Origin of the sequence: Parasphingorhabdus sp., from assembly GCF_048269865.1 — a bacterium.
Lineage (GTDB): Bacteria > Pseudomonadota > Alphaproteobacteria > Sphingomonadales > Sphingomonadaceae > Parasphingorhabdus.
Window position 1 is genome coordinate 228088 of record NZ_JBLWUA010000003.1, and the last position, 113220, is coordinate 341307.

Annotated in this window: 114 protein-coding genes and 3 tRNA genes (1 of these 117 only partly in view); 51 read left to right on the forward strand and 66 right to left on the reverse strand. The window is 56.0% G+C overall.

The genetic code is table 11. The features are described from left to right. Nucleotides 1–801: the 5' portion of a threonine ammonia-lyase gene (locus ACN0WW_RS05410; protein WP_417610186.1), read on the reverse strand. It extends 441 nt beyond the left edge of the window; only the first 801 of its 1242 coding nucleotides appear in the window; its start codon is at nucleotides 799–801; its stop codon lies beyond the left edge, outside the window. Between the two features lie 75 nt (nucleotides 802–876). On the opposite strand from ACN0WW_RS05410, the gene ACN0WW_RS05415 reads away from it, so the two are divergent. The 4 genes from ACN0WW_RS05415 (at nucleotide 877) to ACN0WW_RS05430 (ending at nucleotide 4800) form a co-directional block, all read left to right on the forward strand. Next, nucleotides 877–1749, forward strand: coding sequence for an NAD(P)-dependent oxidoreductase (locus ACN0WW_RS05415; protein ID WP_417610188.1), 873 nt, complete (start codon nucleotides 877–879; stop codon nucleotides 1747–1749). A gap of 14 nt (nucleotides 1750–1763) precedes the next feature. Next, nucleotides 1764–3434, forward strand: coding sequence for an amidohydrolase (locus ACN0WW_RS05420; RefSeq protein ID WP_417610190.1), 1671 nt, complete (start codon nucleotides 1764–1766; stop codon nucleotides 3432–3434). A 198-nt stretch (nucleotides 3435–3632) separates the two neighbouring features. Then, on the forward strand, nucleotides 3633–3869 hold the full coding sequence (locus ACN0WW_RS05425; protein WP_417610192.1) for a hypothetical protein: 237 nt from the start codon (nucleotides 3633–3635) through the stop codon (nucleotides 3867–3869). 166 nt (nucleotides 3870–4035) lie between these two features. Beyond that, nucleotides 4036–4800: an arginyltransferase gene (locus tag ACN0WW_RS05430; RefSeq protein ID WP_417610194.1), complete on the forward strand. Its 765-nt coding sequence runs from the start codon at nucleotides 4036–4038 to the stop codon at nucleotides 4798–4800. An 84-nt stretch (nucleotides 4801–4884) separates the two neighbouring features. Here the strand turns inward: ACN0WW_RS05430 and ACN0WW_RS05435 are convergent, their stop codons facing one another. From ACN0WW_RS05435 to arfB, 4 genes are all read right to left on the reverse strand, one after another. After that, entirely contained in the window at nucleotides 4885–6297 is a 1413-nt protein-coding gene (locus ACN0WW_RS05435) for an RcnB family protein (protein ID WP_417610196.1), read from the reverse strand. Nucleotides 6298–6458: 161 nt separating this feature from the next. Next, nucleotides 6459–6944, reverse strand: coding sequence for a GAF domain-containing protein (locus ACN0WW_RS05440; RefSeq protein ID WP_417610198.1), 486 nt, complete (start codon nucleotides 6942–6944; stop codon nucleotides 6459–6461). Nucleotides 6945–6946: 2 nt separating this feature from the next. After that, nucleotides 6947–9040: a S9 family peptidase gene (locus ACN0WW_RS05445; protein ID WP_417610200.1), complete on the reverse strand. Its 2094-nt coding sequence runs from the start codon at nucleotides 9038–9040 to the stop codon at nucleotides 6947–6949. Nucleotides 9041–9148: 108 nt separating this feature from the next. Beyond that, the gene (gene arfB / locus ACN0WW_RS05450) at nucleotides 9149–9547 is read right to left on the reverse strand and encodes an alternative ribosome rescue aminoacyl-tRNA hydrolase ArfB (RefSeq protein ID WP_417610202.1); all 399 of its coding nucleotides are present in this window, start codon (nucleotides 9545–9547) and stop codon (nucleotides 9149–9151) included. A gap of 363 nt (nucleotides 9548–9910) precedes the next feature. Here arfB and ctrA point away from each other — a divergent pair, with 363 nt between their 5' ends. Beyond that, on the forward strand, nucleotides 9911–10618 hold the full coding sequence (gene ctrA / locus ACN0WW_RS05455) for a response regulator transcription factor CtrA (RefSeq protein WP_417610204.1): 708 nt from the start codon (nucleotides 9911–9913) through the stop codon (nucleotides 10616–10618). A gap of 73 nt (nucleotides 10619–10691) precedes the next feature. On the opposite strand, the gene ACN0WW_RS05460 is transcribed toward ctrA, so the two are convergent. The 5 genes from ACN0WW_RS05460 to ACN0WW_RS05480 all read right to left on the reverse strand — a co-directional run bounded on the left by ACN0WW_RS05460 (nucleotide 10692) and on the right by ACN0WW_RS05480 (nucleotide 14565). Further along, nucleotides 10692–11459, reverse strand: a complete 768-nt coding sequence (locus ACN0WW_RS05460) for a metallophosphoesterase family protein (protein ID WP_417610206.1) — start codon at nucleotides 11457–11459, stop codon at nucleotides 10692–10694. 106 nt (nucleotides 11460–11565) lie between these two features. Further along, nucleotides 11566–12747, reverse strand: coding sequence for a saccharopine dehydrogenase family protein (locus ACN0WW_RS05465; RefSeq protein WP_417610208.1), 1182 nt, complete (start codon nucleotides 12745–12747; stop codon nucleotides 11566–11568). A gap of 38 nt (nucleotides 12748–12785) precedes the next feature. Next, a complete protein-coding gene (dcd, locus tag ACN0WW_RS05470) occupies nucleotides 12786–13340 on the reverse strand; it encodes a dCTP deaminase (protein ID WP_417610210.1) in 555 nt (184 codons plus the stop codon). Between the two features lie 19 nt (nucleotides 13341–13359). Further along, nucleotides 13360–14052, reverse strand: a complete 693-nt coding sequence (locus ACN0WW_RS05475) for a glycoside hydrolase family 25 protein (protein ID WP_417610212.1) — start codon at nucleotides 14050–14052, stop codon at nucleotides 13360–13362. Between the two features lie 30 nt (nucleotides 14053–14082). Continuing rightward, the gene (locus ACN0WW_RS05480) at nucleotides 14083–14565 is read right to left on the reverse strand and encodes a UPF0262 family protein (RefSeq protein ID WP_417610214.1); all 483 of its coding nucleotides are present in this window, start codon (nucleotides 14563–14565) and stop codon (nucleotides 14083–14085) included. A 149-nt stretch (nucleotides 14566–14714) separates the two neighbouring features. Between ACN0WW_RS05480 and ACN0WW_RS05485 the strand changes: the two genes are divergently transcribed. Beyond that, nucleotides 14715–16214 carry a replicative DNA helicase gene (locus ACN0WW_RS05485; protein ID WP_417610216.1) on the forward strand — a complete coding sequence of 500 codons (1500 nt, stop codon included), beginning with the start codon at nucleotides 14715–14717 and terminating at the stop codon, nucleotides 16212–16214. A 93-nt stretch (nucleotides 16215–16307) separates the two neighbouring features. On the opposite strand, the gene ACN0WW_RS05490 is transcribed toward ACN0WW_RS05485, so the two are convergent. The 7 genes from ACN0WW_RS05490 to ACN0WW_RS05520 form a co-directional block, all read right to left on the reverse strand. Then, a complete protein-coding gene (locus ACN0WW_RS05490; protein ID WP_417610218.1) occupies nucleotides 16308–17090 on the reverse strand; it encodes a phosphoadenylyl-sulfate reductase in 783 nt (260 codons plus the stop codon). Next, nucleotides 17083–17508, reverse strand: coding sequence for a DUF934 domain-containing protein (locus tag ACN0WW_RS05495; protein ID WP_417610220.1), 426 nt, complete (start codon nucleotides 17506–17508; stop codon nucleotides 17083–17085). Before ACN0WW_RS05495 ends, ACN0WW_RS05490 begins: the two co-directional genes overlap by 8 nt. Then, nucleotides 17501–19135 (reverse strand): nitrite/sulfite reductase, encoded by a 1635-nt coding sequence (locus ACN0WW_RS05500; protein WP_417610222.1) that lies wholly within the window; start codon nucleotides 19133–19135, stop codon nucleotides 17501–17503. Before ACN0WW_RS05500 ends, ACN0WW_RS05495 begins: the two co-directional genes overlap by 8 nt. A gap of 1 nt (nucleotide 19136) precedes the next feature. After that, on the reverse strand, nucleotides 19137–19433 hold the full coding sequence (locus ACN0WW_RS05505; RefSeq protein ID WP_417610224.1) for a DUF2849 domain-containing protein: 297 nt from the start codon (nucleotides 19431–19433) through the stop codon (nucleotides 19137–19139). Beyond that, a complete protein-coding gene (gene cobA, locus ACN0WW_RS05510; protein ID WP_417610226.1) occupies nucleotides 19430–20221 on the reverse strand; it encodes a uroporphyrinogen-III C-methyltransferase in 792 nt (263 codons plus the stop codon). Before cobA ends, ACN0WW_RS05505 begins: the two co-directional genes overlap by 4 nt. Nucleotides 20222–20287: 66 nt before the next feature. After that, nucleotides 20288–21733, reverse strand: coding sequence for a succinylglutamate-semialdehyde dehydrogenase (gene astD / locus ACN0WW_RS05515; protein WP_417610228.1), 1446 nt, complete (start codon nucleotides 21731–21733; stop codon nucleotides 20288–20290). 140 nt (nucleotides 21734–21873) lie between these two features. After that, a complete protein-coding gene (locus tag ACN0WW_RS05520; protein ID WP_417610230.1) occupies nucleotides 21874–23274 on the reverse strand; it encodes a protein adenylyltransferase SelO family protein in 1401 nt (466 codons plus the stop codon). 9 nt (nucleotides 23275–23283) lie between these two features. On the opposite strand from ACN0WW_RS05520, the gene ACN0WW_RS05525 reads away from it, so the two are divergent. The 4 genes from ACN0WW_RS05525 (at nucleotide 23284) to ACN0WW_RS05540 (ending at nucleotide 27314) form a co-directional block, all read left to right on the forward strand. After that, nucleotides 23284–24198, forward strand: coding sequence for an alpha/beta fold hydrolase (locus ACN0WW_RS05525; protein ID WP_417610232.1), 915 nt, complete (start codon nucleotides 23284–23286; stop codon nucleotides 24196–24198). Nucleotides 24199–24229: 31 nt separating this feature from the next. Next, nucleotides 24230–25375 (forward strand): glycosyltransferase, encoded by a 1146-nt coding sequence (locus ACN0WW_RS05530; protein ID WP_417610234.1) that lies wholly within the window; start codon nucleotides 24230–24232, stop codon nucleotides 25373–25375. 78 nt (nucleotides 25376–25453) lie between these two features. Beyond that, on the forward strand, nucleotides 25454–26857 hold the full coding sequence (locus ACN0WW_RS05535) for an NAD(P)H-dependent flavin oxidoreductase (RefSeq protein WP_417610236.1): 1404 nt from the start codon (nucleotides 25454–25456) through the stop codon (nucleotides 26855–26857). A 1-nt stretch (nucleotide 26858) separates the two neighbouring features. After that, nucleotides 26859–27314 carry a GNAT family N-acetyltransferase gene (locus ACN0WW_RS05540; protein WP_417610238.1) on the forward strand — a complete coding sequence of 152 codons (456 nt, stop codon included), beginning with the start codon at nucleotides 26859–26861 and terminating at the stop codon, nucleotides 27312–27314. 43 nt (nucleotides 27315–27357) lie between these two features. On the opposite strand, the gene ACN0WW_RS05545 is transcribed toward ACN0WW_RS05540, so the two are convergent. Beyond that, nucleotides 27358–28674, reverse strand: coding sequence for an ammonium transporter (locus ACN0WW_RS05545; protein WP_417610240.1), 1317 nt, complete (start codon nucleotides 28672–28674; stop codon nucleotides 27358–27360). A gap of 100 nt (nucleotides 28675–28774) precedes the next feature. Continuing rightward, nucleotides 28775–29773 (reverse strand): 2-hydroxyacid dehydrogenase, encoded by a 999-nt coding sequence (locus tag ACN0WW_RS05550; protein WP_417610242.1) that lies wholly within the window; start codon nucleotides 29771–29773, stop codon nucleotides 28775–28777. 111 nt (nucleotides 29774–29884) lie between these two features. Here ACN0WW_RS05550 and ACN0WW_RS05555 point away from each other — a divergent pair, with 111 nt between their 5' ends. Next, nucleotides 29885–30361: an SH3 domain-containing protein gene (locus ACN0WW_RS05555; protein ID WP_417610244.1), complete on the forward strand. Its 477-nt coding sequence runs from the start codon at nucleotides 29885–29887 to the stop codon at nucleotides 30359–30361. Nucleotide 30362: 1 nt separating this feature from the next. Here the strand turns inward: ACN0WW_RS05555 and ACN0WW_RS05560 are convergent, their stop codons facing one another. After that, nucleotides 30363–31553: an acetyl-CoA C-acyltransferase gene (locus ACN0WW_RS05560; protein WP_417610246.1), complete on the reverse strand. Its 1191-nt coding sequence runs from the start codon at nucleotides 31551–31553 to the stop codon at nucleotides 30363–30365. A gap of 151 nt (nucleotides 31554–31704) precedes the next feature. Between ACN0WW_RS05560 and ACN0WW_RS05565 the strand changes: the two genes are divergently transcribed. The 4 genes from ACN0WW_RS05565 (at nucleotide 31705) to ACN0WW_RS05580 (ending at nucleotide 38597) form a co-directional block, all read left to right on the forward strand. Beyond that, on the forward strand, nucleotides 31705–32466 hold the full coding sequence (locus tag ACN0WW_RS05565; protein WP_417610248.1) for a prepilin peptidase: 762 nt from the start codon (nucleotides 31705–31707) through the stop codon (nucleotides 32464–32466). Nucleotides 32467–32570: 104 nt separating this feature from the next. Next, nucleotides 32571–32655: transfer RNA gene (locus ACN0WW_RS05570), tRNA-Leu, on the forward strand. 211 nt (nucleotides 32656–32866) lie between these two features. Beyond that, the gene (locus ACN0WW_RS05575) at nucleotides 32867–35422 is read left to right on the forward strand and encodes a TonB-dependent receptor (protein ID WP_417610250.1); all 2556 of its coding nucleotides are present in this window, start codon (nucleotides 32867–32869) and stop codon (nucleotides 35420–35422) included. A 238-nt stretch (nucleotides 35423–35660) separates the two neighbouring features. Further along, nucleotides 35661–38597 (forward strand): TonB-dependent receptor, encoded by a 2937-nt coding sequence (locus tag ACN0WW_RS05580; RefSeq protein ID WP_417610252.1) that lies wholly within the window; start codon nucleotides 35661–35663, stop codon nucleotides 38595–38597. Between the two features lie 209 nt (nucleotides 38598–38806). Here the strand turns inward: ACN0WW_RS05580 and ACN0WW_RS05585 are convergent, their stop codons facing one another. From ACN0WW_RS05585 to ACN0WW_RS05630, 10 genes are all read right to left on the reverse strand, one after another. Further along, entirely contained in the window at nucleotides 38807–39730 is a 924-nt protein-coding gene (locus tag ACN0WW_RS05585; protein WP_417610254.1) for a hypothetical protein, read from the reverse strand. A gap of 149 nt (nucleotides 39731–39879) precedes the next feature. Continuing rightward, nucleotides 39880–40281, reverse strand: a complete 402-nt coding sequence (locus tag ACN0WW_RS05590) for a DUF6491 family protein (RefSeq protein ID WP_417610256.1) — start codon at nucleotides 40279–40281, stop codon at nucleotides 39880–39882. 110 nt (nucleotides 40282–40391) lie between these two features. Then, on the reverse strand, nucleotides 40392–40691 hold the full coding sequence (locus tag ACN0WW_RS05595; RefSeq protein WP_417610258.1) for an excalibur calcium-binding domain-containing protein: 300 nt from the start codon (nucleotides 40689–40691) through the stop codon (nucleotides 40392–40394). Nucleotides 40692–40830: 139 nt separating this feature from the next. Then, nucleotides 40831–40906: transfer RNA gene (locus tag ACN0WW_RS05600), tRNA-Thr, on the reverse strand. A 30-nt stretch (nucleotides 40907–40936) separates the two neighbouring features. Beyond that, nucleotides 40937–41809, reverse strand: coding sequence for a hypothetical protein (locus ACN0WW_RS05605; protein ID WP_417610260.1), 873 nt, complete (start codon nucleotides 41807–41809; stop codon nucleotides 40937–40939). 83 nt (nucleotides 41810–41892) lie between these two features. Then, nucleotides 41893–43131 carry a mechanosensitive ion channel gene (locus ACN0WW_RS05610; RefSeq protein WP_417610262.1) on the reverse strand — a complete coding sequence of 413 codons (1239 nt, stop codon included), beginning with the start codon at nucleotides 43129–43131 and terminating at the stop codon, nucleotides 41893–41895. Between the two features lie 126 nt (nucleotides 43132–43257). Continuing rightward, on the reverse strand, nucleotides 43258–44253 hold the full coding sequence (locus tag ACN0WW_RS05615) for an NADPH:quinone oxidoreductase family protein (RefSeq protein ID WP_417610264.1): 996 nt from the start codon (nucleotides 44251–44253) through the stop codon (nucleotides 43258–43260). Further along, the gene (locus ACN0WW_RS05620; protein ID WP_417610266.1) at nucleotides 44250–45644 is read right to left on the reverse strand and encodes a serine hydrolase domain-containing protein; all 1395 of its coding nucleotides are present in this window, start codon (nucleotides 45642–45644) and stop codon (nucleotides 44250–44252) included. Before ACN0WW_RS05620 ends, ACN0WW_RS05615 begins: the two co-directional genes overlap by 4 nt. Continuing rightward, nucleotides 45625–46944, reverse strand: coding sequence for a replication-associated recombination protein A (locus ACN0WW_RS05625; RefSeq protein ID WP_417610268.1), 1320 nt, complete (start codon nucleotides 46942–46944; stop codon nucleotides 45625–45627). Before ACN0WW_RS05625 ends, ACN0WW_RS05620 begins: the two co-directional genes overlap by 20 nt. 2 nt (nucleotides 46945–46946) lie before the next feature. Then, the gene (locus ACN0WW_RS05630) at nucleotides 46947–48128 is read right to left on the reverse strand and encodes a glycosyltransferase family 4 protein (protein ID WP_417610270.1); all 1182 of its coding nucleotides are present in this window, start codon (nucleotides 48126–48128) and stop codon (nucleotides 46947–46949) included. A 64-nt stretch (nucleotides 48129–48192) separates the two neighbouring features. Here ACN0WW_RS05630 and ACN0WW_RS05635 point away from each other — a divergent pair, with 64 nt between their 5' ends. Continuing rightward, nucleotides 48193–48846 (forward strand): MOSC domain-containing protein, encoded by a 654-nt coding sequence (locus ACN0WW_RS05635; RefSeq protein WP_417610272.1) that lies wholly within the window; start codon nucleotides 48193–48195, stop codon nucleotides 48844–48846. 9 nt (nucleotides 48847–48855) lie between these two features. Here ACN0WW_RS05635 and ACN0WW_RS05640 read toward each other — a convergent pair whose 3' ends face one another. The 11 genes from ACN0WW_RS05640 to ACN0WW_RS05690 all read right to left on the reverse strand — a co-directional run bounded on the left by ACN0WW_RS05640 (nucleotide 48856) and on the right by ACN0WW_RS05690 (nucleotide 56907). Next, nucleotides 48856–49797, reverse strand: coding sequence for a hemolysin family protein (locus tag ACN0WW_RS05640; protein WP_417610274.1), 942 nt, complete (start codon nucleotides 49795–49797; stop codon nucleotides 48856–48858). A 12-nt stretch (nucleotides 49798–49809) separates the two neighbouring features. Next, a complete protein-coding gene (ybeY, locus tag ACN0WW_RS05645; protein WP_417610276.1) occupies nucleotides 49810–50325 on the reverse strand; it encodes an rRNA maturation RNase YbeY in 516 nt (171 codons plus the stop codon). Further along, nucleotides 50312–51319: a PhoH family protein gene (locus ACN0WW_RS05650; protein ID WP_417610278.1), complete on the reverse strand. Its 1008-nt coding sequence runs from the start codon at nucleotides 51317–51319 to the stop codon at nucleotides 50312–50314. The genes ybeY and ACN0WW_RS05650 overlap by 14 nt, the downstream gene beginning before the upstream one ends. 23 nt (nucleotides 51320–51342) lie before the next feature. Further along, nucleotides 51343–52680 (reverse strand): tRNA (N6-isopentenyl adenosine(37)-C2)-methylthiotransferase MiaB, encoded by a 1338-nt coding sequence (gene miaB / locus ACN0WW_RS05655; RefSeq protein WP_417610280.1) that lies wholly within the window; start codon nucleotides 52678–52680, stop codon nucleotides 51343–51345. Between the two features lie 9 nt (nucleotides 52681–52689). Beyond that, complete coding sequence (locus ACN0WW_RS05660; RefSeq protein ID WP_417610282.1) at nucleotides 52690–53436, reverse strand: lysophospholipid acyltransferase family protein; 747 nt, start codon at nucleotides 53434–53436, stop codon at nucleotides 52690–52692. A gap of 79 nt (nucleotides 53437–53515) precedes the next feature. Beyond that, on the reverse strand, nucleotides 53516–53938 hold the full coding sequence (locus ACN0WW_RS05665; RefSeq protein ID WP_417610284.1) for a Fur family transcriptional regulator: 423 nt from the start codon (nucleotides 53936–53938) through the stop codon (nucleotides 53516–53518). 113 nt (nucleotides 53939–54051) lie between these two features. Continuing rightward, nucleotides 54052–54468 (reverse strand): MucR family transcriptional regulator, encoded by a 417-nt coding sequence (locus ACN0WW_RS05670; protein WP_417610286.1) that lies wholly within the window; start codon nucleotides 54466–54468, stop codon nucleotides 54052–54054. A gap of 106 nt (nucleotides 54469–54574) precedes the next feature. Beyond that, nucleotides 54575–55060, reverse strand: a complete 486-nt coding sequence (gene rimI / locus ACN0WW_RS05675; RefSeq protein ID WP_417610288.1) for a ribosomal protein S18-alanine N-acetyltransferase — start codon at nucleotides 55058–55060, stop codon at nucleotides 54575–54577. A 21-nt stretch (nucleotides 55061–55081) separates the two neighbouring features. Next, a complete protein-coding gene (gene tsaB / locus ACN0WW_RS05680; protein WP_417610290.1) occupies nucleotides 55082–55708 on the reverse strand; it encodes a tRNA (adenosine(37)-N6)-threonylcarbamoyltransferase complex dimerization subunit type 1 TsaB in 627 nt (208 codons plus the stop codon). 7 nt (nucleotides 55709–55715) lie between these two features. After that, nucleotides 55716–56309: a malonic semialdehyde reductase gene (locus tag ACN0WW_RS05685; RefSeq protein WP_417610292.1), complete on the reverse strand. Its 594-nt coding sequence runs from the start codon at nucleotides 56307–56309 to the stop codon at nucleotides 55716–55718. Between the two features lie 25 nt (nucleotides 56310–56334). Beyond that, the gene (locus ACN0WW_RS05690) at nucleotides 56335–56907 is read right to left on the reverse strand and encodes a NifU family protein (protein WP_417610294.1); all 573 of its coding nucleotides are present in this window, start codon (nucleotides 56905–56907) and stop codon (nucleotides 56335–56337) included. Nucleotides 56908–57031: 124 nt separating this feature from the next. Here ACN0WW_RS05690 and ACN0WW_RS05695 point away from each other — a divergent pair, with 124 nt between their 5' ends. Continuing rightward, complete coding sequence (locus ACN0WW_RS05695) at nucleotides 57032–59950, forward strand: M16 family metallopeptidase (protein WP_417610296.1); 2919 nt, start codon at nucleotides 57032–57034, stop codon at nucleotides 59948–59950. Here the strand turns inward: ACN0WW_RS05695 and ACN0WW_RS05700 are convergent. The 4 genes from ACN0WW_RS05700 to ACN0WW_RS05715 all read right to left on the reverse strand — a co-directional run bounded on the left by ACN0WW_RS05700 (nucleotide 59947) and on the right by ACN0WW_RS05715 (nucleotide 63018). After that, entirely contained in the window at nucleotides 59947–60573 is a 627-nt protein-coding gene (locus tag ACN0WW_RS05700) for a peroxiredoxin family protein (protein WP_417610298.1), read from the reverse strand. The two genes, ACN0WW_RS05695 and ACN0WW_RS05700, sit on opposite strands and share 4 nt — an antisense overlap. A 136-nt stretch (nucleotides 60574–60709) precedes the next feature. Then, entirely contained in the window at nucleotides 60710–62011 is a 1302-nt protein-coding gene (gene hslU, locus ACN0WW_RS05705) for an ATP-dependent protease ATPase subunit HslU (protein WP_417610300.1), read from the reverse strand. A 35-nt stretch (nucleotides 62012–62046) separates the two neighbouring features. After that, nucleotides 62047–62613 carry an ATP-dependent protease subunit HslV gene (hslV, locus tag ACN0WW_RS05710; protein ID WP_417610302.1) on the reverse strand — a complete coding sequence of 189 codons (567 nt, stop codon included), beginning with the start codon at nucleotides 62611–62613 and terminating at the stop codon, nucleotides 62047–62049. A 165-nt stretch (nucleotides 62614–62778) separates the two neighbouring features. Then, a complete protein-coding gene (locus tag ACN0WW_RS05715; protein ID WP_417610304.1) occupies nucleotides 62779–63018 on the reverse strand; it encodes a hypothetical protein in 240 nt (79 codons plus the stop codon). Nucleotides 63019–63323: 305 nt separating this feature from the next. Here ACN0WW_RS05715 and ACN0WW_RS05720 point away from each other — a divergent pair, with 305 nt between their 5' ends. After that, nucleotides 63324–63542: a hypothetical protein gene (locus ACN0WW_RS05720; RefSeq protein WP_417610306.1), complete on the forward strand. Its 219-nt coding sequence runs from the start codon at nucleotides 63324–63326 to the stop codon at nucleotides 63540–63542. Nucleotides 63543–63560: 18 nt separating this feature from the next. Here the strand turns inward: ACN0WW_RS05720 and ACN0WW_RS05725 are convergent, their stop codons facing one another. Further along, nucleotides 63561–64847, reverse strand: coding sequence for an MFS transporter (locus tag ACN0WW_RS05725; RefSeq protein ID WP_417610500.1), 1287 nt, complete (start codon nucleotides 64845–64847; stop codon nucleotides 63561–63563). A gap of 174 nt (nucleotides 64848–65021) precedes the next feature. On the opposite strand from ACN0WW_RS05725, the gene pgsA reads away from it, so the two are divergent. From pgsA to ACN0WW_RS05740, 3 genes are read left to right on the forward strand one after another with little or no spacing between them, the layout of a single operon-like run. Continuing rightward, complete coding sequence (gene pgsA, locus ACN0WW_RS05730; RefSeq protein ID WP_417610502.1) at nucleotides 65022–65594, forward strand: CDP-diacylglycerol--glycerol-3-phosphate 3-phosphatidyltransferase; 573 nt, start codon at nucleotides 65022–65024, stop codon at nucleotides 65592–65594. Then, nucleotides 65594–65857 (forward strand): molybdopterin converting factor subunit 1, encoded by a 264-nt coding sequence (moaD, locus tag ACN0WW_RS05735; protein ID WP_417610308.1) that lies wholly within the window; start codon nucleotides 65594–65596, stop codon nucleotides 65855–65857. The genes pgsA and moaD overlap by 1 nt, the downstream gene beginning before the upstream one ends. Then, nucleotides 65854–66309 carry a molybdenum cofactor biosynthesis protein MoaE gene (locus ACN0WW_RS05740; protein ID WP_417610310.1) on the forward strand — a complete coding sequence of 152 codons (456 nt, stop codon included), beginning with the start codon at nucleotides 65854–65856 and terminating at the stop codon, nucleotides 66307–66309. The genes moaD and ACN0WW_RS05740 overlap by 4 nt, the downstream gene beginning before the upstream one ends. Here ACN0WW_RS05740 and ACN0WW_RS05745 read toward each other — a convergent pair. After that, nucleotides 66306–67229 carry a hydrogen peroxide-inducible genes activator gene (locus ACN0WW_RS05745; RefSeq protein ID WP_417610312.1) on the reverse strand — a complete coding sequence of 308 codons (924 nt, stop codon included), beginning with the start codon at nucleotides 67227–67229 and terminating at the stop codon, nucleotides 66306–66308. The two genes, ACN0WW_RS05740 and ACN0WW_RS05745, sit on opposite strands and share 4 nt — an antisense overlap. 154 nt (nucleotides 67230–67383) lie before the next feature. On the opposite strand from ACN0WW_RS05745, the gene epsC reads away from it, so the two are divergent. Together epsC and ACN0WW_RS05755 are read left to right on the forward strand one after the other, a co-directional pair. Further along, nucleotides 67384–68088, forward strand: coding sequence for a serine O-acetyltransferase EpsC (epsC, locus tag ACN0WW_RS05750; RefSeq protein ID WP_417610314.1), 705 nt, complete (start codon nucleotides 67384–67386; stop codon nucleotides 68086–68088). Beyond that, nucleotides 68088–68441: a DUF2794 domain-containing protein gene (locus ACN0WW_RS05755; RefSeq protein WP_417610504.1), complete on the forward strand. Its 354-nt coding sequence runs from the start codon at nucleotides 68088–68090 to the stop codon at nucleotides 68439–68441. Before epsC ends, ACN0WW_RS05755 begins: the two co-directional genes overlap by 1 nt. Before the next feature lie 41 nt (nucleotides 68442–68482). Here ACN0WW_RS05755 and phoB read toward each other — a convergent pair whose 3' ends face one another. The 7 genes from phoB to ACN0WW_RS05790 all read right to left on the reverse strand — a co-directional run bounded on the left by phoB (nucleotide 68483) and on the right by ACN0WW_RS05790 (nucleotide 75985). Beyond that, nucleotides 68483–69184, reverse strand: coding sequence for a phosphate regulon transcriptional regulator PhoB (gene phoB, locus ACN0WW_RS05760; RefSeq protein ID WP_417610316.1), 702 nt, complete (start codon nucleotides 69182–69184; stop codon nucleotides 68483–68485). Further along, nucleotides 69184–69915: a phosphate signaling complex protein PhoU gene (gene phoU, locus ACN0WW_RS05765; RefSeq protein WP_417610318.1), complete on the reverse strand. Its 732-nt coding sequence runs from the start codon at nucleotides 69913–69915 to the stop codon at nucleotides 69184–69186. The genes phoB and phoU overlap by 1 nt, the downstream gene beginning before the upstream one ends. 23 nt (nucleotides 69916–69938) lie before the next feature. Continuing rightward, nucleotides 69939–70736 carry a phosphate ABC transporter ATP-binding protein PstB gene (pstB, locus tag ACN0WW_RS05770; protein ID WP_417610320.1) on the reverse strand — a complete coding sequence of 266 codons (798 nt, stop codon included), beginning with the start codon at nucleotides 70734–70736 and terminating at the stop codon, nucleotides 69939–69941. A 52-nt stretch (nucleotides 70737–70788) separates the two neighbouring features. After that, nucleotides 70789–72051, reverse strand: a complete 1263-nt coding sequence (gene pstA, locus ACN0WW_RS05775) for a phosphate ABC transporter permease PstA (protein WP_417610322.1) — start codon at nucleotides 72049–72051, stop codon at nucleotides 70789–70791. Then, complete coding sequence (gene pstC, locus ACN0WW_RS05780; protein WP_417610324.1) at nucleotides 72044–73429, reverse strand: phosphate ABC transporter permease subunit PstC; 1386 nt, start codon at nucleotides 73427–73429, stop codon at nucleotides 72044–72046. Before pstC ends, pstA begins: the two co-directional genes overlap by 8 nt. Nucleotides 73430–73487: 58 nt before the next feature. Beyond that, nucleotides 73488–74531, reverse strand: coding sequence for a substrate-binding domain-containing protein (locus tag ACN0WW_RS05785; protein ID WP_417610326.1), 1044 nt, complete (start codon nucleotides 74529–74531; stop codon nucleotides 73488–73490). 182 nt (nucleotides 74532–74713) lie between these two features. Further along, nucleotides 74714–75985, reverse strand: coding sequence for a sensor histidine kinase (locus tag ACN0WW_RS05790; RefSeq protein ID WP_417610328.1), 1272 nt, complete (start codon nucleotides 75983–75985; stop codon nucleotides 74714–74716). 240 nt (nucleotides 75986–76225) lie between these two features. Between ACN0WW_RS05790 and ACN0WW_RS05795 the strand changes: the two genes are divergently transcribed. The 16 genes from ACN0WW_RS05795 (at nucleotide 76226) to queE (ending at nucleotide 90137) form a co-directional block, all read left to right on the forward strand. Continuing rightward, nucleotides 76226–76642 carry a hypothetical protein gene (locus tag ACN0WW_RS05795; RefSeq protein WP_417610330.1) on the forward strand — a complete coding sequence of 139 codons (417 nt, stop codon included), beginning with the start codon at nucleotides 76226–76228 and terminating at the stop codon, nucleotides 76640–76642. A gap of 59 nt (nucleotides 76643–76701) precedes the next feature. Next, entirely contained in the window at nucleotides 76702–76986 is a 285-nt protein-coding gene (locus ACN0WW_RS05800; protein WP_417610332.1) for an HPr-rel-A system PqqD family peptide chaperone, read from the forward strand. Continuing rightward, on the forward strand, nucleotides 76986–77855 hold the full coding sequence (locus ACN0WW_RS05805; protein ID WP_417610334.1) for an HprK-related kinase A: 870 nt from the start codon (nucleotides 76986–76988) through the stop codon (nucleotides 77853–77855). The genes ACN0WW_RS05800 and ACN0WW_RS05805 overlap by 1 nt, the downstream gene beginning before the upstream one ends. Then, complete coding sequence (locus ACN0WW_RS05810; protein ID WP_417610336.1) at nucleotides 77855–78877, forward strand: nucleotidyltransferase family protein; 1023 nt, start codon at nucleotides 77855–77857, stop codon at nucleotides 78875–78877. Before ACN0WW_RS05805 ends, ACN0WW_RS05810 begins: the two co-directional genes overlap by 1 nt. A gap of 121 nt (nucleotides 78878–78998) precedes the next feature. Continuing rightward, on the forward strand, nucleotides 78999–80342 hold the full coding sequence (glmU, locus tag ACN0WW_RS05815) for a bifunctional UDP-N-acetylglucosamine diphosphorylase/glucosamine-1-phosphate N-acetyltransferase GlmU (RefSeq protein WP_417610338.1): 1344 nt from the start codon (nucleotides 78999–79001) through the stop codon (nucleotides 80340–80342). Nucleotides 80343–80516: 174 nt separating this feature from the next. Further along, the gene (gene glmS / locus ACN0WW_RS05820; protein WP_417610340.1) at nucleotides 80517–82340 is read left to right on the forward strand and encodes a glutamine--fructose-6-phosphate transaminase (isomerizing); all 1824 of its coding nucleotides are present in this window, start codon (nucleotides 80517–80519) and stop codon (nucleotides 82338–82340) included. Between the two features lie 2 nt (nucleotides 82341–82342). Next, nucleotides 82343–82783, forward strand: a complete 441-nt coding sequence (locus ACN0WW_RS05825; RefSeq protein WP_417610342.1) for an OsmC family protein — start codon at nucleotides 82343–82345, stop codon at nucleotides 82781–82783. Between the two features lie 93 nt (nucleotides 82784–82876). Continuing rightward, the gene (locus ACN0WW_RS05830) at nucleotides 82877–84046 is read left to right on the forward strand and encodes a DUF2157 domain-containing protein (RefSeq protein WP_417610344.1); all 1170 of its coding nucleotides are present in this window, start codon (nucleotides 82877–82879) and stop codon (nucleotides 84044–84046) included. After that, complete coding sequence (locus ACN0WW_RS05835; protein ID WP_417610346.1) at nucleotides 84043–84594, forward strand: GDYXXLXY domain-containing protein; 552 nt, start codon at nucleotides 84043–84045, stop codon at nucleotides 84592–84594. Before ACN0WW_RS05830 ends, ACN0WW_RS05835 begins: the two co-directional genes overlap by 4 nt. Further along, nucleotides 84591–84965: a GFA family protein gene (locus ACN0WW_RS05840; protein ID WP_417610348.1), complete on the forward strand. Its 375-nt coding sequence runs from the start codon at nucleotides 84591–84593 to the stop codon at nucleotides 84963–84965. Before ACN0WW_RS05835 ends, ACN0WW_RS05840 begins: the two co-directional genes overlap by 4 nt. A gap of 222 nt (nucleotides 84966–85187) precedes the next feature. Next, a complete protein-coding gene (locus tag ACN0WW_RS05845) occupies nucleotides 85188–86372 on the forward strand; it encodes an aspartate aminotransferase family protein (protein ID WP_417610350.1) in 1185 nt (394 codons plus the stop codon). Continuing rightward, a complete protein-coding gene (argF, locus tag ACN0WW_RS05850) occupies nucleotides 86369–87295 on the forward strand; it encodes an ornithine carbamoyltransferase (RefSeq protein ID WP_417610352.1) in 927 nt (308 codons plus the stop codon). Before ACN0WW_RS05845 ends, argF begins: the two co-directional genes overlap by 4 nt. Beyond that, nucleotides 87295–88197: an Hsp33 family molecular chaperone HslO gene (locus ACN0WW_RS05855; RefSeq protein WP_417610354.1), complete on the forward strand. Its 903-nt coding sequence runs from the start codon at nucleotides 87295–87297 to the stop codon at nucleotides 88195–88197. Before argF ends, ACN0WW_RS05855 begins: the two co-directional genes overlap by 1 nt. A gap of 21 nt (nucleotides 88198–88218) precedes the next feature. Further along, nucleotides 88219–88752 carry a hypothetical protein gene (locus ACN0WW_RS05860; RefSeq protein WP_417610356.1) on the forward strand — a complete coding sequence of 178 codons (534 nt, stop codon included), beginning with the start codon at nucleotides 88219–88221 and terminating at the stop codon, nucleotides 88750–88752. 27 nt (nucleotides 88753–88779) lie between these two features. Next, nucleotides 88780–89496, forward strand: a complete 717-nt coding sequence (queC, locus tag ACN0WW_RS05865; RefSeq protein ID WP_417610506.1) for a 7-cyano-7-deazaguanine synthase QueC — start codon at nucleotides 88780–88782, stop codon at nucleotides 89494–89496. Further along, nucleotides 89493–90137: a 7-carboxy-7-deazaguanine synthase gene (gene queE, locus ACN0WW_RS05870; protein ID WP_417610358.1), complete on the forward strand. Its 645-nt coding sequence runs from the start codon at nucleotides 89493–89495 to the stop codon at nucleotides 90135–90137. The genes queC and queE overlap by 4 nt, the downstream gene beginning before the upstream one ends. A 4-nt stretch (nucleotides 90138–90141) precedes the next feature. Here queE and ACN0WW_RS05875 read toward each other — a convergent pair whose 3' ends face one another. Further along, nucleotides 90142–90414 (reverse strand): hypothetical protein, encoded by a 273-nt coding sequence (locus ACN0WW_RS05875; RefSeq protein ID WP_417610360.1) that lies wholly within the window; start codon nucleotides 90412–90414, stop codon nucleotides 90142–90144. Between the two features lie 50 nt (nucleotides 90415–90464). Beyond that, nucleotides 90465–91115, reverse strand: coding sequence for a lipoyl(octanoyl) transferase LipB (gene lipB / locus ACN0WW_RS05880; protein ID WP_417610362.1), 651 nt, complete (start codon nucleotides 91113–91115; stop codon nucleotides 90465–90467). A 71-nt stretch (nucleotides 91116–91186) separates the two neighbouring features. Between lipB and ACN0WW_RS05885 the strand changes: the two genes are divergently transcribed. After that, nucleotides 91187–91939 (forward strand): hypothetical protein, encoded by a 753-nt coding sequence (locus ACN0WW_RS05885; protein ID WP_417610364.1) that lies wholly within the window; start codon nucleotides 91187–91189, stop codon nucleotides 91937–91939. Here ACN0WW_RS05885 and ACN0WW_RS05890 read toward each other — a convergent pair. Genes ACN0WW_RS05890 through ACN0WW_RS05900 form a run of 3 tightly spaced genes read right to left on the reverse strand, consistent with a single transcriptional unit; the run spans nucleotide 91932 to nucleotide 93833 of the window. Then, nucleotides 91932–92510 (reverse strand): GNAT family N-acetyltransferase, encoded by a 579-nt coding sequence (locus ACN0WW_RS05890; RefSeq protein WP_417610366.1) that lies wholly within the window; start codon nucleotides 92508–92510, stop codon nucleotides 91932–91934. The genes ACN0WW_RS05885 and ACN0WW_RS05890 overlap by 8 nt on opposite strands. A 10-nt stretch (nucleotides 92511–92520) precedes the next feature. Then, the gene (gene hemF / locus ACN0WW_RS05895; RefSeq protein WP_417610368.1) at nucleotides 92521–93378 is read right to left on the reverse strand and encodes an oxygen-dependent coproporphyrinogen oxidase; all 858 of its coding nucleotides are present in this window, start codon (nucleotides 93376–93378) and stop codon (nucleotides 92521–92523) included. Continuing rightward, nucleotides 93375–93833: a tRNA (cytidine(34)-2'-O)-methyltransferase gene (locus tag ACN0WW_RS05900; RefSeq protein ID WP_417610370.1), complete on the reverse strand. Its 459-nt coding sequence runs from the start codon at nucleotides 93831–93833 to the stop codon at nucleotides 93375–93377. The genes hemF and ACN0WW_RS05900 overlap by 4 nt, the downstream gene beginning before the upstream one ends. 175 nt (nucleotides 93834–94008) lie before the next feature. Here ACN0WW_RS05900 and petA point away from each other — a divergent pair, with 175 nt between their 5' ends. The 3 genes from petA to ACN0WW_RS05915 are packed head-to-tail and all read left to right on the forward strand — an operon-like array spanning nucleotide 94009 to nucleotide 96728. Beyond that, a complete protein-coding gene (gene petA, locus ACN0WW_RS05905) occupies nucleotides 94009–94572 on the forward strand; it encodes a ubiquinol-cytochrome c reductase iron-sulfur subunit (RefSeq protein WP_417610508.1) in 564 nt (187 codons plus the stop codon). A gap of 13 nt (nucleotides 94573–94585) precedes the next feature. Further along, nucleotides 94586–95854 (forward strand): cytochrome b, encoded by a 1269-nt coding sequence (locus ACN0WW_RS05910; protein ID WP_417610372.1) that lies wholly within the window; start codon nucleotides 94586–94588, stop codon nucleotides 95852–95854. A 19-nt stretch (nucleotides 95855–95873) separates the two neighbouring features. Continuing rightward, on the forward strand, nucleotides 95874–96728 hold the full coding sequence (locus ACN0WW_RS05915) for a cytochrome c1 (RefSeq protein WP_417610374.1): 855 nt from the start codon (nucleotides 95874–95876) through the stop codon (nucleotides 96726–96728). 92 nt (nucleotides 96729–96820) lie between these two features. Here ACN0WW_RS05915 and ACN0WW_RS05920 read toward each other — a convergent pair whose 3' ends face one another. Continuing rightward, on the reverse strand, nucleotides 96821–98290 hold the full coding sequence (locus tag ACN0WW_RS05920; RefSeq protein WP_417610376.1) for an FGGY family carbohydrate kinase: 1470 nt from the start codon (nucleotides 98288–98290) through the stop codon (nucleotides 96821–96823). 128 nt (nucleotides 98291–98418) lie between these two features. On the opposite strand from ACN0WW_RS05920, the gene glpD reads away from it, so the two are divergent. From glpD to ACN0WW_RS05935, 3 genes are all read left to right on the forward strand, one after another. Continuing rightward, nucleotides 98419–99927 carry a glycerol-3-phosphate dehydrogenase gene (gene glpD, locus ACN0WW_RS05925; RefSeq protein ID WP_417610378.1) on the forward strand — a complete coding sequence of 503 codons (1509 nt, stop codon included), beginning with the start codon at nucleotides 98419–98421 and terminating at the stop codon, nucleotides 99925–99927. 54 nt (nucleotides 99928–99981) lie between these two features. After that, nucleotides 99982–100055 (forward strand) — tRNA-Gly (locus ACN0WW_RS05930). A 523-nt stretch (nucleotides 100056–100578) separates the two neighbouring features. Next, nucleotides 100579–101367, forward strand: a complete 789-nt coding sequence (locus ACN0WW_RS05935; protein ID WP_417610380.1) for a class I SAM-dependent methyltransferase — start codon at nucleotides 100579–100581, stop codon at nucleotides 101365–101367. Between the two features lie 93 nt (nucleotides 101368–101460). Here the strand turns inward: ACN0WW_RS05935 and ACN0WW_RS05940 are convergent, their stop codons facing one another. Then, nucleotides 101461–101853, reverse strand: a complete 393-nt coding sequence (locus ACN0WW_RS05940) for a response regulator (RefSeq protein WP_417610382.1) — start codon at nucleotides 101851–101853, stop codon at nucleotides 101461–101463. A 23-nt stretch (nucleotides 101854–101876) separates the two neighbouring features. Then, a complete protein-coding gene (locus ACN0WW_RS05945; protein ID WP_417610384.1) occupies nucleotides 101877–103346 on the reverse strand; it encodes a PAS domain S-box protein in 1470 nt (489 codons plus the stop codon). A gap of 281 nt (nucleotides 103347–103627) precedes the next feature. Here ACN0WW_RS05945 and ACN0WW_RS05950 point away from each other — a divergent pair, with 281 nt between their 5' ends. The 3 genes from ACN0WW_RS05950 (at nucleotide 103628) to ACN0WW_RS05960 (ending at nucleotide 106478) form a co-directional block, all read left to right on the forward strand. Further along, nucleotides 103628–104254, forward strand: a complete 627-nt coding sequence (locus ACN0WW_RS05950) for an EF-hand domain-containing protein (RefSeq protein WP_417610386.1) — start codon at nucleotides 103628–103630, stop codon at nucleotides 104252–104254. Between the two features lie 104 nt (nucleotides 104255–104358). Further along, the gene (locus ACN0WW_RS05955; protein ID WP_417610510.1) at nucleotides 104359–105078 is read left to right on the forward strand and encodes a response regulator; all 720 of its coding nucleotides are present in this window, start codon (nucleotides 104359–104361) and stop codon (nucleotides 105076–105078) included. Further along, complete coding sequence (locus tag ACN0WW_RS05960; protein WP_417610388.1) at nucleotides 105075–106478, forward strand: sensor histidine kinase; 1404 nt, start codon at nucleotides 105075–105077, stop codon at nucleotides 106476–106478. The genes ACN0WW_RS05955 and ACN0WW_RS05960 overlap by 4 nt, the downstream gene beginning before the upstream one ends. A 39-nt stretch (nucleotides 106479–106517) precedes the next feature. On the opposite strand, the gene ACN0WW_RS05965 is transcribed toward ACN0WW_RS05960, so the two are convergent. Together ACN0WW_RS05965 and ACN0WW_RS05970 are read right to left on the reverse strand one after the other, a co-directional pair. Continuing rightward, entirely contained in the window at nucleotides 106518–106760 is a 243-nt protein-coding gene (locus ACN0WW_RS05965; RefSeq protein ID WP_417610390.1) for a hypothetical protein, read from the reverse strand. Between the two features lie 2 nt (nucleotides 106761–106762). After that, entirely contained in the window at nucleotides 106763–108139 is a 1377-nt protein-coding gene (locus ACN0WW_RS05970; RefSeq protein WP_417610392.1) for a M20/M25/M40 family metallo-hydrolase, read from the reverse strand. A gap of 185 nt (nucleotides 108140–108324) precedes the next feature. On the opposite strand from ACN0WW_RS05970, the gene ettA reads away from it, so the two are divergent. Continuing rightward, the gene (gene ettA, locus ACN0WW_RS05975) at nucleotides 108325–110004 is read left to right on the forward strand and encodes an energy-dependent translational throttle protein EttA (protein ID WP_417610394.1); all 1680 of its coding nucleotides are present in this window, start codon (nucleotides 108325–108327) and stop codon (nucleotides 110002–110004) included. Between the two features lie 600 nt (nucleotides 110005–110604). Here the strand turns inward: ettA and ACN0WW_RS05980 are convergent. Next, complete coding sequence (locus tag ACN0WW_RS05980; protein ID WP_417610396.1) at nucleotides 110605–110952, reverse strand: endonuclease domain-containing protein; 348 nt, start codon at nucleotides 110950–110952, stop codon at nucleotides 110605–110607. A gap of 275 nt (nucleotides 110953–111227) precedes the next feature. Between ACN0WW_RS05980 and ACN0WW_RS05985 the strand changes: the two genes are divergently transcribed. Beyond that, on the forward strand, nucleotides 111228–111623 hold the full coding sequence (locus ACN0WW_RS05985) for a metallopeptidase family protein (RefSeq protein ID WP_417610398.1): 396 nt from the start codon (nucleotides 111228–111230) through the stop codon (nucleotides 111621–111623). 83 nt (nucleotides 111624–111706) lie between these two features. Here the strand turns inward: ACN0WW_RS05985 and putP are convergent, their stop codons facing one another. Continuing rightward, complete coding sequence (gene putP, locus ACN0WW_RS05990) at nucleotides 111707–113182, reverse strand: sodium/proline symporter PutP (RefSeq protein WP_417610400.1); 1476 nt, start codon at nucleotides 113180–113182, stop codon at nucleotides 111707–111709. Nucleotides 113183–113220: the final 38 nt, after the last annotated feature.

Genomic DNA, 113220 nt, shown 5'->3' on the forward strand with positions numbered 1-113220 from the left:
CAGCTCTGCTTCGCTGACCAGCAATATCTCGTCGACATATTTCTTGATGATTGCGGCGGTAAATTCGGAAGGGTTGCGAACGGCAATGCCTTCGGCCAGCGTATCGCCGCCAGCCGGCAGTGTTTTGCCGTTCAATTTTCCGTACATGCTGGGGTAGAGACCAGCCTGTACGCCGGTCATCTTGATCCCCGGCTTGATTGCGGCTGCTGCGGTCGACATGCCGGAAAACAGCCCGCCGCCGCCAATCGGAATGATCAGCCGTTCCAGATCTGGAATGGCCTCGAGCATTTCAATGGCGACTGTACCCTGTCCAGCGGCGACGCGCGGATCATCAAAAGCATGGATATAGGTCAGGCCCCGTTGCTCCGAGAGCAGCATGGCATGCGCATAGGCTTCATCATAATTGCTGCCAAAAATCACGATTTCGGCGCCATGACCGCGGGTCTGCTCAACCTTCACCATGGGTGTCGTGCTCGGCATCACGATTGTCGCAGGAATGGAAAGATTCTTGGCATTATAGGCCAGACCCTGGGCATGATTGCCGGCAGAGGCAGCGATCACTCCGGCCTGCCGCTTGCTCTCGTCCATCAGCAATAGCGCGTTGAGCGCCCCGCGTTCTTTATACGCCGCGGTAAATTGCAGGTTCTCAAATTTGAGGTAAACCTCCGCACCGCTGAGTTCCGAAAGAGTAATGCTCTTCAGCGTCGGCGTGTGCACGACGCGGTCTTTAATGCGTTCATGCGCGGCTTTCACATCAGCGAAGTCAAACGAGGGCAGGGCGGTGGTCTGGGTGTCATTCATAATGCCAGTGCCCCTAACGCATCTGGTCATCGAGGGAAACAATCATTATGGCCTTATCAGGGGACAAGGAAATCTATGGCAAAAATTGCATTTATCGGAATCGGTGTGATGGGCGGGCCGATGGCCGGGCATCTGGTCAAAGCGGGTCATGAGCTGACGGTTTATAACCGCAGCAGAGCCAAGGCGGAGGCCTGGGTGAGCGCACATGGTGGAACGCTGGCGGACAACCCGGCTGACGCAGCCCGGGGCAAGGAGATCGTGATCACCTGCGTCGGCAATGATGACGATCTGGCCTCTGTAACCATGGGACGCGACGGTGCCTTCTCAACCATGCCGTCCGGTTCCCTGTTCATTGACCATACCACCGTCTCGGCGCGGATCGCGCGCCAGCTGTCGGTGGAAGCGGAAGGACACGCCATTCAGGTCGTTGATGCGCCGGTTTCCGGCGGGCAGGCCGGGGCAGAAAAGGGCAAGCTGTCGATCATGTGCGGCGGCAGCGAGCAGGCCTTTGCGGCTGCGGAATCGATCATGTCGGCCTATGCCGGAAGAATTGTCCATGTTGGTCGTACCGGTGCCGGTCAGACCACGAAAATGTGCAATCAAATTGCTATTGCCGGAGTACTCGAGGGATTGTCGGAAGCGCTGCGTTTTGCCCAGGCCAGCCGGCTGGATCTGGATAAAGTCTATGAAGCCATCTCCGGTGGCGCGGCGCAAAGCTGGCAAATGGACAACCGCTGGGCGACGATGGCGGTTGATGACTTTGATTTCGGCTTCGCGGTTGACTGGATGCGCAAGGACCTTGGGCTGGCCATAGAGGAGGCCCGGACTAATGGCGCGACCATACCGGTCGCCGCGCTGGTCGATCAATTTTATGCTGAAGTGCAAGCCGCAGGCGGCGGTCGCAATGACACGAGTTCATTGGTCTCTCGCCTTCCGAAAAGAACATGAGGAAGGCGAAAGTGATGAGCGGCTGGCTAAAAAGATGGAGCGCAATTTTTTGCGGGGGTGCGACGGCTCTGTTGCTCGTGCCCGGTGCTGCTCAGGCCGACAGTCTGATCGAAAATGTTAACGGCATGACCCTCGACAGCGACGGCGAGGTGATCCGCTTTACTGGAATGCTGATCGACGATGATGGCAAGGTCAAGAAGCTGCTGGACCGTCGCGACAAGCGGCCGCGCGAAGTCGATTTTCAGTTTGATGGCAAAGGTCAGTCTCTGATTCCTGGATTTTTCGACGCTCACGGTCATGTCATGGCCATGGGCTTTGCCGCGCTAACGCTCGACCTTTCCAAGAGCAAGACGCTGGCAGAAGCGCTGGCCATGATCGCTCAATATGCTGCGGACAACCCGAACCGGCAATGGATTATCGGCAATGGCTGGAACCAGGAAGCTTGGGGTCTGGGCCGCTTCCCGACTGCTGCAGAACTCGATGCAGTCGTCCCGGATCGTCCGGTGTTCCTGAGCCGGGTTGACGGTCACGCGGCGTGGGCGAACAGCGCTGCGATGCGGGCGGCCGGTGTTTCCGCCGCGTCCAAAGCGCCCAGCGGCGGCACCATCGCCAAAGAGGGGGGCAAGCCGTCCGGCATTTTCGTCGATGCTGCGATGGATCTGTTTAACGAAGCCATTCCTGAGCCAAAACCGGCGGAGCGCGACTTGGCGCTTGGCAAGGCGCAGGACATCTTGCTGGCAAATGGCGTGACCTCGATCGCCGACATGGGCACGACCCTGCAGGATTGGCAGAGCTTCCGCAGGGCAGGTGACAAGGGACAGTTGAAGATCCGGATCGTTTCCTACGCCTATGGCATAGACAATATGATCGCGATCGCCGGGCCGGGGCCATCACCCTGGCTGTATGACGATCATCTGAAGATGGCGGGGGTAAAGCTCTATATTGATGGCGCGCTGGGATCGCGAGGCGCGCTGCTGAAACAGCCCTATGCAGACATGCCGGGTGAATCCGGTCTGTCGATGCTCACCGCGGCGCAGTTGAAAAACAAGATGAGCCGGGCGGCGATGGACGGATTTCAGACAGCGGTGCATGCGATTGGCGACAAGGCCAATGATGAAGTCCTGTCCGCCATCGAGGAACTGAGCGATACCTACAAGGGGGATCGCCGCTGGCGGGTCGAGCATGCACAGATCATTGATCCCGCCGACATCAGCCGCTTTGCCGAATTCGGGGCGATTGCTTCGATGCAGCCAGTGCATCAAACTTCGGACCGGTTGATGGCAGAAGCGCGACTGGGGCCTGACCGCCTTGTCGGCGCCTACGCCTGGAAATCGTTACTCGATTCAGGCGCCGTTTTGGCCTTCGGTACCGACGTGCCGGTGGAATCGTCCGATCCCTTTGCTGGTCTGGCTGCCGCGATGACCCGGGAAGACGCCAACGGACAGCCGTTCGGTGGCTGGATGCCCAGCGAACGTCTGGGCCGGGAACAGGCCTGGCGGGCTTACACGATTGGCTCCGCCTATGCCGCTTTTGCCGAAGACCGGCTCGGCAGCCTCGAGCCGGGCAGAAGGGCCGATTTTCTGATTGTCGATCAGGATATTCTTCTGGCCACGCCCGCGCAAATCAGAAAAACGCAGGTCCTTCAGACCTGGGTCGGGGGCAAGCCGGTATTGGTGAAAAACTGAGCTTTTCTGCCAATAAGGGGTGTTTATAACGCAGGTGCACAAAAAAATTTGCTAATCGGTTGCGGCGAATCGGACAATGCTGTAGATGGTTGGTTCAGAAGGGATATATAAATGATAATCCTTCGTAAAGCAGCAGGGCGCGTGAAGGCTTAATACGAGGTCTTCAAACTTGTAATACGACTCTATTGGAGCACATATATGAAACTCGGTAAATTGGCAGCTAGTTTAGCAGCCGTAACTTTGATTGCAGCGCCTGTTGCAGCACAGGCTTCAAACAGCACTGCACCGGCTTTAGAGCGCGTAGCCGCGACGTCGTCTTCTTCCGAGAAAGTTGAAGGCACATCCGGCGTTTTGCTTGCCGCTCTGGCAGCAGCAGCGGTTATTGCTGGCATCATCATCGTCGCTGATGATGATGATACACCAACAAGCCCCTGAGCGCTGATAAAAAGATTTAAAGAACGGGGCGTTTTGCGCCCCGTTTTTTTTGCCTGTCGCGGTCGCGCCAATTGTCACCAAATATGGTAAATCGCCTTTTCATTTTCTTTGCTGCACTGCATATTGTGCGGGTCGATTCTCTGGAATGAAACAAAAGGCTGGCTTTGTGACTGCACCCGTTCGCTTTCCGCGATTCTTTGTAACAAACCCCAGCCCATGCCCCTATTTGCCCGGAAAAAGTGAACGTAAGGTCTTTACCGAGCTAAATGGCGCGCATACCGATGAACTGAACGACGCGCTCGGCCGGATCGGCTTCCGCCGCAGCCAGAATGTCGCCTATCGCCCCAGCTGCCTGGATTGCAAGGCCTGCGTCTCGGTCCGGGTGATCACCGATGAATTTCGGCCAAGCGCCACCCAGCGCAAACAGATCCGCCGCAATCAGGATCTCGTCGTGGAAGCCTGCGAGCCCTGGGCCACCGAGGAGCAGTTCCAGCTCCTCCAAAAATATCTCGCCAAGCGCCATCCCGGCGGCGGCATGGCCGAAATGGACGAGATGGACTATTCCGACATGGTCGAGCAATCGCCGGTCAAAAGCTTCGTCATCGAATATCGCGAACCGACCGAGGATGGCAGCAAGGGCCGCCTGGTTGGAGCCTGTCTGACCGACCAGCAAGGTGATGGGCTGTCGATGATCTACAGTTTTTTCGACGCGGAACATGGTGAGCGCACCGGTCTCGGCAATTTTATCATCATGGATCATATCCTGCGGGCAAAGAACGCCGGATTGCCTTATGTGTACCTCGGCTATTGGGTCGATGGCTCGCCGCAGATGGAGTATAAGGTGCGCTTTCGTCCGCTCGAGCGGCTGGCGCCGGATGGCTGGCAGAGATTTGACGCTGCCGAACTGCTCAAGCTGCAGCGCTCCAGCTAGCCTCTCAATCCCACTTCCTCAGCAACAAAAAGGCCTGCCACCCGGATCGGGGTGGCAGGCCTTTTTGTTGCCTAGGTCAGGTGATCAGTCGTACATGCAGCGCGCCTGTTGACAGCCCTTGAGCGGAACCGCTTTGGTCGCAGGCTTCCAGCTCTTCTTGGGTGCCGGCTTCCACCGTTTTTTATACGTCGGCTTGCTGTAGACCACTTCTTCTTCAACATAGGTCGTTGTCGTCGTGGTCGTTACCGGCGCCGACTGCACCACAATCGTCGTCACCATCGGTTGTTGCGCAGCGGGATAATAATAGCCCGGAGTATAATAGCCGTTCCAGCCGCTTGGATAGGTCGGATGGCGCTGAGGCGGATAGGGACGCCGATAGGGCGCCGGCGCGCGGCGCTCGTCATAGCCATATTTCTTCAGCAGCGACCGGCATCGGTCCGTGCCCTGATCGATGGCAGCACCGGCGACAGCGCCAAGTCCGCCGCCGATCAGGGTTCCGCCGAGGCGGTTGCCCCGGCCCGCAATGCGGTTGCCGGCCAGCGCACCAATCGCGCCGCCCACGATGGCACCACCGATACCGCTGCTCTTCTTGCACCGTTCCAGATAGGCCAGTTCTTCGGAGCGCCTGCTATCGACGTCAGGATAGGCTGGATAGCCGCGATCGATCTCGCGTCTGCCGTCGGTAATGCCGCAGCCGCGCGGATCATAGCCCGGGTCAATATCGCAGCCGCTGCCCTGGTCCGGACGAGACCCCCAATGAGGCGTCACATTGCCGTCGCCGATGAAGGTGCCGGAATATTGTCCTTCGTAGACCTGGCCGTCGGCATCGCGATAGGTGCCTTGCCATTCCCCCTGATAGCTGCCGTCTTCACGATAGGCACCATTCCAGTCGCCCTGATAGGTCGCCTGATCATCATAATAGCCGTGCGGGGTGGCAACAACGCGGTCATCGCCGATGAAAACGCTTTCATCATAGGTGGCCTGACCGGCGCGATAGCCATCCTGATAGCCCTGATTATACCGGTCCCAATCGACATTGTAGCGGGCGTCCTGCACCACACCATAGCGATCGGTCAGCACGGCATCGTCATAGTAACGCGACCAGCCATAGCCGCTGCTCGGCTGGCTAAGGCCGTAATAGCCGAAGTTTCCGATAAAATAGCTGGGCTGGATGTAGGTCTGCGGCAGCCGGAAACCACGATAAGGCCTGCGATAGCTCCGGTCATATCCCATCCGTCCGCGGCGAACATAGTTGCCGGATCCGTGATAGTTCTTCATCCGATGGAAATTGCCCATATGTTTCATGCCGCGCATATTGCCCATGCTTGGCATCGTCTTGTGGCTGGTTGTAGGCGCAGCCAACACGGTGGAAGCAGCAAAGGGGATCGCAACGGATGGCGCGATCTGTCCACCGACATTCGAGTCGATGGCGGCAATCGCGGATCCTGGTGCGATCGCGAAAACACCGGCAATGCTAGCGAATAAAAGGGTCTTCATGGTTAACAACTCCCTAGTTTCGGACATGCACCGAGCACGTCCGACCGAAATCTGGTTAACAAACATTTACCAGTTTTCGCAGGGTTTGACCATTAGCGGCTTGTAAAATAGAGTAGATCTCGTTTGGTGTCTCGAAATGGGGCGCTTTGATTACCGCAATCTTAACCAAGATTATTAGCGATGGCCCCGATCAGGGCAACCATCGCCTGTTCATCTTCCGTGCTGAAATGATCGGGCAGGGGACTGTCCAGGTCGAGCACGGCGATGATCCTTCCATTCTTCGTCACTGGCACCACCAGTTCACTGCGGCTGTCGGCGTCGCAGGCTATATGACCGGGAAAGGCATGGACATCGGCGACCCGCTGGACATCGCCGGTTGCCGCCGCAGTGCCGCATACACCGGCTCCCATGGCGATCCGGATGCAAGCGGCTTTGCCCTGAAAGGGGCCAAGCACCAGCTCTCCATCGATCACGCGGTAGAAACCGGCCCAGTTGAGACCGGGAACATATTGCCAGATCAAAGCGGCAATATTGGCCATATTCGCGATACCGTCAGGCTCGCCATCGACCAGCGCGACGGCCGAGGATTTAAGGTCATTGTAGAAATCGGCTTTGGATTGATTCTCGTCGATGGCAATATCGAACATCGCTATTTTTCCTGTCCTTGGCGCGATTTTTCATCGCTCGGCTTTTTTACCGGATCATATTTTGCGAACCAGCCCATGATATTGTCTACCTTGGCAATAAGCTGGCTTGGTCTGCGCGCAATAAGATGGGATGCGCCAGGGACCCTGACAAGCACCGTATCGACATTCTGGACCTTCAGAGCGGTATAGAATTGCTCCGCTTCCCAGGCCGGTGTGCGCCAGTCGGCTTCACCCACCATGACCATCGTCGGGGTGGTGACATTGTTGACGATGGACAGCGGCGAACGACGCCAATATTCCTGCGGTTGCTCCCATGGCTGGGCACGAAACCAGTGGCGGCTGACGAAACGGGCAATGTCTCCGGCGAGCGCCATGCTGGTCCAGTTGATCACGGGTTTGACGGTTGCCGCTGCTGCGAAGCGATCGGTTTTGCCGACCGCCCAGGCGGTCAGCACGCCGCCACCCGATCCACCGGTGACGAATAATCTGTCCCTGCTGACATAATTTTTTGCCAGCACAGCGTCGACCACGCTCATCAGGTCATCATAGTCATGGCCAGGATAATCCAGGTCGATCAGCTGGGCAAATTCTTCGCCATAGCCCGTCGAACCGCGCGGATTGGCATAGACGGTGACATAGCCCTCCGCAGCATAGCGCTGGATCTCGGCTGCAAAATAGGGGCCGTACATCGTGTTCGGGCCGCCGTGAATTTCCAGGATCATCGGAAAGGAGCCGTCGGCCCGGAATCCCGGGGGCAGGGCAATCCACGCCTCAATTTCGCGGCCATCATGTGCCGATGTAACCTTTATCTCTTCAATGCGCGCCAGATCCAGATGGGCGAGAGCATCCTCGTTCAACCGCGTCAGTTGGCGGCCGTTGCCATTGCCCCGAGTGAACGCAACTTCCGCAGGCCTGTTCGTGCTGCCTTTTGTATAGGCGATCACCGGGGTGCTGCCGTCGGCCTTGCTGGCTACCGAAAAACTGCCCGCTGCATAGGGTCGGCCGAGGGAGGTGCCGCCGATATCGTCGACCAGATTGCGGACATTACCGGCCAGATCGATCGATACCAGCGTCAATATGCCATCAACTTCGGTTTGTCCGATCAGCGCCCGACCATCCGCTCGCCATGCAATCGCATCGATCGATCGGTCAAAACCGGCGGTCAGGTTGGTGACGCCAGAGCCGTCGGGGGCCATTACATAGACATCCGTCTCCTGATAGGATTTCAACTGATCGTCATAGCCGAGATAGGCGATGCGAGACTGATTGGGCGCAACCTTTGGCGAAAAGTCCGGTCCGTCCCGCTGGGTCAGCGGCGTGACCGTCTCGCTTTCCAGATCCACCCGGTAGATTTCGCTCTCTATCGGATCAAGGTCCGCATCCTCACCATCATTGCCGGTCACCAACAGACTTCCGTTTGTCAGCCATTGCGGTGAATCAAAGCCGTTTTTGCCGTGGGTCACCTGCCGCGGTGTGCCGCCTTCCGCACTCAATATGAAAATCTGGGTTTTTCCCTTGGGCAAATAGCCTGCACCATCAAAGCGGAACACCAGATCATCAACGATACGGACCGGCTTCGCCCATTCTGCGCCTTCCGGGCTTTTGGGGGGCTTGGCAAAGCTCGCGCGTTCGTCCGGAACGAGCATCGAAAACGCGATGGTCTTGCCGTCGGGGGACCAAACCGGCGCGCCAGGTCCCTCTTCCAGTTGAGCGAGTGAAAAACTGTTGCCGCTGTCCTGATAGCGCAGCCTCAGATCCGGCTTGCCGTCGGTCGTTGTCAGATAAACCAGTCGGCTTCCGTCCGGGGACCAGCGGACCGAGGAACTCGATCCCTCGCCGCTAACCAGAGGACGGTGGCTTCCGCTCCGGGTATCGATGGTCCACAGATCGCTGACCACTTTATCGGTGAACTTGTCCATCGATTTGCGGGCATAGATGATCGTGGACCCGTCGGGCGAAATCTGCGGGTCATCGGCATATTCCAGATCAAACACGCGGTCGGCGGTAAACCGGCGGGCATCCCCCCCATCGTTGGCCACAGCAGCGGTGGCGAAGGACGGCAGGAAACATAGTGCGAGTAAATAGCGCGTTTTCATCGATATCCCCTTTTGTAATATGGTTTCCTAGGGGGAACAGGGCGGCATTGCCAAACGGAAACCGTCTCCGGCCTGCGAAAAACAGTCAAGTCGCTTTCTTGCTGTAGCTCACTCCAGCTTCGGTTTGCTGCGCGTTTTTTTCACCGAAGCCTTTTTCTTTTTCGTTTCAACCCGCCGCGCCTTCGCGGCTCTGCTCGGGCGGGTTTTTATCCGCCGCGCATCGCGCCGATGGGCTTCCTCTATCATATCCGCGACCCGCCGCCGCGCCTCGGCGCGGTTGGCTTCGCGGGTCCGGTGCTCGCGGACCGTCAGGACCAGTTCGCCGCCGCTGGTCATTTTGCGGCCTGCCAGTGTTCTCAATTTGCGAAAGGCATAAGGCGCCAGCCTGAGGGCGTAGATGTTGACCCGCATCTGAACCGCAGTCTCGACCTTGTTGACATTTTGACCCCCAGGTCCGCTGGCAGCCAGAAATGTTTCGGTGATCGCGCTTTCGGGAATTTCAACCATATTGGTTTACTAGCCGCAACCCGTTGTGCGCAAAAGGCCTTGTTAAGGAAGCTTGCCAAATCCTCACCAAATGTCATTTCGTTCGGGTCAATTTGCTCCGAAATGTCACTGCCGAAAGTGAAACTGGACCAATTTTGCATGCGAGACACAAAAAAGTTAACTTTTTTTCTGGCAATGCAAGGGGTCCGGGAATGACTCATTTCTGCGGGTTACAGAGTCATAAGCCACCTCGCGACTCGTGCTGAATCCTGCCTTAGGGAAAAATTAACCTTTTACGTTCATTCATCTTATGGTTAATAAATGATCCATAGGGTCGACAAGTTATCGATCTGGATTGAGTAATTGAGAAAAAGGGGCTGCCTGATGCGCGTGCTGCTGATTGAAGATGAACCAACGACTGCAAAAGCGATCGAGCTGATGCTGACGACTGAAGGTTTCAACGTATATACCACCGATCTCGGCGAAGAGGGCCTCGATCTGGGCAAGCTCTATGATTATGATATCATCCTGCTCGATCTGAACCTGCCAGACATGCATGGTTATGATGTGCTCAAAAAGCTGCGGGTGGCGAAAGTGCAAACCCCTGTTCTCATCCTTTCCGGCATCAGTGAAATGGACAGCAAGGTCCGCTCCTTTGGCTTTGGCGCGGATGACTATGTTACCAAGCCTTTCCACCGGGATGAACTGGTCGCTCGTATTCACGCTGTCGTGCGCCGGTCCAAGGGCCATTCGCAAAGCGTTATCCGTACCGGCAAACTCGCGGTGAATCTTGATGCGAAGACGGTCGAAGTCGACGGCAATCGCGTGCACCTGACCGGGAAGGAATATGCGATGCTGGAACTGTTGTCCCTTCGAAAGGGAACGACACTGACCAAGGAAATGTTCCTCAACCATCTCTACGGCGGAATGGACGAGCCAGAACTCAAAATTATCGATGTCTTCATTTGCAAGCTGCGCAAGAAGCTGTCTCTGGCCTGCGGCGGTGAAAATTATATCGAAACGGTCTGGGGCAGGGGATATGTGCTCCGGGACATGGAAGAAGAAGCCGGACCGACCGCGCAAGTCGCCTAACCCGCGTAGTTCTCACTACCCAAAATATCTGTTTGTCAGAATAACATGGCGGAGCCTCTTGGCTCTGCCATTTTTACGTGGCCGTATCGAGATACCAGCGGTCCGACCCCTGCAGCCCGAGTGCGGTAAGCTTGTCGGAATAATAGGCGCCGGTGTCGATGCCGATGCGCGTGCCGGTCTCCAGGACATCATCGTTTATCGTGTGGCCGTAAACGATCACCTTTTCATAGGGTTCCGAGGTGGACAGAAAGTCCTCGCGGATCCAGCGCAGGTCCTTTTCCCGCTGTTCGGAAAGCGGGACGCCCGGGCGGACGCCCGCATGGACAAACGCATAGTCTCCGATGATGATCTGATTTTCAAAACTGGCGACGAAATCCACGTGGCTTTGCGGCAATAGCTGGGGGACCCGCTCGGCCAGCTGAGTCATATCCAGTTCGATATATTCCTGCATCGTGATGTCATAGCTCAGAATGGTTTCACGTCCGCCAATGCGATTGAAAAAACGGACGGATTTTTCATCGCCAGTGGCTGCGGCGAGATAGACCTCTTCATGATTACCCATCAGGAAGCGGACATTGCCTCTTTCCGCCATGAGTCTCATCGCCGTATCCAGCACTCCGGCGCTGTCCGGACCACGATCGACCAAGTCGCCCAGAAAGATGATTTCGCTTTCAGCCAGCCCCCGTTCCTGATCATCCTTGATGATCTTGGTGAGCAGTGCCTGCAAAAGGTCATTGCGGCCATGCACATCGCCGATCGCGTAGACCCGCCGCCCTTCCGGGACCGTCGCGCTATCAATAGGCTTGGCGGGCTTTTGTCGGCGTAAAAGACGTTTGAGCATGATGCCTAACATTGTGTCTGGAGAACGGGCGATTCAAGGGTGGCGTGGAAATTTATCCCGCCGCGTCTCTATAGACATATAATTATCTTAATGACTGCTGAAAATTTCAGTTTTCCGGAGTGAAACTCAGCCCGGCCTTGTCTTCCAGCCGCTTGACGAGCTTTTCGCCCATCAGCGCACCGGCAGTCCAGACGCCGCCGCCCTGGCTGATCTTGTCCTGGGCCAGACAAAGTGCCGATTCCGCGATCATCTTGGAGGTCGATCCATAGCCCGGATCCTTGTCACCCTTCACGCTGAGGCTGGCGCTTTCACCGTCTTCAGTTGCGCCAATGAAAACAACGTCATAATAGCCATTCTCACGCTGCTCCTTAGTCGGGCCTTCGCCTGGCTTCGGCGTGTCATCGCCGCCGAACGGATTGGCCTTGGCCATCATCTCGGCGGCCTGTTTGCCGAGGTCGCCCGGGCTGGTCACCACCATTTCATCATATTTGAAGTCTTTCCCGTAAGGAAAATCGAGCAAAAAGTTGGTCCGGTGGACATTTTTCGTGTTGATCGGTGCCATGACGAACGGCGCGACCCAGCTGTCGATCGTCTTGTCATATTTCGGGATCAGCATATTCGGCTGATCGGGCCCTTTGAAGCCGGGTGTGAGGCTAAAGCTGCTGCCCAAGATCTTCACAAGAGACGGATTTTTGGCCAGCGCTTTCATGGTGGCGCCGAGGCTTGCTGCGGTGCCGCCGGAGACTGCACCCTCCATCGCGCGCACCCGGCCGCGGATCCGGCTAGCCGGCTTGCCGAAATTTTTCTGCATATGCTTCTGCAGCATCAAGACCCCGAGATCAAAGGGGATGGAGTCAAATCCGCATGAAAAACAGATCTGTGCGCCCGATTCCTCAGCCGTTGCCTGATGTTTGTCGATCATCTCGCGCATCCATCCCGGCTCACCGCAAAGATCCACATAATGCGTCCCATGCTTCACACAGGCTGCAACAACTTCGTCTCCATATAATTGATACGGACCAACCGTCGTCAGCACCACCTTAGTACGGCTTGCCATCATGTCGATTGATGCCGGATCGTCGGAGTCGGCAACCACCAGCGGCGTGTCCTTCGGCGCGCCGATCAGATCGCGAACCTCTTCCAGTTTTTCGAGACTGCGTCCGGCCATCGCCCATTTGGCAGCATTTTTTGCGCCACCATATTGCTGGACCATATACTCCGCTACCAGACGACCGGTATAGCCGGTCGAACCATAGATGATGACGTCAAATTCAGGCGCTTCAGACATTGCGGGGCTCCTAGATTATATTTTTCGCTGTTTATGGCCTACAGCTTTGGCAGAGTCACACCTTTTTGCCGCATATATTTCCCGGACCGGTCGGCATAGCTCGTTTCACAGGGTTCGTTGCCCTTGAGGAACAGAAACTGGCAGGCGCCTTCATTGGCATAGACTTTCGCGGGGAGGGGGCTGGTGTTCGAAAATTCCAGAGTGACATGGCCCTCCCATTCGGGTTCGAGTGGCGTGACATTGACGATGATCCCGCACCGGGCATAGGTTGATTTGCCAAGGCAGATCACCAGGACATCGCGGGGAATACGAAAATATTCGACTGTGCGAGCCAGCGCAAAACTGTTCGGCGGAATGATGCAGCAGTCGGTTTTGCGATCGACGAAGCTATTCTCAGCAAAATTCTTCGGATCAACGATAGCGTTGTCGACATTGGTGAATATCTTGAATTCATCCGAGACACGAGCATCATAGCCATAGGAAGAAAGGCCATAGCTGATGCATCCTTCCCGTTTCTGGCCCTCGACAAAGGGCTCGATCATACCGGCGCGCTGCGCCTCTTCGCGGATCCATCGGTCTGACAAAATGCTCATATCATTTTCCTGCTGGTAGTCATGGTCGCACTACGTTCCAGTTTATCGGGCCGTCAACCCCGCTGATACGGCGCATATCGGAAGCCCGCCACATCACCCAAGGTTTGGTGGCATAGTCGGGCGGGAAAAAATTCTCTTCGAGCCAGAATGTCCGGTCAATACCGCTGCTGATGTTATAGAATTCTTCGAACTCACGGGAGACTTCGATGATCGCTGGCTTGCCGCTGTGAGACTCGATCTGGTTGAGAAATGTGTTCAGTTCGCTGAGCACGAGTGCGCGACCAGGCCGGTCTCCGCAGCCATTGTCAAAGCCCAGTCGAACCGCAGGTGGCAGCATGTTTTCGCCGCGCGGGACTGTAGTGACGAAGATCGTCGCCTGATCGGTCGCCAGGCGACAGAGCGAATATTCATGGAACGCGCCGTAGCGAATACCGGCCTCGCGGGCCCCCTTCATGTTTTCGGCGAAATTCCGATCGCGCAGGTCGGCTCCGGCCGTTGCCCTGATATAGGCGAAATCGACCCCGGTCGCGCCCGCGACATGCCATGTGATCTTGCCATGGCTCTGATCCACCGAAATGCCCTGCACCGGATATTGGTCGCGAGCAGGTGCCCAGGTGATCGCAATATTGCGCAGAATGAAGGCGATCACCAGCAGCACCACGACGATCGTGGCAAAGCTCAACAGTGTTTTTCTTATGGTACGATTAGCCACCCTGATTCCCTGATACGCAGCGGAAAAGACTCAATTTTTGATATGCAGAACGCAGATTAATGTGAAGAGGCGCCGCGCAGTCTTGAAATCAACTTCGATCTTTCCCTCCAGCCGTTCGACCAGCAGTTCCGCGCCCTGATCATGGACTCCCCGCCGGGCCATATCAATGGTTTCAATTTCTGCCGCGCTGGCCTTTCGGATAGCCTGATAATAGCTGTCACAGATCGCGAAATAGTCGCGGATCGGTCGCCGAAACCGGCCAAGCGCGAGAATCAGTGTCTCTAACGGTTCGCCATTTTCGCGACCGATCGAAATCACCAGACGGCCTTCCTGAACACTAAGCTGAAGCTGGTAGGGCCCGGCGTAGCCATCGGCATGTTGCTTGAGGGGCTTGAAATGGTTTTCTTCGATCAAATCAAAGATCGCTATCCGCCGTTCCTGCTCGATATCGGCGTTGCGCCACAATATCGTGGCCTCGTCGAGTTCGACGGATATGATGCGCGGATCAGACATTCCGCCCTGTTGCCGCAGCGCCGAGCTCAGGACAAGGGTTTTTGCAGCACAGAGCGCGTCAGATTTTTGTCCACAGGACTGTCCCCGACAGTTTCCGGATTTTTGCAGCGGCCCCTTGCCCTGAATCGATTCAGCGTCGATGAAGAAGCATGGTCGGATTGATGCGTTTCGAAAATGATGAGAATGAAGGTCAGCGCCTGCCGCGCAATGTCGAGGCGGAGGCGACCTTTCTTGGCGCGCTGCTGATCGATAACCGGGTTGCGGAAGATGTGCAGATTCGGCTGCGGCCAGAGCATTTTTACGAGCCGCTGCATGGCCGGATTTACGAGCAGGCGCTGAAATTGCTCGACAAGAATATGGTTGTCACGCCGGTGACGCTGAAGCCCTATTTCGAGTCGGACGAGGCGATGCGGGCACTCGGCGGGCCGTCCTATCTTGCAAAGCTGACCGGGGATGGTGCCGGTTTGATCGGCGCCCGTGACTTTGCCAATCAGATCTACGATCTGGCGTTGCTGCGGGAATTGGTCAGTGTGGGGCGGACATTGGTCGAAAGCGCGTTGGACACCAGCGAGACCGTGGATCCGAAGGAGCAGATCGAAGAAGCGGAAACGGCGCTCTATCGCGTGTCCGAAGGCGAAGCGCAGGAAGGAGGCGTGCGATCGTTCCTCCAGGCGTCGACCGAGGCCCTGAACAATGTCGAGCGTGCGTTTAACAGCGGCGGCAAGGTGTCCGGCATCACGACCGGCCTGACCGACGTCAACGCCAAAATGGGCGGCCTCCACAAGAGCGATTTGCTGATCCTCGCCGGACGTCCCGGCATGGGGAAGACATCGCTTGCGACCAACATTGCTTTCAACGCTGCCAATCGCTTCCGTCGAGACATGGAAGACGGTATCGCACCAGAGGATTCCCTCGGCGCGCGAACAGCTTTTTTCAGTCTGGAAATGTCCGCGGATCAGCTCGCAACCAGAATTTTGTCCGAGCAGGCGGAAATCAGCTCCGAAAAATTACGAATGGGATCGATCAGCCGGGACGAAATGCACCGGCTTGCCATGGCATCGCGCGAATTGCAGGATCTGCCCTTGTTTATCGATGATACGCCGGCACTGACAATTGCAGCGTTGCGGACCCGCGCCAGGCGGTTACAGCGACGGCAGGGCATTGGTCTGATCGTGGTTGACTATCTCCAGCTGTTGCAGGGCTCTGGCCGCGCAAACGACAACCGGGTGAATGAAATTTCCGAGATCAGCCGTGGGTTGAAGACGCTGGCTAAGGAGCTGCAAGTTCCGGTGATGGCGCTGTCACAGTTGAGCCGTGCGGTGGAAAGCCGTGAGGATAAGCGCCCGCAACTGTCCGATTTGCGCGAATCCGGTTCGATCGAGCAGGATGCCGATATCGTGATGTTCATTTTCCGTGAGGAATATTACCATCTTGCGGTCAAGCCCGATCAGCCCGACGGCAATTCAACGCCGGAGCAGATTGCCAAATATTCTGCCTGGGAAACCGATCACCAGAGCAAGGTGAACAAGGCGACCGTGATTGTTGCCAAGAACCGGCAGGGCTCGACCGGCAATATCAATCTCAGCTTCCTGAGCGAATTTACCAAATTTGGTGATCTGGCCTATGGCGACGGTCCGGAGGAATATTAGACCGCGTCTGTCGCAAGAAACCGCGACGCGATCCTTTGCCACCGCGGATTTCCTGCTCATTCAAATTTTGTGCGGTCGATAAGCAATGGCCGGTCAGAAAATCGGGTCATTCGCTCCATTATCATCCGCATCCGGCAATGCTGTCACATCTTCGTGAATCCCGCATTCGGACTTGTCCCATCCGCGCCAGCGTCCAGCGCGAGGATCTTCGCCGGGTAGCACCTTGGATGTGCAGGGCGCGCAGCCGACCGACAGATATCCCTCCGCTTCCAGGGGATGGCGCGGCAGATCATGCTTCTCGAAATAGGCTTCCAGATCATCCTTGATCCAGTCGCCCAGCGGATTGATTTTCAGACGCCCATCGTCGATCTCGAAGCGCGGTATATTGTTGCGGGTCACCGACTGGAACGCCTTGCGGCCTGAAATCCAGCTATTGAGACCGGCCTTGGCGCGGGCCAGCGGCTCGACCTTGCGGATTTCGCAGCAGCCATCCGGATCAAAAGACCAGCGCAGACCGTTTTCGTCTTTCTCTGCCAATATCGCGGGATCGGGGGAAACAATATTGCTGTTCTTGATGCCAAGTTTCTCAATCAGCGTCTCGCGATAGGCAAGCGTTTCCGGGAACATCTTAAGCGTGTCGACAAAAGTCACCGGGATCGTCGGATCGACCTCCGCGACAAGATGCAGCAGCACCGCACTTTCAGTGCCGAAGGACGAAACAACAGCGACTTCGCCCAACTGACGCTCATCAAAAAGCGCTGTCAGCATGGTTGTGGTGTCGACTCCCTCAAAGCGTTGATTGAGAGCATCCGCGTCTGCCTGGGTAAAATCCGGGCGAACGTCGATCGTATCGATTTTTCTGGCTGCATCACCCATGGCGGAGTCTCCAGATGGGGGTGCGCTGGTCTGTTGTTGCTTGATAGACATGTTCGTAGCGCGTCAACGCCTCTTCCATATGTTTGGGATTAATCGGTGAGTCAGGCGCGAAGGCGTCGAAACCGCAGCGCCGCATATAAGCTACCTGGTCAACCAGCACGTCTCCGCTGGCGCGCAATTCTCCGGTATAGCCGGACTCGCGCAGGATTTGCGCTGACGAATAGCCGCGACCGTCACCGAACACGGGGAAGCTCACTTCAACCAGCGACAGCCGGTCGAGATAGGGGAGCAGTTGCCGGGCATCTTCGCCGGCTTCAATACGGACGGCTGTTGCGTTCGACTGTTCCAGAAAAGACTCCAGCGAAACCGCCGGTTCTTCATGGACGTCGTCATCGCGCAAACGGATTGCATCAACCATATATGGCCTCCTTGAACTTTTCCATGCCAACGCGGCGATAGGTATCGATAAACCGTTCGCCATCCTCGCGTTGATCAAGATAGAGATCGGTGACGGTTTCGATCGCATCGATCACACCATCTTCATCAAAGCCGGGGCCGGTTATCTTGCCGAGGCTGGCGTCTTCAGCGCCCGATCCGCCGAGCAGCAGTTGGTAATTTTCCGTACCCTTCCGATCGACACCCAGAATACCGATGTGGCCGGCGTGATGATGCCCGCACGCATTGATGCAGCCCGATATCTTCAGTTTCAGTTCGCCCAGTTCCCGCTGGCGGCCAAGATCGGCGAAACGCTCGCTGATTTTCTGGGCCAGGGGAATGGACCGGGCATTGGCGAGACTGCAATAATCCAGACCGGGGCAGGCGATGCTGTCGGTGATCAGATCGAGATTGGCTGGTGCCAGGCCCGCTTCGTCGAGCTTTTGCCAGATTGCGTAGAGGTCACTCTTCTTCACGTGCGGCAGAACGATATTCTGGCTGTGCGTGACACGCAGTTCGTCGAAGCTGTACTGCTCGGCCAGATCCGCCATTAGGTCGATCTGGGCCGACGTCGCATCGCCGGGAATGCCGCCACGCGGTTTCAGGCTGATGGTGGCGATCGCATAGCCACTCTGCTTGTGCTCGGAGGTGTTCTGATCTACCCACAGCGCAAAATCAGGGTCTGAGAGATCCAGTTCATCGCTGGCCTGTTTGTCAAACGGAGGGTCGGCGAAAAATTCGGTGATCCGCGCCAGTTCTTCGATTGGAGGATTGAGCCCCAGCTGCTTCATGTGGGCAAATTCTTCTTCGACCTGCCGGGTATATTCCTCCGCACCCAATTCGTGCACGAGGATCTTGATCCGCGCTTTATATTTATTATCGCGACGCCCGTAGCGGTTATAGACTCGGAGGCAGGCCTCGGCATAGCTGATCAGCTCATCGGCAGGGACGAAGCTCCGGATTTCCGGCGCGATCATCGGCGTGCGGCCCATGCCGCCACCGACGAAGAATTTTGCGCCGAGTTCGCCGGCTTCATTTTTCACCAGCTGGATACCGATATCATGCAGCCGCATCGCCGCCCGATCGGTATCGCTGGCGATAACGGCAAATTTGAATTTGCGCGGGAGATAGGAAAATTCCGGGTGAAAACTCGACCATTGCCGCAATATCTCTGCCCACGGGCGCGGATCGACAACTTCGTCGGCGGTGGCACCGGCGAATTGATCGGACGATATATTGCGGATGCAATTGCCGCTGGTCTGGATGGCATGCATTTCCACAGTGGCCAGTTCCGCGAGAAGGTCCGGCGCTTCTTCCAGCTTGATCCAATTATACTGGATATTCTGCCTCGTGGTGAAATGCCCGTAATCCCGGTCATATTTGCGCGCGATATGCCCGAGCATCCGCATCTGCTTGCCGTTCAGCGTGCCATAGGGAATAGCCACTCGCAGCATATAGGCATGAAGCTGAAGATAGAGTCCGTTCATCAGCCGCAGAGGCTTGAACTGATCCTCCGTGAGATCGCCGGCAAGCCGACGCTTTACCTGATCGCGGAATTCTTCGACCCGCGTGTCGACCATTTTCTGGTCATATTGGTCATATTGATACATGTTAAATCACCCATTCGGCGGCGTCGGGATCAGCCGGCTTTAATGTCAGGTCGGGCCGAACGGTTGGGCCAAGGGCGCGCACCCGGTCCTTGATATGGGCCGGCCTCGGACCATCTTCTGTCTGTTCGGCACTGATGATATAGGGGGCGTTGACGCGGCGAGCGGCCTCTTCCCGGTGGAGGATCGCTTCTCCCTGATCACCGACGTCGGCTGCATCCTTGACGAAACGCGACCAGTCCAGACCGGTCCACCAGATAACGTCTCCGGTTTTCAGGTCATTGCCCGTCAAAATATTCATGCAATCACTCCCGCCATTTGCGCAAATTCCAAAAATTTGTTTTCCGCATCGCCATATCGGGCGACGTCTCCGACCACCAGAAGCGCCGGACTCTGGACGTTCTCGCGCCGCACCATATCTCCGAGGTCGGTCAGCAATGTCCGTATCGCGCGAAAATTCTCGCGTGTCCCGTTCTCCAGCACAGCGACGGGCAGGTCAGGGGACACCCCGTCGGCGATCAGTTTTTCGACGATCGCCTCGGCATTGGCGACGCCCATATAGATAACCAGCGTGCGCCCCTTTCCGGCAAGGCCGGACCAGTTCTGATCGGACAGGCCTTTGCATTGGCCCGCTACGAAGGAAACGGCACTTGATGCATCGCGGTGGGTTAGTGGCATTCTCGCTTGGGCCGCGCAGCCGAGAGCGGCGCTGATGCCGGGAACGACTTCAACCTCTACGCCAGCAGCGATGCAGTCATCCGCTTCTTCACCGCCGCGTCCGAATATGAATGGATCACCGCCCTTAAGCCTTACGACCAGATGGCCGTTTGCCGCTTCGCTAACCAGAATTTCGTTGATCTGATCTTGCGGAACGCTGTGCAAAGAGCGCTTTTTTGCCACCGAAATGCGCCGTGCAGAGGGCGAAGCCAAAGCCAGAATTTCCTGACTGACGAGGCCATCGTGGACCAGAACATCGGCTTGTGCGAGCAGTTTGGCCGCTTTCAAGGTCAGCAGGTCAGGATCGCCGGGGCCGGCACCGACGAGATAGACTTTGCCCTCGTGGCCCGTGGTGTTTGAAGTATTTTTCATGAATTCGATATGCGCGCATCGCACAAGATGTTCAAAACAGAAGTTTTTGGGGTCGCCTAAGCTCAGCTATTTGGCGGGTGCCGGTTCTGATGGCGCTGTTTCGTTTTCGTCCTTGAGGCCCACTCCAATAGAAGCCCGCGCCTGCTCGGCTTCCATCGAGACAACCGGATAGGCGCAATAATCTGCAGCATAATAGGCGCTGGGCCGATGATTGCCGGAGAGGCCAATGCCGCCAAATGGTCCCTGAGAAGAAGCGCCAACGGTCATTTTGTTCCAGTTGACGATCCCGGCGCGGCTATTCGCCCAATATTGATCATATTGCTGGGCGGTACCGCCAATCAGCGCTGAAGAGAGGCCGTAGCGGGTGTTGTTCGCTTCGGCGATCGCGTCTTCAAAGTCAGCGACCCGGACCACCTGTAGGATCGGGCCGAACAGTTCGATATCGGGACGCTCTTCCAGCGCGGTGACGTCGATGATTCCGGGTGTAAGAAACGGGCGATCAGCGACCGGTCTCGCCATATGCTTGATCGGCTTTCCGCCATGGCTCATCAATGCCAGAAAACTCTCGGTGAGGCCGTCAGCGGTTTCATTGTCAATAACCGGCCCCATGAACGGGGCTGGACTCGCAAAGGGCTCGTCGATGATCAGTCGATCGGCAATCCGTTTTACCTCCCTGATGATACGATCGTAGAGAGCATCTTTCACAATAAGACGGCTTGCTGCGGAACAGCGCTGGCCGGCGCTCAGAAAGGCAGACTGTATGATCAGGACGGCGGCACTGTGAATATCGTCGGTGTCCCAGGCGATGATCGGATTATTGCCGCCCATTTCCAAAGCCAGGATCTTGTCCGGGCGGTTCGCAAACTGGCGGTTGAGCGCAATACCGGTGCGGGCGGATCCTGTGAACAGCACCCCGTCCAGACCTTCGTTTGCGGTCAGCTGCTTGCCGACCTCGGGGCCGCCATGCAGGATATTGACGACTCCTCTTGGAAACCCGGCTTTGCCGAACGCATCAACGAGATATTGGCCGACGGCTGGCGTTTTTTCCGACGGTTTGAAAATAACGGTGTTGCCGGCAATCAGGGCCGGTACAATATGGCCGTTAGGCAAATGGGCCGGAAAATTATAGGGACCGAGCACGGCGAGTACGCCATGGGGTTTGTGCCGCAAGGCCGCTCGCATATTGGGGGCGCTGGGCAACTGGCGTTGCGGCGTTCTGTCGGCAAAGGCGTTAACCGATATATCCACTTTGTTGACTACCGATTCGACTTCGGTTCGGGATTCCCAAATCGGCTTTCCGGTCTCGCGCGAGATCAACTCTGCGAGTTCGTCGGATCCCTGGCGAATGCGGTTGGCGTAGCGACGGACGGCCTCGATCCGTTTCATCAGAGCGGTTGCCGCCCAGCCGGGCCATGCCTCGCGGGCGGTCGCAACCACGGCGTCGGCATCACCGCTGGTGCCGGTCCATAATGTAGCCCCGGTAGCCGGTTCGATTGATATCAGGTCGCTCAAATTTGCCTCTGTTTTCTACGCACGTCCGCATTGAACGGCGGGAATATGATACATCCTATACGACAGATCATAGATCATTATATATATAGGAAATAGTGCGGATAAAATTATCCGCAACCGCAGGCCGGACCGAGAATGCCTCAGCCGTTTCTCAGGGCCCGGCCCATATTGCGGATATCCTCGATTTTTTTCGAGAGCGGGGCCCAGTCATCCTTGTCGGCAATGGCATCCCAGATCGACTCGACCTCGTCGATATGCATCGAGCAGGGGGCTTGCCGTTGCCAGTAGTTGCTGGTCGGTGTCCGGATGCGGCCACGTTCGGCAATCAAGTCCCGGAAATCGGCGAATTCAGGGTCGGTTCCGGAAGGTTTCGCGAGATCAGAGGTTTTGCCCCAGTCATGGAAAAACTGGTCAACCTGAACGGTCTTTGCCGCCAACCCCTTTTCCGCTGCGACGACCAAATCGCGATCTTTTTCAAATCCTTCGGAAAGGATGCCAAGCCGCCAGCAGAAATGTTCGGTAAATGCCTTACCATAGGTCTTTGGAAAGGTCTCCAGCGTGGCGATCAATGCATCGCTATCGGCAATCAGCCGCAAGGCGCTGGCCAATTGCGCCAGATTCCAGTGCAGCGCTTCGGGTTGCCGCGCAAAACAATAGAGGCCCTCATGGTCAAAATAGGCCGCGGTAAAAGCGGGGTCCCAATAGGGCGTAAATCGCCAAGGGCCATAGTCGAAACTTTCGCCGGTAATATTGATATTGTCGGTGTTGAGCACGCCATGCACAAATCCGGCGGTCATATAGGCCCCGGCGAGCTTGGCCACTTCTCCGGTCACATGGGCAAACAGCTCTGATGCAGGGTCATCGCTCTGCGCACCGCCGTAATAATGGTCGAGACAATAGGCAACCAACTGGTGCATCAGCTCTGCATTCTTCTCATAGGCAATCCGCTGGAATGTGCCGATCCGGATATGGCCATGGCTCAAACGGGTCATTGCCGCTGACCTCGTCGGAGAGGGCTCGTCTCCCCGCATCAACTGCTCTCCGGTTTCCACCACCGAAAAGGTTTTCGACGTGTTGACTCCCAGAGCTTCGAGCATTTCCGTCGCGAGAATTTCGCGAACGGCTCCCTTGAGGGTGAGACGTCCGTCACCGGTCCGGCTCCAGCGCGTCGTACCCGATCCTTTCGTTGCCAGATCCATAAGCCGCTGCTCATGGTCCCGTAGCTGGGCAAACAGAAAGCCCCGGCCGTCACCAATTTCGGGATTGTAGGTACGAAACTGGTGACCATGGTAGCGCAGGGCAAGCGGCGGATCGAGATTGTCTGCCAGCGGTTCGAATTTGCCGAAATGGTTTAGCCATTGCTCGTCGCTAAGCTCATCAAGCCCGACGCTCTGGTCCCACCGGTCATTCCGGAAACGCAGAATATGCTTGGGGAAATCGGCCGGTGTCGCCGGATCGCCAATCTTCTCACCCAAGGTCGTGATTTGGACATCGGGCTGATAGTCGGTCTTGCCGGGTTCGGATTGCGGTTTATATGGCATATTCCAACAGTGGCGGCTAATCGGTCGCACAGCAAGTGGGAAGACGGGACCAATCGCAACATGCGTGAAGAAAAATTATATCAGGATATTCACCGGGAATCCGATGACGGGCTGAAATTGCACGCCTTTGACTATCCTTCCGATAGCGGTCGAACACCGGTTATCTGCATTCCCGGACTGACCCGCAATGCCAGGGATTTTGAGCATCTCGGTCCGGCTCTCCGTGGCGACCGGCGAATTATCATGGTCGATCTGCGTGGCCGCGGCTTGAGTGAATATGCCAAGGACAGCAGCACCTATAATCCAAAACAATATGTGTCCGACATCATCATGCTGATGGACGAACTGCAGATTCCCAAAGCGATATTCTTTGGAACATCCCTGGGCGGTATTGTCACCATGATCATGGCGAAGATGCATGCCGAACGGGTTGCGGGGGCGCTGTTGAACGACATCGGCCCTGAACTGGATCAGAAGGGACTTGACCGGATCGCCGATCATGTCGGTCAGGGACGGAGTTTTGACACATGGGCCCATGCCGGACGGGATATTGCAGAAACCAGCAGTGATATCTTTCCGGACTTCACGCTGAAAGACTGGATTGGCTTCGCCAAGAAGGTTTACTGTATGAACAGCTCTGGCCGGATCAAGCTCGACTATGACATGAAGATTGCCGAGCCGTTCGACGGCAAGGGCGGTGGCAGTGGCGCGTTATGGAATGCTCTGGACCATATGAAAGAGATACCGACGCTTATATTGCGCGGCGCGCTGTCCGACCTGTTCAGCGAGCAGGTGGCAGAAAAGATGCTGACAAAGCTCGACAAGGGCGAACTGGTCACGATACCGCGGGTTGGACATGCTCCAACTCTGGAAGAACCAGCCTCGCTTGACGCGATCAACCAATTGCTCCACCGCGTCGACTGAATGAATTCAGATAGCCGAATATGAAAGCCGCATGAAACCAGCCAAAATCCTGCATCTGCATAGTACGTTCAATCTGGGCGGCAAGGAAGCGCGCGCGGTCAGGCTGATGAACCACTTCGGATCAGCGGCCGACCATGTGATTTTGTCGGCACAGCCTGATGATTTGTCAGCACGGGAAGCGATAGACCCGCAGATCAATGTTGCCTTTCCAAAAGATGCGCCGTCGCTGGCCGGGAAGCCGTCGCTGAAGCGCTACCGCGAGTTCGTTACCTATTTCAGGCAGTTCGATCTGATCCTGTCCTATAACTGGGGATCGATGGATGGTGTGATGGCAAGAACGCTTTTTTCTCGCGTCGAAGGCCTCCCGCCGCTGATTCACCATGAGGATGGTTTCAACGAGGATGAGCATCAAAAGCTCAACTGGAAAAGGAACTGGTTTCGCAAATTCGGACTTGGTGCCGCTTATAAGCTGGTCGTGCCATCTGAGAATTTGGCACATATTGCCCAAGAAGTATGGAAGCAGCCGGAGCAGAAGATTCAGCGAATTCCCAACGGCATTGACGTGAAGCGGTTTGAGAAGAAAGCCCAGCGGGGATCTTTGCCGGGCTTTGTCCGCCGCGATGGTGAGGTGGTCGTCGGCACCGTCGCCGGCCTGCGCGCAATCAAGAATCTGCCGAGGCTGGTAAGGGCTTGTGCAGCGGCTGGTGACAATGTCCGGCTCGTCATCGTAGGCGAGGGGCCGGAAAGAAGCAGAATATTGGAAGAGGCGAAGCGGGTGGGGCTCGATGACCGGCTGCTCATGCCGGGCTTTCTTGCGGATCCAGCGCGCTATGTCGGTTTGTTCGATATCTTTGCGCTGTCATCCGATAGCGAACAATTTCCCATTTCTCTGATCGAAGCGATGGCTGCCGGTTTGCCGGTGGCTGCGACCGATGTCGGGGATATAAAGTCCATGGTATCGCAGGCCAATCAGGGTTTCATCAAATCGGTGGATGACGAGAGCAAATTTTTCGAATCCCTGACGACATTGGCCCAACATCAGCAACTGCGCGAAGATCTGGGGCAGCAGAACAGAGCAAAAGCGCAAGCGGAATATAATGAAAACAAAATGCTAAGCCGTTATCGTCTGCTATACGGTCATGCACTGGGCCGAGCCAATTTTGGCTCCGCCGGATAGCGAATCTCGCGCTACAGTTTTTTCGAGCATTTTGATGCACCGCCGCCTATATCGGCATTTGTGGAAGAGGAGATTTCATTGTTCAAGGGCTTAAAACCCATCCAGTATAATGGTCAGGAAGTTTGGCCATTGATCGAGGGAGGAAAAGGCGTCGCAGCCACCAATCACGCTAGTTCGGGAGCTTGGGCGGCCGCCGGCGGGATCGGCACGGTATCCGCAGTGAATGCGGACAGCTATGACGAGGACGGGAATGTCATCCCGCAGATTTACCACGGCCGGAAGCGCGAAGAGCGCCATCAGGAACTGATCCAATATGGGATCGACGGTGCCGTTGCGCAGGTCACGCAAGCCTATGAGATTGCGAACGGTAAGGGTGCGATAAATATCAATGTCCTTTGGGAAATGGGCGGCGCACAACAGGTTCTGGAAGGCGTGCTCGAACAAACCAAAGGCATGGTCGCCGGTGTCACCTGCGGCGCGGGCATGCCGTACAAGCTGTCCGAAATTGCGCAGAAATACGGCGTCAACTATCTGCCGATCATCAGTTCTGCACGTGCGTTCCGCGCGCTGTGGAAACGGGCTTATCATAAGGTTCCGGACCTGATGGCAGCGGTGGTCTATGAAGATCCGTGGCTGGCTGGCGGGCATAACGGTCTGTCCAATGCAGAAGATCCGAAAAAGCCGGAAGATCCCTATCCTCGGGTCAAGGCGCTGCGCGAGACGATGCGCGGCGAAGGCATCGCTGACAGTGTGCCGATTGTCATGGCGGGTGGCGTCTGGCACTTGCGCGACTGGCAGGACTGGATTGACAGCGAGGAACTGGGGCAGATAGCGTTTCAGTTTGGCACCAGACCGTTGCTGACCAAGGAAAGCCCGATTCCGGAAAGCTGGAAGAGCGAGCTGACCAAGATCAAGGAAGGCGACATATTGCTGCATAGATTCTCGCCGACCGGTTTCTACAGTTCTGCGGTCCGCAACGAGTTTCTGCGCAGCCTGGAATCGCGATCCGAGCGGCAAATTCCCTATTCGACAGAAAAGGCCGGTGAACATACCCACCAGCTCGACGTCGGGATCAAGGGCAAGAATTACTGGGTTACCCGCAATGACCTGCTGCGCGCGCGCGAATGGGATGGCCTGGGATTTACCATGGCGATGAAAACGCCGGACAACACGCTGGTATTCACCACGCCTGAAGAGTCGAAGGTGATCCGCAAGGATCAGGCCGATTGCATGGGCTGTCTGTCGCATTGCGGTTTTTCGGCCTGGAAGGATCATGACAACAACAGCACCGGGCGGCTCGCCGACCCGCGCAGTTTCTGCATCCAGAAGAGCCTGCAGGAAATCGTCCATGGCGCGCCGGTCGAGGAACATCTGATGTTTGCCGGCCATGGTGCCTATAATTTCGGAACCGATCCCTTTTATTCCAACGGTTTTGTGCCGACCGTAAAGCAACTGGTCGACCGGATATTGACAGGCGACTAAGTTGGAAATTCGCCCAGATGATCTGAGCAGTCAGCAGGTCCAGGACTTGCTGGCTGCGCATCTGGCGGGCATGCAGGAAAACTCGCCGCCGGACAGCGTTTATGCGCTGGATCTCTCGGGGTTAAAAGTACCGGGCGTTTCAGTTTGGACCGCATGGGATGGCGACCAATTGATGGGCGTTGGCGCTCTCAAACAGCTTTCTGCTCGGGCCGGCGAGATTAAGTCTATGCGCACCGATCCGCAGCATTTGCGGAAAGGCGTCGGGCAAGCCATACTGAACCACATTATCGGCGTAGCGCAGCAACGCGGCTATCAACGGTTGAGTCTGGAGACAGGCTCAGGCCGGGAATTTGAGGCGGCGCTTCGCCTCTATCGCAAGCGCGGATTTGAAAATGGAGAACCGTTCGGCGACTACATTCCGAGCGCCTTCAACCAGTTTCTGCATTTGAACCTTTGATAGCAGGCGAGCCTTCCCGTTCAAAGGGGAAGGCCCCGCTTTCCTAGTCTAGATCCCATGCCCGTTCGCCATGGTTGGAAATATCCAGACCATCGCGCTCGTCATCCTCGCTCACACGCATCGGCAGGATGAAGCTGATTCCCAAGCCGAGAATTGCGGTGGCCACAGCCGACCAGATTGCAACCGCACCGACGCCGATCAGCTGAGCAACAAACTGGCTCCCAAAATCCATGCCTTCGGCATGGCCGATGCCGCCAAAACCTGAGCCGATAAAGAGTGCAAGCAGCAGGCTGCCCAATATCCCGCCAACGCCGTGAACTGCAAAAACATCGAGGCTGTCGTCGATCTTGAAGCCATTTTTCACGAGGCTGACAGCCATGAAGCAAACGATCGCGGCCGCTGTGCCGATGAGGATCGATGCCCCCGGCCCGACAAAGCCAGCCGCCGGGGTGATTGTCGCCAGCCCGGCAATCGCGCCCGTGGCTACACCCACAGCAGTTGGCTTGCCGACCTTGAACTTCTCGATCAAGATCCAGACCAACGCCGCCATGGACGCCGCAATATGCGTATTTATGATCGCAGCCGCGGCATCATCAGTCGCGGTCAGGGCCGAGCCGCCGTTGAAACCGAACCAGCCAACCCAGAGCATCGCTGCGCCAGCGACGGTCAGGGCAGGGCTATGCGGAAGCATCAGCGTTTTGGGCCAACCCATCCGTTTTCCGAGCATGATCGCGACAACGAGGGCAGACACGCCGGCTGTTGTGTGCACCACAATCCCGCCGGCAAAATCGAGAACGCCGAGATTGCTGAGCCAGCCGCCGCCCCAGACCCAGTGAGCCACCGGTGCATAGACCACGAGTGACCACAAGGCGCAAAAGGCGACGACCCAGCCGAAGCGGGCCCGCTCGACCCAGGCTCCAATCATCAGTGCCGGAGTAATCACAGCAAATGTCATCTGGAACATCGCAAAGGCAGATTCCGGGACGAACGTACCCTGGCGGACATTGCCCAGGTTATTCAGCATCCAGTTCAAGCCGCTGCCAAGAAATCCGTTGGTCACTCCGCCGAACGCCAGCGTATAGCCGACCACGATCCACAACACCGAAGAGATGCCGGCCACCGCCATGCACTGTATCAGCACCGACAGAAAATTCTTGGCACGAACGAGCCCGCCATAGAACAGGGCAAGGCCGGGCAGGGTCATCAGCAGGACCAGAGCACTGGATGTCAAAATCCATGCGGTATCGCCGCTATTGGCGACGTCCGCGATGGCGGGATCAAGTGTCTGCTGTGCGTTGAGCGGTGAAATCGACCAGCTTGCCGCCAACAGCAAGCCTATGGATTTGATTGCAAATTTCATGATGTCCCCCGCAGCATTATCTTTATTAAGACTGTTCGGCTCTAATAATCAGAATGCGTGAAAGGTCCAGTCGAGACCTTCAACCCGCTCAACGGAAAGCTTATACCCAGCCGTCGAGCACCTGATCCGGCGGGCGATGGCCGTCCGCCCATACGCGAATATTTGTAATGACCCGTTCGCCTGATGCTTCACGCCCTTCAAAGGTCGCGCTACCCATGTGCGGGAGCAGCACGGTGTTTTTAAGGGTAAGGAAACGCGGGTCGATGTCGGGTTCATTTTGGTAAACATCCAAACCGGCGCCTCCGATTTTTTCGCTCTGCAAAGCTTCGATCAAGGCATTCTCATCGACCAGATCGCCGCGTGCGGTGTTGATCAAATAGGCTGACGGCTTCATCTGGCCAATCCGCTCCGCATTAATCATTTCATGGGTTTCAGCGGTGTGCGGACAGTGCAGGGTGATGATGTCGCATTCGCGGATTAACTCATCGAGGTCCGCGAGAAAACTGGCGCGCAAAGATTCTTCGACCGCAGGCGGCAATTGGCGGCGGTTATGGTAGAAGATAGACATGCCAAAGCCGGAGGCTCGCCGAGCAACCGCCTGACCGATCCGTCCCATGCCAATGATGCCGAGTTTTTTCCCGCCGATACAGTGGCCGAGCATGCCGGATGGTTTCCATCCCTCCCACTGTCCGGAACGTATCAGCTTCTCGCCTTCCGAAAGCCGGCGCGGAGTAGACAGTATGAGCGCCATGGTCATGTCTGCGGTGTCTTCGGTAAAAACGCCTGGCGTGTTGGTAACGAGAATTTTTTTCGCGCGCGCAGCAGCGAGATCGATATGATCTACCCCCGCACCGAAGCTGGCAATCAGGCGCAGGCGGTCTGGCGCATTTTCAAGCATTTCTGCGTCGATATGGTCCGTCACAGTCGGCACCAGCACGTCACAGTCAGCCATCGCAGCGATCAGGTCGTCGCGGGAAAACGGGGTGTCGGCATAGTTCGGGACCGCATCGAACAATTCGCACATGCGATCGTGATTGGAATCCGCCAATTCGCGGGTGATAATGACACGGGGTTTCGCGGGGGCTGATGAGTCTGGCATAGACCTATTGCTATGCCCGAAATTTGCGGCAGGTCAAGCAGGCGGCTCTTGAAGCGCGTGCAGCTTTCGGGCTATGCATTTCGTCTATCGGGGAACGAGTAACCAATCACCATGCGTATTCTGGCTTTCATGCTCATCACGGTTTCGGGTCTGATCCTGCCAACACCTGCCGCAGCCCAGCAAGAACCGCCATATTGGGCATCTATCGACGAACCTGAAGCGCGGATGCGCACCGGTCCCAGCACCGAATATCCGACGATGTGGATCTACAAACGCGAGAAACTGCCTTTGAAAATTCTGGCGCGCTACAAGTCGTGGCGAAAAGTCGAGGATCATGAAGGCACTCAGGGCTGGATGCATGCGCGACTGCTCAGCGCTTCCAGAACCGGACTGGTGCTGGCGACCAGCGGAAAGCCAGTCGCCATGCGCGCTTTGCCCCAAGCCAACGCCAAGATTATCTGGCGGGCAGAACCCGGCGTCGTCGGCAGCCTCAGCCTTTGCGACAAAGGCTGGTGCCTGTTCGATGTGACCGGTCGAACGGGTTATATCAATGTTGACGACGTCTGGGGTGACGAACCGCTGAAATAGATCAGTCGATCAGTTCCAGCGCCACGGCTGTGGCTTCGCCACCACCGATGCAAAGAGCAGCTACGCCTTTTTTCAGTCCGCGCTTTTTCAACGCTGCGATCAATGTCACCATGATCCGGGCGCCGCTGGCTCCAATCGGATGCCCCAAAGCGGTTGCGCCGCCATTCACGTTCAGCTTGTCACGGCTGATGCCAATATCCTGCATGGCGAACATCGCAACACAGGCAAAGGCCTCGTTCACTTCCCACAGATCAACATCGGCGACCGACCATCCGGCCTTGTCGAGAACTTTCTGAATCGCGGCAACAGGCGCAGTCGTGAATTTCGCTGGTGCATGGGCATGGGCGGCATGAGCGACAATTCGCGCGACCGGCTTGAGGCCTTTTGAGTCCGCGATACTGGCTCGGGTGAGGACCATGGCTGCAGCACCGTCAGAAATGGACGAAGCATTGGCCGCCGTGATCGTGCCATCTTTCGCAAAGGCCGGGCGCAATTGCGGAATCTTGTCCGGGTTGCCCTTTAGCGGCTGTTCGTCCTTGTCAACGGTGACGTCGCCCTTGCGGGTTTTGACCTGCACCGCAACGACTTCATCGTCAAAGGCATCGCCTTCCACGGCTGCCTTCGCACGGGCGAGGGATTCGATCGAATAATCATCCTGTGCTTCGCGGGTCAGTTGATATTCGCCGACGGTTTCTTCTGCAAAGCTACCCATCGCCCGGCCCGGTTCATAGGCATCTTCCAGACCGTCAAGAAACATGTGATCCTTGGCTTCGGCATGGCCAAGGCGCGCGCCGCTGCGCATCTTGGGCAGCAGATAAGGTGCATTGGTCATGCTTTCCATGCCACCAGCAACGATCATGTCGATCGAACCCGCGGCGAGGGCTTCCGCCCCCATGATCGCAGCCTGCATACCGGAGCCGCACATTTTGTTGACGGTTGTCGCTTCGACCGACTGTGGCAGACCGGCAAAAATTGCTGCCTGACGGGCAGGGGCCTGGCCCTGACCTGCCGACAAAACGTTGCCCATATAGATGCGCTCGACATCCGCTCCGTCAACACCGGCGCGTTCCACGGCCGCCTTGACCGCGACCGCTCCGAGATCGGACGCACTGACGTCGCCAAGCGCCCCTTGCATGCCGCCCATCGGGGTGCGGGCATAAGAAAGAATGACGACTGGATCGGAATTGGACATATGTGGGCCTTTCTGGGTTTTTCTGCGCTGCTGCAAGGCAAGCGCGAATCTTGCAAAGGACATAGGCGCGGGCCCGGGATTTTTCAATTGCAGCATTGAATGCCACCGCCGCTCGTGCCAATCGATCGCATAATTGTTGTTGGAGCACCGCTTGCCCGTTTCATTCTTGCCTTTGTTCGGTGTGTTGCTCGGCCTGATTATCGGGAGTTTTCTGGCGACATTGGTCCTCCGGTGGCCCGAGAATCGATCGGCAATCGGCGGCCGCTCTATGTGTGATAGCTGCGGGCATCAACTGCGCGCCGGGGAGCTAATCCCCGTTGTCAGCTATGTTCTTCAATCCGGGAAATGTCGCGAATGTGGCGCGCAGATCGCCCCAGATCATCTGGCAATTGAGCTTTCCGCAGGATTGATCGGCGGCCTGGCACTTTTTGTCACACCGGGTTTGGAAGGCCTTGTTGGCGCGATATTTGGCTGGTTGCTGCTGACCCTTGCGGCGCTGGATGTAAAGCATCATTGGCTACCCGACCAATTGACCGCGATACTGGCCATAACCGGGTTATTGGCGTCTATCATCACGGAATACCCCGCTTTGCTGGACCGGCTGATTGGCGGTTTCGCGGGCTTTGCATTACTGGCGCTCATCGGGGGCATATATAAGCGGATCAGGCAGCGAGAGGGGCTGGGCGGCGGCGACCCCAAGATGCTCGGTGCCATCGGTTGCTGGCTTGGATGGCAGATGCTGCCGCTCGTGCTTCTGGGCGCAAGTGCAGTGGGGATAATGGTCGTGATATCATGGAAAGTCCGCGGCGAAGCGGTCACCGCGCGCAGCATGCTTCCGCTCGGCAGTTTGATGGCGATCGCCGCTTTTCCGATTTGGCTGTATCAATCTGCTGCGAGCGCTTTATTTTACTGAATTTCGACAGCTGAACAGCCGATGACAAAAAGCCGTTGCCAGCGCACAGCCTCTTCGCTAACAGAGCCTCGATTTCGCTGACCGACCGTCGGAGCAGCTAGATAGCCCCTGTGGTGGAATTGGTAGACGCGCTGCACTCAAAATGCAGTTCCGCAAGGAGTGCCCGTTCGAGTCGGGCCAGGGGCACCACTTTCCAGAAAATTAACTATTTGTGACTTAGTTGCAACGGAATCGCGGCTGTGGCCAATATTGCGCGGTAACGGCGGGTTTTCCGGCTTTATGGGCTGGACTATTCCCACCGTTTATACGAATGCCCGCCCATTGGTCGGCCGTCTTTTTTAGAAGGTTTTGTCCATTTCATTTTAGACCCGCGAATGAACGCCGGGCGCAGGAGATATTCATGAAAATCGCAAAGTTTTTGACCGCAACTGCCTTGACCAGTGTCATCGCAGCTTCCCCCGCTTATGCGCAAGATATGCAGAGCGAGGAAACGATCGATGACAATGTTATCGTCGTCACCGCTTCCAAGCGCGAAACCACCTTACAGGAAACCCCGATTTCGGTATCCGTGACCAGCGGTGAAACGCTTGAAGATGCGCAAATCCGGGACGTACTGGATTTGCAGACCGTCACGCCTTCGCTGCGTGTCAGCCAGCTCCAGACCTCTTCGGCATCAACTTTCATTATTCGCGGCTTCGGCAACGGCGACAACAATTTCGGCATCGAGCCGTCAGTAGGCGTGTTTATCGACGGCGTGTTCCGTTCGCGTTCGGCTGCGGCTCTCGCCGATCTTCCCAACGTTCAGCGGATTGAGGTGCTCAATGGCCCGCAATCGACCCTGTTCGGCAAAAACGCTTCTGCTGGCGTGATTTCGGTTGTCACCCGTCCGCCGCAATTTGAATTCGGCGGATCGGTTGAAGCCGTATACGGCAACTATAACAATGTCGTTCTCAAGGGCGATATCACCGGGCCACTAACCGAGAGTATCGCCTTTTCGATCGACGGCAGCTACAACCGCCGCGACGGTTACGCCAATATTGTCAATCTGGATGAAGAGCAGAATAACCGCAACCGCTGGGCGGCTCGTGGTCAGCTTTTGTTCGAGCCAACGCCGGATTTGACGATTCGTGCAATTGGTGACTTTTCCCGGATTGACGAGATCTGTTGTCAGGTAACGACAGTGGTCGCAGGTCCTACCTCAGGTGCGATCCAGTTGCTGGGCGGGCAATTCTCGACCGATAGTTTCAGCTATGATGCCTATCTCAATCAGATTCCGATCAACAAAGTCGATAATTACGGCGGGTCGATCCAGGTTGACTATCAAGCCGGGCCGATCTCTTTCACTTCGATTTCGTCGTATCGCGAACTGAAAAACCTGTTCGTTTCGGATATTGACTACAGCAGTCTCGATATCGCGAATGAAACCCGAAATCAGAAGGTGAAGACGCTGACGCAAGAATTCCGCGTCGCTTCGGATTTTGACGGTCCGATCAACTTCTTGCTCGGCGGCTATTATTTCGACGAAAGCATCTCGCAGCGCAGTCAGATCGAGAACGGCAGCCAGATCCGCGACTTCTTCGAAGTTCTGGCTGGCGGCAACCCGGCCGATATTATCGCAGGCAACCCAAGCGTATTCAATGGCGTGGAAGCCGGCCTTGGTCTTCCACAGGAATCCATTTTCCGTACGCCGCTGCTGACATCCGAGCAGTTTTCGATGGACAATACGTCCTATTCGATCTTCGGTACCGTTGATTTTGAACCGATCGATGGTCTCGTCTTTACCGGTGGATTCAACTATACCGATGACAAGAAGGACTTTGCACTGGCGCAGCAAAGCTTCGATCCGCTGGGTCAAATCAACCTGATCGATGCCTTCATTGTAGGCGCAACCGGCGGGGCTGTAACCACCCGGGATCAGTTCCAGGCGCTTCCGGCGGCTAACCAGGCGGCTCTGCTTGCTGCGGCACAGTCGGCGGCAAACCCGCTGCTCGGCTTGGCGGCCTTCCAGTTCCAGCCACCGTTCCTGACCATCCCGAACGCTGTCGAAGACGGCAAGACCCGCGATGACAAGTTTACCTATTTGTTGCGTGCAGCCTATTCGGTCTCGGACGAAGTCAATGTCTATGCCAGCTACGCCACTGGGTTCAAGGCGAGCTCGGTAAACCTGTCGCGCGATAGCCGGCCTTCGAACACCGATTATGTTGCCGGCCCGGGCGGATCCATTTTTGCCGCTCCATCCTCGCCAATCCTCGACGCCGGTCTGGCTGTGCCGAACCTGAGAAGCGGTTCGCGCTTTGCAGGGCCAGAGAATGCGACTGTTTATGAAGTTGGCATGAAAGGGCAGTGGGAAGGCTTCGGCTTCAACCTCGCCCTGTTCGACCAGACCATCAAAGGCTTCCAGAGCCTTTCATTCACCGGCACCGGCTTTGCGTTGCAAAATGCGGGTCAGCAGTCGGTTAAGGGGGTCGAGTTCGACAGCACCATCAACCCGACTGAAGGTTTGGTTTTCACATTCGCGATGACCTATCTCGATCCGAAGTATGACAGCTTCCCCGGCAGTGTGCTGGGCGATCTGACGGGCGCAACGCCTGGCGGCATCCCTCAAATTGCGATTTCAACTTCCGCAACCTACTCGCACGAATTCGGAGCGAGCGGGAACATGCTGGTGACGCGACTTGATTACAGCCATGAGAGCAACACGCCGATCAACAACGGCTTGCCAACTTTCAACGCGCAGTTGGGGAATACCCAGATTTTTAGGCGCGAGGTCAATCTCGTCAACGGCTCGATGACGCTCAAGCTTGAAAACGGTCTGGAAGTCGGAGGCTACGTTCGTAACCTGTTTAACGACCAGTTCCTCACGACCGTTTTTGACGGCGTTGCCCAGGCCGGAACCGTTTCCGGTTACCCCAGTGCACCGCGCACCTACGGAGCTGTCGTTCGCTTTAAATTCTAAGGTTGAACAAATATTACAAGATTTGGCCCTGCCGGGAAACTGGCGGGGCTTTTTTGTATCTAATTTGCATCGAATATCGGCCTTTTGATGCAAAAATGTAATCAGCGAATGCAGTTTTTGAATTTCCGTCTGGACTTAATCACGCGATTAGTTGAATGTCGCGCTATCGGGGGGATGAGCAAAAGCATCACTCTCCGTGAAAAATGGGATTTGGGAGAGAGAAAGGCGTAAATCGCTATTGTTAGCCGCTACAGCTATATCTGCACTGTCCGTACCTGCCATTGCGCAGGAACAAGACGACGGTCTTCTTGATGACAACGTCATTATCGTTACCGCACAACGCCAGGCGCAAAGCGCCCAAGACGTTCCGATCGCTGTTTCAGCCTTCTCAGGCGAGGCATTGGAAGCCCAGCAGATCGAGAACAGCTCTGATCTCCAGCTTACTCTTCCGAACATCACGTTCACTAAAACCAATTTTACCAGTTCAAGCTTTACCATTCGCGGCATCGGCGATCTCTGCGTCGGTGTTTCGTGCGATCAGGCAACCGCCATTCACTTGAACGATCAGCCGCTCTTTTCGACCCGGCTGTTTGAAACAGAGTTTTTTGATCTGGAACGCGTTGAAGTTCTGCGCGGCCCGCAGGGTACCCTGTTCGGTCGAAATGCGACTGCTGGCGTGGTTAACGTCGTCACGGCCAAACCGAGACTGGGCCAGTTCCAGGCTTCCGGCGATGCCGAATATGGCAATTATAACGCGATGAAATTCAAGGGCATGATCAACATCCCGATCGGTGACACGTTGGCATTCCGGGGTTCCGGGATCTACGTCAAACGGGATGGCTATACCACCAACCTCAATGGCGGGCCCGATCTGGACGATCGCGAACTGTATTCGGTGCGCGGTGCGCTCCGCTTCGAACCGACCCCGGATACGACGATTGATCTCTATGCTTCCTATTTCCGGGAAGATGACAATCGCATGCGGATTCAGAAACAATATTGCCAGCGCGACCCGACCGGCATTCTGGGATGTCTGAACAACCGCCGTGATGCGCAGTCATTCAACGCCAACTCGACATTCACAGCGGCTTTGTCGTCGCGCGAGTTCCTCGCCATTAGAGGAATCCCGACGGCTTTTGCGCTTGGCAGCCTGTATGGCCCCGACCAATATTCGGGCGTTTCCATTCCCGCTGATTCCAGAACGGTCAATACAGCTTTCACTCCTCAGTATTTTACCAGCGAGTTGACGTTCCAGGGCAAGATCGAGCATGATTTCGGGCCTATCAGCGCGCAGCTTTCCGGAACCTATCAGAAGGTCAAGCTGGATTCCCGGCAGGACTATAACAATAATATTGGCCGCCGGGACATCTACGCGCCGGCGCTGAATACGCTGGCTGCCGCTGCCGCCGGCCTAGTCCCCGGGCTGCCTGCCGCCTATTTCGCTCCTATCGCAGCGGCGATCATTCCGGATGGACCAAATGGCGTTTTGTGTACGTCCGAGTCCGACACGATTGGTCTCGGCTCGTTCGGCGGGAACAGCAATTGTGCCACAACCCCGCTACAATATGACCGGTCAAACCAAGACAACAGCAGCTGGTCTGCAGAGGCTATTATCTCGAGTGATTTCGACGGGCCATTCAACTTCCTGGTGGGCGGTATATACGCCGATTACCATCTGACCGAGAACAGCTATTATGTGAATGCGTTTGCGATCGATTATGTCGCTGGTTTATTGGGTAGCTTCACAGCTTTGGGTGGTGGCTTGCCGCCATCATTCCTCGGTACGCCCTATTTCCGCAACAACACCGATGATTTGACTGTCAAATCTTACGGTTTGTTCGGGGAAGTCTATTTCGACATCAGCGACAGGCTGAAACTGACCGGTGGCTTGCGGTACAATAATGACAAGAAAAATGTTCAGGCACGGTCCACGCTGGCCAGTTTCCTGGTTCCCTACAGCCAGACAACCAACGCTTTCGAATCGCCCTTTGTCGGGTCTTTCGATGCTGACCCTGGTACGCCTGGCAATCAGATATTCCAGAACCGCCAGGTAAAATATAACGAGATCACGGGACGCGTGGTGCTGGACTACAAGATCACGGATGATAATCTCATCTATGCTTCTTATTCCCGAGGCTATAAGTCAGGTGGTATCAACCCGCCACTACAGCCGATATTTGCGGTGCCGGAGTCGTTCGATCCCGAGCAGGTAGATGCGTTTGAAGTTGGTTCGAAGAACACGTTCGGAAACGGCGCGTTGCAACTCAATCTGACCGCGTTTTACTATAAATACAAAAATCTGCAGTTGAGCAAGATTGTCGCCCGGACCGCAGTGAACGAAAATATTGACGCCGACATCTACGGGGCGGAAGTCGAAGCAATTGTCCGTCCGGATCCGGACTGGATGATCAACCTGGGCTTCAGCTATCTGCATACCAAGGTTACGGGCGATACATTCAACAGCGATCCCCGTGACTTTGGCGGTGGCCGGTCTGATGCGGTGATTATCAAGGATATCACCAATGCCTCAAACTGCGCTGTCGCTTCTCAGTCAGGCAGCGCAGCCGGGGTCAATCAGTTCGTCAATACGATTAACACGGTGATCAATGCCGGTTTGGTGCCCGGTGTGTCGGGCGGCGCGAATTTACAGCCGACCACCGCTTTTCCTGCAGATGGCGGCATCGCATCCACCGGGGCATTCGGCATCTGTAGCGTTCTCGAAGCAGCCGCAGCCGGAGCGTTTGCGGGCGCCGGCATCACACCGGCAGCCTTCGGCGGCATCGACTATTTCGCCGCCGGTGTTCCGAAGAACATTCGTGGAAATGATCTGCCGCAAGCGCCAAAGATCAAATTCTCGACTGGCGTTCAATATACGATGAACTTCGATAGCGGGATGAGCCTCGTCCCGCGGGTTGATGTTGCTTATACCGGTGAAAGTTTCGGCAGCATCTTCAATGGCAATGTTAACCGGATCAAAGGCTATGCTCAGGCAAATGCCCAGATCCAGCTGAACGGAGCCGAAGATCGTTGGTATGTTCGCGGATTTATCCAGAATATTTTCGACAGCAACTCGGAAACCGGGCTGTATGTGACCGATCAATCCTCCGGTCTGTACACCAATATCTTCACGCTGGAACCTCGTCGGTACGGCATTGGTGCCGGCTTCAAATTCTGATGTGAAGGTGCCATGATTGGAGAACAGCCCCGCTGGGAAACCGGCGGGGCTTTTTTTGATCGTCGCCATTTCGGATGGTGCGCGCTCGGCTAAAGTGTGCAGGGCACACTACCGATTTTCCGCTCCACGGTCTGCAGGCGGATATGGTCGGTCTTGGGTTCTCGATAGGCCAGCCGGGGCTGGCTGCCAGCGTGCGATGTTCAGCGCATTTACTCTTTGCCGCCTTTGCGCGTTGAAGGGAGTTCTGACAGAGCATCGAATGAGATATCCTGCAAAACGGCTTGATATCCGGAACCCCCGCTGTCCTTTCGCCAGCTGCGGAACACCGCAACCGTGCGCGGTCCAGCCGGTATAAGGATATAGGAGGATCCGCTGCCTTCTGCCTCCTCGACAACCTCTAGCCCATCGCGCCCAGCCAGTGTCGTTGGTTCGGTGAGTGCTGCGGGCAACTGGTTACGAAGCTTGGCGAGCGGGCGATCGATGGCGGCGAACGTCAGTCCGGCTTCCTTTTCCGCGGTACAGATCTGGGTTTGTCCTGATAATCCATAGTGACAGGATGACTTTCCCAGCTGGTTAGCTCTGTCCCAAGGGATCAGTTTGTCACCCTCAACCGGCCAGTCAGGGGCGCCGGGAAGGGAGAATATGACGGGAACGCTGGTATAGCGGCCCGGTTGATATTGATAGATGAGAGGGCCAGCATGTCCAACAAACACTAGGCTGTTCAGCGTTCGATTGGCCTGTTCTTCTTCCGCTGGCTCGTTGGTCCGATAGTCAAAGCGCGCGGTAACGAGTTTTTCGGCTCCTCGCGCTAACATAAGCACGACGCGCTTGTTATCTTCCAATTGCGCCGTCGCCCGCCATGTCGCCGGGGACAGTTTTTCCTGTGACAGGAGCGTGAGGCCTTCGCTGGCATCGGCGATCTGCTCATCGAACACCGCATCCAGATTATATCGCCCGGAAATCTGCAATCGATTACCGCCTTTTACGAAGACCCTTCCGTCTCCATTTTCTGGTGGCGGCTGAGCGACAAAGCCGGGAGGAACGTCGATGGCAAATTCGAACCGCGCATTCGTATATCGACCCCGCTCGCCATGACCATCCTCGAGACGGTCGCTGTCCTCCATGACTGGCATGGAGTCGGCAGCCTGAGCCTCTGATGCTTCGTCCGAATGCTGTTGCGAGCAGGCGACCAGCAGACCCAGTGAAAGCAAGGCAATGGAAGGTTTCGTGTTTTTTAGCCTCTCGACTCTGACCCCATTGGCCGGGGTGGACGTGCCAAACTTCACTTCATTGCGTCAATCTCTGCCTTGCTGATCTTGCGGATCATCCGCAAGGGGCAGCGTTGCGGTCCAATCGAGGTGGGAACAATCAGATCGACATCCATGCCCTGGCAGATCTGTCCTGGTCCTCTCTGGTCAAAGCCGATGGTTTGCGTCCAGTCGAGGTCTGGGCAGGAGCCAAAGGTTTCGAACAGATATTTTTTGTTGACGCTGACATTGACGATGATCTGGTTGCTGCCATTTTCACTGTCGGGGGCATCATTGAATCCGTTGACCTGACTCAGGAAAAAGCAGGACCGGGCCGCACTGTCGCTATTATCGGCGATCGCATCGCGCTCGGCAGTTGCGCATCCAGCTAAAGCCAGCGGTACCGCCAGCGCGGCGAGTATTTGGCGATTAAACATGGGGTTCCTCCTTTCCACCCACCAACGCAGGAAGATGGCGGACGGTTCCGAGATGATGAGAGGAACTCCAAAAAGTCCGCCGAAGAAACAGAGGGTTTTGCGCCTGCCGATCATTCGCAGGCTTTGCCGTCTCCGTCCCGGTCGAGATGTCGACCATAACCGCGTTGGCCCCGGTATATCGGTGTCGGACCGGCCGCCCGGGCTGCTGCGCAATTGGGATAATAGTCTTGCGGACCGGTCGGCCCGGCAGGTCGGGAAGGCGCGCTTCCGCCGCCATGACAGTGCCTGCCACCATTCTGGCGGTCATTGTGGCAACCATCTGCAGCGGTCCGTCCACCGTGAGCAGAGCTTTCGCTGGCAGGTATTGCCGTCGCCACTAGCATCAGCATGATGAAACCATATGTTTTCATCTACTGACACTAGGCCGAAATTATCAAATGACAATGTAATAGCGCGCTTGATCGATAATCTGGCGACGAGCGAGACGTCCGTTACTGCGCGGCGTGAATTCAGGGATCAAAATCGGGATTTGGGATGTTGCCGAAAAAATGGTGCCGAATATCCGACTCGAACGGATGACCTACCGCTTACAAGGCGGTTGCTCTACCAGCTGAGCTAATTCGGCATGCACTGGATTTGCTGGGCGCTATTAGCGTCAAACGACGCCAAAGGTCCAGCCCTCTTTTTGCGCGATTTCCCCGGTCATCGCGGGCGGGTTCCAGAGCAGCGGGTCAGTCGCGGCTTGCTTCATCCATGCGGCGGTTATCAACGCGTCGGTGCTGTGATCGTCATAGCGCGTCAATCTTCTTGGCGTCGGCGTGTTCAGCCGGGTCAGCGCTTGCTTCAGCCCAGCGCGATCACGGACTTTGCTGCGTCCCTTTGGCTGACCGGCTGCCAGGGCAGCGACGGTGGTGTAAATTTCGACAATGACGGGACCATGATCCGGCACAGGGTCGAATGGCCAGATCGGAATATGGCCGTCGAGCTGATGCAGCATTCGCATGCCCGTGAGACTGGATTTACCAACCTGAGCGGCGCCGACGAGGTTGAAACAGCTGGCGCTATTGGCCTGTTTGGTTGTCCGTTGGTAGCGCTCGACTTCGCGCAAGCGGCCTAGTCCCTGACCGAATAGATCACCGACATGATCACGGCTATGCCGAAAATGGCGGCTTGTCTGCCTGTGTTCGAGGAAGCTGGATACGCTCAGGTGCGGATCATGCCTGCACATCGAGTCTACCACAGACCAAAGTGTCTTGGCATCACTCGGGCTCGCATCCCACTCGGGAAAATAGGCCCCTTGATCGATAAACGGCAAAGCCATCGACAGGTCGAAGCCGATCAACATGTCCTCAGCGGCCTGTGCCAGGCCCAACAGCCAATCCAGAATATCCTGGCGAGACCATCGGGGAACGGGTGACAACAGGGTAGGGGGACCTTCAGCGCCAATCGTCGCAACTGCAAGCCCATGCGGGCGCTCGGTCTTGGCGCCGGACCAATCGACGCAGGCAAATTGGGAAAAGCTCCGCATTTCCAATCTCTAGCGGATGCCGTCGGCAAAAGAAAAGGGGCAGGTCCAACGAACCCGCCCCTCTTTAATTCAAAGCGCAGTGGCTATTTTTTGGCAGCTGGCTTTTTTGCTGCCGGTTTTGCAGCGGTGGTTTTGCGAGCCGCAGTCGCTTTCGGTTTTGGTGGATTGGCATAAATATCCTCCAGCACCTTGCCAGCAACGTGACGTCCGCCCCAGCCAAAGGCCAGCGCGGCAGCGGCTGCGCCACCGATGACCAACGCTGTAAAGGCTGTTTGTACAATCTCTTGTCCAACGCCCATGAACTGCAAGCCCATGAAGGTGAACAGGATGATCGCGGCATAGCGTACAATCGTAGCTGCCATGCTGCCTTCAGCGGCACCGCCGATGATCCGTGCGAGCAGATTGCCAATCAGGAAACCTGCCAGAATGACCACACTGCCAAATATGACCCGACCGCCGAGTTCCAGAATCTGGTCCAAGATGGCAGTCAGCTCGGGGAAACCGAGCAGATGGGTCGCCGCGATCGCTGAGGCGAGCATGATGGCAATTTGCGCGATGCGAGCCACAATCGTGGTGATCGACGTCGATGCTGGCAGGATTTCCATCGCTGCAACCGATTGGTCAACGCCAAGACCCGGAAGAACTTCCGAGATAATCTGGACCACGAATTTGCTGATCAGATAGCCGATTCCGAGAATGACCGCTGCGCCGAGGATATTCGGAATGGCTTCCAATATCATCCGCAACATGTCGCTCGCCGGACCTGAAACGGTCTCCAGATTCAGCGCTTCCAGCGCGAGAATCGCCACCGGAATGATGATCAGTACATAGGCAATCGTGCCGATCGTTTTGCTTATCGCCGAATTGCCGGTCACCGTACCGATGCCGCCGCGATTGGCCCATTTGTCAAAATCGACCGTCTGCAAAAACGTCACAACGAGGTCTTTGACTATCCGTGCAACAACCATTCCGATAAAGAATATGATCGCCGCACCGAGCAAATTCGGAATGAAGCCCATTATCGAGTTGAGCATCGTCTGAATCGGAGCGTCTACGCCGCCAAGACCCAAGACCCGCAGAATTACGAGTAAGCCGAATAGCCAGATCAGCAGCGAGACGATTTTACCAAGCGCTTCCCCGACTGATGTACCGGACGACGTATCCCGCTGGAGAAATCTCACATTGTCGACCAGTTTGGCAAAGGTCCATTTTGCAGCCTTGGCCAATATCCATGTGCCGACGAGAACGATCAGCGCCAGGCCGAGCTTTTCCCCCCATTCCATGGCGAGCTCCGTGTCGAGAGCGTAATTACCTATTCGCATTCCATCCATATAGCGTCCCCTATTCCATTCGTTACTACTAAGAACATAGCTAACATGGATGGCGGCGGATTGACAGGAATCAATATTTTCCGAGAAAAGATTCGGTGTAAAAATTCGTAAAGATCATCAACTTGCGACTATTTCGACGACCACTCGCCCTATCGCCTCGCGTTTTTCTAAAACAGCCAAGGCCTGCGCTGCATCACTAAACGGAAAGCGATGAGAAATATGCGGACGCATGACGCTTTGTGTTGCGAGTTCTCTTAGAGCGGCGTTTTGGCGCTTTGCCAGTTCCGGGTCCCGCCGCGGGCTTTCGCCAGCGCGAACACCGATCAGACTATAGGTTTTTATCAACGCATGATTGGCGGGAAAGGAAGGGATGCTGCCGCTGGCAAAGCCGACAATGAGATAACGTCCGTTCCAGGCGATGGCGCGCGTCGCCGTCAGTGCCAGTGTACCACCGACCGGATCAAAAATGACGTCGGCACCTTTTCCCGACGTTATCTCTTTTACCTTGGCGGCTAGCTCCGGGTCAGCCGAATCCAAAATATGGTCCGCGCCCGCCTGCCGGATTGCCGCTCGTTTTTCCTCGCTGGACCCGGTGCCGATCACCGTTGCACCGATATGCTTTGCCATCTTGACTGCGGCCATGCCGACGCCGCCGCTTGCGCCAAGAACAAGCAGGCTTTCTCCCGATTGCAACTGACCGCGTTCGACCAGGGCGTGCCATGCAGTTGACGCGGCTGTTCGCCAGCAGGCCCCTTCGGTGAACGATAAAGACGAGGGGAGAGGGGAGACGGCTGCTTCATTCACTACCCACTGCGCCGCCAGCGCGCCGCCTTTGCCTCCGGCCATTACCCGGTCGCCGGGCTGCACGTACTCGACATCCGGAGCAACCTCGATCACCACGCCGGCTGCCTCCAGTCCAGGCACAAAGGGCGGGTCGGGCCGGAACTGATATTTGCCCTGCGTCATCAGCAGATCCGGAAAATTTAAGCCGGCGGCATGAACGTCGATCCGGACTTCCCCGCTTTGCAACGGCACGGTTTCCCGCTCAACGATCTGGATTGAGGATGGGCCGGTAAGCGCGGTGCAGGTCGCAGCGAGATAGCTTTCCGTCATCGGTCTATTGTCGCGACAATGTCTTTGGTGAATGCTTCGATATCAAAGCGATCTTCAGCTGTGTCATAGCCGCGCCGGACAATGACCAGATTCTTGGAAGGGATGATGACCAGATATTGTCCGCGATTGCCGAACGCGGCAAATGCGTCCTCGGGTATGCCATCAGACTGGTTCATCAGCCAGAAGGTAGCACCGTAGCCAAATTTGCGGCCTTCCGGCTGCGGTCCCGAAGGCGAACTGACATATTCCCGCCAATTGTCCGGCAGCAACCTCTCGCCATTCCACATGCCATTATTGAGATAGAGTATCCCCAGTCGTCCGAGATCGCGGGCTGTGGTCCAGACCTGGCTGGAGAGGATATAATTATCCTGCCAGTCTGTCTCCGCATATGTCCGCGTCATACCCAGATTCTGGAAGAAACCATAAGGGTCGAATTCCGAGTCCACCAACGCGGGCATTCCATTATCGGACCGCTGATACTGAGCTTGCGCAGCCAATACCGCCAACAGCGTATCATTGTTCGCATAGCGGAAGCGAGTGCCCGGTTGATAGAGAAGGGGCCAGATCGGAGCCCGCTCGTTAACAGTGGCACCGCCCATGTAAATTGCGTCTGTGCGGTTGCCAGCGGTATCGCTGACCAGCCCGCTGGCCATACGCATCAGGTTGTCGATTGTAATGAACTGACGCGGATCACCAAATTTCTGCCACTGCGGTATGGCCGCTCTTGCGCTGACATCGACGACGCCTTGCTGCACGGAATGGCCAATCAATGTGCCGGCAATCGATTTCGCCACCGACCAGGTCCGCTGCCCGGTATGGAGATCGTGGCCGCGTTTGTATTTTTCTGCGTGGATTTTACCATCTTGCAGGATCAGCACAGCGCTCGTTTTGCCGCCATAGACCTGCGGTTGAAATGCCCGGTTCACTGCGGACTCAAAGTCTGGTGAACTAGCGGAGGGTTCAGCGACAGCATCTCTGTCACCCATAGGCCAGGGACGATCGTCTCCAAAATCGCGCATTTTGGTCTGTGCACCTGCTTTTATCCCGCCAAGCCCGATCGGCATGGCTGTGCACCCGCTTTTGCGATTCCAGATGGCAACCCGCGGCGGCGCATCATCCGCAAAACGGACGCGAACCTGACGGCCGCTTGCATCCACTTCCTCCGTCAGATCCGGAACAATGTCAGCAATTCTGTCGTAGATTCCGGTAAGTTCGTCGGCCTTGATATCTGCTAGGGACTTTCCGCCATTCCAAAGCCCTGAACAGATAAACTGGGCTTTATACCCGGCCGCCAAAGCCCGATCATAGCGCGCTGATTCAAGTTCCTGAGCAAACGCACTGATCGAAAATAAAGCGCTAAGGGCACAAAGGCTAACCAGTCTTTTTCGCACGCAAATTCTCCCAATATGCCAGCCGTTCGCGGATCTTATGTTCGAAACCCCGATCCACCGGCTGATAAAAATTCTCCGGTACCATCTCATCCGGCCAGTAATTGTCGCCGGAAAAGCCGTCGTCAGTCTCATGATCATAGCTGTAGCCGGCACCATATCCGATATCTTTCATCAGCTTCGTTGGAGCGTTGAGGATATTTTCTGGCGGCATCAGCGAGCCGGTTTGCTTGGCGGACTTCCATGCCTGTTTCTGCGCTTTATACGCAGCGTTGGATTTGGGAGCGGTTGCGCAATAGAGACAGGCTTGGACGATCGCCAGTTCACCCTCTGGACTGCCCAAAAAGGCATAGGCATCCTTTGCGGCCAGCGTCTGCACCAGCGCTTGCGGATCAGCGAGACCGATATCTTCGCTGGCGAAGCGCACAATCCGGCGCAGCACGTAAAGCGGCTCTTCCCCGGCGACCAGCATCCGGGCGAGATAGTAGAGCGAAGCCTGTGGGTCGGAACCGCGCAAAGCTTTGTGCAAGGCGGATATCAGATTATAATGCCCCTCGCGGTCCTTGTCATAGACCGGCATGCGCCGGTGCAATGTTTTAGCGAGCTGGGATGGGTCCAGCGGATCAGCAATATCGAGAGAGAATAGCGTCTCCGCCTGATTGAGCAGAAACCGGCCGTCGCCATCGGCACTTGCGATGAGGGCCTCTCTGGCGCTGTTGGTGAGCGGGAGGGATTTATTTTCCAGCTTTTCCGCTTTTTCCAGAAGACGGCCGAGTGCTACTGTATCGAGCCGATTGAGGATCAATACCTGTGCCCGGCTCAGCAACGCAGCATTCAGTTCAAACGAGGGGTTCTCGGTCGTGGCACCGACCAGCACAACGGTTCCCCGCTCAACATAGGGCAGAAAACTGTCCTGTTGCGACCGATTGAAACGGTGAATTTCATCTACAAACAAGAGCGTCGCCTTGCCGGACTGGAACCGCATTTCGGCCTCGGCAAAGACTTTCTTCAATTCGGCAACACCGGAAAAGACCGCGGATATCGCCTTGAAGTGCAGGTCAGTCTGATCTGCCAGTAACCGCGCCAGACTGGTCTTACCGGTTCCTGGCGGACCCCACAGGATGATCGACGACAGTTTTCCGGCGGCGATCATCCGGCCGATCGTGCCGTCTCTCCCGACTAGGTGATCCTGGCCGACAATGTCTTCAGGCTGGCGCGGCCGCAAGCGATCGGCCAAGGGCGCATCGGGCGTGCTGCGTGTCTCCTCAAGCTTCTCGTTGTCGTCGTCAAACAGGCCCTGCATCGCTAGCGAACGATTGCTTGTTTTATCGGACCGTGACCGGCCTGCCGTTGGCGAACCAATCGGATATAGGTCAGTGCGACCGCATTGTTGATCTGGTCCCAGCTATATTCTTCCGCGCGTTTTTCACCTGCGGAACCATGCTGGTAGCGCAGATCCGGGTTCTCACAATAGGCCTGCAGCGCATCGGCGAATTCCCGGACCGCACCGGGCATTATCAACTTCCCGGACATGTCGTTCTTTACGAGGCTCTGGCTGCCGGTGGCCTTGGCTGCGACCACGGGCAATCCGCACGCCATCGCTTCCAGCGTCACATTGCCAAAGGTTTCAGTGATCGAGGGGTTAAACAGCATATCCATACTGGCAACCGCGCGCCCGAGGTCGCTGCCCTGCTGAAAGCCGGCGAACACAGCATCGGGCATGCGGTCTTCGAACCACTGCTTTGCTGGACCTTCCCCGATTACCAGAACCTTGTGCGCCACCTTGCGGCGCTTCAATTCATCGATTGTATCGGAAAAGACATCCAGACCTTTTTCCATGACCAGCCGTCCGAGAAACCCGATCACTGGCTCATCATCAGCGATGCCGAACGATTGGCGCCATTCCAGATCACGGCGATCGGAATTGAAGATCTCGCGATCCACGCCGCGCGACCAAATGCCGACATCGTAATTCATCCGCTGATCGCGCAGCACTTGGGCCATCGATTCCGATGGCGCCACCAATGCATCACAGCGGCGATAGAGGCGGCGCAATATGGCTTCGATCACCGGCTCCAGAAAGGCCAGATTATAGTAGCGCGGGTAGGTTTCAAAACGCGTGTGGACGGATGCCAGTACCGGAATATTATGACGGCGAGCCCAGGACACCATCTTGTGGCCGACCCGGTCGGGGCTGGAAATCTGCATGATATTCGGGTTGAAGTCGGCTAGATCTTTTTTCACGTCGCCAGAAATACGCGTCGGAAAACGATATTCACCGCGCCCCGGGAACGCGACCGAGGGCACGCTGACCAAGTCGCCGGTTGGCTCAAATGCGGGTGTATCAGTGGTTGGTGAATAGACCCGAACCGCAGCGCCCTGACGCAGCAGATAGTCGACCAGACGGTTGAGTGCCTGGTTGGCGCCATCGCGCACAAAATTATAATTGCCGCTATAAAGCGCAATGCGAAGGTCACTGATTTCCATAGCTGCCTTGAAGCATAGTCAGCAGGGAATTGCCAATATGAACTTGCTCCGCTAGCGGGACAGGATGATCCGGACCGAACTCAAACAGTTGCTGATCAGCAAACCCCGGGCCTTTGGCCCCGAAGGCGAAATGAGCGCGATTGCCAAAATTCCGACCGACCAGAGCTTGTTTCTTGGTTTCGAAGGACTGGAAGGCAATCAGGTCGCCGACCCGCTGCATCATGGCGGACGTGACAAGGCGGTGCATCTTTATCCTGATGACCATTATCCCTTCTGGCGTGAAAAATATCCCGATGTGTCTGTACTGGATCAACCGGGAGCATTTGGTGAAAATTTCAGCTGTACTGGCATGACCGAAACACAGCTTTGTCTCGGTGATGTTTTCCGGATTGGAGACGCCGTGATCGAGTGCAGTCATGCGCGGCAGCCTTGCTGGAAATTGAACCATCGGTTTGGCAAGCCGGACGTCCTGAAAACGGTGATAAAGACCGGCAAGTCGGGCAGCTATTTCCGCGTGCTCGAGGAGGGGACCATCAAGGCGGGCGATATATTCATCCAGCTAGAAAGGCCGTTACCGGACTGGCCGCTGGATCGTTTATTCGGCTTCATCATTGGCGGGAAACATAAGGGGCAGGGGGCTGAATTGAAGGCGCTAGCGGCCAACGCATCATTGGCTGAAACCTGGCGAATTCGGGCTGCGAAACTCGCAGGGATCTAGCCCGTCCACCTATTCAGGCTGAGCTGGTTCCGGTGGGTGCAATCGGAGCCGAGTTACCCTCCGGTCGTCGGCTTCCGTTATCTCCAGAATCCAGCCACTCGGATGTTCCAGCCGTTCTCCTACCGTAGGGATATGCCCGGCCAAGACAAAAGAGAGACCGCCAATTGTATCAACATCTTCTTCGATCTCTTCGAGCGCAGGATCAATCGTTGCGCCAACATCATCCAGCTCGGCGCGAGCATCCGCTTCCCAAATGCCGCTATCGAGTCTGACCAGCAACGGAACGGGCTCGTCATCATGCTCATCCTCGATCTCGCCAGTGATTTCCTCGACAATATCTTCAATCGTAACCAGACCTTCGGTCCCGTTATATTCATCGAAAATAATGGCCAAGTGGGTACGCGTGGCCCGCATTTCGGCAAGCAGGTCGAGCACGCCCATGGATTCCGGCACAAAGCGCGGTTGCCGAAGAAACGGTGTGATATCGTCAGGGAAGGGGCCGCCCTTGGCAACGATGGCGAAAATATCCTTGATGTGGATCATGCCGACGATATTGTCCAAATTCTCGCGAAAGACGGGAATACGACTGTGGCCGTGCTCGGAAAAGATCTCGACGAAATCTTCGAATGAAGAACTTTCTTCGATTGCGATTATGTCCGCGCGCGGGACCGCGATATCGTCGACCCGGTGCTCGCTGAAATGAAGCATATTGCGCAACATTTCCAATTCCAGAGACGATACGTCCGGATTGCCGTTGGCATCGCTCTCAGCATCGTTTTCGTGATCGTCGATGACTTCTTCGATCTGCGCCCGCAGACTATTGTCATCCGTATGGCCGAATAGCAGAGCCTTCAGGCTCCGCCATATTCGCCCCGGTTCCTCTTCCTCTTCCCGGGATTGGCTGCTGCTGCGTGCAGTACTGTTGCCATTGTCATGTTCAACGTCGGTCATATTCGTTATTTGTTACCTGCTTTGCGCTTGTTCTGCATAGGGATCGGAAATGCCCAAAGTCGCCAATGCATTGATCTCGCAATTTTCCATCAATCCTGCGTCTATTTCATTTTCATGGTCATAACCTAGCAAATGCAGGGCTCCGTGCACAACCAAATGTGAGACGTGGTCGGAAAAGGAAATATCTTTTTCGAATGCTTCATTCCGGCATGTTTCGTAAGCGAGAATTATATCACCGAGCAGGGCCTCACCATCATCCGTGTTGGCCAGGGTTTCCAGCAAATCCGGTTGAATTTGCGGGAAGGACAGGACGTTTGTCGGCTTGTCCTTGCCGCGATAAGCCTTGTTGAGCGAATGAACTTCTGCATCGTTCGAGAGCTTGACGCTGACCTCGACCACAAAATTTCGGGAGAGCAGGCCCGCGTGCGAGGACGCGTTAATCGCAGCGTCCACCGATTGAGCGGCCAAGCGCGTCCAGTCCTGCTCACTTCCCCATTCGGCAGACGGGGTCAATTCAGTCTGGAGCATCTTTGCCTTCATAGGCTTCGACAATTCTTCCAACCAGCGGGTGGCGGACCACGTCGCTAGCGCCAAATTGGACAGAGCTGACCCCTTCGATACCTTCCAGCTTGGAAACGGCGTCGGCAAGTCCGGAGACGGCTTCCCTGGGCAAATCGACCTGTTTCGGGTCCCCGCAGATCACCATCCGGCTGTTCATGCCAAATCGGGTCAGAAACATCTTCATTTGGGCCGCAGTGGTATTCTGTGCTTCGTCCAGAATGACGAACGCATCGGAAAGCGTTCGCCCGCGCATGAACGCGATCGGTGCTATCTCAATCTCGCCGCTTTCGATGCGCCGCTCCACCTGCTCGGCAGGCAGTGTGTCGTAAAGGGCATCATAGAGCGGTCGAAGGAACGGATCGACCTTCTCCTTCAAGTCGCCTGGAAGAAAGCCAATCTTCTCACCCGCTTCAACCGCGGGACGCGACAGGATCAGCCGATCAACGGAACCTGTAATCAGCTGCGAAACAGCTTGTGCGACCGCCAGATAGGTTTTCCCGGTACCCGCCGGGCCGAGCGCAAAAATCATGTCATCGCGGGCAAGCGCCTCCATATAATGGGCTTGCCGTACCGAGCGGGGGAAAATCGTTTTTTTGCGCGTCCGGATCATCACCTTCGGCGCGTCGGCGACATTATTCGGCTTGCCGGTATCACCAGAAGGTGATTGCTTCGCCACCTTGGCAATCCGGGGGTCGGCCGCCATGGCGATAATCGCCTCAACCGCACCGTTGTCGATCTCCTGGCCCTGTTCGAGCCGGTTATAAATGCCGGTAAGCACGTCCCGGGCGCGGGTGGCAGCTTCTTCCTCGCCTTCGATCTTCAACTTTGTTCCACGAGCCGCGATATAGACCCCCAGACGGTTTTCGATCGCCACGATATTCCGGTCATATTCTCCGAATAATTCGCCCAATATCTGTGGATCTTCAAATTCCAGATCGAGTTTGATGAGCTTTCCGGCCATTCCGGCTTTCGTTTTTTGGACCATCAGGCAGCGAGTCTTTCTTTGATCTGACCGGTCAGGCTATTCGGGCCGGCCTGGGTGACTTCAATCTCAACCATATCGCCAATCTTGAGGTCAGGCGAAATAATATGCACGGACTGCAGCCAAGGCGTCTTTCCGATCAATTGCCCTTCCAGCTTGCCCTGGCGCTCGAGCAATATATCGGTTTCCCGACCGACTGTATTCTGGTTGAACGCAAATTGCTGTTCGTTCAGCAAGGCTTGCAGCCTTTGCAGCCGTTCATCCATCACTTGCGGCTCGACTTGTTCTTCCATCCCCGCCGCGGGCGTGCCGGGTCGAGGAGAATATTTGAAGGAGAAGGCTTGCGAGTAATTTGCGTCGCGAACAATCTGCAGCGTTTCTTCAAAATCCTGATCGCTTTCTCCGGGAAAGCCGACGATGAAATCGCCCGACAGAGCGATGTCCGGCCGTACAGCGCGCATTTTCTCCAGAATATCGAGATAGCTTGTCGCGCTATGGGAGCGGTTCATTGCCTTCAGAATCCGGTCGCTGCCCGATTGCACGGGCAGATGAAGAAACGGCATCAGCTTTGCTACGTCTCCATGCGCTGCAATCAGGCCTTCGGTCATATCGTTCGGGTGGCTGGTCATGTAGCGTATGCGCTGCAGACCGGAAATCTTGTCGAGGGCCCGAATGAGGCCGTCGAGACCCTGACGTTGCCCCTTTTCGTCCTCTCCGTACCATGCGTTGACATTCTGCCCGAGCAGCGTGATCTCTCTGGCGCCCCCATCCACGAGGGCATGGGCTTCCTTGATCAGGTCGGACCAGGGGCGGGAAATTTCTGCGCCGCGGGTGTACGGCACCACGCAATAGGTGCAAAATTTGTCGCAACCTTCCTGCACCGTCAAAAATGCGTTCGGTCGTGCCTGTTTTCCGCGCGTCGGCAGGACATCAAATTTGGAGGCTGCCGGCATATCCGTGTCGAGCGCTTTCTTGCCGGATTTTGCCACTGCCATCAGTTCCGGCAAGCGATGATAAGCCTGTGGCCCGACGACGATATCGACGCTTGGTGCCCGGCGTGAAATTTCCTTGCCTTCTGCCTGTGCAACACAGCCTGCCACCGCGATCATCGGGCTGGTGCCGTCTTTCCTGCGCAACCTTCCGATGTCGGAATACACTTTATCGACCGCTTTTTCCCGGATGTGGCAGGTGTTGAGCACCACCAGATCAGCATCATCCCCATTTTCGGCCGCGCTCATGCCCTGATCAGCGAGCAGTTCGGCCATCCGCTCGCCATCATAGACGTTCATCTGGCAGCCAAAGGATTTGATGTGGAATTTTTTAGGATCGGCTTGAGTCATAGACCGTGCCTATACAATGGGTTTTCCCCCCAGGGAAGCTGAAAGCGGTTCCGCGATTCTGCGCCGCGCCTCCGCTGCGATTTCTTTCCGGTCGGAACAATGGGCAGGATCAAACGGTTCCAGAAAGTGGACTTCGACCAGAAAGCCGCCACGCCGGGTCAACAGCCGCCATGCGTTAGACGGGGCGCTTTCCTCTCCCGTCCAGCCAATTTCCCAGGCGTGCTCGCCATAGTTCAGAAATATAGGCTGGACCATGATGCCGGGTGGGGGAGGGTCGAGCACTTTTAGCAATGGCGCCTTGAACGGGAGCAGGGTTGAGCCATCGGTCGTCGTACCTTCGGGAAAGATCGTAATCGCCCAAGTCTCCTCAAGAGCATCACGCAATTGGTTGATCTGCCGGGCAATGCCCATTCGGTCCGAGCGCGATACAAACACCGTGTCATTGAGCCGACAAAGCCAGCCAATGATGGGCCAGTTGCCGATTTCTTCCTTCGAGACGAAAGCAGTGCCGCTATGGCCGCCCAGAATGACAATATCGACCCAGGATAGATGGTTGGAAATGAAAAAGACGTCCCGTTTGATCGGCACGCCGATAATCTTTACCCGGGCCCCGCAAGCGAAGGCTGCGATCTTGAGAAATGTGCGTGGCCAAGGGTTGGGCAATCGCAATATTCGCCAGATATAGTAAAAGGGGATGCAGACGAGCAGCGCGGTAACGAGGAGCGCCACGCGCAAGATAAATCTTATATAGCCCATCGGTGTTGCTCCATCCCACAGCCTATATGCCATCGGCTGTGTGTCGCAAGGCCTTGCGTCCGGGTCGGGGTTTGGCAGATCAGTTTTTTCTGGCGAGAGATACGCCATAGAGCTCCATGCGGTGATCTACCAGGCGATAGCCCAGCTTTTCGGCGATCTGCTTTTGCAGTGCTTCCAGTTCCGGATCGACAAATTCAATAACCCGACCGGTTTCGACATCGATAAGATGATCGTGATGCGCTTCCGGAACGGCTTCATAGCGAGCGCGACCATCGCCAAAGTCATGGCGATCCAATATGCCGGCTTCTTCGAACAATCGAACCGTGCGATACACGGTTGCGATCGAAATCCGGGAATCCACGGCTGATGCCCGTTCGTGCAGTGTTTCCACGTCGGGATGATCTTCTGCATCGGAAATGACGCGGGCTATCACACGACGTTGATCGGTGATGCGGAGCCCTTTTTCCGCACATAATGCTTCAAGATCAATTTTCTGGGGCATGGAACCTTTCCGTTACTCTGGAGGAAGACTCTATGCGGGGCAGGGGATATTGCAAAGAGAAAATTGCGGCAGGTTCGCCGCAATTTTCTAAATTCAACGCAAAAGAAAACGCACTAGTTCTTTTTGCCCTTTTTCTTGCCCAGACCGATCGCCTTGGCAAGCTGACGCCGCTTTTCCGCATAATTTGGCGCTACCATCGGATAATCATTGGGAAGTCCCCATTTTGCGCGGTAATCTTCGGGGGTCATTCCGTAATGCGTCATCAAATGGCGTTTCAACATTTTCAGTTTTTTGCCATCCTCGAGACAAACCACATAATCTGGCTTGATCGACGACTTGATGGGGACAGCCGGCTCTGGACGGGCCTGTTCTGCGGCTTGACCGGAAAGTCCTGAGAGTGCTCCATGAACACTGCTGATGATAAGCGGTAGATCCGATACCGCGACGCTGTTGTTGCTGACATGCGCAGCAACGATGTCTGAAGTGAGCGTAATCAACGTCTCATTCAGAGCAATCTCTTCCTCTGTCATATTCTATTACCTTTGTGCGACCGTTATTTTTATATTGCAGATACTGCGAGGCGTTATTTACACGAACTTTGACGCGCTGCAACACTCAATAGGATCAACGATTATTTTAGATGGTTAACACGGTTTTGTAAGTAATCGCGTCAAACTTTTCCATATCCGGGCCGGTATAATAGGCCTTGCGCCGCCCTATCTGGTGAAAACCGAATTTTTTGTAGAGTTTTTCCGCCGGATTGTCGGCTCTCATTTCTAGGAAGACAAAGACTACGTTATCGGCGCGTGCTTTCTGCAGCACATGTTCAAGTAAAAGATAACCAATTCCTTTGCCCTGGATGTCGGGAGAAACGGCAATCATCAACAGCTCTTCCTCATCTGCGGCCTGCCGGCTAATCGCGAATCCGCAGGCAACACCGCCCTGGCTGGCTATCAGTAGCTTTGCACTCGGCATGGCCAGCATTGATCGGCACTGGTGGTGGTTCCAGCCTTCACCATATGTTTTGGGAAAGGCGGATTCCATAACGGTCATGACGGCAGTGAGGTCGGAAAGATCTCCGGCCCGGATCTCGACCGGTTCACCCGCATGATCGTCACCCAAGCTTTGGCGGCTAGCCATTGCTCAGACGATTGTCGCTGGCTGGGCGTCTGGTTTGCGTCCGTAAGTCGCTGTGGCAGGCATGTTTTTCATCTGGTCAACCACTAAAGAGATGTCCGCCGCGTTTGGCAATATAGGAAAATGAATATCGGGAGCCACAACAGCGGCCAATTCAGCCGCAGCGGACCCCGCGATCACGTCTGCCTTCACGGCGCTCGCGGCCTGTTCGGGGGTAAGTGTTTTGAACGGCTCCATCGGGTGCCCGGTTTCGAAGAAGTTCTGCAGATAATATTCGCCATGCCCGGCCTGCATGACCACGCACACGGGCTGCGGCGTGTCCAATCGTCGCAGCGCTTGCGCGGCTACAATCGCCAGACAATTATATCCCCGCGCGTCCGCACCCCAGGCCAGAGCCAGGGCCTTGGCCGCAGAAATACCGATACGGACCCCGGTAAAGCTGCCCGGTCCGCAATTCACCAATATTCGATCCGCTCTGCCGCAGTCTGTCAGTTGCTCGATAGCCGGAATCAGTTTTTCCGCATGACCGCGGCCTATCTCGGCATAGCTGGACCCGATCATCGCACCATCCTCAAACAATGCAACAGAACATGCGATCGTAGCGGTATCGATAGCGAGAAGGCGCTCGCCCATTAACAGGTCAGATCAAGCTGTTGAATTTGTCAAAATCCGGACGCGGGCTGCGATCAAATATTGTCGATGGATCGCCATAGCCCAGTGTCGAAATAAAGTTCGATTTGACGTTGGGTTGATCGCCGAAAAACTCTTTATCGACGGCGTCATTGTCGAAGCCGGACATGGGGCCGGTATCGAGGCCAAGGGCCCGAGCCGCCATGATGAAATAGGCTCCCTGCAAAGAACTGTTGCGCAGCGCGTGAATTTTGCGGGCTTCCGGATCACCCTCAAACCAGCTTTTCGCATCGGCGTGAGGGAAAAGCTCGGGCAGATGTTCATGGAAATTTTCATCCATACCGATAATAACCGCCGCAGGCGCCTTGCGTATTTTGTCTTCATTTCCTGCCGAAGCCAAATCTGCCAGCCGGTCGCGAGATTGCTGACTGTGGCACCAGATCAGGCGCGATGGCAGCATGTTTGCGCTGGTCGGGCCCATTTTCATCAGATTCCAGATATCATGCAGTTGCTCTACAGATACGGGTTTATCATGATAGCCATTATAGGTCCGCGCTTCGAGAAATAGCTGATCGAGCGATGCCTGACCGAGGGGTGAATTCATATTTCTGCCTTTGATCTATTGTTGTTTATGCGGCCTGGACGTCGCTGACCTCTGGCACATAATGCTTGAGGAGGGATTCGATCCCATGTTTCAGCGTGGCTGTGGAAGAGGGGCATCCCGCGCAAGCACCCTGCATTTTAAGGAATACCGTTCCCTTGTTGAAACCGCGGTAAATAATATCCCCGCCGTCATTGGCGACCGCAGGACGGACCCGGGTTTCGATAAGCTCTTTGATCTGAGCCACAATATCGGCATCTTCCGGATCGTCGTGGACCTCTTCTTCGGGCGGTACAACAATGTCGCCCGCACTGCCGGGCTTGAAAAGGGGCAATCCGGCGGAGAAATGATCGAGCAAAATACTCAGCACCTGAGGCTTCTGGTCGCTCCAGTCTGCTCCTGGTCCACAGGTTACAGAGATGAAGTCAGAACCAAAGAAAACGCCGGTCACATCCCCGAGCGAAAAAAGCGCCTCTGCCAGCGGTGACACTTCGGCATCTTCCGGCGACGCAAAATCGCGAGTGCCGTCCGTCATCACCGGCTGTCCCAGCAGGAATTTGAGGGTTGAGGGGTTGGGTGTTTTTTCGGTTTCAATCAACATAGATGTTATCTGGCGATTATAGGGCGTGCGATCAAGGGCAAAACGGTCGAAACCCTGCGCTGCTGAAAAAGTATGTCAGGAATATTCACTGGTCAGTAAGATTGGGGCTGCTTATATCCGCTGCATGAAACGATCAACCTGCCATCCGGCACTCCAATATTCCTTTTTCCTCATATTGCTGTGCCTGCTGGGCGTTCCCGGCGTGGCGGTCGCGCAAACAGCGACCGCTGACGACACAGTTCCCTGGCTATACGAAAATAGCGACATTCCCGTCGACAAAACCTGGACGTTTGGGGAATTGGACAATGGCTTGCGCTATGCGGTGAAGCATAACGGTGTGCCGCCCGGACAAGTTTCGATCCGGCTCCGGATGGACGTTGGGTCCCTGATGGAAAAAGACGATGAGCAGGGTTTTGCGCATTTCATGGAGCATCTGACCTTTCGCGGCTCAACGCATGTTCCGGACGGCGAAGCCAAGCGTGTTTGGCAGCGGCTTGGCGCAACATTCGGGAGCGACAGCAACGCTGAAACAACACCGACGCAAACCGTTTACAAACTCGATCTGCCCAACGCTAACGCTGCAAGCCTCGATGAAAGCCTCAAAATATTGTCGGGTATGATCCGTTCGCCCGGTCTGAGCACAAAGGCGGTTAACGCGGAGCGTCCGGTTGTCTTGGCCGAGTTGCGAGAGCGCGCCGGACCGCAGACCCAAGTCCAGAATGCGACTAGGGAATTGTTCTTTGCCGGGCAGCGTCTGGCCAATCGTGCGCCGATCGGGACGCCGGAGACCTTGAGTGCTGCAACACCAAAAATGCTCAAACAATTTCATCAGCGTTGGTACCGGCCCGAGAATACGGTTATCGTGATCGCCGGCGACGAGGATCCCGCTTTGTTTGTCGAACTGTTGAACAAACATTTTTCCCAATGGCAGGCTGACGGGAAGGCAGGCGTGATTCCCGATTTTGGTCAGCCGCAGGACTTGTCCGAAATCAGCGAGGTTTTGATAGAACCGACCTTGCCGAGATTCATTTCCATGATCATCGCACGTCCCTGGGAGCAGGTCGCGGATACGATCGTCTATAATCAACAAATATTGATTGATCTGCTGGCTATGCAGATGATCAACCGGCGCCTCGAAGCAGGGGCAAGGGCAGGGGGCAGCTATTTGCAGGCGGCGGTCGGTCAGGATGACGTCAGCCGTTCGGTTGACGGGACATTTGTCAATATCATCCCGCTTGGTGAGGACTGGGAGGCCGCGCTCCACGACGTACGGGCTATCATCAGTGACGCGACCACTGTCGCGCCGTCTGAACAGGATATCGCGCGCGAGCTTGCGGAGTTCGATGCGGCACTGGCCATTGGTGTCGAAAGCTATCAAACCGAAGCTGCGCGCAAGCAGGCGGACAATATCATTAATGCGGTTGATATCCACGAGACCGTAGCGACGCCGCAGGTGGCGCTGGATGTCTTCCGCGATATGCGGCACCTGTATACGCCGGAGCGTTTGCTTGAATCCACGCGCAAGCTTTTCTCGGGGGTTACCTCTCGGGTTCTGCTTTCATCTCCGGTTGCCGTGGAAAACGGTCAGGCGAGGCTGGCGGCAGCGTTAACCCGCCCTGTTGATGCTGCCAGCGACGCGCGTGTCGTTCAGTCCGATATCGGATTTGATTCGCTCAAAGCGATAGGAAAAAAGGGCGCGATCAAAACGTCCCGGCAAATAGGGAATTTCGATATGGAGCAGCTGGAGCTCGCCAATGGGGTGAGGGTGCTGCTGTTTCCGAATACGGCTGAGCGCAACAAGATCATGGTCAATGCTCGCTTCGGCAAAGGCTACAGAGGCCTGCCGTCTGATCAGGAAACGCTGGCATGGTCCGGTGCGATGGCGCTGATGGCGAGCGGCGTCGGCGATCTGGGCCAGGAGGAACTCGACAAGATTACCACCGGACGGAGGATAGGCCTGGGCTTCGGGATCGACGATGATGCCTACGAGATCAGTGCCGAAACACGGCCATCTGACCTCGAGGATCAGTTACACTTGATCGCGGCCAAGCTGGCCTTTCCGCGTTGGGATGCCGCGCCTGTCATGCGCAGCAAGGCTGCCGCCTTGATCGGCTATGACAGTTTTTCGGCCTCTCCCCAGGCGGTTCTCGAACGCGATCTGGAATGGCTCCTCCGGGGCAAGGATCCGCGCTGGAAGACGCCCGACAAAGCCGACTTCAACAAGCTGACTGCGGAGAATTTTAAACAATTCTGGGAGCCGATTCTGGCCAGCGGACCGGTGGAACTGATGTTGTTTGGCGATTTCGACCGGGATCAGGCGGTGGAGGCCATTCTGAAGACATTTGGCGCACTGAAGCGCCGCGACGCTCCGCCGGTGTCAGCCGACACAGTCTCACCGGAATTTCCAACGCCAAAAGAAAATCCGGTGATTCTTGTGCACAAAGGCGACAAGGAAAGAGCTGCCGCCATGGTCGCCTGGCCGACGGGTGGAGGGCTTGCCAATGTGAGAGAAAGCCGCAGGCTGGAAGTGCTGACATCGATTTTCAATGATCGGTTGTTCGAAATACTCCGGTCGCAGCAGGGTGCGAGCTATAGCCCGCAGGTGGTGAACAGCTGGCCGGTCGATTTCCAGTCTGGCGGATATATTGGCGCGCAGAGCCAGCTGACGCCGGACAATATCGACCGCTTTTATGAGGTCGTGGACAGCATTGCCAAAGACCTCCGGGAGAAGCCGATCAGTGCGGATGAGTTGCAGCGCGTGGTAGAACCCTTGCGACAGCTTATCGCCCGGGCCAGCAGCGGCAACAGTTTCTGGATGAGTCAGCTGGAAGGAGCGACCTTCAATCCGCAGAAGTTTGTCGCGCTGCAAAGCCTGCTCAGTGACTATACCGTCATTACGCCGGAACAAGTGCAGGCTCTTGCGATCAAATATTTTGATGAGGAAAAGGAATGGAAGCTGGCGGTTCTGCCGGAATCAAAAAATGTGGCGGCGAACGATAATGATCCGGTCGCAGCACCATCGGCCAAGGCCAGCCGCCGCTAGATAGAGTCGACCAGCGCCAGTATCTGTTCGTTGGTCGGCCGCTTCTTGTAGTCGCCCGACACCCATTTCGCGACAATCATCCCGGATTTGTCGATCACAAACACCGATGCATAGGGAACGCCAACCGCGCGGCCTTCGGAATATTGGGGATCACGCAAGCCAAAAGCGTCAATGACCGCAGATGGCTGGTCGGACAACATTTCATATCGCAACATCTGGTTTTTCGCGAAACGCTGCTGTTGCTCGGGGCTGTCATAGCTCAGGCCATACAGGTTGTAGCCGCGCTCCTTCAATTCAGGAACAAGCGCGTTGATCGACTTCAATTGCGTTTGACAATAAGGACACCATTCAACCGACCGCGTAAACACGACCACGGCTGCTCCTTTTTCGAGAATATCGGCAAATGTGGTCTCCCCTTGATCGTCAAGCAGGCGCGCTTCCATCGGAACCTGCTCACCAACCGCCAGTCCGGCGTTAATCGTCTGCGCTTCCGTGATCGGCGCAACAAGGGCTTTCGGTTTGGATGCGACCTCGTTCTCGCTGTCGCCTTCTGGAGCGGCGCTGGAACAAGCAGAAAGAGTCATGGCTAGCAGGGACGACAGGATTGCGGCGGTCGGGTTCATGACAATATCCATTCTAAAATCTTGTCAATCATTCGCCCGCAAACGGTATCGGGTTACAACGCTCGATATTTAATTCAATATCGCACCATTGGAGGCCGCATTTCTGGACAAAACAGCCAGCAGCCAGAAACTGTCGTCACAAGACATATTTCGACAAATCGGTATCCTTGGCGACATCGGACAACTGCTTTTCGACATAGGCTTTGTCGATGCTGATTTCTTCACCAGTCCGCTCTTCCGCGGTGAAACTAATCTCTTCAACCAGCTTTTCCATTATCGTTTGCAAGCGTCGGGCGCCGATATTTTCGACCGTCTCGTTCACATTGGCCGCGATTTCCGCCAGTTTTTCGATGGCATCATCAGTAATCGTTATTTTGACGTCTTCGGTGCCAAGCAGCGCAATATATTGCTGCGGCAGATTGGCCTTTGTTTCGGTCAATATCCGCACGAAATCGGCTTCGGTGAGCGCGCGCAATTCCACCCTGATCGGCAGTCGGCCTTGCAGCTCCGGCAGCATATCGCTCGGCTTTGATATCGAAAAAGCGCCGGATGCGATGAACAGGATGTGATCCGTTTTCATCGGACCATATTTGGTCGCCACGGTTGTGCCCTCGATAAGCGGCAACAGATCGCGCTGGACACCTTCCCGGCTAACCGAACCGCCGCGCATATCGCTCACCGCGATCTTGTCTATTTCGTCCAGAAAGACGATGCCGTTGGACTCGGCGTCCGAAATCGCAGCTCTTGAAATATCCTCATCATCCAGACGCTTGTCGGACTCTTCTTCCACCAGCTTGTCCCACGCATCGGCGACCCGCATTTTGCGGCGCTTCAGGCGGTTTTGGTTGAACGCCTTGCCCATCATGTCGGAGAGATTGATCATTCCAACCTGGCCACCCATGCCGGGAATATCCATCGGCATATTCGGTGTGTCCTCGACTTCAATCTCGATTTCGGTGTCGTTCATATGATCGTCGACGACACGTTGCCGGAAACTCTCTCTGGTCGCTTCGCTGGCATTTTCGCCGCATAGAACGTCAAGCAAGCGCTTCATCGCCGCTTCGGCGGCGGCTTCATGCACCGCCATACGCCGGCGTTCCCGTTCTAGGCGTACGGCTTCCTCGGCCAAATCGCGGGCGATTTGCTCGACATCGCGGCCGACATAGCCGACTTCTGTGAATTTCGTGGCTTCCACCTTGATAAACGGCGCGTCAGCGAGCTTTGCCAGACGGCGCGAAATTTCGGTCTTGCCGCAGCCCGTGGGGCCAATCATCAGGATATTCTTTGGAGTTACCTCTTCCCGCAATTCCGCCGGCAGCCGCTGCCTGCGCCACCGGTTGCGCAGTGCCACAGCAACCGCGCGTTTTGCGTCTTGCTGGCCGATAATATGCTCGTCGAGTGCTTTGACAATGGCTTTGGGAGTCAGGTTCGCCTGCATGCTATTTGTCTCTTCATTCATAGGGAGGGGTGCGTTCACGCGTCGCTATCAAGCGTTTCGATGGTAATATCACCATTGGTATAGACGCAGATCTCGGCTGCTATCTCCATGGCTTTTCTGGCCAGTTTTTCGGCGTCTTTCTCATAGTCCATCAAAGCGCGGGCTGCGGAAAGCGCAAAATTTCCGCCGGAACCGATGGCGGCAATGCCTTCGTTGGGTTCCAGCACGTCTCCGTTGCCAGTCAATATCAATGTGATGTCCTTGTCGGCCACAATCATCAGGGCTTCGAGGTTGCGGAGATATTTGTCCGTGCGCCAATCCTTGGCGAGTTCAACGGCCGCCCGCATCAGTTGTCCGCTATGCCGCTCCAGCTTTGCTTCGAGCCGCTCGAATAGGGTGAAGGCGTCGGCGGTCGCACCGGCAAAGCCGCCGACAACCGAGCCATCGTGCAATTGCCGAACCTTGCGGGCGTTCCGTTTCATCACCGTCTGCCCCATCGAGACCTGACCGTCGCCAACGACGACGACCTTGCCATTTTTTCGAACCGAGAGGATGGTTGTGCCATGCCATTGCTGCAGGCCATGTTGCTGATTTTCTGTCATGAAGCGAGATATGGGTCTTGCTACCTGTTTGTGCAACCGCAGCCTTTCCGGTTTTGCAGGATCCCGAAACATCGTCTTTTCGACGGTCCAAATCCCTGGAATCCAGCAGGCAAAAAAAATGGCGACCAAAGGCCGCCATTTCTAAAATTCTATACCTGAATTAATTCAGGGGGAAGTTGGTGTGTCTTCGCTGCCGTCGGCTGCGATAATGATGCCACCAATAACTGCTGCTGCAGCGAGGATCGCGACGATGATGCCCGATCCGCCTTCGACGTCATTTTCGCCTTCGACAGTTGCGCTGGTCCGTGCAACGGACGAAACAGGCTGTGCAGCCTGTGCCAATACCGGTGCGCTTACGAGCGACGCGGCTGCTGCTGCAGCCAATCCAATTTTACCGAAACGCATAATTTGCTCCTTCAGGGTTTCGCATCTCATTCAATACAAAACAGTCTCTGACATAGCAGGTCGGTGAAATCAACAATCTTATGGTTCAATATTGTATTATTTGCGCTGAGTTGCAAACAGAGCACATATTACTGTTTTTCCTTAATATTAATCGATTGGCATGACTGGCGCTGACCGGCCTCGCTTGTCGGGCGTTTGCGGCTTCGGCCTTCCTCTTTTTTTCGAGGTGTTCCGATTCAAGACGTTAACCATCGGGCCGGAATTGCTGCTGGCAATCATGGATAACAAATTGTTAACCAATCGGTATGGACAACGAAACATTGAGCCCGCTGACGCTGCGCAGCAGAAACATGCAGCATCCTTTTCGCCAGAGCCTGCCGATCGATATATCGCAGGTCGCCGCAGAAAAACGCGAATTGGAGCTCCGTGAGACAGCGGACAAAAAAGGAATGGGAGAAGATGTAAGCCTGTTCCTGTTAAGCTTTCTCGCCTTCTTTACCGCCTTCTACATGTTCATTTTTTGATAGAACGCTTAAAGTGCATCAGTCACAGGCGCGGTGGAGCTGCAGGCCGAGCCATGCCGATACCAGGCACATAGCTGCAACGAGCAGCAACTGCTCGGTCGTAGACACGCCTAGCATGCTGAGCCCGAGGGCAACCAAGGCTCCGAGAACCATACAGCCGGAATTCACGACATTATTCGCCGCAATAGTCCGAGCTGTCTGACTGATATCAACGGTCGTGGTAAGAAAGGCATATAGCGGAACCACAAACATCCCGCCAAAAATGGCAACACCGCCTAGCGTACCCAGCAGCGCCCAGGAACCATCGTGGACAATGAAAGTCTGCAACGTGTAAAGATCGCCGTCCGGCAGACCTTCCCAGCTTCTGGCAATGAAGTAGAGGATGAGCACAAATACGCCCATAATGATAACGCTTGCGGGGGCAAACCGCGCCGAGACCTGGCTTTTGAGCAGGCTATTGACCAGGATCGAGCCGATCGCGATCCCGACCGAGAATACGCCGAGAAAGAGACTGGCAACCTGGGGCGCGGCAGTCAGGACATTTTCGACCAGAGGTGGAAATTGAATGATCAACACTGACCCGATGGTCCAGAAAAAGCTGATGGCGATGATCGCGAGGTAGAGCCGGCGAACATGCAAAGTCGCTGAGATCAGACGGATCGACGAGCGGATGAAATTAAAATCGATTTTCTCCACTTCTTTTTGCGCTGGTGCAGGCGGCATGAACTGGGCAGCGATACGGCCCACCAGTGCAACCAGAAAAACCGTAACGACCGCGATCTCGACTCCATTTCCATTGCGGTCGATGATGATGCCACCGAGGATCGTGCCTGCGAGAATGGCTATATATGTGCCGGCTTCAACGAGTCCGGTCCCTGCGAGCACTTCATCTTCCTCCAAATGCTGAGGCAGAACGGCATATTTGATCGGACCGAAAAAAGTCGACTGCAGTCCCAGAAGAAATAATGCGGTCAGCATGACGGGAATATTATGCAGCCAAAGCCCGACCCCGCCGATTGCGGCGATGAAAATTTCCAGTGTTTTAACGAGTCGCGTGATCCGCGCCTTGTCATAATTGTCCGCGAGTTGGCCGGCTAAAGACGAAAACAAAAAGAACGGAAGAATGAAGAGCCCGGAAGCAACGGCATTGAATACAAAATCTTCGGATTCGCTCTCGTAAATTCCATAGGTCACCAGGATGACCATAGAAAATTTGAAGAGATTGTCGTTAAAAGCCCCCAGTAGCTGCGTGAGGAAGAGTGGCAAAAACCTTCGTGTCCGCAACAAATGCGCCGTATTTTGCATAAAGTGAAAATCTCTGTTCGAGCGGAAAGAAGGGCTTCCTGTCATCTTTAGTCCTTTCCACTCCAGCGTCAACACGACTACCAACGGCTCGACGCGGTCAATGGCCATGAATTCGTCCATTAAATGGCTGAATCAATTTTCATTCTGGCGAAATCCGTTTATGCGAAGGCCGCGATGCTGAATTTGCCAAACATTTTGACACTCTCGCGGATATTTGCGGTGCCGATTCTGGTTTTTCTGCTGTGGCCGAACTTTGATCCGTTGCATTTACAACCGTTACCAATTGATTATTTACTCACTTTCGGCCTCTACTGCCTGATGGCGGTCACGGATTATTTCGACGGCTATCTCGCCAGAACGCAAGGCACGGTTTCGAAACTCGGTATTTTTCTGGATCCAATCGCCGACAAAATAATGGTCGCGGCGGTTGTATTGATGCTGATTTTTACCAGAGATATCAATGGGTGGAACGCGATTGCGGCGATCATCATTCTGTTGCGCGAAATCATGGTCTCCGGCCTCCGGGAATTCCTCGCCGGTCTGCAGGTCAGCGTACCGGTATCTCAATTGGCAAAATGGAAGACCGGTTTTCAGATGATCTCCCTTGGTGCCCTGATATTGGCCGGTGGCGTGCCGCATTGGCCGATGGTTGAGACGGTCGGTTTGTGGACGCTATGGGCGGCGGCGATCCTGACCTTGATCACTGGCTGGGATTATCTTCGAGTCGGCTTGAAGCACATGGACTGATGGCTCGTTCGATCAACATAGTATATTTCGCATGGGTGCGGGAACGCTTGGGCATCGACCAGGAACAGGTTGAACTGGACGACGAGATCGAAAGCATTGCCGATGTGTTGGCTATGCTCGCCGAGCGGGATGACCGCTATGCCGAGATTTTCGCCGATTTTGAAAAATTGCGCTTCGCTCTCGATCAGGATTACGGCCTCAGCACATCCTCGATCGGTTCAGCGAAGGAGCTGGCCATTTTTCCGCCGGTGACTGGCGGATGATCAATATTGAGGTCGGTCCAGAGGATTTTGATATCGGCGCAGAGACGCTGAAAGTCGCAGGGCAGGGCGGCGGCGCCATCGCCAGCTTTGTCGGCCAGGTGCGGGATGACGGAAATCTGGCGTCACTGGAGCTGGAACATTATCCGGCTATGACGCAAAAAGCGCTCCTGGAGATCGCGGAAAACGCGTCTTCTCAATGGGAGCTCCACGCGGTCACCATTATCCATCGGGTTGGCAAGTTGGCCGTGGGCGAAAATATTGTGATGGTCATAGCCGGATCCGATCATCGCCAGGCCGCAATCGATGCCTGTTCCTTCATCATGGACAAGTTGAAAACGGTTGCCCCTTTCTGGAAAAAGGAAACCAGGGTCGACGGGGCAGAGAAATGGATAGAAGAACGCGCATCGGATATCGAAGCTTCGAATCAATGGGATCAAAAGCAGAAGACCTAGTCGTGGGCTTTTGACGCCCAGTTCTGCGCGCCCTTCATGATTTCTGCCAGCAGTTGAAATTCGCTTCGGCGCGGGCTGTTCTTGCGCCATACCAGCGCAATATCGCGCGTCGCACGATCCGATTTCAGCGGTCTGGCGACAATGTCGGTATAGTTTAATATCCCGCTTTCGATCGCCATTTTCGGCAAGAGGGTAAGGCCCAGTCCATTATCGACCATCTGCACTAGCGTATGCAGCGAAGTCCCCATCATTCGGGCGGAAGCTCTTAATTCCGGGCGGTTGCAGGCTGCTAGCGCATGGTCTTTCAGACAATGGCCGTCCTCAAGGAGCAGCAACTGGGTTTCATCGATATGCGCCGGATCAACTTCCACCGGAGGGTCGCGCGGATCATCCTTCGGAAAGGCCACTAGTATTTCGTCGCTGAACAATATTTCCGACTCGACGTCTCCGCAGGGGAAGGGTTGCGCCAGCAGCACACAATCCGCGTGGCCATGATGCAGGGAATCGCACGCCGCCTGGCTTGTTTCTTCCTTCAGATAAAGCTTCAGCTCCGGTCGCTCCTTGCGCAGCTGAGGCAATAGCCGGGGCAACAGAAATGGTGCGATGGTCGGAATAACGCTCATCCGTATATCTCCGGACAGTGGCTTTCCGGCAGATCTCGCCATCTCAGACAGCTCTTCCGCCTCTCGCAGGATGCGATAGGCTTTCTCCACCATCTGATTGCCTAGGTCAGTGAACCGGACCACGCGGCGCGTTCGTTCGACCAAAACGATGTCCAGCAAGGCTTCGAGTTCCTTGATACCCGCTGACAATGTTGACTGGGTTACGAAGCAGGACTCTGCCGCTTTGCCGAAATGGCCATGCTCTTTTAGTGCGACCAGATATTGCAGCTGTTTCAGGGTAGGTAGATACGTGGACATTATCGATTCTCTCGATCAGTTTGGTTATAATGATCTACTATAGTGATAAAGCCTGTCTTTTTAAAGCATAGCCCGATTTCGCCCCCAAGAAATAACTGGAAAAGCGGCGTTGCCGTGCCTAGTTTAGTAGCTTCGCAACATCCGGAGGAAGTACATGTTTCGGGAACTGGGCGCATATCTGGACTCTATCAAAGCCCGCGATCCGGCACCGCGATCGCGCTGGGAAGTATTGCTCTATCCGGGTGTTCTGGCGTTGGGCCTGCATCGACTGGCGCATTGGCTTTTCAAAGGCGAGCTGTTTTTCTTCGCCCGCCTGATCAATCATATTGCCAGATTTTTCACCGCCATTGATATTCATCCCGGCGCCAAGATCGGGCGGCATCTGTTCATCGACCATGGTTTTACAGTTATTGGTGAGACCGCTGACATTGGTGACAATGTAACGATCTATCAATGTGTAACGCTCGGTGGGACCAATCCGGCCAACGGCGTCGGCGGCAAGCGACATCCGACCATCGAGGATGATGTCATTCTCGGATCCGGCGCTCAGGTGCTCGGCCCGATCACGGTCGGCAAACGGGCGCGCGTAGGCGCCAATGCGGTCGTTACCCAGAATGTTCCGGAAGGGGCAACAATGGTCGGCGTCCGCGCCCGGCCGACCCTGGTCGAAGCCAAAGATTACCAAAAAGATTTTGTGCCCTACGGTACCCCGTGCAGCGAGATTTTTGACCCGTCGACGCAAAAGCTGGAAATATTGCAATGCGAGATGGAGCAATTGCAGAAACGTATCGCCGCCTTGGCCAAGGAGCGTAACGGCGACGATGAGTCCGTCGACGCCAAGGGACGTGATAGCGCTTGATGCGGTTTACCGGGTCGAACATTGCTGACTTCCCGCAGCGAGGCGCACCATCACAAGTGGGCTTCGAAAGGCGGGAGCTGGATCGCATACTCAATTTATACGGGCGCATGGTCGCTGCCGGACACTGGAAAGACTATGCGATGGATATGCGCCGCGATGTCGCAATATTTGCGGCCTTTCGCCGTGCGTCCGAACGCCCCCAGATCCGCATCGAGAAACGGCCCTCGGAGCGCAACCGCCAGGGCATGTGGTCTCTCCGCGGCGAACAGGGCCAGATATTGAAGCGCGGCCATGATCTATCCGGTGTGCTGGCACCGGTCGAGCGCAAACTCGTGAAACTGGTGTCAGAATAACCGATTTGGTTGTATTATTTCATTAAAACAAACCCAAAAGTCTAATTCTCCGCCGCATCCGTATCGAGTGCGTAGCCAGCCGAACGGACCGTACGGATGATGTCGGACCGGCCATTGGCATTCAGAGCTTTCCGGAGCCGGCGAATATGGACGTCAACGGTGCGCAATTCGATATCGCTGTCCTGTCCCCAAACGCTATCGAGCAGCCGTTCGCGTGAGAACACCCAGTTGGGATGTTCCAGAAAATGGCGGAGCAGCCGGAATTCGGTGGGTCCCAGCGGGATGGTATCGCCGTCTCGTTTGACCTTGTGCCCGACGGTATCCATTTCCAGGTCACCAAAAGTCAGCTTTTCGCCGGCGAGAGCAGGCCGTACCCGGCGCAGCACAGCCTTTACCCGAGCGATCAGTTCCCGGGGGCTGAATGGTTTTGTAATATAGTCGTCCGCGCCGGTTTCGAGGCCGCGAATCTTGTCTTCCTCTTCCCCGCGGGCGGTCAGCATGATGATCGGAATATTCGCGGTTTCCGACGATCGGCGGAGGCGGCGGCATACCTCGATGCCGGACAGACTCTCGAGCATCCAGTCAAGCAGGATGACGTCAGGACGATGTTCCTGAACCAGCAGCAGCGCTTCCTCGCCATCCGGGGTGTGGATCACGTCATATTCTTCTTTTTTGAAGTTCCAGCTCAGGAGCTCCGCCAGCGCCGCATCGTCTTCGACGAGCAATAATTTAGCATTTACCATCAGTCGGCCTCATCGCGTGATGTGTCATTCTGTGGCGTCGTCGGGCTTTCCCCACGGGTACGCTCCGGCATCGGTTCACCAGTCGCCGCGAAATACACCATTTCGGCGACATTGGTCGCATGGTCCCCGATCCGTTCCAGATTTTTGGCGATAAACAGCAGATGCGCAGCTTCGCCGATATCTTTCGGATTTTCGATCATATGGGTGATAACGGCACGGAAGATGCTGTTGTAGAAATCATCGACAATTTGATCGCGCCGGTTCACTTCCATCGCCAGTTCAGCATCTCTGCGGGCAAAAGCGTCAAGCGAATCCCGGACCAGTTCACTGGCGATTTTCGACATCGAAGGCAGCAGCGAAATTGGCCGCAGCCGGTGGGTCTGGGTAACCAGTGGTACCCGTTTCGCGATATTCTTTGCGTAGTCGCCGATCCGCTCAACCACGCCCGAGATCTTGAACGTCGCGATCAATTCCCTGAGGTCATCGGCCATCGGCGCGCGCAGCGCAATCGTCTGAAAGGTCAAATCATCGATCCGCTTTTCAAGCTCGTCGATCAACTTGTCTTCCCGGACCACCTCTGCCGCAAGGTCAAGATCGCTATTTTCCAGCGCCCGCATGGCTTTGGCAATCGCCTGCTCGCTGCGGCCTCCGATTTCTGCCACCATACCGCGCAATTCGTTGATGTCTGAATCAAACGCTTTTACGGTATGTTCTGTGCCACTATTGACCATGGTTATTCCTAATCATCGATAAGTTAGCCGTAGCGACCTGTAATATAATCCCGCGTCTTTTCTTCGCGCGGATTGGTGAAAATATCTGTCGTATCGCCATATTCCACCAGCGTACCGAGATGGAAAAATGCGGTTTTTTGAGAAACGCGCGCGGCTTGCTGCATATTGTGCGTGACGATCACTATAGCATATTTGCCGCGCAGTTCGTGAATTAGTTCTTCGATCTTTGCGGTTGCGATCGGGTCAAGGGCAGAGCAGGGCTCATCCATCAGGATCACCTCCGGATCGACTGCAATCGCCCGGGCGATGCACAGGCGTTGCTGCTGGCCGCCTGACAGCGCCGTCCCGCTGTCCTGCAGCCGGTCTTTGACCTCGCCCCAGAGGCCAGCGCGCTGCAGGGAGGATTCGACAATTTCGTCCAATTCTTCCTTGCCGGTAGCCAGACCGTGGATACGGGGGCCGTAGGCGATATTGTCGTAGATTGATTTCGGGAAGGGATTGGGCTTTTGAAAGACCATGCCGACCCGAGCCCGCAATTGGACAACATCCATTTTCGGCGCGTAGATATCTTCACCCTCCAGCGTGATATCGCCGGTGACACGGGCAATCGGAATGGTATCATTCATCCGATTCATGCAGCGCAAAAATGTCGACTTGCCACATCCGGATGGTCCGATAAATGCGGTGACATTGTCCATGTTGACGTCAATCGAGACATCGTTGATCGCCTGTTTGTCACCGTAGAAAACATTGACGTTGCGCGCCGTCATTTTTGGTGACCCGCTATCGGTGGTCATGCCTGTTTTGGCAGAATTTGTCATATTCACGCTTTCGCTCGGTTCGAGTATTTTCTCTGTGTCATCCATCGGGCCTTTACCAGCGGGTCTCAAACCGGTTGCGCAGGTAAATCGCCAGAGCATTCATGATCAGCAGAAACAACAAAAGTACAATGATGGCCGCAGACGTTTTCTCGACGAAACCTCTATCGACTTCGTCAGACCATAGAAATATCTGGACCGGCAGGACCGTAGCGGGGTCTGTGATCCCGCTTGGCGGCGTGGCGATAAACGCGCGCATGCCGATCATCAGCAATGGCGCCGTTTCGCCCAGGGCTCTTGCCATTCCGATAATCGTACCAGTCAATATGCCGGGCAGTGCCAAGGGTAGCACATGATGAAAAACAACCTGCAGCGGGCTTGCCCCGATGCCCAGCGCTGCTTCCCGGATCGAAGGCGGTACGGACTTTACGGCATTGCGCCCGGAAATGACGATCACCGGCATGGTCATCAAGGCAAGCGTCAAGCCGCCGACCAGAGCGCCGGACCGCGGCATGCCGAAGAAGTTCAGAAACACCGCCAGGCCGAGCAAGCCAAAAATGATCGAAGGCACAGCCGCGAGATTGTTGATCGAAACCTCGATGAGGTCCGTCAGGCGGTTCTTCGGTGCATATTCCTCGAGATACAGAGCCGCCAGCACACCAACCGGAAAGGCCAGCATCAATGTCACGATCATCGTTATCAAAGAGCCTTTGAACGCCCCCCAAATACCGACTTGCATGGGGTCCGTCGCGTCCGAGTTGCTGAGGAAATTCCAGTTGAAACCGGTAGAGAACTGGCCCTTCAATTCCTTGACTATCTGTTCGGCCTCCGGATTACCTTCGTCCTTGTAGGCGACGTCCAGTTCTGATGACACGGGCAGATATACCGTGGTTTTCTGGGAGACCAGATCAGGGTTATCGAGAATCATCGAGCCGACTGCGGTCCAGGCTCCCGCTGAAAAAAGGTCGGCACCGTCTTTGCCATATTGGATTTCTATGCTGCTATCGACGATATCGCGTAACCCCATGGCCTGAATATTGGCTTGCGCATTGGGTCCTTCGAACTGGCTCGGAGACGCACCGCTTGTCACCGCCGGGAAATCGATTTCTACGGGCAGTTCCGTCTGCGTAAATCCGCGAAATCCGTTGCCGACCATGACGATCAGCAAAAACGCCAGAAAGCCAGCAGACAGCACGATCGCGGCAATGCCCATCGCCTTGAAGCGCCGCTCTGCGGCATAGCGTCCGGCAATGCGTTTCTGCATTGCCGTGCTTTGCCAGTCCGTCGGAGTGCGGTCAGTTTCGGTGAGACTATTCATATGCTTCCCGGTATTTTTTGACGACGCGCAAGGCGATCAGATTGAGCAGCAAGGTCACGATGAAAAGGACGAGACCCAGGGCAAAGGCAGCAAGTGTTTTCGGGCTGTCAAATTCCTGATCGCCGGTCAAAAGCTGGACGATCTGGGTGGTGACGGTGGTAACACTGGAAAACGGATTGGCGGTCATGTTGGCAGCAAGGCCGGCCGCCATCACCACGATCATCGTTTCGCCAATCGCGCGGCTGACAGCGAGCAAAACGCCACCGACAACCCCCGGCAAAGCGGCCGGGATCAGCACCTTCTTGATCGTTTCACTCTGGGTGGCACCCATCGCCAGCGAGCCATCACGCATTGAGCTTGGTACCGATGCGATACTGTCATCGGCCATTGATGAAACAAACGGAATGATCATGATCCCCATGACCGCACCAGCCGCCAGCGCGGATTCCGAAGAGGCATTGGAAATGCCGATCGAGACCGCAAAATCACGGAGGGCGGGGGCGACGGTAAGGGCGGCGAAATAGCCATAGACCACCGTTGGTACCCCAGCGAGCACCTCCAATATCGGTTTCATCCAGGATCGAAATTTGGCCGGCGCATATTGGGTAAGATAGATCGCGCTCATCAGGCCGAGCGGGATCGCGACAATCATTGCGATAATGGCACCGATAAACACCGTTCCCCAGAAGAGCGGGATCGCACCAAATCCGGTCTCACCCCTTGGTCCCGCTACGGCTTTCGGATTCCATTCAGTTCCGAACAGAAAATCGATTGGCGACACCATGGAAAAGAACCGGACCGATTCAAATACCAGCGACAAGAAAATGCCAACCGTCGTGATGATGGCAATCAGCGACGCCAGCAGCAAGATCAGCATCGTGACTCGCTCAATCTTGGTGCGCGCTCGCAGATCAGGCTTGATCTGCAGCCACGCGTAGACGCCGCACGCAAAAACCAGCAGCAGCGCAGCGATCGAACCGATCATCTGGTAATAGTTGATCGCGTCACGATATGGTTCGACCATCGTCTGCGAGAGCGGATTAAATGCGTTGACCTGATTGCCCATGGCGATCGCCCGTGCTTCGGACAGAATGGCTGCCCGGGCAAAGCCGTCTTGCGGCAATTGCGCCGCCGCAGGGCTGGTCAGCGCTGCATCAGTGATCAATGCCGGGCTCACAAAACTCCAGACCGTTAGAAAAAGAAGGGCCGGAAGGATCGCCCACAGGGCAACATACCAGCCGTGATAATTGGGCAGGGAATGAAGCACCGATCGGGCATGCTTGTCGCCGGTTTGCATCCCGGCTGCTCTGAGCCGACCAAAAAACCAAGCAACTAGCCCAAGGCCAATGACGAGAAAAAGAAGCGTCGAACCTGTCACAATATCAATTTTCGCCCCGTATCAAAATCATCTGCTTGGTACACGCGCCGAAGCCCGCTTATTTGAGTTCGCTAATCGAAAGAGGTGTCATATTATTGACAACCTCCAACATATTTTCACGTACGTCATCGGGCGCGGCAATCAAACCCGCTTTCACCAGATAACCGTCTGCTGTGCCTGCGTTGACGAATTCCAGCACATATTCCTTCAGCCCGGGGATCACCCCGACATGCTGCTTTTTGACATAGATATATAGCGGTCTGGCGCCGGGATATTCTCCCGATGCAATGGCCTCGTAGCTGGGATTTACGCCGGAGACGGGGATTCCGCGAACACTGTCCAAATTCTCTTCCAGAAAGCTGTAACCGAAGATGCCGATACTGTTCGGGTTGGCTTTCAACTTTTGAACAATCAAATTGTCATTTTCGCCGGCATCGACATAGGCGCCATCCGCTCTGACCTCATGACAAATTGCATCGAATTCCGTCTTGTTGCTCTCTTTCAGCGCCTTCGTTTCGGGGTCCGTTATACAGCCAACTTCCATGATCAGCTCCGTCAGCGCATCGCGCGTGCCTGAGGTTGACGGTGGGCCATAAACATTGATCGCAAAATTCGGCAAAGACGGATCAATATCGGACCAGTTTTTGGCTTTGTTCTCTTTGCCAAACGGCCGTTCCGCGATGGCTTTGTAAATCTGAACAGGCGTCAAAGAGAAAGACGGTCCGTTGTTGGCCTGTGCGATCGCGATACCATCTATGCCGATTTGCACTTCAACGACGTCGGTCACACCGTTGCTTTGACACAGTTCTAATTCTGACGCCTTTATCCGGCGCGATGCGTTTTCGATGTCCGGCGTATTCGCGCCTACGCCGGCGCAGAACAGATTCATCCCGCCACCCGTGCCGGTCGATTCCAATATCGGAGAGGGATTGGATCCGTTAACACTGAATTGCTCAGCGACAGCTTTGGCAAACGGGAAAACAGTCGACGATCCGACAATACGAATTTCGCTCCTGGTGCCGCTTTGACCCCCGGAAGCCTGATCCTGACACGCAGCTAGCGCAAGCGACGCAGCCGCGAGAAAGGCGATTTGTCTTAACATCGGAAAATTCCCTGTTGATCTGCACTTAACCTGCGGAAAAAATTAACCAAGGCCCGATCCGCTGGTTCGTTGCGGTGGCTTCTAGGGAGGGGCAATGTCCTGATCATTACAGAAATATTACATTTATATGACAAGAGGCGCGATGCCGGATTTGGCGTCCGAACTGTGATTCAGACTGGGGTCTAGATGGATCCATTTGGGCCAAGGTGACTGACAAGAGAATTGCTGGCAATTGGTAGCAAAACAGAGACCGTTGTACCAACGCCAACCGTGCTGGAGATCTCCATCCGTCCGCCATGGCGCTCGGTTATATGCTTGACGATCGAAAGTCCCAGGCCAGTTCCGCCAATAGATTTGCTGCGGCCCTTGTCCACACGGTAAAATCGTTCGGTGAGTCTGGGAAGATGCTCAGGCGCAATACCATCACCCTGATCATTGATTGCCAGGCACAACATGGTTCCGGCATTATTGGGCGCCAGATTTATGGTGACCGGCGCACCTTTCTTTCCATATTTGAAAGCATTGCTCAGCAAATTGTTGACCACTTGCGACAATTGCGCTCGATCACCATGGATTAGCGGTATGTCGGTCGGCAAATTGACCAGGATCTCGGTCTCCTTCTTACCGCGACTGTTGATGTAGAAGTCCCGCGCTTCCCCGACCAGTTCGCTCAGGTCGATCTGTTCAGACGGCAGCTCAAACTTTTCCGCTTCGATCCGGGAAAGCGACATGAGATCCTCGACCAGCCGCTGCATGCGGTCGGCTTCCTTGTACATTATCTTCAGAAACCGGGCGCGGGTCGCATCATCCTTGCCGGCCTTTGGGTCTTCCAGAGTTTCCAGAAAGCCTTTGATTGCCGCCAGCGGCGTGCGCAATTCATGGCTTGCATTAGCAACAAAATCGGTTCGCATCCGTTCGGCAGCATAACGGCTGCTGCGATCTGACAGCTGGACCAGCTTGAGACCGTCCTGCAGCGTGTTGATGCGGAGCTCCCATCGCTGATCGGTGCTGCCCACGCCGACCAGCAGAATCGGCTCTCCGCTGTGCTTGGCGTCAGGATTGGCCAGCCGATCGGCCGCGGCAGGGTGGCGAATCGCTATGCGGACATCTTCACCGACAATATGGTCACCCAGAACCTTAGCGGCTGCTGCATTGGCGGCCGCGACTTTCGCGTTGCGTATCAGCAGTATCGGATCGGTGATCGGGTTGATGATGTCCTGATATGCCTCCGACCGGCCCTGATATAATATGCGCTTGCGTTGCCGTTCGAGCGTTGCCGGGTCTGGCAGCGGTGCAGCAGGCCGGTCCTGGAGAACTGTGAACAACGCGAAGGCCCCGGTCGCCACTATGATGATGAACTGTTGTCCTGACTGCGGCAATTGGCTCGCCAGCAGCGCGCCAGCAAGAATGGCGATCAGAGCCACAAACAACCGAAAAGGGGAAACCGAGGTCACCGGAGCGATTCTGACGTCTTCATATCGGTCATCTAGGCTGTGGTCGGCAGAGTCGGCAATCGGAATATTTCATGACGGCCATCTGTCCCCCCTTGGCATATACAGTCCTTGTTAACGAATTTCGTGTCTATGTCTCGAAAATGGACGCGGTTTGGGCCAGAAGACTGTTTACTCGCTTTTTTGGTCTTTTCTGCCTATGTGCCAATATCTGAAGTTAGGACAAACAGGGACAGAGCGTTGATGAAAGATCATATTCCATCTGAATCGTCAGTAAATTCTGATCAGAAGAACGGAATCGTGACTCGCCGTCGGGCCTTGATGATGGGTGCGGTAACCGCTTCGGCTGTGGTCAGCATCAAACCTGCTTTGGCACAAACAGCCGGCTCCGTCCTCAATTGCGAAATTCCGGTGCCGGGCAATAATGCGATGGGCGGATATATCGCCCCGGACGGCACAGTCGTCACCGCAGACACGCCGGGCGCCTTTCCCCCAGCAGGACGTAATTTTACCGGAGAAGAGGTGCGCCGGGCAATGAACGGCCGGACGCTTCCCGGCACGTCTTATGACCAGTCCCAAGCCTATGTGAATTATATCCGCAGGCTGCAATCCGGTCAGAGTGGATTTACCTGCTACGCCTCGCTGCAAATGCCGCGCTGATATTAACGTTTACCTGCTATCGAGCGCGCGAGTCATATTAGAATCGCAGGTAATTCACCATGAGTTTAAAATTCCAGGCAGCGCCGAAGGATGAATTGGTCTGGCACGGTCTGGACAGCATGACTCTGCTGTTTCATCGGCCTTCGGGGATTACCCACATGCTTGCCGAGCCCGCTCCGGCGATACTGGAAGTCATGGACAATGACTGGCTCACCGCAGCCGCGATTGCGCAGCGTCTGAGCAGGCAATTCGAAATCGAGCCGGGTGCGAACGCTGAAAATGTCGTCAGTGCACGCCTCAACGAGCTGTTCGATCTGGGATTGGTTGCGAGAGTATCTCACTGATGGGAAAGATGCACCAGACATTGCTTCAGGTCGGACCCGCTGCGTTCCGGATAGCGTCGACATGGCGGCAGCCATTGGATCAGCTTACGGCCTTGTACCGGGACTATCCGGCCCCAACCGACGATAGCGTGGATTTCACGGTTCGTCTGGAACCGGAGAAGCCTTGGCGCCGCCATGTCCGGCCTTCGGTCCATATTGGTGGAGACTTCTGGCTCCCGGACGCTGCGCCCTTGCCGCTTGCGCAGGGTCTGTTGGCGGCCGAAATGGGAATGAACCTGCAAATGGCACTTGGCTGGCGGCGGCATTTATTGCTCCATGCCAGTAGCGTTGAAAAGGACGGCAAGGCGCTGATCATGACCGGCTTGTCGGGTTCCGGCAAATCCACGCTGTCGGCGATGCTTGCCGAAAAAGGCTGGCGTTTCATGGGCGATGAATTTGCGTTGCTTGGCCTTGATGGCGGCGAAATCGTGCCTTTTCCGCGGTTGATCAGTTTGAAGAACAGGGCGATCGAAACGATGCAGCAGCTGGTTCCGGAAGACCGCTTTGGCCCAGAAATGAAAGCCACCCCAAAAGGCGACATCCGGCATCTTGTCCCGCCGAAAGCGGCTGTGGCGCGGATGGACGATCCCGCTCGACCGGCATTGTTGCTGTTTCCCCGTTTTGGCCACAAGCCGGAATTGCGAGAAATGGGCCAGTCGGAAGTATTTGTCCGTCTGACGCAGGCCTCAACCAACTATGTGGCACTGGGGGAGGCGGGCTTTGATACGCTTACCCGATTTGTCGACCGGGTTCCTGCCAAAGCGATGGATTATGAGTCCGGAGAGCAGGCAGAATCGCTGATCGAAAGTCTCTGGAGCAAACTGCCTTGATGAAGGATGCACGCCTTTTGGTAGATGCGCTGCGTGAACCAGCCAGCGTCCGAGCGTTAACAGGCCGCCAATGGACGGATTTGATCAGCATCGCGCGCGCGGAGTCACTGATCGGATCGCTGGCCCACCGCGTCAGAGATATACCGGTGCCCAGTCGGGTCAGGGCGGTTCTTCAAGACGCTATTGAGGCCCACGAGCTGGCGCGTCTGCAGGCGCTTTGGGAAGCCGCCTGCGCGCGCCGGGCTTTGGCTGATTATCCGGGAAAGATCGTCCTGATGAAGGGTACCGCTTATGTGGCGGCAGATCTCGCCTCCGGGGTGGGGCGGAGCATTGGCGATCTCGACATCATGGTCGCGCGCAATGACTTGCCGATTGTCGAAGCGGCCTTGCTGGATGCCGGTTGGGAATGGGTAAAGCCGGATCCTTATGACGATCTATATTATCGCGACTATATGCACGAATTGCCGCCGCTGATACACCGCGAGCGCGACCGGATGATCGACGTGCATCATACAACGCTGCCGCTGACCGCAAGGCCGACGCCGGACGCACGGGCCATGCTGGACAGCGCAGCCGCCCTCGACAATGGTCTCCATGTCATGGCTCCGGCCGATATGCTGTTGCATTCCATTGCCCATCTGTTTGCCGACGGGGATCTGGCCGGGGGGCTGCGCAACCTGTGGGATATTAATCTGTTGATCCGACAATTTTCGGAAGCTGACGCGGAATTCTGGAACGTGCTGGATGGTCGGGCCAAAATTCATGATCTGGCTTCGGAAAAGCAGCGGGCATTGCGCTTGGCCGCGCGCCTCTACGGCACCCCGGTCAACAGACTTTCTGCGGGAAAAACCGCACTGCCGGACCATCTCTATGTCCGGCGTCTGCTCGCCCGGGATGGATATGGGCGGGAAACGCGCAAAGTCACGCGCCTCGCTTTTTACGTGCGCTCCCACTGGCTGCGAATGCCGCCGCTCATGCTCGCCAAACATTTGTGGACCAAATGGCGCAAGGGCGGAAAGTGAGGCGTATGAAGCCCCTCAATTCCGCACAAACGGTCTGGCTTAAGGACCACCAGCGTGCCATTAGTCCCGGCAATTGGCTTGTCCAAATCGCTGATCCAACCATTTTCTCCGGAGTATCCCGATGACCGATCGCCCGCTCGCCGCAATCATCCTGGCCGCAGGACAAGGCACGAGAATGAAATCAGAAACGCACAAGGTCCTGCACCCGATTGCCGGTAAGCCGATGCTGCATCATTTGCTTGATACGGTGGATTCGATCGGCGTCGAACGGACTGTGATCGTCGTCGGCGCGCGGCGTGAGCAGATTGAAGCGAGTGTTGAAGGCCGTGATGTCGCGATTGCTGTGCAGGACGATCAACTCGGCACCGGCCACGCAGTCGCTCAGGCGCACGATGCGTTGCGCGGTTTCGCTGGCGATATCCTTATCCTCTATGGTGACGTTCCGATGGTCAGCGCCGATACCATGCGCGATATGATTTTCCGGCTGAACAACGGCACCGATCCGAGAGCCGTGGTGCTTGGCTTTCGTCCCGATGACGCCGCTGCCTATGGCCGTATCATCTCTGATGATCAGGGCGAAATCGAGAAAATGGTGGAATATAAAGATGCCACCGATGCAGAGCGCAGGGTCGACCTTTGCAACAGCGGCTTGATGGCGGCGCGCTCTACCGACCTGTTCATTCTGCTGGACCAGATCAGTAATGACAATGCCGCTGGTGAATATTACCTGCCGGATATCGTGATGCTGCCCGGCCAAAAAAGTGCGGTGATCGAAGTCGCCGATCCCGCCGAGGTAGCCGGCGTAAACAGCAGGGCTGAACTGGCTTCGGTCGAAAATACATGGCAGACTCGCCGACGCGCGCAGGCCATGGCCGATGGCGTCAGCCTGATCGCGCCGGAAACCGTCTGGTTCTCGCACGACACCGAGATATCTTCCGATGTTGTTATTGAGCCTAATGTGATTTTCGGTCCGGGTGTTTCAATCGCCTCTGGCGCCAAGATTTTCGGACATAGCCATATCGCCGGCGCGACGATTGGCCCCAACGCCAGCGTCGGACCCTTTGCCCGCCTGCGCCCCGGCGCCATATTGGAAGAAGGGGCCAAGGTCGGCAATTTCGTTGAAATGAAAAAGGCGACCCTTGGCAAAGGGGCAAAAGCCAGCCACCTGACCTATCTCGGCGACGCTGAAGTCGGGGAGGACGCCAATATCGGCGCGGGTACCATCACCTGCAACTATGACGGCTATTTCAAATATAAAACCGTCATCGGCAAGGGTGCCTTTATTGGCTCCAACAGCGCGCTGGTGGCGCCGGTGACGATCGGAGATGGCGCGATCGTCGGGGCAGGGGCCACGCTCACCAAGGATGTCGCTGCCGGTGATCTCGCACTGGTCAGGGCGCAGCAGACCGCGAAGGCTGGTTGGGCGACCAAATTTCGCGACGCGATGCTGAAGAAAAAGCGCTGAACAGGAAGAAAACGATATTATCCTTCCAATGGAATTCGTGAACTTGGACGGTCCCGAAACCGCGCGATCGACTGACGCTATGTCGGTTAATCGGGATTTTAAGAATTTCTCTGCTAGCATACCGAAAATCCGGATAGATTATAGACTCGATTAGAATCAGAAAGCCTGAAGCCCATGTGCGGAATCATTGGAATTGTTGGTACGTCACCCGTCTCGGATCGATTGGTCGACGGCTTGAAGCGCATGGAATATCGTGGCTATGACAGCGCCGGTGTCTGCACCGTTGATGACGGCCAGCTGATCCGCCGCCGGGCAGAGGGCAAGCTAGCCAATTTGGTGTCCGTGCTGAAGACCGACGATGCCGCCGGCAAGGTCGGTATCGCCCACACGCGCTGGGCAACGCATGGCGCGCCGACAACGAGCAACGCGCATCCTCATGCAACCGGCGAAGTGGCCCTGGTCCACAATGGCATTATCGAAAATTTCAGGAGTCTCCGTGAAGAATTGACCGCTCGCGGACGATCATTCGAAAGTGAGACCGACACCGAAGTTGTTGCGCATCTCATCAGCGAGCAGGTTGAAGACGGAAAATCTCCGCAAGAGGCTGTCCAAGCGGTATTGCCGCAACTGCGGGGCGCCTTTGCACTCGCGATTGCCTTTCGTTCGTACCCGGATCTGCTGATCGGCGCGCGTCTGGGTTCTCCTCTGGTGGTCGGATATGGTGACGGCGAAATGTATCTTGGGTCCGACGCCTTGGCGCTCGCGCCCCTCACTCAGAACATTGCCTATCTCGAAGAGGGCGACTGGGTGGTGATTGCGCGCGATGGCGCGGCGATTCACAATAAAGACAATGAAGCAGTGGAGCGTGAAATATCAACCTCGGGCGTGTCTGCCGCGACGATTGAAAAAGGCAATTACCGCCATTTTATGCAGAAAGAGATTTTCGAGCAGCCAACCGTCGTCGCACAGACCCTCGGAAGCTATATCAGACCGCTCGAGCAGCAGGTAGCCCTGCCGCAAATGGATTTCGATCTGCGCAATATCAAGCGCATCACGATTGTTGCCTGCGGCACCAGCTATTACGCCGGCATGGTCGCGAAATATTGGTTCGAGACCTTTGCCCGGGTGCCGGTGGATTTGGATTTTGCATCCGAGTTTCGGTATCGCGATCCGGTGTTTGAGGATGGCGGACTGGCTCTGTTCATCTCCCAATCCGGCGAGACCGCCGATACGCTGGCAGCGCTTCGTCACTCGAAAGAAAACGGACAGAAAATTGCCGTGGTTGTCAACGTCCCCACCAGCAGCATGGCAAGGGAGGCAGATCTGTTGCTGCCCACGCATGCCGGTCCAGAAATCGGTGTGGCATCGACGAAAGCCTTTTCTTGCCAGCTCGCGGTCTTGGCCGCGCTCGCCGCCCATCTTGCTGTCGTCAAGGGACAGATGACGCGCGACGAAGAACGCGACATTGTGCGACATTTAATCGAAGCTCCGGCCGCGCTCAACGCCGCGCTGGATCATGACGAAGATATTGCCGCGATGGCCCATCTGATCGCGCCCGCCCGTGACGTGCTCTATCTCGGCCGAGGGCCGGACTATCCACTGGCGCTGGAAGGAGCGCTCAAACTGAAGGAAATCAGCTACATCCATGCCGAAGGCTATGCATCGGGCGAGATGAAACATGGTCCGATCGCGTTAATCGACGAGGCCGTACCGGTTATCGTGCTGGCGCCATCCGGACCGTTGTTCGAGAAAACCGTATCCAATATGCAGGAAGTCATGGCCCGCGGTGGCAAGGTGGTGCTGATCTCGGATGCTGATGGCCTGGCGGAAGCTGGCGATGGCTGCATGGCGACCATCGAAATGCCAAAAGTCCATCCCTTGATCGCGCCGCTTGTCTACGCGGTACCGGTCCAGTTGCTCGCTTATCATGTTGCGGTGGCGAAAGGGACGGATGTGGATCAGCCCCGTAATCTGGCCAAATCGGTAACGGTGGAATAGCGATGGCGACCAATCCTTCGCTCGTTGCTGTCGAAACCGGTAGCGGAAAGTTCCAGCAAACAGTGCGGGTCGGCGAGCATGTTTTTCTCGCCGATGAACCTGTGTCGTTCGGCGGCGCTGATAGTGGGCCATCGCCTTATGACCTGCTGCTGGCGGCGCTCGGGACTTGCACATCGATGACGATGAAAATGTATGCGGACCGGAAAGGCATTCCGCTGGAATCGGTTTATATCGTGCTGGAACACAGCCGCGAGCATGTCGACGATTGCAGCACCTGCAATAACGAGGATAACCGCATTGATGTGATTGATCGCTCGATCACGCTATACGGCGATCTCACCGATGAGCAGCGTCAAAAACTGCTTGAGATTGCGGAAAAATGCCCGGTTCATAGAACGTTGGAAAACAGAATCGACATTCACACAACGGAGGTCAGAGATTAGGCCGGCTAAGCGACCGGACCCTTCTATAAAGCACTGAACTTGCCATGGCCATCAGTCGCGCCTAGCTCATTGGGGCGTAACGGGGATCAGGAATTGTCTGACAAAAAAATCGATATTTGGCTGGACGCTGGTCTGATCGACGCGGACACCGCACGGCGGATCCGTGAGTACGAAGCCGACCGATCCCGGCCTATTGGCCTCTGGTCTTTGATCGGACTCGGGGCTTTGGCGATCGGTCTTGGCATTGTATCGCTGGTCGCGGCCAATTGGGATGCGATTCCGGGAATGGTCCGTCTCTCCGTACACGGGTTGTCGATTGTCGCGATAGCCGGAGCAATTTATCTGCTGCAGCCCCGCAACAGCTTTCTCGGACTCTATCTGAAGGATGTGCTGCTTTTCATCCTGGCAGTGCTTGGAGCGACATTTTTTGGCCATTTGGGCCAAGTCTATCAAACCAGTTCGCCATTATGGAAGCCAATGGCGACCTGGCTGCTGCTCTTCTCGCCGCTGCTGATGCTGGCAGGTCGAGGCTGGCTAATTTCATTGCTTTGGATTGTCGCATTGCTGGGCACCGGTATCGCGCACTGGGGCTGGTATGTCGAGCAAGGCGGTCAGCCGCCTTCGCTTTATATCGCGGCTATTGCCAGCTTGCCCGTTTTTGCATTGCTCATCGGTATGTTTGGCAGACGACTTAGCTCGCGCGACGCGTTCTGGATACAGACGGAGCAATTTGCGCTGGCAGCCTTCGTCGCATGGGTCTCTCTGAAACTGATAGCTGATGGCATTGAATCAGGCGGTGTTTTTGGATCCGGGGGCGACCCTATCCTTATAACCGGTATTCAGTTGGGCCTGTGGTGCGCCGCTGCCTGGCTGGTCTGGACATATAATCGTACCAATATCGGCGCTAGCGTGGCCGCAATTCTGATCGCTGCTGCTGTGATCAATTTTGTCAGCAGTCTTATGGATTCCACTGAAGCGGTAAGCAATGCGATATTGTTTATGGCATTTTGGGCTGCGGTTGGCTGGAGCGCGGCACGCTCCGAATGGCGCAATATATTCCAGGTCGTTGTTGCGATTATTGCGCTGCGGCTGATCGCCTTGAGTTTCGAACTTGCCGCCGATCTTTTAAGCAGCGGGCTGGGACTGATAATGGCGGGCGTGATCACAATCGGCATTGCCATAATTGCCTATCGCTTTTCAAAAGCTTTCGCTCCCGCGAAAATATCCAGTGCAGCAAAGAATGAAGACGGGCACGATTCATGAACCGCTATCGACAATTTTTTCTGCCCGCTGCGCTGCTGTTACCGATATTCGGTCTGGGTTTGATCTGGATACTGACAGACCGGGAAGCGGATCAGGGAACCGTTTGGGATGTGCCGATTGCCGGCTATGATCCGCGCGATTTGCTGCGCGGGCACTATGTCCAGTTTCGCTATGACTGGCCCGCCCTTGAGGCGGATACGGTCCCGACCTGGTCAGGATCAGGGACCAGCCTCTGCATCATTGGACGCCCTCCGGAAATCGCAAGCGTTTCCGTCCGAACGAAGGCAACACCCGATCTGTCGTCGGCTGCTGGCTGCGATTCAATCGTAAAGGTGAATCCTTGGAGCGAGGAAGGCGGCAATGGCTTGATACGAGACCGCATCTATGTTCCACAGACCTCTGCAGGGGCTTATCAAGCAAAGCTGCGAGATTCGAAGTTGCAGGGCATCGTGAGGATACGGGTCAACAACAGTGGCTTTATCACTCCGCTATCCCTGGACTTTCAATCCCGGGACCCTGAAACTCCCGATCCAGAGGATGCAGAGTGAAGACCGAGATAACCGGCGGTTGTCACTGCGGAGCCGTCCGCTTTGCGGCCACAGTTGAAAACCAGCCTGCGCTGCTCGATTGCAATTGCTCGATCTGCGCGCGCACTGGCTTTGTGCATCTGATCGTTCCGCACGGCGATTTTACTTTGCTGAGCGGCTTCCCCGATCTCACCAGCTATAGGTTTGGCAGCCGACAGGCCGATCATCTGTTCTGCCGGCATTGCGGTGTCAAAAGCTATTACCAGCCCCGCTCGCATCCCGATTGCTGGAGCATAAACTACAACTGTCTCGACCAGGGCCATGGATTGAACCCGACTGTGGTGCCGTTCGACGGTCAGAATTGGGAAGCCGCGAAAGCCAGACTGGGATAGCGATTGCGTCGGAGGCGCAATGGCCGGAAGCCCATGATCAGCCAGACGAATTGAACCGGTCTCTGAGATCAATTCGGGCAACTACTTTGCTAAACGCTGCCCAAAACGGGCAGAATAGCTCCAGCGATTGACCGGCTTGATCAACGCGCATATAAGGCCGGTCCTAAGTTGGAGGCGACCAGTCGGGTCGCCTTTTCTGTTTTCCGAGAAAGGAAGCCGATCATGTCGATTACCCCATTAATGCCCGTTTACCCGCGTTGTGGTTTTCGTCCGGTGCGAGGCGAGGGGGCGTGGCTGATTTCCGAAGACGGAAGCCGGGCGCTGGACTTTGCCAGCGGTATCGCGGTCAACCTGCTCGGCCACGGCCATCCGCATCTGACCAAGGCGATCCAGGATCAGGCCGCGACCCTGATGCATGTATCCAATCTCTATGGCAGCCCGCAGGGCGAAAGTTTCGCGCAACGGCTGGTCGATACGACCTTTGCCGACACCGTGTTCTTCACCAACAGCGGGGCCGAAGCGGTGGAGTGCGCGATCAAGACCGCGCGCGCCTATCACCAGTCGGCGGGCAGCGACCGGTTCGAGATCATCACCTTCAAGAATGCTTTCCATGGCCGGACCATGGCGACGATCTCCGCATCCAATCAGGAAAAAATGCACCACGGCTTTTCACCGCTGCTGGCCGGCTTCAAATATGTCGAGTTTGACAATCTGGAAGGTGCCAAGGCGGCGATCAGCGACAAAACCGCAGCGTTCATGGTCGAGCCCATTCAGGGCGAAGGCGGCGTTCGCCCCGCTTCGGAAGAATTCATGCAGGGTCTGCGCGATCTCGCCGACGAGCATGGCATCCTGCTGATCCTCGATGAAGTCCAGTGCGGCGTCGCCCGGACCGGCGCGCTTTACGCGCACGAACTGTACGACATCAAGCCGGACATCGTCGCATCTGCCAAGGGAATCGGCGGAGGCTTTCCGCTGGGCGCTTGCCTGGCCACCGAGGAAGCGGCACGCGGCATGGTGCCCGGCACGCATGGCTCCACTTATGGCGGCAATCCGCTGGCGATGGCTGCTGGCAACGCGGTATGGGACATCGTCGCCAATGATGAATTCCTCGCCAATGTCCGCTCGACCGGGGAAAAGCTGCGCGCGGCCATTGAACAATTTATCGGCAATTATCCGGAGCTGTTTATCGGCGTTCGCGGCAAGGGATTGATGCTGGGCGTGATGATGAAGCAGGAAACGCGTTCCTTCGTTGCCCATCTGCGCGATAATCACGGCCTGCTGACGGTGGCTGCGGGGGACAACACCCTCCGGGTCCTGCCGCCGCTGAATATCGACGACAGCCACATCGCGACTTTCATCGAGAAACTCTCGGCGGGCGCCGCAGATTATCAGGCACCTGAAGCATGACCCGGCATTTCCTCAATCTCACAGATGCGGGCGGCGATGCGATCGCCGCGATGATTGCCGACGCGATCGATCGCAAGGCGGCGCGCGCAGACTGGCCCAAGGGCAAAGCGGACGCAGATAAACCTCTTGAGGATCATGCGCTGGCGATGATCTTCGAAAAAAGCAGCACACGAACCCGTGTTTCTTTCGATATTGGTATCCGCCAGCTCGGCGGTTCGAGTATCGTGATGGACAGCGGTTCGATGCAATTGGGCCGCGGAGAAACCGTCGCAGACACGGCAAAAGTTCTGTCGCGCATGTGTGACGCGATCATGATCCGGACGGACGATCATGCAAAGATCGAAGAAATGGCATCCAATGCCAGCGTACCGGTCATCAACGGCCTGACCGATCTTTCGCATCCATGCCAGATCGTTGCCGACCTGCTCACCCTGGTCGAGCATGGCAAGGCGCTCCCCGGTCTGGAGGTCGCTTGGCTGGGTGACGGCAACAATGTCCTCAACAGCATTGTCGAGGCCGCCGGGCTGATGAAATTCAATGTCCGGATCGGTTGTCCGCAAGGCTATGATCCCGATCCCGCGTTCATCAAGGCAGCGCAGGCCGCTGGTTCCAATATCGCGATCCACCGCGACGAGAACGAAGCGGTCGCCGGTGCCGACGTGGTGGTGACGGATACCTGGGTTTCAATGGGGCAGGAACATGTCCACAACAAGCTTGCCGCGATGATGCCCTATCAGGTCAACGACGTGTTGATGGAGCAGGCGAAGGATGACGCGCTGTTCCTGCACTGCCTGCCGGCACACCGCGGGGAAGAAGTGATGCCATCGGTCATTGACGGTCCGCAATCGGTGATCTGGGATGAAGCGGAAAACCGGATTCACGCGCAAAAGTCTGTGCTGAGATGGTGCTTCGGCCAAATCTGATGACGGACAGCGCCACGACCGATAATATTCTTTCTTTTGCTATTCCGGCAAAAAACTGTCGTGGGCGGGTCGTACGGCTCGGCCCCGTGCTCGACGATATTTTGGCAGCGCATGCCTATCCGCCAATGATCAGGCATTTATTGGCAGAAGCCGTGTGTTTGACCGCTATGCTGGGGGCTCTGCTCAAGGACGAAGGTGCGCAGCTGACGTTACAGGCGCAGACCGAAGCGGGCATAGTCAATCTGCTTGCTTGCGACTACAAGGATGGCGCTTTGCGCGGCTATGTCGATTTTGATCACGAACGGCTCGCCGCGCAACCGGTCGAACCCTCGCTCATGCCGCTGTTCGGCAAGGGCTATCTTGCGATAACCTTCGATCTCCCGGCGCCGCGTGGCCGCAATCAGGGGATTGTTCCGCTGGAAGGCGGCAGTCTGGCCGAGGCGGTGCAGGCCTATTTTTTCCAGTCTGAACAAATCCCGACCTTGATTCGCGTCGCAATCGATGAATCCGATGGGCGGATATCCGCTGGCGGCTTGCTGGTGCAGCATTTGCCCGAGGGCGAGGAAGGCCGTGAGCGACTGCATGTGCAGCTCGACCACCCGGAATGGGAACATGTGGAAGTCATGGGCAGCAGCATCACTGCAGAAGAACTGACCGACACGGATTTGCAGCTCGAAGAGATATTATGGCGTCTTTTCAGCGAGAGCGATGAAGTGAGACTTCTGAGCGGTAAATCGTGCATTAAGGGATGCCGGTGTAATGAAGACCATATCAGGGATGTGATTGCGCGTTTCCCGAAAGAAGATAAGGGTGACATGGTCGATGATGATGGAAATATCGCGATTGACTGTGCGTTTTGCAGCAAGACATTCGTGATTACGGGTGCCAGCCTAAACAATTAAAAACGCTGTCATACATATGACATGCTGGCCATGATGTCGAAAAATTCCTATCGACTGCCTTATTTCGCGACAATAATCGCCATAATTTTAGCGTATCACGGCAATGTCCCGATGTCGTCCATTCAACCTAGAAAACGGAATATTTTCATGAAGTGTCTGAAATTCATAAAAATCATGACCGCATCGGTCGCCGTTTTTGCCGGATTCGCAGTTGCCGCCCCTGCTCAGACACCGCGCATGGCGGTGCTAGACGGTCTCGCGCCGGGCGAATGGACACTGAAGGAGCGTGGTTCTGATGAGCCGGGCAAGAAAGTCTGCCTAGGCAACCCCGAACTGTTGCTGCAAATCAAGCATGGAAACACATCCTGCACCCGCTACGTCATCGAAAACACAGCGAAAAAGCTGCGGGTCAGCTATAAATGCGGCAGCGCCGGCCAGGGTGTTACCGAAATCAAGCAGGAATCGAGCGCTTTGGTGCAGATTCACTCGCAGGGGATCCGCAACAATTCTCCTTTTTCTTTTTACGCCGAAGGCCGCCGCACTGGTAGCTGCTAGGCCCAGGTTGCGCGCAAAACTTGCACCCTGCGTGCAAGGCGATTAGCGGGGCGCGTTATGGAAACCGAATCAAAATCAGCGATCATATTATTGTCCGGTGGGCTGGACTCTATGGTATCGGCCGCGATTGCCGCGGAACAGGGCTATCGCCTCATTGCGCTCACCGTTGACTATAATCAGCGACACAAAATCGAACTGCAGTCGGCGCAGAAAATCGCGGAAAAGCTGAACGTCGCCGAGCATATTATTTTGCCACTGGATTTGAGCCGCTTTGGTGGGTCAGCGCTGACCGCCGATATCGACGTCCCGAAATCCGGGGTTGGCACTGATATCCCGGTAACTTACGTGCCCGCGCGCAATCTGATTTTTCTGTCGCTGACCCTGGGGTTGGCGGAAGCCCGCAATGCGCGCGACATTTTCATCGGCGTTAACGCTCTGGACTATTCCGGATACCCCGACTGTCGGCCTGAATTTATTGAAGGGTTTGAGCGTCTTGCTGATCTGGCGACGAAGGCCGGTGATCAGGGTAGCGCTTTTCATATCCATACGCCGCTCCAGCATATGACGAAGGCCGATATTGCAAAAGAGGCAATCCGGCTCAATCTTGATCCCGCCTGGAGCTGGTCCTGTTACGACCCCGCCGAAGGTAATATCGCATGCGGTCTTTGCGATAGCTGCCGGTTACGACAAAAGGGTTTTGAAGAAGCCGGCCTTGTCGACACAACGCCATACGCCACTGCATGAGTTACGCGGTCAAAGAGATGTTCCTCACTCTTCAGGGGGAAGGGGTCCACGCCGGACGCCGGGCGGTGTTTGTTCGCTTTGCCGGATGCAATCTCTGGTCGGGACTGGAACGGGACCGGGACTCAGCGATTTGCCAGTTTTGCGATACCGACTTTGTCGGAATGGATGGTGAGGGAGGGGGCCGGTTTGATACCGCGTCGGCCCTTGCTGCCGCAGCGGCGAAAAAATGGGATGGAGACAGGGATCGACGATTTGTGGTTCTGACCGGTGGAGAGCCGATGCTGCAAGTCGATGAACTGCTGATCAATGCCCTGCATGCCGAAGGCTTTTTTATTGCAATCGAATCCAACGGGACGCTGACCGTGCCCCGCACGATTGACTGGATATGCATCAGCCCAAAAGCGCAAAGCGAAACAGTGCAGCGCTCGGGCGACGAGCTCAAGCTGGTGTGGCCACAGGAGGACAGCGACTGGCAGGCGATGGAAGGCTGGGATTTCGACAACCTGTTGTTACAGCCGAAAGACGCAATCGGCGATCCGGATAAGAGCCAGGCTCATCTCGCCGAAGCGATTGGCTTTGTTCAAGCCCATCCAAAATGGCGCCTGTCCCTGCAGAATCACAAAATTCTCGGGCTTGCCTAGCTTGTTACTCTTTCGGTTCGGAGGTCGGAGACTCGCTCTCAGCCGATGCGGATTCCTTTTTCTCATCCGCTTTGTCTGAGTCTTGTGTGCCGGTAGAATCGACTTCCTGATTCGTATCGACATCCACCATTTCGTCACTGATCGTTCCGTCGATAACGTCCACGTCATCCATCCGCGTTTCCGTCACTTGGTCGCCGTCCGGAACGTCATTGCCGGAGCATGCGGAGATGGCGAGGGCAGTTGCAGCAATAGCCAGAACTTTCAGGGATTTTTGCATCAGATTATCCTTTTCTCATATGGCGACCGGAGCAGACGCATCAGCCGTGATCAGCTCCGATCGATGGCTTTCAAAAAACTGCCAAAGGTTTTCTGAAGCGCGTCGTCAAACTCGTGGAGCGTGATGGCGATACCCAGTTGAGCCAGGCTCGTCACGGGATATTCGCTGATCCCGCAAGGAACGATGCCGCCAAAATGGCTCATATCAGGGGCAATGTTGACGGAAAAGCCATGCATCGTGACCCATTTGCGAATGCGAATGCCGATCGCGCCGATCTTGGCTTCCTGTCCATCCGGTGTGTCGCACCAAATGCCCACCCGGCCATCGACGGCTCTGGCTGTCACCCCAAATTCGGCCAACGCAGCAATAACCCAATCTTCCAGCGCATGAACGAATCCCCGGACGTCCGCATTGCGCTTTTTCAGGTTCAGGACGACGTAGCCGACCCGTTGACCGGGGCCATGATAGGTGTGCCGGCCGCCACGTCCGGTATCGTAGACGGGGAACGCTTCACTGAGCAGCTCGGACGGATCGGAGCTGGTGCCAGCCGTGTAAAGCGGGGGATGCTCAAGCAACCAGATTAATTCCTTGGCTTCTCCGGCCTGGACCGCTGCGTTGCGTTGCTCCATTTCCGAGAGAGCTTCGGGATATTCCACCTTTTCGGATGAAACACGCCATTCGATATCGTCGGGACCAATCATAGAAATTTCGTGCACTTTTGCTGGCCGGGTGGCAAGAGTTGGTAGTCGAGAAATCTATCCGGGAATCAAACATGAAGCTTAACTATATGCAATGCTGGAACGGCGCGATGGGCCTGCTCCAGGCGCATAAAGAGGCGGTTTTGGCCATTACCGGTGTTTTTATCTTCCTGCCAACCTTGTTGTTCGCCGAATTTGTCATTCCACCGGCGGTCAATGGCGATGAGGACATGAATACGCTTTTTGCGATCTATTCGACCTATTTTGATGAAAACAGCCTTTCAATCGTGGCTTCCAATATCGCAATCAGCTTCGGCGGCCTTGCGATCTATTTCGCGCTTGCTCCTTCCCGTAACGGCACCGTCGCGGAAGACCTGACTGCGGCGTTGAAAGCATTTCTGATCTACCTGCTCGCCAATTTTTTGAGTGCCTTGATCTCTGTGCCGGGGTTCATCCTGTTCATCCTGCCTGGTCTGTACATCACGTGCCGCTTCATCCTGGTTCCTCCAATGATCGGCGACCAGGATGAGCGAAATCCAGTAGAATTACTCCGAAAAAGCTGGGCTTCGACGCGTGATAACGGCTTCGCAATCCTGTTCTTCATCCTCATCATAGCGGTGGTCGGTACAATAACGATCAGCGTTCTGGATGCCGTGACCGGCGTGATTACTGGCTTGGCGACGGGTGGCACCGGTTGGCCCTTTATCGAAAACCTGGTCGCCGCGCTGACCGGCACGGCCTTTCAGCTGATTATCACGGCGGTTATCACGTCAATCTATATCGAGCTGGCCGGCAAGAAAGCTGACATCGGTCAAACGTTCAACTGAGTATCGGAACATGGGGTGCGGCGGTTCGCGGCAAATGTCCCGATAGCCGCGGATCAACCATCATTCCCGACTGTTGCTTGAAAATCCGGAAGCCGCTGCGCTGATAAAAGGGCAGGGCGCGCGGCGAATCCTGGGTACAGGTATGGAGCCAGACTCGATCAATTCCATCGCGCCATGCCCGGTCCAGTGCCTGATTCATCATCCAGACACCATGGCCCTGGCCATTCAGTTCCGGCACCAGTCCGAAAAAAGCGATCTCGCATTCCTCGGGCTGGCGAAAATCGAGCTCGATAAACCCGACCGGCTCTGCACCGTCGCGGACCAGGAATATTTCGACCGCAGAGTCGTCAAGGATGGTTCTGAGATCGGACCGTTCCATCATCAATCGCGAGATCCAGAGCCACGGCTCACCGACTTTGCGAAACAATGCGAGATAGTCATCGACATCGGGATCTAGCCAACGCTCTAGCGTCAGGCGCGATTCTGCGACCGGCAGCTTCGGTTTTTCCAGCATCTCCAAATGAGTCACAATCGTAGCCACGTGACCATCCGGAACATCCTGCAGCGCCATCGTCAGCTTTTCAGACCCATTTCGCTTCGGGCGGAAGGCTCATCAGGATGGCATCGACATTGCCGCCGGTCTTGAGACCAAAGGTTGTGCCGCGATCATAGACCAGATTAAATTCCGCATATCGGCCGCGCCATTCAAGTTGCTGCTGCTTGTCCTCCGCGCTCCACTCGGTGGTCATGCGCTTGCGCACCAGTTGCGGAAATATGTCCAGAAAGGCCCTTCCTACATCCTGGGTGAAGGCAAAATGGCGGTCAAAGTCGGATTCCTGGTCCAGCTCCATATGATCATAGAAGATGCCGCCTACGCCGCGGTGAACCTTGCGGTGGGGAATATAGAAATAATCATCGGCCCATTTTTTGAACCGCGGATAATATTCCGGGTTATGCGGCGCGCAGGCTGACCGCAGTCTGGCGTGGAATGCTTCCGTGTCCTCATCATAGGGAATCGCGGGATTGAGATCGGCACCACCGCCAAACCAGCGCTTGGTCGTGCACAGGAAGCGCGTGTTCATATGCACATTGGGTACGTGCGGATTCGCCATGTGGGCGACCAGACTGATGCCGGTGGCAAAAAACCGGGGATCCTCTGCCGCGCCGTTGATTTGCGCCTGGAATTCTTCGCTAAAGGTTCCGTCGACGGTGGAAATGTTGACACCGACCTTTTCGAATATCTTGCCCTTCATCAGACCCTGAACGCCGCCACCACCCGGGCTGCCGTCCGGATTTTCACGATCCCACGGAATATAGTCGAAGCTGGCGTCGCTGTCGGCTTCTGCTTCTATTTTCTCAAATTCTGCGCAGATATCATCGCGCAGCTGCTTGAACCAGGTCTGGGCTGTTTGCTGCTGGTCATCCAATTGTTTTGTCATTCTGGGAATTGTCCTGTCTGTCTTAGCGCCTCACCCAATGCCATGCCAGCCGACACCGCCAGGTTCAAGCTGCGCATTCCGGGTTTCATGGGTATCGTGATTCGTCCATCGCACTGCTCATGTACGGTGAGAGGAACTCCTGATCCTTCCGACCCGAACAAAAGAATATCGGTGGCGCGGTATGTGTATCCGTAATGTGGTTGCTCCGCCTTGCTGGTCAGCAAAATAATCCTGCTATTCTGGGAATCATGGCTCCGTTTGAACGCATCCCAGTCAGCATGCCGGGTATATCGGACATGTTCGAAATAATCCATTCCGGCCCGTTTTAGACTGCGGTCGCTGAACGGAAAACCGCATGGTTCAATGATATCAACCGGTACGTCCATGCACGCACAAGTCCTTAAAATTGTTCCCAAATTTCCCGCTATCTCGGGTTGATACAATGCTATCCTCATCGGACGAACACCATGTGCGACAACCGAATGTTAGGTCAATCGAAAATTCCCTGTTGGCAAACCCTATCCTTCACGGCTATCAGGCGCGCAAATCACTGCTTGTGCTGGTCGTTTCAATGCGGCACCCATGGTTCAGGCGGTCAGGGGTCATAACTATTCTATAGGGCTTGTTTGCATGGCAACGGTTGAAACAGCTGAAACGGCAGTCGCAGAAGAAAGCGGCGTTCGCCGCCGGGACTTTATCAATATCGCAGCGGTGAGTTTTGCCGGTGCCGGAGCGGTAGCAACCGTCTTCCCATTGGTTAATCAAATGAATCCGAGCGCAGATGTTCTCGCGCTGGCGTCCGTCGAAGTGGATGTTTCCACCATCGAACGCGGTCAGGCGATCAAGATCCTGTGGCGCAAGCAGCCCGTCTTCGTGCGCAATCTGACGGACGTCGAGATCCAGGAGGCGAATGCTGTCAATATTTCGACCCTGAGAGATCCTCAAACGCTGGCCGAGCGCACCAAAGTCGGCAAGGAAAACTGGCTGATCACTCTCGGCGTTTGCACCCATCTGGGCTGTGTGCCTTTGGGTGCCGCTGAAGGCGAGAACAAGGGTGAGTTTGGCGGCTATTTCTGTCCATGCCACGGTTCGAGCTACGATACGGCAGCTCGCATCCGCAAAGGTCCGGCGCCAAGAAATCTGGACGTGCCAGAATATGATTTCCAATCAGATACCGTCGTGAAAATCGGCTAGAGGACAGAGAAACATGAGCTTTCCTTGGGCAAAACAATATACGCCAACAACCGAATTTGGGCAGTGGATGGACGAAAAGCTTCCGCTTCCACGGCTGGTCTATAACAGTCTCGGTGCCGGCTATCCGACGCCGCGCAACCTGAACTACATGTGGAACTTCGGTTCGCTGGCCGGGATTTTCCTGGTTGTGCAGATCGTAACCGGCATCATCTTGGCGATGCACTATGCCGCCAACGCCAATATCGCTTTTGACTCGGTCGAGCACATCATGCGCGACGTCAACAGCGGCTGGATGATCCGCTATGCCCACGCCAATGGCGCAAGCTTCTTCTTCATTGCCATCTATCTCCACATCGGCCGCGGTCTGTTTTACGGCTCTTATAAAGCGCCGCGGGAAATGATCTGGTTGCTCGGCGTGGTCATTTACCTGCTTGCCATGGCGACCGCGTTCATGGGCTATGTGCTGCCGTGGGGCCAGATGAGCTTCTGGGGTGCAAAGGTTATTACCGGTCTGTTCGAAGCAATTCCGCTGGTCGGAAAGCCGATCCAGGAACTGCTGCTCGGTGGCTTCGCTCCCGATAATGCTGCGCTGAACCGGTTTTTCTCGCTTCACTATCTGCTGCCTTTTGTCATCGCTGGTGTGATTATCATGCACATTTGGGCGCTGCATATTCCAGGCTCGAACAACCCGACCGGCGTTGATGTGAAGGGCCCGCAGGACACTGTTCCTTTCCACCCTTATTATACCGCCAAGGATGGCTGGACGCTCGGTGTTGCGCTGATCTTCTTCACCACCATGCTGTTCTTCCTGCCAAATGCTCTGGGTCATGCGGATAACTATATCCCGGCGAACCCGCTCTCCACCCCGGCTCATATTGTTCCGGAATGGTATTTCTGGCCCTGGTACGCAATTCTGCGCGCCTTCACCGTCGACTTCCTGTTCATTCCTGCGAAGCTGCTCGGTGTGTTGGCTATGTTCTCCGCAATCCTGGTCTGGTTCTTCCTGCCATGGCTGGACAGATCACCGGTTCGTTCGGGCTACTTCCGCCCCAAGTTCAAGATTTTCTTCGGCATTCTCGTCGTCGATGTCCTGGTGCTCGGATATTGCGGTGGTGCACCGGCTGAGGAACCATTCGTGATGATCAGCCAGTTTGCCGGAGCCTATTATTTCGCTCACTTCCTCATCATTTTGCCGCTGTTGTCTCGGTTGGAAAAACCTGAGCCACTGCCGAACAGCATTACCGAGTCGGTAACCGGCAAGCCAATCACAACTGCCAGTTAAGAATTAGGGACCTGTCGTAATGGTAAGAATTATCGGAATCTTGATTGGCCTGTTCTTTTCAGGCTGGCTCTTGGTCTCATTTGGAATGGGCGCAGTTGAATATATTTCAAATCCACCAGCCGAAAGCGTGGAGCACAAGTTCCACAAGGAAGCGAAAGAAGTATCATTCTCTTCCGACGGCCCGCTTGGTAAATTTGATCGTCAGCAGCTGCAGCGCGGCTTCCAGGTCTACAAGGAAGTCTGCTCGGCTTGCCATTCGCTGCGTCTGGTTGCCTTCCGGAATCTGGAAGAAATCGGCTATAACGAAGATGAAGTAAAAGCGATTGCTGCCAACTGGGCCATTGGTGTGCCGGACGTCGATCCGAACACCGGCGAAATGACAACGCGTCCCGGCTTGCCGGCTGACAAGTTCCCCAAGCCATTTGCCAATGACGTCGCTGCACGCGCCGCCAATAACAACGCAATCCCGCCTGATCTTTCGTTGATGACCAAGGCGCGTGAAGGCGGTGCTCCCTATGTCTACTCCTTGCTTACCGGCTATACCGACCCGCCTGCAGACTTGCCGGATGCGGTCAAGCCTGGCCCGGGTCTGCACTACAACCCGTATTTCGCCAACCTGAACCTGGCGATGGCACAGCCTTTGGCCGTCGAAGACCAGGTCAGCTATTCGGATGGCACAAAAGCCAGCATCGACCAGATGGCGAAAGATGTTTCGGCATTCCTGATCTGGACCGCCGAGCCGAAACTGGAAGCACGGCATCAGACCGGATGGGCTGTACTGGCTTTCTTGCTGATCGCCACGATCCTGGCCTATCTGTCCTACCGGACGATCTGGGCTGACGTGAAAGCGGAAAAGAAAAAGAAAGCGGCCTAGGGCTAAGCCAAGCCCGTTCGTACAAACATGAAAAAGCCCGCATCTAGCGGGCTTTTTTGTGGGTGATTTTTGCCAGTTGGCGGGCCCGTGACCTAGTCGGCCAGTACCGATTCGACCGCACGCTGCCAGCCTGCAAGCCGGTTGTTCCGGACATCTGCATCGATATTCGGCTGATGGGTATCGAGATCAGAAATCATGACTGCGGCAGCTTCCAGCGAAGCATAGATCCCGGCCCCGACTGCGGCCAGCATCGCTGCGCCCAGAGCAGTGGTTTCGAAAAACTCAGGCCGCTCGACGGTAATATCCAGAATATTCGCCAGATCCTGAACCATCCAGTCATTGACCACCATGCCGCCGTCTATCCGCAGACTTTCCCAGTCCACTCCGTCCGCCGAGAAGGCCGTCTTCAGATCGTGACATTGGTAGGCCATCGATTCGAGGGCGGCGCGGGCAATATGCGCTTTCTTGGATGAAAAACTGAGACCGGACAAACTGGCAGTCGCGTGAGCGCGCCAATGCGGCGCACCGAGGCCGGAAAGGGCAGGGACCAGATAGACGCCGCCATTATCGTCAACCGATCGCGCCAGTTCCTCGCTCTCCCCCGCATATTTGAGCAAGCCGATGTCGTCACGCAGCCATTGCATCAGGCTGCCGGCAACAAATACGGAGCCCTCGAGCGCATAGATCCGCTGCCCCTGATGTTGATATAGCACCGTCGATAACAGCCGGTTCTCGGACGTTGGCGGCGTATCACCGCTGTTTGAGAGAATGAAGGCACCGGTACCGAAGGTGGCCTTGGTCTGTCCTTTTTGCAGGCAGGCCTGACCGATTGTCGCGGCCTGCTGATCGCCGGCTGAACCGGTAATGGCAATCGAACCGCCGAACAGGCCGGATGCCGTAGACGCAAGTTCTCCGGCACAATCAACAATCCGCGGCAGGGCCTTCTTCGGAATATCAAACAGACCCAGCAAGTCTTCGTCCCAGTCGTGGCCATCCAGCGCCATCAACATGGTGCGACTGGCATTGCTGGCGTCTGTGACATGCTGTCCGCCACTGAGCCGGTAGATCAGATAGGATTCGATCGTGCCTAAGGCCAGATTGTCGCCAGCATTCCTTACCTCAGACCGGTTTTCCAGCATCCAGCCCATCTTGCTGCCGGAAAAATAAGGATCAAGCAGCAGCCCGGTTTTGGCCTGTACCATCGGCTCAAGACCGTCCGCTTTCATCCGGTTACATGTTTCTGCCGTTCGGCGGTCCTGCCAGACGATCGCTTTTGTCAGCGGTTCGCCCGTCCGCTTGTCCCAGGCAACGATCGTTTCGCGTTGATTGGTAATCCCAATCGCCGCAATCTTGTCGGCACCGCCGACCTGTTCGATCATTTTCTCACAGCAGCGCAAGGTCTTGTCCCAGATCTCCCCGGCATCATGCTCGACGAGACCGGGGGCGGGATAATATTGCTGCAAGGTCTCCTGCTGCGATCCGTGCAGCTTGCCATGCCGGTCGAACAGCATCGCACGCGTCGATGTCGTGCCTTCGTCGATAACCAATATATTCTGCGCCATCTGTCCGCTCTTGCCCCGCTCGAATGATCCATCGATACGCTAAAAGTTCGCATTCAAAAGGCAAGCAAAAGCCATTTATATTGCATTGCAGCATTGCGGAAATCCCCGCGTTCTCTATTAGTGTGGCGATGTATGATCTGGCCATCATTGGCGGCGGCATAAATGGCGTCGGAATCGCGCGCGACGCCGCGGGCAGGGGCTTGAAGGTCCTCTTGGTAGAGCGCGACGATTTGGCCTCGCACACCTCGTCGGCTAGCACAAAGCTGGTGCACGGTGGCTTGCGCTATCTCGAACATTATGAATTCAATCTGGTTCGCAAGGCGCTGAAGGAGCGGGAAGTGCTGCTGCGCGCCGCCCCGCATATCATCTGGCCAATGCGCTTTGTCCTGCCGGTCGATGAAGGCATGCGCCCTGCCTGGCTGCTCCGCCTCGGCCTGTTTCTTTACGACCATCTTGGCGGACGCGATATTTTACCCGGTACCAAGAGCCTCAATTTGCTCAAGGATCATCGCGGTGATCCATTGCAAAACCGCTTGAAAAAGGGGTTCGCCTATTCTGATTGCTGGGTTGAAGACGCCCGGCTCGTATCGCTCACCGCCCGTGATGCAGCGAACCATGGCGCAGAGATCCATACCCGAGCGGAATGCATCGGGCTGGACCGGGCTCACGATCACTGGACGCTGAAAATCCAGTACAATGGCGAAACCAATAGCGAACAGGCGAAGGTCCTCGTCAATGCTGCCGGACCATGGGTCGACCCGGTCACCTCGCTTTACGACCGCGGCAGCAACGTCGCGAAATTGCGGTTGGTCAAAGGCAGCCATATCGTCATCAAGCGCAAATATGAAGGCGACCACAGCTATATATTCCAGAACAAGGACGGTCGCATCATCTTTGCCATTCCCTATGAGGGCGAGCACACTTTGATCGGCACCACCGATGAACCCTGGAGCTATGCTGAAGGTCCGGCCAAGATCAGCAGTGGGGAAATTGATTATTTGTGCGAGGCGGCGAGCGAATATTTTGAGACACCCGTCAGCCCGGACGATATCGAGTGGACCTATTCAGGGGTTCGGCCGCTGTTCGACGATCATAGCCGCAGCGCCGCTACCGTCACTCGCGACTTTGTTTTCGACTATGACAAGGAAAATGGCGCGCCGGTTCTTTCGATCTTTGGGGGCAAGATAACAACCTATCGCGTGCTCGCACTTCAGGCGATGCGGACCTTGTCCGATGCCCTCGACATCGACGGCGACGACTGGACCAAAAAGGCGCATTTGCCCGGCGGTGATTTTGCGCCTGACGGGTTCGATGCGCTAGTCGATCAATATGCTGCCCGATGGGGCTTTATGGACAGAGCGGTCCTGCACCGTCTGGTTAGGGCTTATGGCACCGATACGGCGACAATGCTCCGGGATGTGGAGTCGTCGGCTGATCTGGGCAAATATTTTGGTGCCGGCCTCTATGCAATCGAGATACGGTGGCTGATCGACCATGAATTTGCCCGTACGGCAGAGGATGTCCTTTGGCGGCGCTCGAAACTGGGGCTGCACATGAGCAAAGCGGAGCAAGAGGCTGTCGCATCATGGTTTGATGAGGAACATAGGACGGCAAAGGAAAATCTCGCCCTTTCCTGATTGACGCATCCCGAAAGCGGTGGCAATAGCGGCCCATCCGGTCGATCTGGAAATGCGGGTGTAGCTCAATGGTAGAGCAGAAGCCTTCCAAGCTTACGACGAGGGTTCGATTCCCTTCACCCGCTCCAGCTCCATCTCCCTCAATTATTCTCGAAAAAGCTCGCGCTCCGTAGCTAACGTAACGTTTCTAGCCTGTTGAAAATCAACATGGGCTGAGAATGCGCTTATGTCGTTTCGAATTGTATATGATATAGAATATCATTACATAAATTGCCATATTGGGCAATCTGGAAAAATCCCTTGAGGTCATCGAAGACAGAAAGAAGATCTCTTGGCATTCCGAAAACCCTTCATCTCCGCACTGGGAGCAGGGCCTTTTGAACAACCCCAATGGATTAAATTCGTCGGGAACTTCTGGATGGGATGAGGCGACCGCCTTTCCGCAGGACCTGTATAACAGAGCGCTCTCGGTCCGGGCTTCCGATAATGCTGGCCGGTATCTTCGCAGGGCGCAAAACATCGAGGCAACGATGACCAATGCCGGGGCAATTTTGGTCGCAGCAGGCGATCGACGGAATTGGCGAGGCCGTCAGCGCCAGCCCACATAATAAAAGAGTACTGGAAAGTCTCGCTCAGCTTGAGGAGTTATCTATGACAAAAATTGCCGATCCCGCTTTCTGGGACGATAACGCGCCAGACTATCGCGGCGTGGTGAACGACTTCACCGCCTTTTACAGTCAGCGTGCCTGGGAAATGGCAAGCCTCCCGAGCGATGCAACCGTGGTCGATATCGCCGCAGGGGGTGGTGCATTGACGAAAGTGGCATCTGCGGCAGGCCATCGCGTTCTCGCAACCGATTTCTCGCCCGCTATGGTCGAGTCAATTGCGGCTCTCGACCTAACCGGTGTGACAGCGCAGGTCATGGACGGACAAAACCTGGAGCTGCCTGACGCGAGCTTTGACGCGGCATTTTCCATGTTCGGGATCATGCTGTTTCCCGATTGGCGCGCGGGCCTGCGTGAACTTTCGCGCATCCTGAAACCGGGCGGCACGGCCTGCGTGGGAACTTGGAAGGAGCCGGGCGGTGCTGCCGTGAACCTCTTGGTAGACAGTATCGCAAAGCGGCTATTCCCGGGCCTTGAGGTCGACGATCCTGTTCCGGGTATGACAGAATGGACTGACCGAGGACGCTTTCGCAACGCGCTTGATATGGCAGGTTTGATCGATGCACGCTTTGAAGAGGTGACGAGCGATTTTACGGTAGATCTGCCAATGCTGCTGGAGCCTGAAAAGACATTCCAGTTCAGTCCGGTGTGGCCGGTTTTGGACCACGACCAGAAAGCCGATTTGCTCGCCGAAATTCGCGAGTTGACGCAACGGGGTAGCGGCAGGATAGAAGTCGCGTCACCCGCGATAATTGCCTTGGCAAGCAAGCGCTAATATCTCGATATATCGCTTGGAGAACGAAACCGCGCACATCGAGGGAATGATCCGGATGGCCTGTGGATGGTCGGGAGAACGCCGGGCTTTCGATCAGAAAAGCGCAAGACCAGACGGGATAGATTTTGGCGTGCTGTCGTTCAGAACAGCTTGTACCGCTTCCAGGGAGCCGATCAGCTCACCGGGGCTGAAAGGCTTGCGAAGATATCCGATCGCCGGCGTCGCATCAGTCGAGGCCGGGCGATTGCCGGTCACATGAAGCGAAGGGATGTTCTTTTCGGCCAGCCAGCGTGCCAGTGATATCCCGCTGTCTCCGTCAGCCAGGTTGATATCGACCAAGGCAAAATTACAGTCACGCTCGCGGACAATATTCTGAGCTTCCGCGATATTGCTGGCACAACCGGACACTGGAATACCGTTGTTGCTAAGAATGAATTCGATTTCCATCGCAACCAGCAACTCATCTTCGACGATTAGAATGCCCATAAGATCAACTTTTTACCAAACTATCATACCACCGACATCGCTGTCGGCTCAAACTCGACCAGAAAAACAGTACCCTTGTCAGACGCGGAGAAGGTCAATTTGCCCCTCAATTGCTGAACCAGGGCATAGGAAACGCGCATCCCCAGACCGGAAGAAGCGGTCGGATCAAACCCTTCCGGTAGTCCGCACCCATCGTCCTTGATTTCGATTTCAACCTTTCCATCGGCTTTCTTACGCACCGTAAGGGAAACCGTTCCCTCGCTTTTGTCCGTAAACGCATATTTCAGGGCATTGGTGACCAGTTCGTTGACGACGATGGCGAGGGGGATCGCCTGATCGAGCAGCAGCATGACCTCATCTTCGCTCACTGAATCAGAGGTGATAGAATCGATGGGTTTTAGCGCTACGACGGTATCGGCAACCAGGCCTTTCAAGAAAGCACCGGCCTCAATGCGATCGTGCATGCTGGATAGATACAGCTGACCATGCAAGCGGGCTACGACGCCGATCCTGGCACGGGCATCTTCCAGATTGAGCCGGAGTTCGTCTGATCCCTGGCCGGCCTGCAACGACAATAACGAATTGACCAGCTGCAGGCTGTTCTTAACGCGATGGTTCACCTCGTACAGAAGCATGTCCTTGGCATCCATCGCCTCTTTCAGCGCCATTTCATTGGCATGGGTTTTGGTTTCGTCGCGAATGGTCAGAACCGCCCCAATCTTCTCTCCGCCGTCATCGTAAACTGGCTTGGCATTGCCTTTCGCCATGATTTCCGACCCGTCCTTCCGGCGAATGATCCATTGACCATCGATCGTCGTGACATTGTCGCGCACGGCTAGGGTCAGTGGTAACCGATCAACCGGAAAGGGCTCGTGGTCCAATGTCAGCAAATCAAACGTACTGCTGTAGTTATCGGGAGATACACCCAGCTGTTTCTGGCCATGAAGGATTTGGGCACTGTCGTTCATATAGACGATTTCACCTGCCGCATCGGTGATAATAACGCCTTCGCCGAGCTGGTCGAGGATAGCCTGACGCTCGGCCAGTACGCGCTTCAGGGCATAGCGCTTGTTCTTGAGCCGAGCCGCGGTTTCCTCCTGCTCGGAAACATCGATGTTGATCCCGAACCAATGAATGATCTCGCCACTTCGATCACGATATGGAGTGATTCGAGTCAGAAAGGACCGATAGTCGCCACTGGCGCTGCGCAAAGGAAAAGTCATTTCGAACGGCTGTCCGGACGCGATCGAGGATGTCCATGTCTCCAGAACGCTTGGGAGCTTCGCCGGGTGATGAACAGATTGCCATGCCCAGCCTTCCATCTCTGCGGGCGTTGTCCCACAATATTCGTGCCAGCGTTCGTTATACCAGGTGATATGACCGGTCGGGTCGGCCATCCAGCACAATAGCGGCATATGATTGGCCAGTTCCTTGAATATCAGCGGGTCGGTGCCGTCTGCGGTTTTTATGTCGCTGCCTTCCAATATAGACATCGGGCCTACTACTCCTCCCCCCTGAACTCTCTACTAATTATAGCAATAAATAGAATTTCGATTTCCGTCGATTGAAATATGTTGCTGAGATAATTGTCCCTATTCGGGATCAGCGTGGGTGCCAGCATCTGTCGGTTCGATGAACAGGACGCCGGAATTGATACAATTTGCGACAATTTTGTGCGGTTCTGACAAAGTTGAGCGACATCTCTCCCTTAAAACGACATTCATAGCGGAACGATTATACCGTTTCGTTGAAATGGAACATGAGGAAATAGAACATGAAAAAAGCAATTTTGATTTCGAGCGCGACCGCGATGCTGATGGCTGGCGGTGTCGCCATTGCCGCTCCCGGCGAGCGCGGGATGCGGGCCGATACCAACGGTGACGGTGCCATAAGCCGCGCGGAACTGACGCAATCGCTGGAAACGCGTTTCGCGAAAATGGATGCGAATGGCGACGGCCAGCTTTCCAAGGAAGATCGTGCGGCAAAACGGGCTGAACGGTTCGCCAAAATGGACGCCAATGGTGATGGTGAACTGTCGCAGGCTGAAATGGACGCCGCTCGTGCGGAACGTAAAGCCAAGCGCTTTGCTCGTATGGACAAGGACGGCAATGGCACATTGAGTCCGGAAGAAGCGCGTTCGATGCACCGCAAGCATGGCGGCAAGACTATGCGCGGCGACCGGAAAATGCGCGGGCACCATGGTGGACGTGGCATGGCAATGATGCGGCAGGCTGACACCAACGGTGACAAGATGATCAGCAAAAGCGAATTTATCGCTGCTGCGATGACCCATTTTGACAAGACCGACGCCAACAAGGACGGCAAGGTCACCAAAGAGGAGCGCAAGGCGGCCTGGCAGGCCCACCGCGCGGAATGGGCCAAGAACAAAAAAGGCGGTTGATCCCTGAACCCCTTTTTTGCGAACGGATCGTCAGCCAACTCTCTCCTCTCCCCCGATGGCTGACGGTCCGTTCCTTTTTGTGATTCCTGTGATAGGGCGATATGATGACGCAGAAAATCCACATATTGCTGGTCGATGACGAAGCGTCGTTACGCGAGCCGTTGGCGGACTATCTCGTAAAACAGGGCTACAAAGTACAACAGGCCAGCGATGCCAGCGTCGCTCGATCGCTGCTTAACGCTTATGATTTCGACATCATATTGCTCGATATCATGATGCCTGGTGAGGATGGCCTCAGCCTTTGCCGTTTCGTTACCGACAAGACCGACACCCCGGTCATCTTCATCAGCGCCAGAACCGAAGAGACCGAACGGATCATCGGGCTGGAACTGGGCGCCGATGACTATATCACCAAACCCTTCAGCCCGCGCGAACTGGTGGCCCGGATCAAGGTCGTTTTGCGCCGTGCGGAAAAGGGGGGAGGGAAGCAGCTCGGAACGTCCGGTGGCGGGTATCAATTTTCGGGATGGACGCTGAAAAGCGACACGCGCAGCCTGATTGATACCGATGGCGTCAATGTGTCGCTGTCCAGCGGCGAATATCAGATGCTGCTGGCGCTGGTTTCGCGGGCCGGCAAGGTCCTCAACCGGGATCAGTTGCTCGACATAACACAGGGCAGGGAAGCGCACGCTTTTGACCGGGCGGTGGACAATCAGATCAGCCGGCTGAGACGCAAGATTGAAACCGATCCGAAAAATCCGGAAATCATCAAGACAGTATGGGGCGGCGGCTATGTGCTGGCCGGCGAGGTCAAGTCGCTGTGAAATGGTTCTGGCCAAAAAGCCTGGTCGGGCAGCTTCTGCTGATTGTAGCCCTGATGCTGTTGCTGGCGCAGGGCGTGAACAGCTTCCTTCTGTACCGGGGGGCCAAGAATCAAAATCTGGTGGAAGCCTCCACATCGGCCGTCGCGCGCATCGTCTTCGGTCTGGACCGTCAGGCAAATGATCGTCCGATGCCCCACGGCGGAGATATCAGGGCAAGACGGTGGGGCCGGCTGAAATATAGTCCGGAGAGCGCCGTCACCGATGATATGCGCCGTATGCCGGAACTGGAAGCGCGCGCCGGGCAAGCCTTTGCCAATATGGGCATCGGCTTTTCCGATATCCGCGTGACCTTCATCGACGATGTGACGAGCGATTTGAACGGGCATATGATTGGAGCCAATCGCAGGGACTGGCGCGACAACCCGATCAACCGGTCCATGGGTGACAGGCGGACGCCATCGGAGGTCACCGGATTCGTTATTATTTCGGCCCAGCAAGCGAACGGCCAGTGGGTCAGCATCGCATCCGCAGTGAGAGAACGCACCCCCCTGTTGGTGCGCACCTTGCTGTTTCAGACGATCACCATCTATCTGCTGTTGCTGATTCCGCTGATCCTGCTCGGCCGCTACATTTCCAGCCCGCTCAAGTCGCTGACGGCCAAAGCACAGGGCTTCCGGCCCGGCGAAACGGAGGAACTGCCCGAACAGGGACCGCCCGACACCCGTGAATTGATTCGCGCGTTCAACATCATGAGCGCCAGAGTGAACGACATGCTCAATGAAAAGGACGTCATGCTCGGTGCGATCGGCCATGATCTCCGGACCCCTCTGGCCGCTCTGCGCGTACGGGTAGAAAGTGTCGAAGATGATGGCGAGCGTGAACGGATGATCGCCGGTATCGAAGACATTGATCATATGCTGGATGACATCCTGTCTCTCGCACGGCTTGGCCGTTCCGGCGAGCAGGCCGACCGGGTTGATATCCGCTCGCTGATCGAAACGATCGTGGATGAGTTCACCGACCTGGGTCACGAGGTCCGCTATCAGCGAGGCGAAAAGCAGAGCGCGCTGATCCGCGAAACACTGATCCGCCGGGCGCTGCGCAATCTGATCGGCAACGCTATTCTCTATGGCAAGGCTGCGGATATCTCTGTGGAAAAGTCTGGCGACAAGCTGATGATTCATGTGGATGACAATGGTCCGGGAATCCCCGACGGGGAAATCGAGGCGATGTTCGAGCCATTCTCGCGCGGAGAAACCTCGCGCAACCGTGCGACCGGCGGTTCCGGACTGGGTCTGACGCTGGCCCGCGCCATAGCCCGTGACCATGGCGGCGATATTCTCCTGAACAACCGGCAAAACGGCGGGTTACGGGCTACGCTGCTGTTGTCAGTCCGTTAGTCTGCGGCTTGTCTGTAACCGACCGGAAACAGCGCGTCGCTAGTTTTCGGTTTCAGACGGGACGGGCTCTGCCGCCGGATCGGGAACGCCATCCGCGGCCAGCTCGGCATCAATATCCTCTTCCATCGCCTTGACCGCTTCATCAGCCGCCTGCTCGAGAGAACGCGCCTCTTGCTCAATATCCTCCGCATGCGCCGCGATCGCCTCATCGCCCTGATCTTCAACCGGTGTTTCCGAACAGGCAGCGAGCAGCATCACGGCGGGCCATAAGAAGCGGCGCACTTTCATTCCTTCGGCGGCATCGTCAAATCGGCATCGCTGTTGCCGACGATCGACAGGACCGTGGTCCAGGCGGCAACATTCTGGCGCAGTTGTTCCGGATCAATCTTGTCCAGCGTATCGTCCGGCGTGTGGTGCAGGTCGAAATAGCGGGTACCATCCTGTTGCAGGTCAATCACCGCGAGATTGTTGTTGCGGATAATCGCCTGAACGTCAGCCCCCCCGGTGGCCGGCTGCTGGCCCCGCCCGATACCAAGCGGCTGCAACGCATTGGCGATGCGGTCGGCCAGCGGCTTGGCGGATTCCGGCAAATTAAACTCGACCCGCCAGACACGGTCGGCGCCAAAGTCAGATTCCATCGCCAGCGCGTGCTTGTCGCCCTTGCGTGCCTCTCCATAGGCATTGCCGCCCCAGAGGCCGACTTCTTCGGCGCCAGCCCAGAGCAGCCGGATCGTCCGCTGCGGTTGCCCCGCCGCCATCACCTGCTTGGCGGCAGCGGTGATAATCGCGCAGCCCGCGCCATCGTCAATCGCGCCCGTGCCCAGATCCCAACTATCGAGATGGCAGCCGATTACGATCATGCCGAGCGACGGATCGCTACCCGGCAGTTCGGCGATCACATTGCCCGATTCCTGTTCTCCGATATTTTGCGGGGTCAGCACCAGCTTCAATTTTACCGGCTTGCCGCGTTCCACCATGCGCACCAGATTTTCCGCGTCCGGAATGGAAAGCGCACCTGCCGGTATCGGTGTCACGCCTTCTTCAAAATTGGTGTTGCCGGTATGCGGATTGCGATGATGGTCGGTCCCGGCCGAACGGATGACGATCGCCGCAGCGCCCTTTTTCGCCGCGATATTCGGACCGACAAAGCGCGCTGGCCCGAAAGCGCCATAGCTGGAGCCGTCCTGGGTCGGTTTCATCTCGTGACTGACAAAGGCGATCTTCCCGTCCAGGCTGCCATCCGGGGCTGCCACCAGATCTGCCAGAGTCGGAAAATAGACAACCTCTGCGGTCAAACCCTGTGCGCCGGTACTGCCGCTGTTGCCCAGAGCCGTGATTGCCAGCTTCTGGGGATAAGGGCTGATCACCGATGCCGTTTCTGTGCCCCGAACCCAGGTCGGCATCATATAAGGCTCATTGCGGACATTGCTGAATCCCAGCGCGTTCAACTTGGCGACAGCCCAGTTTCTGGCCCGCGCTTCCGCTTCGGTCCCGGCTTGCCGCGGCCCTATTTCCGTGGTCAGTCCTTCGACGATATCATAGGCGACATCGTCCTGCAGCGCCTTTGTCTGCAACGCCGCGATATCGTGATTGTCAGCGAGAGCCGAGGTGGACAGGAACAGCGCGGTTGCGCCAGCGAGCAATTTGGTTGTTTTTCTCATGTCCTGCTGACTAACCCGCCTTTTGCGCTTTGCCAATGGTCTCTTGCGACGGACGGGCGGAATAGCTACATGGGCCATCAAACAAGCCCCATTTTCCGTAAATGCCGCGCTTGTCGAAGCACCCAGCCGCCAGGCCGCTTTCGACAGGCGCAGGCCGAACGACAGTGATTGAGAAAGAATATATAATGGCCGTCCAATATAGCTATGTCATGAAGGGTCTGACCAAGACTTTCCCCGGTGCCCCCAAGCCCGTACTCGACAATATCCACCTGCAGTTTCTGCCAGGCACGAAAATCGCGATCATCGGTAAGAACGGTGCCGGTAAATCGACCCTGATGAAGATCATGGCCGGTCAGGATGAAGAGTTTCAGGGCGAAGCCTGGGCAGGGGAGGGCATTCGCGTTGGCTACCTCGCTCAGGAACCCGAGCTTGACGACAGCAAGACCGTCAAGGAAAACGTCATGGACGGCGTCCGCGAAGTCGCTGATCTCGTCGATCGCTTCAACGAAATTTCCACTATCATGGGTGATCCACCGGAAGACGCCGATTTCGACGCGCTGATGGAGGAAATGGGCACGCTGCAGGAAAAGATCGACGCAGTCGATGGCTGGACACTCGACAATCAGCTCGAAATCGCGATGGAAGCCCTGCGCTGCCCGCCCGGCGACAGCCCGGTGACCGATCTCTCCGGCGGTGAGAAGCGCCGCGTCGCGCTCTGCCGCCTGCTGCTCGATAAGCCGGAAATCCTGATGCTCGATGAGCCGACCAACCATCTCGACGCCGAAAGCGTCGCCTGGCTGGAAAAGCATCTCATCGACTATCCCGGCAACGTCATTCTCGTCACCCATGACCGCTACTTCCTCGACAATGTCGTCAACTGGGTGCTCGAAATCGATCGCGGCAAGGGCATCCCGTTCGAAGGCAATTATTCCAACTGGCTGGAAGCCAAGTCCAAGCGGATGGAACAGGAAGAACGCGAGGACAAGAGCCGCCAGAAAGCGATCGAGAACGAGCTGCAGTGGATGCGGCAGAGCCCGAAAGCCCGGCAGACCAAGTCCAAGGCCCGTATCAAGTCATTCGACGATCTCGTCGCTTCACAAGAAAATCGCGTCGTCGGCAAGGCCCAGATCCTGATTCAGACGCCGGAACGGCTCGGCTCCAAGGTGATTGAGGCCAAGGGGCTGACGAAGGCCTATGGCGACAAGCTCCTGTTCGAAGATCTCGAATTCTCGCTGCCACCGGGCGGCATTGTCGGCATCATCGGTGCCAACGGCGCGGGTAAAACCACGCTGTTCCGGATCATAACCGGTCAGGAAACGCCCGACAGCGGTACGCTCGAACTCGGCGAAACGGTCAAGCTCGGCTATGTCGATCAGAGCCGCGACACGCTCGACCCGTCAAAGAATATCTGGGAAGAAATTTCCGGCGGCCACGACTTTTTCACCTTCGGCAAAAACGAAGTCCAGACCCGCGCCTATGTCGGCGCGTTCAACTTCAAGGGCGTCGACCAGCAGAAAAAGGTCGGCCAGCTCTCCGGCGGCGAACGCAACCGCGTCCATCTCGCCAAGATGCTGAAAGAGGGCGGCAACGTGCTGCTGCTCGATGAGCCCACCAACGATCTCGACGTCGAAACCCTGCGCGCGCTGGAAGACGCCCTCGAAAGCTTCGCCGGCTGCGCCGTGGTCATCTCCCATGACCGCTTCTTCCTCGATCGCTTGGCAACGCATATCCTGGCGTTCGAAGGGGACAGCCATGTGGAGTGGTTCGAAGGGAACTTTGAGAGCTATGAAGAGGATAAGCGGCGGAGATTGGGCGATGCGGCGGACCGGCCTACGCGGGTGGCTTATAAGAAGTTGACTAGGTGAGATTTTGTAAGGGTCTTGAACTATGGATAGTTTGAAGAAAGCGAAATCGGAGTTGCAGGTGCTGCGAGGAATTATTAATCCATGCACGGATTCGGCAATTCGACTGAATGTGCTGGCGAAAATCAAGATTATAGAACGGCTGCTAAAGGATCTCGATAAGCAGAAATAATATTGCGTCCTGGTGAACTTGATTCAACAGCCAGAGCCGCAATCATCGACTACTGGCTGTTGACGTTCTGGATAAACCGATCGTGTCCGGTTTGACGAGACAGCAGGTATTTCGGAGTTCTCAGAACACCCTCATCCAACTGCATCTAGCCGCCTTCGCTGTCGCTTCGACGGCAAGATTTCGTATCCTTCTCCCTTAAGGGAGAAGGTTTTGTAAGGCGATATATGGCCCTTGCGCCCCTTCTCCCGTGAGGGAGAAGGATATGGAGGCTTATGACCCCGGACTTGATCCGGGGGAATTAGCCGGAGTTGGATGAGGGTGTTCTGAAGGTGGTGTGGCGCGCATCGCTAGCGGCAGTAAACCCTCACCCAGCTGCGACTAGGCAGCAAGCTGCCAAGTCTGCGCAACCCTCTCCCTTGAGGGAGAGGGGATTACTGGCCCCGCGCAATGTGTATTTCTCGGACGATTGTTTCCATTACGCCGTCGATGTTCTCAATCACATCGTTGTTCCAGAACCGGATCACCCGATAGCCATGTTCCTCGATAGCCTGCGTTCGCGCAGCATCCTTGCTCTCGCTATGCTGCCCGCCATCTAGCTCGATGACCAGCCTGAGACTCCGCGCGGCAAAGTCCGCGACGTAGGGGCCAATGGGAAACTGTTTGACGAATTTGGTGTTTTCCAGCTGCCGGTTGCGCAATCGGCTCCAGAGCTTGCGCTCGGCTTCGGTCATGTCGCGGCGCAGGGTGCGGGCTCGCTCGGTTAGCCGTTTTTCTCCCATTGCCACCTCCTTCGCCTTCTCCCGTGAGGGAGAAGGATGCGCAGACTTGGCAATTCATTGCCTAGTCGCAGCTGGATGAGGGTGTTCTGCGCTTCAGAGTGCAGAACACCCTCATCCAACGCCGCCTAATCCGCTTCGCGAATAAGGCTCTGTGTCCTTCTCCCTCACGGGAGAAGGAATCGCGCACAACTATTTCTTGAAACAATGTCCGATGGTATCAAGCCACACGCGTAACCGCTCTTTTGCCACAGCATGGCAATCCCTATATTGAGACCATGACCAACCCGCCCACCATCACCGATTTCGAAACCATCGCCCGCCGCGTGTTCGAAACCATTCCGGCGCCGTTCGCCGATTATCTCGGCGACATCGTGCTGCGTATCGAAGACTGGCCTGAGCAGGAGATTCTCGATCATTTCGGGATGACCAGTCCCTATCAGCTGTCCGGCCTCTATCAGGGCGTGCCGGTTGGGGAAAAATCTCTATGGGCGCAGCCGAGCGGGAAGGGCGATCGCATCACGCTATATCGGCGGCCGCTGCTCGCCGAAATGGCCCAGACCGGCGTCGCGCTCGAAGCGCTGATCCGCCATGTCGTTATCCACGAGGTCGGCCACCATTTCGGGCTCAGCGACGCCGACATGCACGCGATCGAGGACAGCGCAGACGACTAAACCCCCATTATTCGTCATGCTGAACTCGTTTCAGCATCCCGGGCCACACTCGTTCAAACCCGGCAGTCGCGCGCAAAACCGTATCAAGCCTGATAAGTCGGCGATTCCTTGCCCGCCAGGCTCACCCCGACAATCGCCGCCATCGCCGCGATAAAGCCGGGAATGATCTCGTAAACCCCGGGTCCGCCCAGGAAGCTGCTGTTCCAGCCCATCGCGATCCAGATGATCACGACCAGTGCGCCAGTCACCAGCCCGGCTACCGCGCCCGTGCCGGTCATCCGCGGCCAGGTCAGCGACAGGATGATCAGCGGGCCGAAAGCTGCGCCAAAGCCGGCCCAGGCGTTGGAAACCAGTCCGAGCACCTCGCTGTCCGGATCCCGCGCGATATAGATCGCCACCAGCGCGACCAGCGCCACGGCGAGACGCCCGATATTGACGGTTTCCCGCTCGCTGGCATTCTTGCGCAGGAACAGGCGGTAGAAATCCTCGGTCAGCGAGCTCGACGACACCAGCAGCTGCGAGCTGATCGTGCTCATGATCGCCGCCAGCAAGGCGGCCAGCAGGAAGCCGGTAATCAGCGGATGGAACAGCGCATTGGCCAGCAATATGAAGATTGTTTCCGGATCGTCCAGCACGATGCCATTGCGCTCGACAAAGGCGCGGCCGGTGATGCCGACGCCGATCGCGCCGATCAGCGCAACGCCCATCCAGCTCATGCCGACCGTCCGGGCGGTCGCAACCGCCGGGATCGACCGGATCGCCATGAACCGGACAATGATATGCGGCTGACCGAAATAGCCCAGCCCCCAGGTGATCGCCGAGAGAAAGCCGATAAAGGACAGGCCGGCGGTCAGGCTGAGAAAATTGGGGTCAATCGCAGTCAGCGTCGCCGATACCGCGCTGATCCCGCCATCGTCGGTCAGCACTACGATCGGCATCAGCACCAGCGCCACGACCATGATACAGCCCTGGACAAAGTCAGTCAGGCTGACCGCCAGAAAGCCGCCAACCATGGTATAGGCCAGGACAACGCCAGCGGTCATCCAGATGCCGGTCATATAGTCGCTCATCCCGGTGTCGCCAAACAGGCCGGCAAAGCTGGTTTCAAACAATTTGCCGCCGCCGACGAGACCGGCCGCCGTATAGACCGCGAAAAACAGGACGATGATAATCGCCGACGTCACCCGCAGGGCAAGCGCTCTGTCGGGGAAACGGTTGGCAAGAAATTGCGGGATGGTGAGCGCATTGCCCATCCGTTCGGTCTGTTCGCGCAGCCGCGGCGCAACCACGATCCAGTTGACCAGCGCGCCGAGAAACAGCCCGATCCCGATCCACACTTCGACCAGCCCGGCGGCATAGAGCGCGCCCGGCAAGCCCAGCAACAGCCAGCCCGACATATCGGACGCGCCGGCGGAGAGCGCAGCAACCGCGGGATGCAGATTGCGACCCCCGAGCAGATAGCCTTCGCTACTGTCGGTGGACTTGCGCCAGGCGTAAAAGCCGATGGCCAGCATGAGAATGAAATAAAGGGCGAGTGAAATCAGGGCTCCGGTTTGCATGCCGCATACATAACGATTTTGAGCCGCGAGTCACCCGT

Coding starts and splice junctions, on each gene's coding strand:
- ACN0WW_RS05415 (WP_417610188.1), top strand. CDS start 877: ATGGCAAAAATTGCATTTATCGGAATCGGTGTGATGGGCGGGCCGATG.
- ACN0WW_RS05420 (WP_417610190.1), top strand. CDS start 1,764: ATGAGCGGCTGGCTAAAAAGATGGAGCGCAATTTTTTGCGGGGGTGCG.
- ACN0WW_RS05425 (WP_417610192.1), top strand. CDS start 3,633: ATGAAACTCGGTAAATTGGCAGCTAGTTTAGCAGCCGTAACTTTGATT.
- ACN0WW_RS05435 (WP_417610196.1), bottom strand. CDS start 6,297: ATGAAGACCCTTTTATTCGCTAGCATTGCCGGTGTTTTCGCGATCGCA.
- ACN0WW_RS05440 (WP_417610198.1), bottom strand. CDS start 6,944: ATGTTCGATATTGCCATCGACGAGAATCAATCCAAAGCCGATTTCTAC.
- ACN0WW_RS05445 (WP_417610200.1), bottom strand. CDS start 9,040: ATGAAAACGCGCTATTTACTCGCACTATGTTTCCTGCCGTCCTTCGCC.
- arfB (WP_417610202.1), bottom strand. CDS start 9,547: ATGGTTGAAATTCCCGAAAGCGCGATCACCGAAACATTTCTGGCTGCC.
- ctrA (WP_417610204.1), top strand. CDS start 9,911: ATGCGCGTGCTGCTGATTGAAGATGAACCAACGACTGCAAAAGCGATC.
- ACN0WW_RS05460 (WP_417610206.1), bottom strand. CDS start 11,459: ATGCTCAAACGTCTTTTACGCCGACAAAAGCCCGCCAAGCCTATTGAT.
- ACN0WW_RS05465 (WP_417610208.1), bottom strand. CDS start 12,747: ATGTCTGAAGCGCCTGAATTTGACGTCATCATCTATGGTTCGACCGGC.
- dcd (WP_417610210.1), bottom strand. CDS start 13,340: ATGAGCATTTTGTCAGACCGATGGATCCGCGAAGAGGCGCAGCGCGCC.
- ACN0WW_RS05480 (WP_417610214.1), bottom strand. CDS start 14,565: ATGTCTGATCCGCGCATCATATCCGTCGAACTCGACGAGGCCACGATA.
- ACN0WW_RS05485 (WP_417610216.1), top strand. CDS start 14,715: ATGGTCGGATTGATGCGTTTCGAAAATGATGAGAATGAAGGTCAGCGC.
- ACN0WW_RS05490 (WP_417610218.1), bottom strand. CDS start 17,090: ATGGGTGATGCAGCCAGAAAAATCGATACGATCGACGTTCGCCCGGAT.
- ACN0WW_RS05495 (WP_417610220.1), bottom strand. CDS start 17,508: ATGGTTGATGCAATCCGTTTGCGCGATGACGACGTCCATGAAGAACCG.
- ACN0WW_RS05500 (WP_417610222.1), bottom strand. CDS start 19,135: ATGTATCAATATGACCAATATGACCAGAAAATGGTCGACACGCGGGTC.
- ACN0WW_RS05505 (WP_417610224.1), bottom strand. CDS start 19,433: ATGAATATTTTGACGGGCAATGACCTGAAAACCGGAGACGTTATCTGG.
- cobA (WP_417610226.1), bottom strand. CDS start 20,221: ATGAAAAATACTTCAAACACCACGGGCCACGAGGGCAAAGTCTATCTC.
- ACN0WW_RS05520 (WP_417610230.1), bottom strand. CDS start 23,274: ATGCCATATAAACCGCAATCCGAACCCGGCAAGACCGACTATCAGCCC.
- ACN0WW_RS05530 (WP_417610234.1), top strand. CDS start 24,230: ATGAAACCAGCCAAAATCCTGCATCTGCATAGTACGTTCAATCTGGGC.
- ACN0WW_RS05545 (WP_417610240.1), bottom strand. CDS start 28,674: ATGAAATTTGCAATCAAATCCATAGGCTTGCTGTTGGCGGCAAGCTGG.
- ACN0WW_RS05550 (WP_417610242.1), bottom strand. CDS start 29,773: ATGCCAGACTCATCAGCCCCCGCGAAACCCCGTGTCATTATCACCCGC.
- ACN0WW_RS05555 (WP_417610244.1), top strand. CDS start 29,885: ATGCGTATTCTGGCTTTCATGCTCATCACGGTTTCGGGTCTGATCCTG.
- ACN0WW_RS05560 (WP_417610246.1), bottom strand. CDS start 31,553: ATGTCCAATTCCGATCCAGTCGTCATTCTTTCTTATGCCCGCACCCCG.
- ACN0WW_RS05575 (WP_417610250.1), top strand. CDS start 32,867: ATGAAAATCGCAAAGTTTTTGACCGCAACTGCCTTGACCAGTGTCATC.
- ACN0WW_RS05585 (WP_417610254.1), bottom strand. CDS start 39,730: ATGCCAGTCATGGAGGACAGCGACCGTCTCGAGGATGGTCATGGCGAG.
- ACN0WW_RS05590 (WP_417610256.1), bottom strand. CDS start 40,281: ATGTTTAATCGCCAAATACTCGCCGCGCTGGCGGTACCGCTGGCTTTA.
- ACN0WW_RS05595 (WP_417610258.1), bottom strand. CDS start 40,691: ATGAAAACATATGGTTTCATCATGCTGATGCTAGTGGCGACGGCAATA.
- ACN0WW_RS05605 (WP_417610260.1), bottom strand. CDS start 41,809: ATGCGGAGCTTTTCCCAATTTGCCTGCGTCGATTGGTCCGGCGCCAAG.
- ACN0WW_RS05610 (WP_417610262.1), bottom strand. CDS start 43,131: ATGCGAATAGGTAATTACGCTCTCGACACGGAGCTCGCCATGGAATGG.
- ACN0WW_RS05615 (WP_417610264.1), bottom strand. CDS start 44,253: ATGACGGAAAGCTATCTCGCTGCGACCTGCACCGCGCTTACCGGCCCA.
- ACN0WW_RS05625 (WP_417610268.1), bottom strand. CDS start 46,944: ATGCAGGGCCTGTTTGACGACGACAACGAGAAGCTTGAGGAGACACGC.
- ACN0WW_RS05630 (WP_417610270.1), bottom strand. CDS start 48,128: ATGGAAATCAGTGACCTTCGCATTGCGCTTTATAGCGGCAATTATAAT.
- ACN0WW_RS05635 (WP_417610272.1), top strand. CDS start 48,193: ATGATCCGGACCGAACTCAAACAGTTGCTGATCAGCAAACCCCGGGCC.
- ACN0WW_RS05640 (WP_417610274.1), bottom strand. CDS start 49,797: ATGACCGACGTTGAACATGACAATGGCAACAGTACTGCACGCAGCAGC.
- ybeY (WP_417610276.1), bottom strand. CDS start 50,325: ATGCTCCAGACTGAATTGACCCCGTCTGCCGAATGGGGAAGTGAGCAG.
- ACN0WW_RS05650 (WP_417610278.1), bottom strand. CDS start 51,319: ATGGCCGGAAAGCTCATCAAACTCGATCTGGAATTTGAAGATCCACAG.
- miaB (WP_417610280.1), bottom strand. CDS start 52,680: ATGACTCAAGCCGATCCTAAAAAATTCCACATCAAATCCTTTGGCTGC.
- ACN0WW_RS05660 (WP_417610282.1), bottom strand. CDS start 53,436: ATGGGCTATATAAGATTTATCTTGCGCGTGGCGCTCCTCGTTACCGCG.
- ACN0WW_RS05665 (WP_417610284.1), bottom strand. CDS start 53,938: ATGCCCCAGAAAATTGATCTTGAAGCATTATGTGCGGAAAAAGGGCTC.
- ACN0WW_RS05670 (WP_417610286.1), bottom strand. CDS start 54,468: ATGACAGAGGAAGAGATTGCTCTGAATGAGACGTTGATTACGCTCACT.
- tsaB (WP_417610290.1), bottom strand. CDS start 55,708: ATGGGCGAGCGCCTTCTCGCTATCGATACCGCTACGATCGCATGTTCT.
- ACN0WW_RS05685 (WP_417610292.1), bottom strand. CDS start 56,309: ATGAATTCACCCCTCGGTCAGGCATCGCTCGATCAGCTATTTCTCGAA.
- ACN0WW_RS05690 (WP_417610294.1), bottom strand. CDS start 56,907: ATGTTGATTGAAACCGAAAAAACACCCAACCCCTCAACCCTCAAATTC.
- ACN0WW_RS05695 (WP_417610296.1), top strand. CDS start 57,032: ATGAAACGATCAACCTGCCATCCGGCACTCCAATATTCCTTTTTCCTC.
- ACN0WW_RS05700 (WP_417610298.1), bottom strand. CDS start 60,573: ATGAACCCGACCGCCGCAATCCTGTCGTCCCTGCTAGCCATGACTCTT.
- hslU (WP_417610300.1), bottom strand. CDS start 62,011: ATGCAGGCGAACCTGACTCCCAAAGCCATTGTCAAAGCACTCGACGAG.
- hslV (WP_417610302.1), bottom strand. CDS start 62,613: ATGACAGAAAATCAGCAACATGGCCTGCAGCAATGGCATGGCACAACC.
- ACN0WW_RS05715 (WP_417610304.1), bottom strand. CDS start 63,018: ATGCGTTTCGGTAAAATTGGATTGGCTGCAGCAGCAGCCGCGTCGCTC.
- ACN0WW_RS05720 (WP_417610306.1), top strand. CDS start 63,324: ATGGACAACGAAACATTGAGCCCGCTGACGCTGCGCAGCAGAAACATG.
- ACN0WW_RS05725 (WP_417610500.1), bottom strand. CDS start 64,847: ATGCAAAATACGGCGCATTTGTTGCGGACACGAAGGTTTTTGCCACTC.
- pgsA (WP_417610502.1), top strand. CDS start 65,022: ATGCTGAATTTGCCAAACATTTTGACACTCTCGCGGATATTTGCGGTG.
- moaD (WP_417610308.1), top strand. CDS start 65,594: ATGGCTCGTTCGATCAACATAGTATATTTCGCATGGGTGCGGGAACGC.
- ACN0WW_RS05740 (WP_417610310.1), top strand. CDS start 65,854: ATGATCAATATTGAGGTCGGTCCAGAGGATTTTGATATCGGCGCAGAG.
- ACN0WW_RS05745 (WP_417610312.1), bottom strand. CDS start 67,229: ATGTCCACGTATCTACCTACCCTGAAACAGCTGCAATATCTGGTCGCA.
- epsC (WP_417610314.1), top strand. CDS start 67,384: ATGTTTCGGGAACTGGGCGCATATCTGGACTCTATCAAAGCCCGCGAT.
- ACN0WW_RS05755 (WP_417610504.1), top strand. CDS start 68,088: ATGCGGTTTACCGGGTCGAACATTGCTGACTTCCCGCAGCGAGGCGCA.
- phoB (WP_417610316.1), bottom strand. CDS start 69,184: ATGGTAAATGCTAAATTATTGCTCGTCGAAGACGATGCGGCGCTGGCG.
- phoU (WP_417610318.1), bottom strand. CDS start 69,915: ATGGTCAATAGTGGCACAGAACATACCGTAAAAGCGTTTGATTCAGAC.
- pstB (WP_417610320.1), bottom strand. CDS start 70,736: ATGACAAATTCTGCCAAAACAGGCATGACCACCGATAGCGGGTCACCA.
- pstA (WP_417610322.1), bottom strand. CDS start 72,051: ATGAATAGTCTCACCGAAACTGACCGCACTCCGACGGACTGGCAAAGC.
- ACN0WW_RS05785 (WP_417610326.1), bottom strand. CDS start 74,531: ATGTTAAGACAAATCGCCTTTCTCGCGGCTGCGTCGCTTGCGCTAGCT.
- ACN0WW_RS05795 (WP_417610330.1), top strand. CDS start 76,226: ATGAAAGATCATATTCCATCTGAATCGTCAGTAAATTCTGATCAGAAG.
- ACN0WW_RS05800 (WP_417610332.1), top strand. CDS start 76,702: ATGAGTTTAAAATTCCAGGCAGCGCCGAAGGATGAATTGGTCTGGCAC.
- ACN0WW_RS05805 (WP_417610334.1), top strand. CDS start 76,986: ATGGGAAAGATGCACCAGACATTGCTTCAGGTCGGACCCGCTGCGTTC.
- ACN0WW_RS05810 (WP_417610336.1), top strand. CDS start 77,855: ATGAAGGATGCACGCCTTTTGGTAGATGCGCTGCGTGAACCAGCCAGC.
- glmU (WP_417610338.1), top strand. CDS start 78,999: ATGACCGATCGCCCGCTCGCCGCAATCATCCTGGCCGCAGGACAAGGC.
- glmS (WP_417610340.1), top strand. CDS start 80,517: ATGTGCGGAATCATTGGAATTGTTGGTACGTCACCCGTCTCGGATCGA.
- ACN0WW_RS05825 (WP_417610342.1), top strand. CDS start 82,343: ATGGCGACCAATCCTTCGCTCGTTGCTGTCGAAACCGGTAGCGGAAAG.
- ACN0WW_RS05835 (WP_417610346.1), top strand. CDS start 84,043: ATGAACCGCTATCGACAATTTTTTCTGCCCGCTGCGCTGCTGTTACCG.
- ACN0WW_RS05845 (WP_417610350.1), top strand. CDS start 85,188: ATGTCGATTACCCCATTAATGCCCGTTTACCCGCGTTGTGGTTTTCGT.
- argF (WP_417610352.1), top strand. CDS start 86,369: ATGACCCGGCATTTCCTCAATCTCACAGATGCGGGCGGCGATGCGATC.
- ACN0WW_RS05855 (WP_417610354.1), top strand. CDS start 87,295: ATGACGGACAGCGCCACGACCGATAATATTCTTTCTTTTGCTATTCCG.
- ACN0WW_RS05860 (WP_417610356.1), top strand. CDS start 88,219: ATGCTGGCCATGATGTCGAAAAATTCCTATCGACTGCCTTATTTCGCG.
- queE (WP_417610358.1), top strand. CDS start 89,493: ATGAGTTACGCGGTCAAAGAGATGTTCCTCACTCTTCAGGGGGAAGGG.
- ACN0WW_RS05875 (WP_417610360.1), bottom strand. CDS start 90,414: ATGCAAAAATCCCTGAAAGTTCTGGCTATTGCTGCAACTGCCCTCGCC.
- lipB (WP_417610362.1), bottom strand. CDS start 91,115: ATGATTGGTCCCGACGATATCGAATGGCGTGTTTCATCCGAAAAGGTG.
- ACN0WW_RS05885 (WP_417610364.1), top strand. CDS start 91,187: ATGAAGCTTAACTATATGCAATGCTGGAACGGCGCGATGGGCCTGCTC.
- ACN0WW_RS05890 (WP_417610366.1), bottom strand. CDS start 92,510: ATGGCGCTGCAGGATGTTCCGGATGGTCACGTGGCTACGATTGTGACT.
- hemF (WP_417610368.1), bottom strand. CDS start 93,378: ATGACAAAACAATTGGATGACCAGCAGCAAACAGCCCAGACCTGGTTC.
- ACN0WW_RS05900 (WP_417610370.1), bottom strand. CDS start 93,833: ATGAGGATAGCATTGTATCAACCCGAGATAGCGGGAAATTTGGGAACA.
- petA (WP_417610508.1), top strand. CDS start 94,009: ATGGCAACGGTTGAAACAGCTGAAACGGCAGTCGCAGAAGAAAGCGGC.
- ACN0WW_RS05910 (WP_417610372.1), top strand. CDS start 94,586: ATGAGCTTTCCTTGGGCAAAACAATATACGCCAACAACCGAATTTGGG.
- ACN0WW_RS05915 (WP_417610374.1), top strand. CDS start 95,874: ATGGTAAGAATTATCGGAATCTTGATTGGCCTGTTCTTTTCAGGCTGG.
- ACN0WW_RS05920 (WP_417610376.1), bottom strand. CDS start 98,290: ATGGCGCAGAATATATTGGTTATCGACGAAGGCACGACATCGACGCGT.
- glpD (WP_417610378.1), top strand. CDS start 98,419: ATGTATGATCTGGCCATCATTGGCGGCGGCATAAATGGCGTCGGAATC.
- ACN0WW_RS05935 (WP_417610380.1), top strand. CDS start 100,579: ATGACAAAAATTGCCGATCCCGCTTTCTGGGACGATAACGCGCCAGAC.
- ACN0WW_RS05940 (WP_417610382.1), bottom strand. CDS start 101,853: ATGGGCATTCTAATCGTCGAAGATGAGTTGCTGGTTGCGATGGAAATC.
- ACN0WW_RS05945 (WP_417610384.1), bottom strand. CDS start 103,346: ATGTCTATATTGGAAGGCAGCGACATAAAAACCGCAGACGGCACCGAC.
- ACN0WW_RS05950 (WP_417610386.1), top strand. CDS start 103,628: ATGAAAAAAGCAATTTTGATTTCGAGCGCGACCGCGATGCTGATGGCT.
- ACN0WW_RS05955 (WP_417610510.1), top strand. CDS start 104,359: ATGACGCAGAAAATCCACATATTGCTGGTCGATGACGAAGCGTCGTTA.
- ACN0WW_RS05970 (WP_417610392.1), bottom strand. CDS start 108,139: ATGAGAAAAACAACCAAATTGCTCGCTGGCGCAACCGCGCTGTTCCTG.
- ettA (WP_417610394.1), top strand. CDS start 108,325: ATGGCCGTCCAATATAGCTATGTCATGAAGGGTCTGACCAAGACTTTC.
- ACN0WW_RS05980 (WP_417610396.1), bottom strand. CDS start 110,952: ATGGGAGAAAAACGGCTAACCGAGCGAGCCCGCACCCTGCGCCGCGAC.
- ACN0WW_RS05985 (WP_417610398.1), top strand. CDS start 111,228: ATGACCAACCCGCCCACCATCACCGATTTCGAAACCATCGCCCGCCGC.
- putP (WP_417610400.1), bottom strand. CDS start 113,182: ATGCAAACCGGAGCCCTGATTTCACTCGCCCTTTATTTCATTCTCATG.